Annotated in this window: 112 protein-coding genes, 3 tRNA genes and 1 pseudogene (2 of these 116 cut by a window edge); 65 read left to right on the forward strand and 51 right to left on the reverse strand. The window is 71.0% G+C overall.

The window, feature by feature from the left end; translation table 11 throughout:
- Positions 1 to 1150, forward strand: the 3' portion of a protein-coding gene (gene glgX / locus MXD64_RS00260) for a glycogen debranching protein GlgX (RefSeq protein WP_263136914.1). The gene continues 869 nt to the left of window position 1, outside the view; only the last 1150 of its 2019 coding nucleotides appear in the window; its start codon lies beyond the left edge, outside the window; its stop codon occupies positions 1148 to 1150.
- Positions 1151 to 1273: 123 nt separating this feature from the next.
- Here the strand turns inward: glgX and MXD64_RS00265 are convergent, their stop codons facing one another.
- A complete protein-coding gene (locus MXD64_RS00265; protein WP_140448646.1) occupies positions 1274 to 2389 on the reverse strand; it encodes a Gfo/Idh/MocA family protein in 1116 nt (371 codons plus the stop codon).
- Positions 2386 to 3186: a sugar phosphate isomerase/epimerase family protein gene (locus MXD64_RS00270; protein WP_031260100.1), complete on the reverse strand. Its 801-nt coding sequence runs from the start codon at positions 3184 to 3186 to the stop codon at positions 2386 to 2388. The genes MXD64_RS00265 and MXD64_RS00270 overlap by 4 nt, the downstream gene beginning before the upstream one ends.
- 250 nt (positions 3187 to 3436) lie before the next feature.
- On the opposite strand from MXD64_RS00270, the gene MXD64_RS00275 reads away from it, so the two are divergent.
- From MXD64_RS00275 to MXD64_RS00285, 3 genes are all read left to right on the forward strand, one after another.
- Positions 3437 to 4735 (forward strand): MFS transporter, encoded by a 1299-nt coding sequence (locus tag MXD64_RS00275; protein ID WP_263136915.1) that lies wholly within the window; start codon positions 3437 to 3439, stop codon positions 4733 to 4735.
- A gap of 110 nt (positions 4736 to 4845) precedes the next feature.
- Positions 4846 to 6168, forward strand: coding sequence for a carboxylesterase family protein (locus tag MXD64_RS00280; RefSeq protein WP_263136916.1), 1323 nt, complete (start codon positions 4846 to 4848; stop codon positions 6166 to 6168).
- A gap of 282 nt (positions 6169 to 6450) precedes the next feature.
- Positions 6451 to 6891, forward strand: a complete 441-nt coding sequence (locus MXD64_RS00285; RefSeq protein ID WP_056072589.1) for an NUDIX hydrolase — start codon at positions 6451 to 6453, stop codon at positions 6889 to 6891.
- A 9-nt stretch (positions 6892 to 6900) separates the two neighbouring features.
- Here the strand turns inward: MXD64_RS00285 and MXD64_RS00290 are convergent, their stop codons facing one another.
- The 3 genes from MXD64_RS00290 to MXD64_RS00300 all read right to left on the reverse strand — a co-directional run bounded on the left by MXD64_RS00290 (position 6901) and on the right by MXD64_RS00300 (position 8244).
- Positions 6901 to 7617 carry a hypothetical protein gene (locus MXD64_RS00290; RefSeq protein WP_259576516.1) on the reverse strand — a complete coding sequence of 239 codons (717 nt, stop codon included), beginning with the start codon at positions 7615 to 7617 and terminating at the stop codon, positions 6901 to 6903.
- Positions 7614 to 7793, reverse strand: coding sequence for a hypothetical protein (locus MXD64_RS00295; RefSeq protein WP_159556073.1), 180 nt, complete (start codon positions 7791 to 7793; stop codon positions 7614 to 7616). The genes MXD64_RS00290 and MXD64_RS00295 overlap by 4 nt, the downstream gene beginning before the upstream one ends.
- Positions 7794 to 7875: 82 nt before the next feature.
- On the reverse strand, positions 7876 to 8244 hold the full coding sequence (locus MXD64_RS00300; RefSeq protein ID WP_263136918.1) for a VOC family protein: 369 nt from the start codon (positions 8242 to 8244) through the stop codon (positions 7876 to 7878).
- Between the two features lie 54 nt (positions 8245 to 8298).
- Here MXD64_RS00300 and MXD64_RS00305 point away from each other — a divergent pair, with 54 nt between their 5' ends.
- Both MXD64_RS00305 and MXD64_RS00310 read left to right on the forward strand, forming a co-directional pair.
- Entirely contained in the window at positions 8299 to 8940 is a 642-nt protein-coding gene (locus tag MXD64_RS00305) for a nucleoside/nucleotide kinase family protein (protein ID WP_159556072.1), read from the forward strand.
- A gap of 94 nt (positions 8941 to 9034) precedes the next feature.
- Positions 9035 to 9868 (forward strand): SDR family oxidoreductase, encoded by an 834-nt coding sequence (locus MXD64_RS00310; RefSeq protein ID WP_262160819.1) that lies wholly within the window; start codon positions 9035 to 9037, stop codon positions 9866 to 9868.
- Between the two features lie 1401 nt (positions 9869 to 11269).
- On the opposite strand, the pseudogene MXD64_RS00315 reads toward MXD64_RS00310, so the two are convergent.
- From MXD64_RS00315 to MXD64_RS00340, 6 genes and pseudogenes are all read right to left on the reverse strand, one after another.
- Positions 11270 to 11887: pseudogene (locus MXD64_RS00315) on the reverse strand (ArnT family glycosyltransferase); the annotation flags it as partial.
- A gap of 289 nt (positions 11888 to 12176) precedes the next feature.
- Complete coding sequence (locus tag MXD64_RS00320) at positions 12177 to 13454, reverse strand: MFS transporter (protein WP_042538012.1); 1278 nt, start codon at positions 13452 to 13454, stop codon at positions 12177 to 12179.
- Entirely contained in the window at positions 13451 to 14125 is a 675-nt protein-coding gene (locus tag MXD64_RS00325) for an HAD hydrolase-like protein (protein ID WP_042538010.1), read from the reverse strand. The genes MXD64_RS00320 and MXD64_RS00325 overlap by 4 nt, the downstream gene beginning before the upstream one ends.
- Before the next feature lie 101 nt (positions 14126 to 14226).
- On the reverse strand, positions 14227 to 14922 hold the full coding sequence (gene nucS, locus MXD64_RS00330; RefSeq protein WP_263136920.1) for an endonuclease NucS: 696 nt from the start codon (positions 14920 to 14922) through the stop codon (positions 14227 to 14229).
- 46 nt (positions 14923 to 14968) lie between these two features.
- Positions 14969 to 15160, reverse strand: a complete 192-nt coding sequence (locus tag MXD64_RS00335) for a hypothetical protein (protein WP_071249931.1) — start codon at positions 15158 to 15160, stop codon at positions 14969 to 14971.
- Positions 15161 to 15185: 25 nt separating this feature from the next.
- Positions 15186 to 15836, reverse strand: coding sequence for a hypothetical protein (locus MXD64_RS00340; protein ID WP_140448652.1), 651 nt, complete (start codon positions 15834 to 15836; stop codon positions 15186 to 15188).
- Positions 15837 to 16067: 231 nt separating this feature from the next.
- Between MXD64_RS00340 and MXD64_RS00345 the strand changes: the two genes are divergently transcribed.
- The 6 genes from MXD64_RS00345 (at position 16068) to MXD64_RS00370 (ending at position 24084) form a co-directional block, all read left to right on the forward strand.
- Complete coding sequence (locus MXD64_RS00345; RefSeq protein ID WP_042538008.1) at positions 16068 to 17432, forward strand: purine-cytosine permease family protein; 1365 nt, start codon at positions 16068 to 16070, stop codon at positions 17430 to 17432.
- Between the two features lie 142 nt (positions 17433 to 17574).
- Positions 17575 to 19131 (forward strand): hydantoinase/oxoprolinase N-terminal domain-containing protein, encoded by a 1557-nt coding sequence (locus tag MXD64_RS00350; protein WP_194589882.1) that lies wholly within the window; start codon positions 17575 to 17577, stop codon positions 19129 to 19131.
- Entirely contained in the window at positions 19128 to 20258 is a 1131-nt protein-coding gene (locus MXD64_RS00355) for a DUF917 domain-containing protein (protein ID WP_263136921.1), read from the forward strand. The genes MXD64_RS00350 and MXD64_RS00355 overlap by 4 nt, the downstream gene beginning before the upstream one ends.
- Positions 20255 to 21379, forward strand: coding sequence for a DUF917 domain-containing protein (locus MXD64_RS00360; RefSeq protein ID WP_071249921.1), 1125 nt, complete (start codon positions 20255 to 20257; stop codon positions 21377 to 21379). Before MXD64_RS00355 ends, MXD64_RS00360 begins: the two co-directional genes overlap by 4 nt.
- Before the next feature lie 90 nt (positions 21380 to 21469).
- Positions 21470 to 22564 carry a DUF917 domain-containing protein gene (locus MXD64_RS00365; RefSeq protein ID WP_263136922.1) on the forward strand — a complete coding sequence of 365 codons (1095 nt, stop codon included), beginning with the start codon at positions 21470 to 21472 and terminating at the stop codon, positions 22562 to 22564.
- Positions 22561 to 24084, forward strand: a complete 1524-nt coding sequence (locus tag MXD64_RS00370) for a helix-turn-helix domain-containing protein (protein WP_263136923.1) — start codon at positions 22561 to 22563, stop codon at positions 24082 to 24084. The genes MXD64_RS00365 and MXD64_RS00370 overlap by 4 nt, the downstream gene beginning before the upstream one ends.
- 12 nt (positions 24085 to 24096) lie before the next feature.
- On the opposite strand, the gene MXD64_RS00375 is transcribed toward MXD64_RS00370, so the two are convergent.
- Positions 24097 to 25347 carry an MFS transporter gene (locus tag MXD64_RS00375; RefSeq protein WP_263136924.1) on the reverse strand — a complete coding sequence of 417 codons (1251 nt, stop codon included), beginning with the start codon at positions 25345 to 25347 and terminating at the stop codon, positions 24097 to 24099.
- A 105-nt stretch (positions 25348 to 25452) separates the two neighbouring features.
- Here MXD64_RS00375 and MXD64_RS00380 point away from each other — a divergent pair, with 105 nt between their 5' ends.
- Positions 25453 to 26580 carry a substrate-binding domain-containing protein gene (locus MXD64_RS00380; protein WP_263136925.1) on the forward strand — a complete coding sequence of 376 codons (1128 nt, stop codon included), beginning with the start codon at positions 25453 to 25455 and terminating at the stop codon, positions 26578 to 26580.
- A 325-nt stretch (positions 26581 to 26905) separates the two neighbouring features.
- Here the strand turns inward: MXD64_RS00380 and MXD64_RS00385 are convergent, their stop codons facing one another.
- On the reverse strand, positions 26906 to 27841 hold the full coding sequence (locus MXD64_RS00385) for a toll/interleukin-1 receptor domain-containing protein (RefSeq protein WP_263136926.1): 936 nt from the start codon (positions 27839 to 27841) through the stop codon (positions 26906 to 26908).
- A 424-nt stretch (positions 27842 to 28265) separates the two neighbouring features.
- Here MXD64_RS00385 and MXD64_RS00390 point away from each other — a divergent pair, with 424 nt between their 5' ends.
- Positions 28266 to 31160 (forward strand): KAP family P-loop NTPase fold protein, encoded by a 2895-nt coding sequence (locus MXD64_RS00390; protein ID WP_263136927.1) that lies wholly within the window; start codon positions 28266 to 28268, stop codon positions 31158 to 31160.
- A gap of 1 nt (position 31161) precedes the next feature.
- Complete coding sequence (locus MXD64_RS00395) at positions 31162 to 31731, forward strand: hypothetical protein (protein WP_263136928.1); 570 nt, start codon at positions 31162 to 31164, stop codon at positions 31729 to 31731.
- Positions 31732 to 31893: 162 nt separating this feature from the next.
- Here MXD64_RS00395 and MXD64_RS00400 read toward each other — a convergent pair whose 3' ends face one another.
- Both MXD64_RS00400 and MXD64_RS00405 read right to left on the reverse strand, forming a co-directional pair.
- Entirely contained in the window at positions 31894 to 33111 is a 1218-nt protein-coding gene (locus tag MXD64_RS00400) for a lipopolysaccharide biosynthesis protein (RefSeq protein WP_263136929.1), read from the reverse strand.
- An 83-nt stretch (positions 33112 to 33194) separates the two neighbouring features.
- Positions 33195 to 34505: an MATE family efflux transporter gene (locus tag MXD64_RS00405; RefSeq protein ID WP_263136930.1), complete on the reverse strand. Its 1311-nt coding sequence runs from the start codon at positions 34503 to 34505 to the stop codon at positions 33195 to 33197.
- Between the two features lie 237 nt (positions 34506 to 34742).
- On the opposite strand from MXD64_RS00405, the gene MXD64_RS00410 reads away from it, so the two are divergent.
- Complete coding sequence (locus tag MXD64_RS00410; RefSeq protein ID WP_056072533.1) at positions 34743 to 35318, forward strand: RNA polymerase sigma factor; 576 nt, start codon at positions 34743 to 34745, stop codon at positions 35316 to 35318.
- Positions 35318 to 36082 carry a hypothetical protein gene (locus MXD64_RS00415; RefSeq protein ID WP_263136932.1) on the forward strand — a complete coding sequence of 255 codons (765 nt, stop codon included), beginning with the start codon at positions 35318 to 35320 and terminating at the stop codon, positions 36080 to 36082. Before MXD64_RS00410 ends, MXD64_RS00415 begins: the two co-directional genes overlap by 1 nt.
- 166 nt (positions 36083 to 36248) lie before the next feature.
- On the opposite strand, the gene MXD64_RS00420 is transcribed toward MXD64_RS00415, so the two are convergent.
- Entirely contained in the window at positions 36249 to 37586 is a 1338-nt protein-coding gene (locus MXD64_RS00420; RefSeq protein WP_263136933.1) for a uracil-xanthine permease family protein, read from the reverse strand.
- A gap of 81 nt (positions 37587 to 37667) precedes the next feature.
- On the opposite strand from MXD64_RS00420, the gene MXD64_RS00425 reads away from it, so the two are divergent.
- Both MXD64_RS00425 and MXD64_RS00430 read left to right on the forward strand, forming a co-directional pair.
- Positions 37668 to 39632, forward strand: a complete 1965-nt coding sequence (locus MXD64_RS00425; RefSeq protein ID WP_263136934.1) for a M13 family metallopeptidase — start codon at positions 37668 to 37670, stop codon at positions 39630 to 39632.
- The gene (locus MXD64_RS00430) at positions 39632 to 40570 is read left to right on the forward strand and encodes a serine hydrolase (protein ID WP_017887737.1); all 939 of its coding nucleotides are present in this window, start codon (positions 39632 to 39634) and stop codon (positions 40568 to 40570) included. Before MXD64_RS00425 ends, MXD64_RS00430 begins: the two co-directional genes overlap by 1 nt.
- 122 nt (positions 40571 to 40692) lie before the next feature.
- Here the strand turns inward: MXD64_RS00430 and MXD64_RS00435 are convergent, their stop codons facing one another.
- The 4 genes from MXD64_RS00435 to MXD64_RS00450 form a co-directional block, all read right to left on the reverse strand.
- Positions 40693 to 42051 carry a hypothetical protein gene (locus MXD64_RS00435; protein WP_263136935.1) on the reverse strand — a complete coding sequence of 453 codons (1359 nt, stop codon included), beginning with the start codon at positions 42049 to 42051 and terminating at the stop codon, positions 40693 to 40695.
- A gap of 59 nt (positions 42052 to 42110) precedes the next feature.
- Complete coding sequence (locus tag MXD64_RS00440; protein ID WP_263136936.1) at positions 42111 to 42530, reverse strand: GNAT family N-acetyltransferase; 420 nt, start codon at positions 42528 to 42530, stop codon at positions 42111 to 42113.
- A gap of 291 nt (positions 42531 to 42821) precedes the next feature.
- Entirely contained in the window at positions 42822 to 44099 is a 1278-nt protein-coding gene (locus tag MXD64_RS00445; RefSeq protein WP_263136937.1) for an SGNH/GDSL hydrolase family protein, read from the reverse strand.
- Between the two features lie 191 nt (positions 44100 to 44290).
- On the reverse strand, positions 44291 to 44968 hold the full coding sequence (locus MXD64_RS00450; protein WP_056072520.1) for a DUF4232 domain-containing protein: 678 nt from the start codon (positions 44966 to 44968) through the stop codon (positions 44291 to 44293).
- Positions 44969 to 45067: 99 nt separating this feature from the next.
- Here MXD64_RS00450 and MXD64_RS00455 point away from each other — a divergent pair, with 99 nt between their 5' ends.
- Positions 45068 to 45343, forward strand: a complete 276-nt coding sequence (locus MXD64_RS00455) for a hypothetical protein (RefSeq protein WP_017887732.1) — start codon at positions 45068 to 45070, stop codon at positions 45341 to 45343.
- Between the two features lie 3 nt (positions 45344 to 45346).
- Here MXD64_RS00455 and MXD64_RS00460 read toward each other — a convergent pair whose 3' ends face one another.
- Complete coding sequence (locus MXD64_RS00460) at positions 45347 to 45745, reverse strand: NUDIX hydrolase (RefSeq protein ID WP_263136938.1); 399 nt, start codon at positions 45743 to 45745, stop codon at positions 45347 to 45349.
- A 35-nt stretch (positions 45746 to 45780) separates the two neighbouring features.
- Complete coding sequence (locus MXD64_RS00465) at positions 45781 to 47103, reverse strand: glutamyl-tRNA reductase (RefSeq protein ID WP_017887730.1); 1323 nt, start codon at positions 47101 to 47103, stop codon at positions 45781 to 45783.
- Positions 47104 to 47141: 38 nt separating this feature from the next.
- Between MXD64_RS00465 and hemE the strand changes: the two genes are divergently transcribed.
- The 11 genes from hemE to hemL all read left to right on the forward strand — a co-directional run bounded on the left by hemE (position 47142) and on the right by hemL (position 56962).
- Complete coding sequence (gene hemE / locus MXD64_RS00470; RefSeq protein ID WP_194589868.1) at positions 47142 to 48248, forward strand: uroporphyrinogen decarboxylase; 1107 nt, start codon at positions 47142 to 47144, stop codon at positions 48246 to 48248.
- On the forward strand, positions 48245 to 49561 hold the full coding sequence (locus MXD64_RS00475) for a protoporphyrinogen/coproporphyrinogen oxidase (protein WP_263136939.1): 1317 nt from the start codon (positions 48245 to 48247) through the stop codon (positions 49559 to 49561). Before hemE ends, MXD64_RS00475 begins: the two co-directional genes overlap by 4 nt.
- 100 nt (positions 49562 to 49661) lie before the next feature.
- Positions 49662 to 49916, forward strand: coding sequence for a hypothetical protein (locus MXD64_RS00480; protein WP_017887727.1), 255 nt, complete (start codon positions 49662 to 49664; stop codon positions 49914 to 49916).
- Positions 49913 to 50371: a phage holin family protein gene (locus MXD64_RS00485; RefSeq protein WP_017887726.1), complete on the forward strand. Its 459-nt coding sequence runs from the start codon at positions 49913 to 49915 to the stop codon at positions 50369 to 50371. Before MXD64_RS00480 ends, MXD64_RS00485 begins: the two co-directional genes overlap by 4 nt.
- Positions 50372 to 50412: 41 nt before the next feature.
- Positions 50413 to 50643 (forward strand): DUF3618 domain-containing protein, encoded by a 231-nt coding sequence (locus MXD64_RS00490; protein WP_017887725.1) that lies wholly within the window; start codon positions 50413 to 50415, stop codon positions 50641 to 50643.
- Positions 50644 to 50711: 68 nt separating this feature from the next.
- Entirely contained in the window at positions 50712 to 51464 is a 753-nt protein-coding gene (gene hemQ / locus MXD64_RS00495) for a hydrogen peroxide-dependent heme synthase (RefSeq protein ID WP_056072514.1), read from the forward strand.
- Entirely contained in the window at positions 51461 to 52693 is a 1233-nt protein-coding gene (locus MXD64_RS00500) for a ferrochelatase (protein ID WP_263136940.1), read from the forward strand. The genes hemQ and MXD64_RS00500 overlap by 4 nt, the downstream gene beginning before the upstream one ends.
- Before the next feature lie 11 nt (positions 52694 to 52704).
- A complete protein-coding gene (gene hemC / locus MXD64_RS00505) occupies positions 52705 to 53742 on the forward strand; it encodes a hydroxymethylbilane synthase (RefSeq protein ID WP_017887722.1) in 1038 nt (345 codons plus the stop codon).
- A 258-nt stretch (positions 53743 to 54000) separates the two neighbouring features.
- A complete protein-coding gene (locus MXD64_RS00510; protein WP_235045685.1) occupies positions 54001 to 54582 on the forward strand; it encodes a uroporphyrinogen-III synthase in 582 nt (193 codons plus the stop codon).
- On the forward strand, positions 54579 to 55634 hold the full coding sequence (gene hemB / locus MXD64_RS00515) for a porphobilinogen synthase (protein ID WP_081612315.1): 1056 nt from the start codon (positions 54579 to 54581) through the stop codon (positions 55632 to 55634). Before MXD64_RS00510 ends, hemB begins: the two co-directional genes overlap by 4 nt.
- A complete protein-coding gene (gene hemL, locus MXD64_RS00520) occupies positions 55631 to 56962 on the forward strand; it encodes a glutamate-1-semialdehyde 2,1-aminomutase (protein ID WP_017887719.1) in 1332 nt (443 codons plus the stop codon). The genes hemB and hemL overlap by 4 nt, the downstream gene beginning before the upstream one ends.
- 48 nt (positions 56963 to 57010) lie before the next feature.
- On the opposite strand, the gene MXD64_RS00525 is transcribed toward hemL, so the two are convergent.
- The 6 genes from MXD64_RS00525 to MXD64_RS00550 form a co-directional block, all read right to left on the reverse strand.
- Positions 57011 to 57730, reverse strand: a complete 720-nt coding sequence (locus MXD64_RS00525; RefSeq protein WP_017887718.1) for a hypothetical protein — start codon at positions 57728 to 57730, stop codon at positions 57011 to 57013.
- A gap of 99 nt (positions 57731 to 57829) precedes the next feature.
- Entirely contained in the window at positions 57830 to 58627 is a 798-nt protein-coding gene (locus MXD64_RS00530) for an ABC transporter ATP-binding protein (protein ID WP_017887717.1), read from the reverse strand.
- The gene (locus tag MXD64_RS00535; protein WP_017887716.1) at positions 58624 to 59946 is read right to left on the reverse strand and encodes a hypothetical protein; all 1323 of its coding nucleotides are present in this window, start codon (positions 59944 to 59946) and stop codon (positions 58624 to 58626) included. The genes MXD64_RS00530 and MXD64_RS00535 overlap by 4 nt, the downstream gene beginning before the upstream one ends.
- 3 nt (positions 59947 to 59949) lie before the next feature.
- The gene (locus MXD64_RS00540) at positions 59950 to 60618 is read right to left on the reverse strand and encodes a GntR family transcriptional regulator (protein WP_017887715.1); all 669 of its coding nucleotides are present in this window, start codon (positions 60616 to 60618) and stop codon (positions 59950 to 59952) included.
- Positions 60619 to 60697: 79 nt separating this feature from the next.
- The gene (locus tag MXD64_RS00545; protein ID WP_042537980.1) at positions 60698 to 61675 is read right to left on the reverse strand and encodes an MDR family oxidoreductase; all 978 of its coding nucleotides are present in this window, start codon (positions 61673 to 61675) and stop codon (positions 60698 to 60700) included.
- A 226-nt stretch (positions 61676 to 61901) separates the two neighbouring features.
- A complete protein-coding gene (locus tag MXD64_RS00550) occupies positions 61902 to 62930 on the reverse strand; it encodes a 6-phosphofructokinase (protein WP_031260061.1) in 1029 nt (342 codons plus the stop codon).
- A gap of 74 nt (positions 62931 to 63004) precedes the next feature.
- Between MXD64_RS00550 and MXD64_RS00555 the strand changes: the two genes are divergently transcribed.
- Positions 63005 to 63973: a DNA-3-methyladenine glycosylase family protein gene (locus tag MXD64_RS00555; RefSeq protein WP_201300445.1), complete on the forward strand. Its 969-nt coding sequence runs from the start codon at positions 63005 to 63007 to the stop codon at positions 63971 to 63973.
- Between the two features lie 86 nt (positions 63974 to 64059).
- Here the strand turns inward: MXD64_RS00555 and MXD64_RS00560 are convergent, their stop codons facing one another.
- Positions 64060 to 64917 (reverse strand): NAD-dependent epimerase/dehydratase family protein, encoded by an 858-nt coding sequence (locus tag MXD64_RS00560; RefSeq protein ID WP_042537979.1) that lies wholly within the window; start codon positions 64915 to 64917, stop codon positions 64060 to 64062.
- A 72-nt stretch (positions 64918 to 64989) separates the two neighbouring features.
- Here MXD64_RS00560 and MXD64_RS00565 point away from each other — a divergent pair, with 72 nt between their 5' ends.
- From MXD64_RS00565 to MXD64_RS00575, 3 genes are all read left to right on the forward strand, one after another.
- Positions 64990 to 65322 carry a hypothetical protein gene (locus MXD64_RS00565; protein WP_020381114.1) on the forward strand — a complete coding sequence of 111 codons (333 nt, stop codon included), beginning with the start codon at positions 64990 to 64992 and terminating at the stop codon, positions 65320 to 65322.
- Positions 65323 to 65372: 50 nt separating this feature from the next.
- Positions 65373 to 66737: a hypothetical protein gene (locus MXD64_RS00570; protein ID WP_263136941.1), complete on the forward strand. Its 1365-nt coding sequence runs from the start codon at positions 65373 to 65375 to the stop codon at positions 66735 to 66737.
- A 65-nt stretch (positions 66738 to 66802) separates the two neighbouring features.
- Positions 66803 to 67330, forward strand: coding sequence for an AAA family ATPase (locus tag MXD64_RS00575; protein WP_042537976.1), 528 nt, complete (start codon positions 66803 to 66805; stop codon positions 67328 to 67330).
- A gap of 12 nt (positions 67331 to 67342) precedes the next feature.
- Here MXD64_RS00575 and MXD64_RS00580 read toward each other — a convergent pair whose 3' ends face one another.
- The gene (locus MXD64_RS00580; protein ID WP_159557072.1) at positions 67343 to 68014 is read right to left on the reverse strand and encodes an HAD family hydrolase; all 672 of its coding nucleotides are present in this window, start codon (positions 68012 to 68014) and stop codon (positions 67343 to 67345) included.
- A gap of 188 nt (positions 68015 to 68202) precedes the next feature.
- Here MXD64_RS00580 and MXD64_RS00585 point away from each other — a divergent pair, with 188 nt between their 5' ends.
- From MXD64_RS00585 to MXD64_RS00600, 4 genes are read left to right on the forward strand one after another with little or no spacing between them, the layout of a single operon-like run.
- A complete protein-coding gene (locus MXD64_RS00585) occupies positions 68203 to 69243 on the forward strand; it encodes a TerC family protein (protein ID WP_017887707.1) in 1041 nt (346 codons plus the stop codon).
- A 43-nt stretch (positions 69244 to 69286) separates the two neighbouring features.
- Positions 69287 to 69976, forward strand: a complete 690-nt coding sequence (locus MXD64_RS00590) for a YceI family protein (RefSeq protein WP_159145890.1) — start codon at positions 69287 to 69289, stop codon at positions 69974 to 69976.
- Positions 69973 to 70488, forward strand: a complete 516-nt coding sequence (locus MXD64_RS00595; RefSeq protein WP_017887705.1) for a sigma-70 family RNA polymerase sigma factor — start codon at positions 69973 to 69975, stop codon at positions 70486 to 70488. Before MXD64_RS00590 ends, MXD64_RS00595 begins: the two co-directional genes overlap by 4 nt.
- On the forward strand, positions 70485 to 71192 hold the full coding sequence (locus MXD64_RS00600; RefSeq protein WP_017887704.1) for an anti-sigma factor: 708 nt from the start codon (positions 70485 to 70487) through the stop codon (positions 71190 to 71192). The genes MXD64_RS00595 and MXD64_RS00600 overlap by 4 nt, the downstream gene beginning before the upstream one ends.
- Here the strand turns inward: MXD64_RS00600 and MXD64_RS00605 are convergent.
- Positions 71189 to 71668 carry a MarR family winged helix-turn-helix transcriptional regulator gene (locus tag MXD64_RS00605; RefSeq protein ID WP_159557076.1) on the reverse strand — a complete coding sequence of 160 codons (480 nt, stop codon included), beginning with the start codon at positions 71666 to 71668 and terminating at the stop codon, positions 71189 to 71191. The two genes, MXD64_RS00600 and MXD64_RS00605, sit on opposite strands and share 4 nt — an antisense overlap.
- Positions 71669 to 71796: 128 nt before the next feature.
- On the opposite strand from MXD64_RS00605, the gene MXD64_RS00610 reads away from it, so the two are divergent.
- Positions 71797 to 75366: a bifunctional proline dehydrogenase/L-glutamate gamma-semialdehyde dehydrogenase gene (locus MXD64_RS00610; RefSeq protein WP_263136942.1), complete on the forward strand. Its 3570-nt coding sequence runs from the start codon at positions 71797 to 71799 to the stop codon at positions 75364 to 75366.
- 93 nt (positions 75367 to 75459) lie between these two features.
- Here the strand turns inward: MXD64_RS00610 and MXD64_RS00615 are convergent, their stop codons facing one another.
- The 8 genes from MXD64_RS00615 to MXD64_RS00650 all read right to left on the reverse strand — a co-directional run bounded on the left by MXD64_RS00615 (position 75460) and on the right by MXD64_RS00650 (position 80073).
- The gene (locus MXD64_RS00615) at positions 75460 to 75657 is read right to left on the reverse strand and encodes a hypothetical protein (RefSeq protein WP_042537971.1); all 198 of its coding nucleotides are present in this window, start codon (positions 75655 to 75657) and stop codon (positions 75460 to 75462) included.
- Between the two features lie 10 nt (positions 75658 to 75667).
- On the reverse strand, positions 75668 to 76210 hold the full coding sequence (locus tag MXD64_RS00620) for a dihydrofolate reductase family protein (RefSeq protein ID WP_259551396.1): 543 nt from the start codon (positions 76208 to 76210) through the stop codon (positions 75668 to 75670).
- Positions 76211 to 76243: 33 nt separating this feature from the next.
- Complete coding sequence (locus MXD64_RS00625; RefSeq protein ID WP_262160771.1) at positions 76244 to 76588, reverse strand: hypothetical protein; 345 nt, start codon at positions 76586 to 76588, stop codon at positions 76244 to 76246.
- The gene (locus MXD64_RS00630) at positions 76585 to 77580 is read right to left on the reverse strand and encodes an SDR family oxidoreductase (protein ID WP_071249863.1); all 996 of its coding nucleotides are present in this window, start codon (positions 77578 to 77580) and stop codon (positions 76585 to 76587) included. Before MXD64_RS00630 ends, MXD64_RS00625 begins: the two co-directional genes overlap by 4 nt.
- A 69-nt stretch (positions 77581 to 77649) precedes the next feature.
- Positions 77650 to 78411 (reverse strand): YqjF family protein, encoded by a 762-nt coding sequence (locus MXD64_RS00635; RefSeq protein WP_017887697.1) that lies wholly within the window; start codon positions 78409 to 78411, stop codon positions 77650 to 77652.
- Entirely contained in the window at positions 78408 to 79241 is an 834-nt protein-coding gene (locus MXD64_RS00640; protein WP_017887696.1) for a nitroreductase family protein, read from the reverse strand. The genes MXD64_RS00635 and MXD64_RS00640 overlap by 4 nt, the downstream gene beginning before the upstream one ends.
- A 3-nt stretch (positions 79242 to 79244) precedes the next feature.
- Positions 79245 to 79625: a hypothetical protein gene (locus tag MXD64_RS00645; RefSeq protein ID WP_159557086.1), complete on the reverse strand. Its 381-nt coding sequence runs from the start codon at positions 79623 to 79625 to the stop codon at positions 79245 to 79247.
- A gap of 10 nt (positions 79626 to 79635) precedes the next feature.
- Positions 79636 to 80073 (reverse strand): Lrp/AsnC family transcriptional regulator, encoded by a 438-nt coding sequence (locus tag MXD64_RS00650; RefSeq protein WP_017887694.1) that lies wholly within the window; start codon positions 80071 to 80073, stop codon positions 79636 to 79638.
- 304 nt (positions 80074 to 80377) lie between these two features.
- Here MXD64_RS00650 and ddaH point away from each other — a divergent pair, with 304 nt between their 5' ends.
- A complete protein-coding gene (gene ddaH, locus MXD64_RS00655; RefSeq protein WP_017887693.1) occupies positions 80378 to 81286 on the forward strand; it encodes a dimethylargininase in 909 nt (302 codons plus the stop codon).
- Positions 81286 to 82515, forward strand: a complete 1230-nt coding sequence (gene rocD, locus MXD64_RS00660) for an ornithine--oxo-acid transaminase (protein WP_042537965.1) — start codon at positions 81286 to 81288, stop codon at positions 82513 to 82515. Before ddaH ends, rocD begins: the two co-directional genes overlap by 1 nt.
- 107 nt (positions 82516 to 82622) lie before the next feature.
- On the opposite strand, the gene MXD64_RS00665 is transcribed toward rocD, so the two are convergent.
- Positions 82623 to 83615, reverse strand: a complete 993-nt coding sequence (locus MXD64_RS00665) for an NAD-dependent epimerase/dehydratase family protein (RefSeq protein ID WP_056072451.1) — start codon at positions 83613 to 83615, stop codon at positions 82623 to 82625.
- Between the two features lie 127 nt (positions 83616 to 83742).
- Between MXD64_RS00665 and MXD64_RS00670 the strand changes: the two genes are divergently transcribed.
- Positions 83743 to 84753: an aldo/keto reductase family protein gene (locus MXD64_RS00670; RefSeq protein WP_214562662.1), complete on the forward strand. Its 1011-nt coding sequence runs from the start codon at positions 83743 to 83745 to the stop codon at positions 84751 to 84753.
- 140 nt (positions 84754 to 84893) lie between these two features.
- Here the strand turns inward: MXD64_RS00670 and MXD64_RS00675 are convergent.
- From MXD64_RS00675 to MXD64_RS00685, 3 genes are all read right to left on the reverse strand, one after another.
- Positions 84894 to 84966, reverse strand: a tRNA-Phe gene (locus MXD64_RS00675).
- A gap of 1 nt (position 84967) precedes the next feature.
- Positions 84968 to 85044: transfer RNA gene (locus tag MXD64_RS00680), tRNA-Asp, on the reverse strand.
- 53 nt (positions 85045 to 85097) lie between these two features.
- Positions 85098 to 85170 (reverse strand) — tRNA-Glu (locus tag MXD64_RS00685).
- 258 nt (positions 85171 to 85428) lie between these two features.
- On the opposite strand from MXD64_RS00685, the gene MXD64_RS00690 reads away from it, so the two are divergent.
- Both MXD64_RS00690 and MXD64_RS00695 read left to right on the forward strand, forming a co-directional pair.
- Positions 85429 to 86706, forward strand: coding sequence for a M23 family metallopeptidase (locus tag MXD64_RS00690; protein WP_263136943.1), 1278 nt, complete (start codon positions 85429 to 85431; stop codon positions 86704 to 86706).
- A 34-nt stretch (positions 86707 to 86740) separates the two neighbouring features.
- Positions 86741 to 88207 carry a C40 family peptidase gene (locus tag MXD64_RS00695; protein WP_031260046.1) on the forward strand — a complete coding sequence of 489 codons (1467 nt, stop codon included), beginning with the start codon at positions 86741 to 86743 and terminating at the stop codon, positions 88205 to 88207.
- A gap of 113 nt (positions 88208 to 88320) precedes the next feature.
- On the opposite strand, the gene MXD64_RS00700 is transcribed toward MXD64_RS00695, so the two are convergent.
- Positions 88321 to 88812, reverse strand: coding sequence for an inorganic diphosphatase (locus tag MXD64_RS00700; protein WP_017887688.1), 492 nt, complete (start codon positions 88810 to 88812; stop codon positions 88321 to 88323).
- A 64-nt stretch (positions 88813 to 88876) separates the two neighbouring features.
- Between MXD64_RS00700 and tilS the strand changes: the two genes are divergently transcribed.
- The 15 genes from tilS (at position 88877) to MXD64_RS00775 (ending at position 101908) form a co-directional block, all read left to right on the forward strand.
- Entirely contained in the window at positions 88877 to 89896 is a 1020-nt protein-coding gene (gene tilS, locus MXD64_RS00705) for a tRNA lysidine(34) synthetase TilS (RefSeq protein ID WP_056072440.1), read from the forward strand.
- 9 nt (positions 89897 to 89905) lie between these two features.
- Entirely contained in the window at positions 89906 to 90457 is a 552-nt protein-coding gene (gene hpt / locus MXD64_RS00710) for a hypoxanthine phosphoribosyltransferase (protein WP_017887686.1), read from the forward strand.
- Between the two features lie 162 nt (positions 90458 to 90619).
- Positions 90620 to 92608, forward strand: a complete 1989-nt coding sequence (gene ftsH / locus MXD64_RS00715; protein ID WP_214585183.1) for an ATP-dependent zinc metalloprotease FtsH — start codon at positions 90620 to 90622, stop codon at positions 92606 to 92608.
- Between the two features lie 6 nt (positions 92609 to 92614).
- Positions 92615 to 93583 carry a dihydropteroate synthase gene (folP, locus tag MXD64_RS00720; protein WP_197068627.1) on the forward strand — a complete coding sequence of 323 codons (969 nt, stop codon included), beginning with the start codon at positions 92615 to 92617 and terminating at the stop codon, positions 93581 to 93583.
- Entirely contained in the window at positions 93580 to 93969 is a 390-nt protein-coding gene (gene folB / locus MXD64_RS00725; protein ID WP_042537938.1) for a dihydroneopterin aldolase, read from the forward strand. Before folP ends, folB begins: the two co-directional genes overlap by 4 nt.
- Positions 93966 to 94520 (forward strand): 2-amino-4-hydroxy-6-hydroxymethyldihydropteridine diphosphokinase, encoded by a 555-nt coding sequence (gene folK / locus MXD64_RS00730; RefSeq protein WP_159557095.1) that lies wholly within the window; start codon positions 93966 to 93968, stop codon positions 94518 to 94520. Before folB ends, folK begins: the two co-directional genes overlap by 4 nt.
- Positions 94517 to 95008, forward strand: coding sequence for a DUF3180 domain-containing protein (locus tag MXD64_RS00735; RefSeq protein ID WP_017887681.1), 492 nt, complete (start codon positions 94517 to 94519; stop codon positions 95006 to 95008). The genes folK and MXD64_RS00735 overlap by 4 nt, the downstream gene beginning before the upstream one ends.
- 23 nt (positions 95009 to 95031) lie before the next feature.
- Positions 95032 to 95553, forward strand: a complete 522-nt coding sequence (locus MXD64_RS00740) for a PH domain-containing protein (protein ID WP_056072434.1) — start codon at positions 95032 to 95034, stop codon at positions 95551 to 95553.
- Positions 95554 to 95562: 9 nt separating this feature from the next.
- On the forward strand, positions 95563 to 97338 hold the full coding sequence (locus tag MXD64_RS00745; protein WP_214585185.1) for a PH domain-containing protein: 1776 nt from the start codon (positions 95563 to 95565) through the stop codon (positions 97336 to 97338).
- Positions 97335 to 98027, forward strand: coding sequence for a Rossmann-like and DUF2520 domain-containing protein (locus MXD64_RS00750; RefSeq protein WP_031260037.1), 693 nt, complete (start codon positions 97335 to 97337; stop codon positions 98025 to 98027). Before MXD64_RS00745 ends, MXD64_RS00750 begins: the two co-directional genes overlap by 4 nt.
- 265 nt (positions 98028 to 98292) lie before the next feature.
- Positions 98293 to 99819: a lysine--tRNA ligase gene (lysS, locus tag MXD64_RS00755; RefSeq protein WP_071249845.1), complete on the forward strand. Its 1527-nt coding sequence runs from the start codon at positions 98293 to 98295 to the stop codon at positions 99817 to 99819.
- A gap of 29 nt (positions 99820 to 99848) precedes the next feature.
- Positions 99849 to 100052, forward strand: coding sequence for a hypothetical protein (locus MXD64_RS00760; RefSeq protein ID WP_042536929.1), 204 nt, complete (start codon positions 99849 to 99851; stop codon positions 100050 to 100052).
- A 58-nt stretch (positions 100053 to 100110) separates the two neighbouring features.
- On the forward strand, positions 100111 to 100299 hold the full coding sequence (locus MXD64_RS00765) for a hypothetical protein (protein WP_214562669.1): 189 nt from the start codon (positions 100111 to 100113) through the stop codon (positions 100297 to 100299).
- A 63-nt stretch (positions 100300 to 100362) separates the two neighbouring features.
- Positions 100363 to 100497 (forward strand): hypothetical protein, encoded by a 135-nt coding sequence (locus tag MXD64_RS00770; RefSeq protein WP_258320880.1) that lies wholly within the window; start codon positions 100363 to 100365, stop codon positions 100495 to 100497.
- A 352-nt stretch (positions 100498 to 100849) separates the two neighbouring features.
- A complete protein-coding gene (locus MXD64_RS00775; protein ID WP_017887673.1) occupies positions 100850 to 101908 on the forward strand; it encodes a sigma-70 family RNA polymerase sigma factor in 1059 nt (352 codons plus the stop codon).
- Between the two features lie 150 nt (positions 101909 to 102058).
- Here MXD64_RS00775 and MXD64_RS00780 read toward each other — a convergent pair whose 3' ends face one another.
- Positions 102059 to 102991 (reverse strand): NAD(+)/NADH kinase, encoded by a 933-nt coding sequence (locus MXD64_RS00780; protein ID WP_017887672.1) that lies wholly within the window; start codon positions 102989 to 102991, stop codon positions 102059 to 102061.
- A gap of 70 nt (positions 102992 to 103061) precedes the next feature.
- Here MXD64_RS00780 and MXD64_RS00785 point away from each other — a divergent pair, with 70 nt between their 5' ends.
- Both MXD64_RS00785 and MXD64_RS00790 read left to right on the forward strand, forming a co-directional pair.
- Positions 103062 to 103538, forward strand: a complete 477-nt coding sequence (locus MXD64_RS00785) for a Clp protease N-terminal domain-containing protein (protein ID WP_194589853.1) — start codon at positions 103062 to 103064, stop codon at positions 103536 to 103538.
- 280 nt (positions 103539 to 103818) lie between these two features.
- Entirely contained in the window at positions 103819 to 106338 is a 2520-nt protein-coding gene (locus MXD64_RS00790) for an ATP-dependent Clp protease ATP-binding subunit (RefSeq protein WP_263136946.1), read from the forward strand.
- 320 nt (positions 106339 to 106658) lie between these two features.
- Here MXD64_RS00790 and MXD64_RS00795 read toward each other — a convergent pair whose 3' ends face one another.
- From MXD64_RS00795 to MXD64_RS00815, 5 genes are all read right to left on the reverse strand, one after another.
- On the reverse strand, positions 106659 to 107681 hold the full coding sequence (locus tag MXD64_RS00795; protein ID WP_263136947.1) for a hypothetical protein: 1023 nt from the start codon (positions 107679 to 107681) through the stop codon (positions 106659 to 106661).
- Complete coding sequence (locus MXD64_RS00800) at positions 107678 to 108628, reverse strand: hypothetical protein (RefSeq protein WP_071249840.1); 951 nt, start codon at positions 108626 to 108628, stop codon at positions 107678 to 107680. Before MXD64_RS00800 ends, MXD64_RS00795 begins: the two co-directional genes overlap by 4 nt.
- A gap of 4 nt (positions 108629 to 108632) precedes the next feature.
- Positions 108633 to 109088 (reverse strand): hypothetical protein, encoded by a 456-nt coding sequence (locus MXD64_RS00805; protein ID WP_263136948.1) that lies wholly within the window; start codon positions 109086 to 109088, stop codon positions 108633 to 108635.
- The gene (locus MXD64_RS00810) at positions 109085 to 109528 is read right to left on the reverse strand and encodes a hypothetical protein (protein ID WP_263136949.1); all 444 of its coding nucleotides are present in this window, start codon (positions 109526 to 109528) and stop codon (positions 109085 to 109087) included. Before MXD64_RS00810 ends, MXD64_RS00805 begins: the two co-directional genes overlap by 4 nt.
- Before the next feature lie 191 nt (positions 109529 to 109719).
- Positions 109720 to 110172, reverse strand: a complete 453-nt coding sequence (locus MXD64_RS00815; protein ID WP_263136950.1) for an SRPBCC family protein — start codon at positions 110170 to 110172, stop codon at positions 109720 to 109722.
- A 77-nt stretch (positions 110173 to 110249) separates the two neighbouring features.
- On the opposite strand from MXD64_RS00815, the gene MXD64_RS00820 reads away from it, so the two are divergent.
- Positions 110250 to 110792: an amino-acid N-acetyltransferase gene (locus tag MXD64_RS00820; protein ID WP_042536938.1), complete on the forward strand. Its 543-nt coding sequence runs from the start codon at positions 110250 to 110252 to the stop codon at positions 110790 to 110792.
- Positions 110793 to 110856: 64 nt separating this feature from the next.
- Positions 110857 to 111552 (forward strand): hypothetical protein, encoded by a 696-nt coding sequence (locus MXD64_RS00825; protein WP_263136951.1) that lies wholly within the window; start codon positions 110857 to 110859, stop codon positions 111550 to 111552.
- A 147-nt stretch (positions 111553 to 111699) separates the two neighbouring features.
- On the opposite strand, the gene cspE is transcribed toward MXD64_RS00825, so the two are convergent.
- Positions 111700 to 111909: a transcription antiterminator/RNA stability regulator CspE gene (gene cspE, locus MXD64_RS00830; RefSeq protein WP_017887662.1), complete on the reverse strand. Its 210-nt coding sequence runs from the start codon at positions 111907 to 111909 to the stop codon at positions 111700 to 111702.
- Between the two features lie 280 nt (positions 111910 to 112189).
- On the opposite strand from cspE, the gene MXD64_RS00835 reads away from it, so the two are divergent.
- Positions 112190 to 112211, forward strand: partial view of an SseB family protein gene (locus tag MXD64_RS00835; protein WP_263136952.1) — the beginning only. 362 nt of this gene lie beyond the right edge of the window; 22 of the gene's 384 nt are visible here — the first part of the coding sequence; the start codon lies at positions 112190 to 112192; its stop codon lies off the right edge, out of view.

The raw sequence follows: 112211 nt of genomic DNA on the forward strand, positions 1-112211 counted from the left end.
CTACCGGCTGGTCGAGGGTGACGAGGCGAACTACTTCGACACCACCGGCACCGGCAACAGCCTGAACGTCGGACACCCGGCAGCGCTCGGCCTGATCATGGACTCGCTCCGCTACTGGGTCGAGGAGATGCACGTCGACGGCTTCCGGTTCGACCTGGCCACGACCCTGACCCGCCAGGACGGCGAGGCCGAGAAGCACTCCGCGTTCCTCGACATCATCCACCAGGACCCCGTGCTGCGCGAGGTCAAGATGATCGCCGAGCCGTGGGACACCGCCGGCTACCAGGTGGGCGGGTTCCCGGCCGACTGGTCCGAGTGGAACGGCAAGTACCGCGACGACCTGCGCTCCTTCTGGCGTGGTGACGAGGGTGCGCTGGGCGACGCCGTCCAGCGGGTCCTGGGCAGCCCGGACGTCTACGAGGGGTCGCGCCGATCACCGCTCTGCTCGGTCGACTTCGTCACTGCCCACGACGGTTTCACCCTGGCCGACCTGACGATGTACGCCGACAAGCACAACGAGGCCAACGGCGAGGACAACAACGACGGTGAGAGCGACAACACCTCGTTCAACGGCGGCATCGAGGGCCCGACCGACGACGGCGCGGTGAACGACTACCGCGACCGGCAGCGCCGCAACTTCCTCGGCACCCTGCTGCTCTCCGCCGGCGTCCCGATGATCCTGGGTGGCGACGAGCTCGCCCGGTCGCAGGGCGGCAACAACAACGCGTACTGCCAGGACGACGAGATCTCGTGGTTCGACTGGGCCGCCGCCGACAACGACCTGCTCGCCTTCACCACGGCGGCGATCGCGTTCCGTCGACAGCACCGGGCACTGCGTCCGGAGTGGTTCCGTACCGCGCCCGGTGACTCGGAGTCGACGGTGAGCGTGCGCCGCGCCGACGCCGCCGGGTTCGAGGACGGCGACTGGGCGGACGGCGGCAACCGGGCCGTGACGCTCGTGCTGCACCAGGGGGACGACACGGTGGCCGTGCTGCTGAACGCGTCGGGCACCACGGTGGAGTTCACGCTGCCGGAGCGTCCGGGCGGCGGCAACTGGTCGCTCGGGCTGTCGAGCGACCCCGACCAGGCCGTGGTGGGCGACGCGGCGACGCTGCTCGTGCGCGACGCGTCCTTCACCGCGCTGGTCTGAGGCGGGGCTCGCGCGGGCGGGGCGCTCGCGAGGCTTCGCTTGGTGAACAGAAATGGTCGGGTTCCCGGTGGGGACCCGACCATTCCTGCTCGCGAAGTGGTGCTCGTGGTGCGCGCGGCGCTCCTAGGCGTTCGCGCTCGCGGTCAGCACGGCCGCCGCGGGGTCGAAGTCCTCGGGCAGCGGCGGGATCGCGTCCACGGTCGACGTGATGTCGACGGCGGAACCCGACTCGGCCGCGTCACGGATGCCGAGCAGGACGTCGAGCACGTGCAGCGCGACGGCGCCGGAGGCACGCTCGGGGCGGTCCTCGGCGATGGCGCGGGCGAGCTCGACGACCCCGGTGCCACGGCCCCAGGTGGAGCCGACCGCCTCGAGCGTCTCGGGCTCGTCCTGCCCGTAGCGCCAGAGCTGCGACGAGCCCTCGAACGTGTTCGGGTCGGGCAGCGAGATCGTGCCGAGCGTGCCGTTGATCTCGACGAAGCCCATGCGGGGCAGGGCGTGCTGGAACGAGAACGTCGACTGTGCGGACTGCCCGCCGGCGAACTCGATCAGGGCCGCGTGGTGCGTCGGGACCTCGACCGGGAACGTCTCGCCGGCGCGGGGGCCGGACGCGATCGTGCGACGGTCGAGCGACTTCGACGAGACGGCCTGCACGCGCGAGGCGGTGCCGAACGCGTGCACCAGGGTCGTCACGTAGTACGGGCCCATGTCGAACAGGGGACCGGCACCGGTGGCGAACAGGAAGTCCGGGTTCGGGTGCCACGCCTCGGGTCCGGGGACGTGGAACAGCGTGGTCGCGGAGAGCGGCTCACCGATGTCACCGCGGGCGATGGCACGGAGCGCCGTCTGGATGCCCGCGCCGAGCACGGTGTCCGGAGCGGTCGCGACGCGCAGGCCCTTGGCCTTCGCCGACTCGAGCACCGCCGCGGCCGACGCGTGGTCGGTCGCGATCGGCTTCTCGCTCCAGACGTGCTTGCCGGCGTCGATGATCTGCTGGTCGACCTCGGCGTGTGCGGCCGGGATCGTCAGGTTGATCACGATCGAGATGTCGTCGCGGGCGAGGAGCTCCTCGACCGTGCCGGACGCGGCGACGCCGTACTCCGCCGCCTGGGCAGCAGCGCGGTCGAGCAGCACGTCGGCGACGAAGCGGACCTCGACGTCGGCGAACTTCGTCAGGTTCTCGAGGTACTGGGTGGAGATGTTGCCGGCACCGATGATGCCGATCCCGACGCGGCTCACTTGTCGTTGTCCTTGAGCCAGGTGAGGGACTCGGTGATGCCCTCGAAGACGTCGCCCTTGTACGCGTCGAACTCGACCACGCGGATGGCCTCGGGTGCGGCGGCGAGGATGGCGGCCACGTCGACGTCGCCCTGGCCGGCGGGGGTCTGGTTCTCGAAGGCGCGCTGCAGTGCCTCGGGCACGATCAGGGCGCTCTCGGACGAGGGCAGCGCGGTGCGGATGTCACCGTCGACCTTGCCGTCCTTGACGTGGATCGCGACGACGCGGTCGCCCAGGCCCGTGAGCACGGTGGGGGCGTCGGCGCCACCGACGGTCGCCCAGAAGGTGTCGACCTCGAGGACGGTCTCCGGCGACAGCTGCGACACGAACAGGTCGTAGACGGTGCGGCCGTCGACCTTGTTCGTGAACTCCCACTGGTGGTTGTGGTACCCGAACTGCAGGCCACGGCCGGCGGCCTCGGCGGTCAGCTCGTTGACGCGCTCGGCGATCTTCGCGACGTCGTCGGCGGTCTGCCAGCGGTCGGTCGGGATGAAGGGGTCGATGACGGTGTGGATGCCGAGGCGCTCGGCGGCGTCCCAGATCGGCGCGGTGTCCTCGGCGTCGATCACGGCGACGTGGCCGGACGGAGCCTTGAGGCCGGTGGCCGCGAACGCACGCTCGAGGTCGGTGGCGCGCTCGACGAACGCGTAGGGCTCGACGTTCTCGTACCCGATCTCGGCGACACGGGCGATGGCCTTGTCGAGGTCTTCGGCGATGGCGTCGCGCAGCGAGTACAGCTGCACAGAAGTGGTGGGCATTGCAGAGGCTCCTTCGATCCTGTCTGGGTGTCGCGGCCCGTCGAGGAGCGATGCTCCGCGGCGAGATCGATGACGACGCTACCCCAAAAACCACCCGGTGTGTAGTTTTTGCTGCCCCGTGTGACGCGGCCCGGACGGCCCGCGCGTCACGGCCCGTGACGGGCCCGGTGTTGCAGACGACACCTGTCGATGTATGCTCGCGTCGGAAAAACCTTGTCAGGCAAGGTTTTCATCGACTCAAGGAGGCGTCATGAGCACACCCGAACCCGGCAGCCCGGCACTGCTCAACCCGGAAGAGGGCATCACCCAGCCCGTCAGCACGGTGAAGGTGGGCATCGGCTACCAGATCGCCCTGTTCCTCGGGCAGTTCGGCCTCTTCGTCGCGCTCATGGCCCCCGTCTACGTGAGCATGCAGCTCAAGGCGCAGGCCCTGGTCGGCGACGACGCCGCGAACGTCATCGGGTCGGTGCTGCCGATCGGCGCGTTCGGTGCGCTCATCATGAACCCCCTGGCGGGCGCCCTGTCCGACCGCACCCGCACGCGCTGGGGCCGTCGTCGCCCCTGGCTGCTCAGCGGTGTCGTCGTCTTCGCGATCGCCCTCGCCTGGATCGCCTACTCGCCGGACGTCCTCAACCTGACGCTGGCCTGGCTGCTCGCCCAGCTCGCCGCGAACGCCACCCTCGCCACCCTGCTCGCGAGCTTCGCCGACAACGTGCCGCAGCTGCAGCGTGGTCGGTCCTCGAGCATCATCGCGCTGGCGCAGAACATCGCCGTGCTCGCCGGCACGTACCTGTCGGTCTTCTTCGTGGCGAACCTGCCCGTGCTGTTCATCGCGCCCGGCATCCTCGCGATCATCCTGGTCGCCGTGTACGCCGTCGTCGCACGGGACGACCTGCCGACCTACACGCTCAAGAAGTTCACGTTCCTGAACCTCGTCTCGTCGTTCTGGACGAACCCGGTCAAGAACCCGGACTTCGCGTTCGCCTGGTGGTCGCGCTTCCTCATCATCCTGGCGACGTTCATGTTCACGACGTACCGCCTGCTCTACATGCAGGAGCACATCGGCATCGAGAAGCCGAAGGACGCCACGGCCGCAGTCGCCTTCGGTGTCCTGCTCTACACGATCGCGCTGCTGATCAGCGCGGCGCTGTCCGGCTGGGCCTCGGACAAGCTCGGTCGGCGCAAGGTGTTCGTCGGTGGATCGACGGCCATGTTCGCGGTGGGGCTCGTCGCGCTCGCACACGCCGACACGGTCACCGGCTTCTACGTCGCCGAGATCATCATGGGCTTCGCCTACGGCATCTACTCGGCCATCGACACGGCGCTCGTCGTCGACGTGCTACCGAACGCCGACCGGCCCGGCAAGGACCTCGGTGTCATCAACATCGCGAACGCGTTGCCGCAGTCGCTCGCTCCGGCGATCGCCCTGTTCTTCCTGAAGGTCGGGTCCGACGGAGCAGCCGACAACTACGAGCTCATGTGCTGGGCCGCCGGTGCGATCGCCCTCATCGGCGCACTCGTCGTGATCCCCATCAAGCGGGTGCGGTAGCGCCCGTCGCAACGCGACCAGAAGACGGACTGGAGGCCCGTGGCGACGCCGCCACGGGCCTCCCGTCCGTCTGCCTGGTTGCGTCAGCGGCCCCCGATAGCGTGATCCCCATGCTCGCCGCCGCCCCAGCCCCGTTCGACACCCCCGCCGGCCGCATCATCGGGACGGTCGACGGGGACGTGGTGCGGGTGCTCGGGATCCCGTACGCGCAGGCCGAACGGTTCGCCCCGCCGCAGCCGATGCCACCGTTCGAGGGCGAGCTGCACGCGTCCACCCCGTCGCCGGTCGCGCCGCAGCCGCACGAGGAGTTCGTCGACCTGCTGCTCAACCCGATCCAGGGCATCGAGGTCGACGAGCACTGCCAGCGACTCTCCATCACGCTGCCCGCCGACGTCCGTCCGGGCGAGCAGCTGCCCGTGATGGTCTGGATCCACGGCGGCTCGTACGTCATCGGGGGCGGCGACCTGCCGATCTACGACGCCCGCGACCTCGTGACCGAGCAGCGCGTGATCGTGGTGTCGGTCACGTTCCGGCTCGGCGTGCTCGGGTTCCTCGGTGACGGCGAGACGATCCCGGCGAACCTCGGGCTGCTCGACCTGGTCGAGTCGCTGCGCTGGGTGCGCGCGAACATCGCGGCGTTCGGCGGCGACCCCGACCAGGTCACCGTCTTCGGGCAGTCGGCGGGCGGGGATGCGGCCGCGCACCTGATGATCAGCGCCGGCGCCGAAGGGCTGTTCCGCCGCGCGATCATCCAGAGCGCACCGCTCGGGCTGTCCCGTCGTCGTGCGCGGATGAACCGGGCCATGGTCCGGGCGGTGGGCAGCGTGCACGCCGACACCCCGCTCGACGACCTGCTCGACCGCCAGGCGCTCGGCACCCGGGCCGCCGCACCCTACGGTCTGGCCGCCGGCATGCCCTTCGGCACCCAGTACGGGTTCGCCCCGCTGCCCGCCGAGCGCGACCTGGACGCCGCGTGGAGCCGCGTCGCACCCGACGTCGACGTGCTGATCGGGTCCGGCTCGGACGAGGCCGGCATGTACGTGCCGCTCGTGCCCGGGCTGCGCCGGGTGACCCGCTCGCGCGTGCTGCGGTCGGCCCTGCGGTGGTGGGTCGTGCGCCCGCTGTCCGACGTCATCTACGGGCGCGATGCCCGACGGTTCACCGAGCGGCACCGACGTGCGGGTGGCCGCGCGACCTCGTACCGACTGCACCGCGGGGTGACGAGCGCCCCGACCGGAGCCGTGCACATGAGCGACCTGCCGCTGCTGCTCGGCGGGCGCGAGGCCTGGGCCGGCACCCGCTTCGTCCCCGAGCGCGACTGGCCCGAGGTCGAGCGCCGCGGCCGGGCCTTCCGGGCGATCTGGGCCGACTTCGCCCGCACCGGCGAGGTCCGTGCGCCCGACGACGAGACCCTGACCTTCGACCGCGGCTGACCCGCGGGCACGGCCCGTGGCGGCGGCGACTCGCGCACCCCGTGCGGGGTGGTCGCGACACACCGCACGGGGTGCGTCGCGTGGTCACGTTCCGTCGTCTGCGGGCGGCGGGGCCGACGGTCTGTGACCGCCCGGCGTGCGGACCGCGGGGGGTCGTGACCGGTCGGCGGGCTGGTGGAGCGTCCGCCGGACCCCGGACCCCGGACCCCGGACCCCGGTCCACGGCCTGGAGGCCCGGCGCGGCTGGCAGACGTCGGTGCACCCACCTGGCATGGTCGGCCCATGGAGTACACGGACTACGACACCCGGCTCGCCGCCTACGGCGTGATCACGGACGGTGACCGCGTGCTCCTGGCGAAGCTGCGCCAGCCCGACGCGGGCACGTGGACGCTGCCGGGCGGCGGGGTCGAGTTCGACGAGACCGTCGAGCAGGCCGTCGTGCGCGAGATCCGCGAGGAGACCGGGTACGAGGCCCAGGCCGGTGCCCTGCTCGGGGTCCGGCACCACATCGTCCCCGCAGAGCGCCGCATCCACGCCAACGGCCGTCCGATGAAGGCCGTGCAGGTGGTGTTCCGGGCGACGATCACCGGGGGAGCCCTGCGTCACGAGCTCGACGGCTCGACCGACGAGTCGCGGTGGATCCCCGTCGCCGAGCTCCCGCACCACCGCCACGGCCTGCTCGTGCCGATCGCCCTCGGCTGGGCGGGTGCCCTGTCCCGCTGACGGCTGGCGTCATCCCACGCGCAGCACCGCGAACTGCGGTGGGACCGCGGTGGGTTCAGGGGGCTGGACACCCCACCCGAGGTTGCGGAGCGACTGCGCGGTCTCTGCCGGGAACTGCCGAGCGGTTGCCTCGGCTTCTGCGCGGCGCCAACGACTGCGGAACCCCTGCACCGCGTCCCGCCACGTCGGCAGAGCGTCCACGCCGCACTCGACGATGACGAACTCGACCACGTCGGCGAGGCTCGGCCGGAAGTGCGGGCCGCCGAGCGGGAAGTGCAACGAGGACAACCGTGCCGCATCCCGTCGGCCCGAGCCATGATCGCGCGCTCGGGCGAGCAGAGAACTGAACGCTCCGCGCTCGGCGTGCAAGTGCCAGTGCGACCGGGGCGTGGCCGTCAACGCCTCCTGGAACTCGAAGCGGACGAGTGGTTGCCGTTCGTCCGCGAGCAGAACGGCGTACCTGCTCTCGCTGACCACGAGAGCATCGAGGTGATCGACCCATCGGAACCGCATCCACGGGGCCAGGTCCGCGGTGTGCACATCGCCCACGGTCAAACGGACCGGGGTACCCCTTCCGGTCGCGGCGACTGACTGCATGATGAAGGTTCCGCTGCGCTCGTCGAGGGCGTAGTCGATCGACGCACCGTGCTCGGGCAGGGCTCCGTCCAGGAGCGCTTGCGCGATCGTCGCCTGGTGCCGCGCCGCCGACGCGGCCTGCTCGTTCATCGCTCACCCAGCAGGGCGGAGATGCTGTCGAGCCAGTTCTGCGTCAGGTACTCGTCGGTGAACAGGTCGCGCCACTGCTCGGTCGCCGCGAACTCCCGCTCGTCCAGGTTCCACTCTGCGCGGACTCGTTCGCGCTCGGCGAGGAGTTCCTCGCGGGTCCACTGCCGTCCCAGCACCTTCGTCCTACCGTCCTCTCGTTGGTGAGAGGACGGTAGGACGATCAGCAGCGCCGACGCGAGCTTTCGGAATGGAACATGTTCACTCCTCGATGACGCTGAGGACGTTGCCCGACGGGTCGGTGAACCAGGCGATGAGAGGCCCGCCCTGCCGGTTCACACCCCGGTCGTCGGTCATCCCCTCGTACTGCAGGAACACGACACCCTTCGCGGTGAGCTCGTCGACCGCGGCGTCGATGTCCGGCACCGGGAAGTTGAGCACCGTGGAGGCCGCCGGTTCGTGACCCGGACCCTTCGGGTAGACGAGCACCTGGTGGCCCCCGCCGAGCTGCAGGAAGAGCATGCCGTGGTCCTCGGTGACCTCGATCCCCAGGACGTCCTCGTAGAACGCCTTCGCCTCGGGCACGTCGGGCACCGAGTACCCGCTGAACGCCGTCGTCGCATCGACCATGCGGCAAGTGAACCACCGCGGTCCGGCGTCGGTGCGCTCTGCGAGGATGAAGCCGTGAGCGACTCCGGCACGACCGTCGACCAAGCCGTCGAGCGCGCGGTCGAGCTGGCCGCGGGCAGCGACCGCACCGTGCTCGGCATCGCCGGCGCACCGGGTGCCGGCAAGTCCACGCTCGCCCGCCGCATCGTCACCGCCGTCGACGAACGCCTGGGTGCGGGCACGGCGGTGCAGGTCCCGATGGACGGCTTCCACCTGTCGAACGTGGCGCTCGACGCCCTCGGCCGGCACGACCGCAAGGGTGCGGCGGACACCTTCGACGCCGACGGCTACGTCGCACTCGTCCGCCGGCTCGTCGCCGCCGACGAGGACGTGGTGTGGGCACCGGACTTCGACCGCCGCGTGGACGAACCCGTCGCGGGCAGCATCGCGGTACCCCGCGCCACCCGGCTCGTGGTGTCCGAGGGCAACTACCTGCTCGACGACACCGCTCCGTGGTCGGCGCTGCCTGCACTCTTCACCGAGACCTGGTTCTGCGCCGTCGCCGACGACGTCCGGCTCGACCGCCTGGTCGGCCGGCACATGCGGCACGGCCGCGACCACGACGCCGCCCGCGCGTGGGCGGTCCAGGTGGACGGCGTGAACGCCGCGAGGGTCGCGCCCACGGTGATCCGGGCCTCCAGGACGGTGTGGACGTGACCGCCGACCGACGTGACCGTCGACGACCACCAGGCCACCCCGACCACCACGTGACCCGGACCACCACCACGCGACACCGACACGAGGAGCGACCATGACCATCGCCATCACCGGAGCCACCGGCAACATCGGGGGCGCCGTGAGCGCGGCGCTCGCCGCGGACGGCGTGCCGTTCCGGATGCTCGTGCGCGACGCCGCGCGTGCGCCGGAGCTGCCCGGTACCGAGGTCGCGGTCGCGGCCTTCGCCGACGTCGACGCGAGCCGGACGGCGCTCCAGGGCGTCGACGTGCTGCTCATGGTGTCCGCCGCCGAGGCCCAGGACCGCCTCGACCAGCACCGGGCCTTCGTCACCGCGGCGGCCGAGGCCGGCGTGCGGCACGTCGTCTACACGTCGTTCCTCGGCGCGGCTCCCGACGCGACCTTCACGCTCGGACGCGACCACTGGGCGACGGAGCAGGCGATCCGCGAGAGCGGGATGGCGTTCACGTTCCTGCGGGACAGCTTCTACCTGGACTTCGTCGAGGACCTGGTCGGCGAGGACGGCGTGATCCGCGGCCCGGCCGGCGACGGCGCCATGGCGGCGGTCGCCCGGGCCGACGTGGCCCGCGTCGCGACCGCGGTGCTGCACGACCCGGACGCGCACCGCGACCAGACGTACGAGCTGACCGGCCCCGAGGCGATCACCCTGGCCCAGGCGGCCGCGATCGTGTCCGAAGTCCGCGGCCGCACGGTCAGCTACCACCCCGAGACCCTCGACGAGGCGTACGCATCACGTGCGCAGTGGAACCCGGAGCCGTGGCAGGCCGACGCCTGGGTGAGCACCTACACGGCCATCGCCGAGGGTGCGCTCGCCCACGTGTCCGGCGACGTCGAACGCATCACGGGACGCACGCCGATGTCCCTGCGCGAGGTGCTCGCCGCCCGCTGACGCGTGGTGGCCGCGGTGGCTGTGGTGGCCGTGGTGCACTCCGGGTCCGACCGACGGGCCGGGCAGCCCGCAGTGCCACACGGTCCAGGTGATGCCGTTCGCCCGGCGCGGCTGCATCGGCAGGCGTGCGTGCCGGGTGCCGTGGGACAGTGCTCGGCAGCCGCCGGCCAGCGCGGCACGCAGGACCGGGTCGGTGCGGGGCGCGTGGGCCTCGACGACGAGCACACGCAGTCCGTCGGCGATCCTGCGACGGATCTGGTGCGTCGTGAAGACGGGCACGGTGCCCGAGAACCCGCCGTCCGTCAGCACCGGCAGCCCGGTCGCGTCGATCACGGGCGCGGAGATGTGCCACGTGTCCGTCAGGAACAGCGGTTCGTCGTGCCGGTACCCCTCCAGGCGTCGCGCGGTCGCGACGAGCCGACTGAGGGCACGCGGGTACGGGGTCGATCCGCCCCACGGGTCCGGGCTCGACACGTGGAACACGTCCGGGGTGCCGGCCGGGATCGGCCAGCGCGCGGGCCACGGCCCGACGGATGCGTCGACGCCGCTGCCGTCGCGCGTGGCGTCGAGCGCCTGCAGTGAGAACGCGGCCGGTCCGGCGACCAGCGCGAGCCCGGCTGCGAGCGCGATGGTCGTCCGGGAGGCCCGGTGCCAGCCCGGCCCGCGGGTCGCCTCCCAGCGGGGTCGCCAGCACAGCGCCGCCACGCTGGCGACGACGGCAACCGTCGCGACGGTGATCGCGGGCCCGGCGAGCACGCGTGGCATCGCGGTGCCCTGGGCGAGGAACACCACCCAGCCGAGCTGCGCCACGGCGAGGACGGCGGGGAGCGCCCGGAGTGCCCGGGACTGCGCCCGGACCAGGCCGACCGCACCGCGCCACCCGAGGGCCGCGAGCAGGGCGAGCTGGACGCCGATCGCCGCGACGTAGGCGGTGTGCGGCACCGCGGCCACCGACAGCACGAGCGCCGCGGTACCGAGCCAGACGACCAGGACGGCCAGGGTGGCGGCTCCGGCACGGGTGTCGAACGCGTGCCCGAAGGGGGTGCCGGCGGTGTCGTGGGCTGTGCGTGTCGACGCCGGCGTGATCCTCCGCGCTCGCCGTCGGACCAGCACCACGGCCGCGACCACCACGCCGAACACCGCCGCGGGCAGGAGCCAGGCCACCTGCGACGCCAGGTGCGGTTCGAGCAGCTTGCCGAACCCGGCCGCACCACCGCGCCAGGTGTGCGGGCCGAACGGCACCGTGAACGACCGGACGGACCCGGGCACCGCGCCGGGCAGGAACCGGTCGATGCCGTTGTACCCGAACACCATGGCGAGCGGACTGTCGGTCGTCGAGCCGTCCGCCCACGGCCGCGAACCCGACGGCGTGAGCGCCAGCGCGGTCACCCATGACACCGATGCCAGGACCGCGACGATCCCGAGCACTCCGGCTCGGATGACCCGGGTGCCGAAGCGGAAGGGACGGCCGTCGTGCCGGGCCGAGGCCAGCAGCGTGCCGAGCAGCAGCGCCGGCAGGACGAACCAGGCCTGCACCATCTTCGCCTGGAACCCGACGCCGACCGCCAGGCCCGCGGTGACGAGCGGCCACCACCGCCCGGTCAGTGCCGCGTGCTGCCAGCAGAGCAGGGCGACCGCCAGCGCGGCGGTGACCATGCCGTCCTCCATCGGGTGCGCGAACATCGACACGAAGATCGGCGTCGACCCGGCTGCCGCGGCGGCGACGAGGCCCGTCCCGACACCGGCCCAGCGGAGTCCGACCAGGGAGCAGGCCCACAGCGTGACGAGCCCCTCGATGACCTGCGGGAACGCGAGCGCTGCGGTGGAGTGCCCGAACAACCGGAGGCTCAGCGCCTGCGGCACCGCGAAGCCGCTGAGCTTGTCGAGCGTCACCGTCGCCGAGGGGTCGAACGCGCCGGAGAACAGCGCCGGCCACGACTCGGACATCGACCGCGCCGACGCCTGGTAGAAGCCGAAGTCCCCACCACGGCCCAGGTTCCAGGCGAGCAGCACGGTCATGCCGCCCGCGATCACGAGCAGGGTGAGCCGTGCCGCGAGCGGCTGGTCCCGCCACCGGGCGGGTCGTCGGATGTCCACTCTCCGGACCTTGGCCGTCCGGGATGACGATGGGCCGGGACCGTGCCGCCAGCTGGCCGCGAAGCCGGTCCGCGCGCTGAGGGGTCGTGCGGGTGCGGCCCCCGTCGGTCAGCGCCTCGGGGGTCGAGTCGGAGCGGGGTCTCAGCCGGCGCTCGGGTTCGGGGTCAGGACGCCGGGCGGCGGGCGGGCAGGACGGCGGGCGGTTCCGCGCTCAGGAGACCCGTCGCGCGGCGAACGTCCCGACGACACCCAGGGTCAGCACCGCGACGAGCACGACGAGGAGCGGTGCGGTCCAGGTACCCGTCGCACCGTGCAGCGCCCCGGCGAGCAGCGGCCCCGCGGACCCGATCAGGTAGCCGCCGCCCTGCACGAACGCGGACATCCGGCGGGCATCGGCGTCGCTGGAGACGATCCGCACGATGACGATGAAGATCACGGTGATGCCACCGCCCTGGGCCGCGCCGCCGAGCACGGACCACAGCAACCAGAGCTGCGGGGCGAACAGCAGCCCGAGCGGCATCGCCAGCCACAGGGTGCCGACCAGGGCGATGATCGCCGCCGGACGCCACCGGGTCGCGAGCAGCGGGACGCCGAGCGCCCCGACGACGGCCAGGATCTGGAACACCGACGAGCTCGCGCCCGACGACGCCTTCGAGAAGCCGATCTCGTCGTGCAGCAGGGTCGGGATCCACGCGGTGAGGGCGTAGTACGAGAACGCCTGGCCGCCGAACGCCAGCGTCAGGCCCCAGGTGATGAGCCGTCGTGCCGGCCGGATCGGTTCGGCGGCGGCGACCCGTGCGGCCTCGGCGGCGCGCGCGGTGCGGATCGCCCCGGTGTCGAGCACCTGGTCGATCGGACCGGTGATCGGCAGTGGTCCGTCGTGGTCGGACGGCACCGGGCGTCGCCAGGCGGCCCGAGCACCGACCGCGTAGGTCCAGGCAGCGGCGGCGATGAGCGCGAAGACCGCCCAGATCGCGATGGCGACCGGCCAGCCCCACAGGGCCGCCAGGGGAGCGGTGCCGAGCGACGTGATCATCGACCCGACGTTGAGCGCCGACGTGTAGACGCCGGTGACCAGGCCGACGCGCTCCGGCGAGGTGTCCCGCCGGATGACCACCGGGATCACCACGTTGCCGATCGTGATGCCGATGCCGATGACCGCGGTGCCGATCAGCAGCGCCGCCGACGAGGGCATCGAGCGCACGACGGTGCCGGCGAGCACGATGACGAGCGACAGGGACACCGCGCGCTCGGGGTCGGCCTTCGCGATGACCCAGCTGGCGAACGGCGTCGCGAGGGCGAAGCAGAGCACCGGGATCGTCGTCAGCAGCCCGGCGATCGTCGCGGTCAGGCCGAGGTCGGCTCGGACGTCACCGATGACCGGGGCCGTGGCGACGATCGGGCCGCGGAAGTTCAGGGCGATGAGGACGATGGCAGCGGGCAGCAGCCAGGCGGCGCCGCGCAGGCCCCGTCGTGCGACGTCGTTCATGCGGACGGCGTCGCGGACGGCAGCAGGATCGGCAGCAGGTCGAGCGGGGTCGCAGCCGTGGCGATGGTGCCCTCGGCCTCGTCGGGGGAGCCGTAGCCCCACTCGGCGAAGACGACCGGGACGCCGTGCACGGTCGCGCCCTCGACGTCGTGCTTCCGGTCGCCGATCAGCACCGGGCGGCTGGTGTCGAAGCCGTGGGCCTCGAGTCGGCGCAGTGCTTCTTCGACGACGTCGGCCTTGCTCGACCGGACCTCGTCGTCGCTCGCGCCCGTGATGATGTCGATGTCCCCGGTGAGCCCGTAGTGCTCGAGGATGTAGGTCGCCGGGGTCTCCGGCTTGCTCGTCGCCGTCGAGATCGGCAGCCCCGCCTGGTGCAGGGTGCGCAGGACGACGTCGATGTCCGGGAACATCGCGGAGTCGAGCGCCCCGTGCGAGAAGTAGTGCTCGCGGTAGACGGCCAGCGTGCGGTCGGCCAGTTCGTCGTCCATGCCCATCGCGATCCGGAACGTGTCCATGATCGGCGGACCCACGAACGACATCAGGGTGTCGCGGTCCGGCACCGGGACGCCGACGGTGCGGAAGGTGTGCGTCAGGCTCTCGAGGATGCCCGGCGCGGAGTCGCTGATGGTGCCGTCGAGGTCGAACAGGATGGCGGAGAACGGGCTGGTCATGTCCTGCCCACCCTAGCCGGGACGTGGCGGCGACCATCCGGGTTCCGTCGGCAGCGGGGCGGGGGTGCGCCGTGCCTCCAGGCCGGACGGGCCGACGCGGCTCAGAACAGGCGGGTGTGCCCGCCCTCGATGCCGCGCATCGCGTCGTAGTCGAGCACGAGGACGCGGATGCCGCGGTCCTCGGCGAGGGTGCGTGCCTGCGGTGCCACCGTCTGCGCCGCCAGCACGCCCTGCACCGGACGCAGGTGCGGGTCGCGGTTCATGAGCTCGAGGTAGCGGGTGAGCTGCTCCACCGCGTCGATGTTGGCGTTGCGCTTCATCTCGACGGCGACGCTCGTCCCGGCGTCGTCGCGCGCCAGGATGTCGACGGGCCCGATGGCCGTCATGTACTCGCGGCGGACCAGGGTGTGGCCGTCACCGAGGAGCTCGATCTGCTCGGCCAGGAGCTGCTGCAGGTGCGCCTCGACCCCGTCCTTCACCAGGCCCGGGTCGACGCCCAGGTCGTGGGTCTCGTCGGACACGACCTCGTACAGGGAGACGATGAGCTTGTCCTGCGTCTTCTTCTGCGTCACCGTCCACACCTGGGTGATGCCGGCGACCGACTGCTCCTCGTCCGGCTCGGTGATCTCGATCGAGCAGGGCGGGCTCATCCAGTTCAGCGGCTTGTAGCTGCCGCCGTCGGAGTGCACGAGCAGGGAGCCGTCCGCCTTGAGCATGAGCAGGCGGGTCGCGAGCGGCAGGTGGGCTGAGAGCCGGCCCGCGTAGTCGACGGAGCACCGGGCGATGACGAGACGCACCCCGGAAGCCTAACCGGGCGGAGGGCTCGCCGCCGCCGCTGTCTCGTCATCGCTGGTGCGCACGTCGGCCCTTGCGTCGTTCCTTCACGTACTTCGCGCCCAGCCCAGCGCCGATCACGATGACGGGGGTGCCGATGACGAACACGCCCGACGAAGCAGCTGGCAACCAGTTGGCGATCAGCAGGACTGCCACGAGGGCAGCGATGACGATCGTGATGTACAGGAGCCATGACCGCATGCTGTCGTCCTTCCCCGTCCTCGGCTCAGAACGGTGCCGATGACCGGCAACCGACGGTCGAGCCACCCTTGACGTCGTACCACCACAGTTTCCGCCCGCCGCTGCAGATGCCGTGCTGGAACACGTAGGTGGTTGCAACGCTGACGACGACACCGATCACGGCGCAGGCTGCCCAGCCGACGCCCGGGATGAGACAGATGGCGGCACCGACGGCTGCGCCACCACCCGCGGCGAGAGCCTGTTGGTCGACCGTGTTGAACCCGATCGCTGTCTTGATCCCCGAGAAGCGAGCCTCGAGGAACGGCGAGATCGTGCCGGCCGATCCGGTCTCGTCTGCCTCCTCGATGGCCGCCCTGACGTCGGCGGCACTCGGGAGCGTGAGCGTTCCTTCGTCGACGATGTACCGGTACGAGGTGAGGCCGGCTTCGGTGACCGCCTGGCGGCGGACGGACGACGCTTCGAGCTCCTCGAGCCCTTCGAGGAAGACGGCCGGATCGAGTGCTGCGCTGCCGTTCGGAGCCAGTTCGTCGAGATCCGTTGCGGAGAAGAAGGTCGACTCGTCCGGATCAGCTTCCGCTGCGTTGGCGGGGCTGCCGACCAGCGCCGAGGCGCTGATCGCTGCGGCTGCGATCGCGACCAGGGCGATGCGGACGGGGTGGACGGTGCAGAGCTTCATGGGTTCTCCTGTCGAGCGTCGTTGCCGGATGGTGAAACTCTGCACCTGATACTTCACGGCTGCAAGGGGTAATTCCTGTCCAATTCCTCGCCGCGGAGACTCGAACTGTGCAGCACGCACGGATTCACATGCCGGTAACGACGTTGTGCACATGTACCGCAATCCCATGCCGCCCTACCGTGGCTGACACCCCGATCGGCCCACGCCGACACCCCTCCCCGAGGAGCCACGATGGCCAGCGAGACCGCAGTGTCAGCACCACGAACCCCCCGTTCCGAGTCGGTCGCCGTCGACGACTACTCGCTCAGCCGGGTCCCGATGTCCGCACGCTACGGCTGGTTCCAGGTCGCCGTGCAGCGCTTCGGGCAGATCTCGGCCCTGTCCCAGTTCCTGCTCGGTGCGACGCTCGGTTTCGGCATGAGCTTCTGGGACGCCTTCTGGGCGATCACCCTGGGCGCCGTGATCCTGGAGATCGTCTCGGTGCTCGTCGGCGTCATCGGCGTCAAGGAGGGCCTGAACACCTCGGTCATCGCCCGCTGGACCGGGTTCGGCAAGGCCGGCTCGGCGCTGGTCGGACTGGCGATCGGGCTGAGCCTGATCGGCTGGTTCGGCATCCAGTCGGGCGTCTCGGCTGCCGGGCTCGTCTCGATCCTGCCGATCCTGCCCGCCTGGGCGTGGTCGCTCGTGTTCGGGCTGCTCGTCACCGCCATCGTGCTGCGCGGGTTCCACTCGATGCAGTGGCTGGCGAACGTGACCGTGCCGCTGTTCCTGGTGCTCGTCGGCTGGGCGGTCATCGTCGAGCTGAGCCGGCACTCGATCGCCGAGCTCGCCGCGCGTGCCCCGGCCGGTCCGGAGCTGAGCTTCGTGGCCGGCACCACCCTGGTGGCCGGCGGGTTCATCGTCGGTGCGGTGATCACGCCGGACATGACCCGCTTCAACCGGTCGGTCGGCGACGTCGTGAAGCAGACGCTGCTCGGCGTGACCCTCGGCGAGTACGTCATCGGCCTGGCCGGTGTCCTGCTCGCCCACGCCGTCGGCTCCGCGGACATCACCCGTGTGATCACGTCGAGCGTCGGCTGGGTCGGCATCCTCGTGATCCTGCTCGGCACGTTCAAGATCAACGACTGGAACATCTACAGCTCGAGCCTCGGCGTCACGAACTTCATCGACGCGGTGTTCGGCAAGCAGGTGAACCGCGGGCTCGTGACGCTCGTGATGGGCGTCGTCGGCTCGGTGCTCGCCGCGGTCGGGTTCCTCGGGGCCCTGACGCCGTTCCTGTCCGTGCTCGGGGTCGTCTTCCCGCCGATCGCCGGGATCATGGTGGCGGAGTACTTCGTCGTGAAGCGCTGGCGCCGTGAGCTGAGCGACGCCGAGAACATCCCGGCGACCTCGCCCACCTGGGTGCCGGCCACCCTGGTCATCTGGGCGGTCGCCTCGCTCATCGGGTACTTCGTCGCCGTCGGGATCCCGTCGATCAACTCCGTGGTCATCGCCTTCGTGCTCTACGTGGTCGCCGGCAAGGCCGGGCTGATCCGCGGTGTCGGTGTGAGTCGGACCGAGGCTGCGCCCGCCGCACCGGCCGCCCCCGCCGCCTGACCCGGGCGGTCCCCGAACGGCCGGTCGCGTCGCCGCACCCCTGATCCGCGCGACGGCGCGGCCGGTCCCCACCAACCAGCAACACCCCTCGCGAAGACCCCGCACCCGCACCACCGCACCCGCACCACCGAAGGGAACCCCCATGCGCATCGGCATCGACGTCGGCGGCACCAACACGGACGCCGTCCTGATGGACGGCAGCACCGTCCGTGCGGCGGTCAAGCGGTCCACCACCCCCGACGTCACCTCGGGCATCGTCGCCGCGCTCGACGGCCTGCGCGAACAGCACGCCTTCGGCCCCACGGACATCGACGGCGTGATGATCGGCACCACCCACTTCATCAACGCCCTGGTCGAGGCACGTGGCCTCGCCCCGACCGCCGCGGTCCGCCTGGGCCTGCCGGCGACGGCCTCGCTGCCGCCGTTCACGGACTGGCCCGCGCACCTGGTGTCGGCCGTGCACGCGCAGCCGTTCCTGGCCCACGGCGGCCACGAGTTCGACGGCCGGGTCATCTCGGAGCTCGACCCCGAGGAACTCAAGCGGCACGCCGGTGCCATCGCGGCCGCGGGCATCCGGTCCGTCGCGATCTCGTCGGTGTTCTCGCCGATCAACGACGAGTTCGAGCAGCGCGCGCAGGAGATCATGGCCACCGAGCTCGGGCCCGACGTGGCGTTCTCGCTGTCGTCCGAGATCGGTCGCATCGGGCTGCTCGAGCGCGAGAACGCGACGATCATCAACGCGGCGCTCCGCGAGCTCGCCGACCGGATCGTCGACGGGCTGTCCGGGTCCGTCACGGGCAGCGGCATCGACGCACCGCTCTTCCTGAGCCAGAACGACGGCACGCTGATGGACGTCGAGTACGCCCGTCGCTACCCGGTCGCGACGTTCGCCTCGGGCCCGACCAACTCGATGCGCGGCGCCGCGGTGCTGTCCGGCTTCGACACCTGCGCGGTCGTCGACGTCGGCGGCACGACGAGCGACGTCGGCGTCCTGACCGCGGGCTTCCCGCGCGAGGCCACCGGCGAGGTCGCCGTCGCCGGCATCCGCACGAACTTCCGGATGCCGGACGTCCTGTCCGTCGGCATCGGCGGCGGCTCCCGCATCCGCGAGGACGGCAGCGTCGTCGGGCCGGACTCCGTCGGGTACCGCCTGACCGAGGAGGGCCTGGTCTTCGGCGGCACCACCCTGACCGCGACCGACGTGGCCGTCCGCGGTGGTCGTGGCGCGATCGGGGACCCGTCGCTCGTCGCCGGGGTGCCGGCCGAGGTCGCCGCCCGCGCGCTCGACGTCATCGCGGAGCGCGTCGCCGACATCGTGGAGCGGATGCGCACCTCGTCCGACCCGCTGCCCGTCGTGGCGGTCGGTGGCGGTTCGGTACTGCTGCCGGACACCCTGCCCGGACTCGGGACCGTGCACCGCCCGGAGCACTACTCGGTCGCCAACGCCATCGGTGCGGCGATCGCGCAGGTCAGCGGCGAGGTCGACAAGGTCTACGCGATCAGCGACGGCCGACGGTCCGCCGTGGTCGACGAGGCGCGGCAAGAGGCCGTCGACCGCGCCATCGCGGCCGGCGCCGACCCCGGCTCGGTGGACATCGTCGACTTCGACGAGGTCCCGATCCCGTACCTGCCGGGCAACGCGACGCGGATCCGCGCCAAGGCCGTGGGCGACCTGGCGCTCGGGGCGCTGGTCCGATGAGCGCCACGACCACAGCACCCCACCTCACCGCCATCGGCGCCGACTGCTCCGCCCTCGCCCGCGGCGCCGCGATCCTCGGCACCGGCGGCGGCGGTGACCCCTACATCGGCCGCCTGCTCGCCGAGGCCGCCGTCCGCACCCACGGCCCGGTCGAGATCGTCCAGGTCGAGGACCTGCCCGACGACGCCGTGGTGCTCTCCGTCGCGATGATCGGTGCGCCCACCGTGATGGTCGAGAAGCTGCCGTCCGCCGGCCAGTTCGCCGAGGCCATCCGCAGCCTGTCGGCGTTCCTCAACGTGACTCCGACCCACCTGGCCTGCATCGAGGTCGGCGGCGTGAACTCGACGACGCCGATCGTCGCCGCTGCCGAGCTCGGCCTGCCCCTGGTCGACGGCGACGGCATGGGCCGTGCGTTCCCCGAGGTGCAGATGGTGTTGCCGACCCTGTCCGGGGTCAGCGCGACACCGATGGCCCTGGCGGACGAGAAGGGCAACACGGTCGTCTTCGACACGGTCGACAACCGGTGGGCGGAACGGCTCGCCCGCACGGCGACGGTCGAGATGGGCTGCTCCGCGATCACGGCGCAGTACGCCATGTCCGGCGCGCAGGTGAAGGAGTCGTTCGTCCGCGGCAGCCTGTCGCTGAGCGTCCGGCTGGGCGAGACGCTGGTCCGCGCCCGCAGCGAGAACGCCGACCCCGTCACGGCGGTCACCGAGGTGCTCGGCGGCACGGTCGTGTTCCAGGGCAAGGTCGCCGACATCGAGCGCAAGACCGTCACCGGGTTCGCCCGTGGCACGGCCCGCATCGCCGGTTCCGGCAGCGACACCGGCCTGGAGGCGGTGCTCCGGTTCCAGAACGAGCACCTGCTGGTCGAGGTGGCCGGCCAGGTCCGCACCACGGCTCCCGACCTCATCATCACCCTGGACGCCGAGACCGGCGAACCGATCACCACCGAGGCCCTGCGGTTCGGCGCCCGCATCCGGATCGTCACCGCACCGGCCGACGAGCGCTGGCACTCCCCGGACGGTCTGCGCCTGGCCGGCCCGCGGTACTTCGGCTACGACACCCCCGCGGTCCGCCACGACGGCACCACGAGCCCCGGCGAGAGCAAGGAGGAAGCGCGATGAGCTGGATCCTCGACGTCGACGACCTGCCCGACCTGGCCCGCGGCGCCGCGCTGCTCGGCACCGGCGGCGGAGGCGACCCCACCATCGGGATGCTCCTGGTCCGTGCCGCGATCGAACAGCACGGCCCCGTCACGATCCTCGACCCGTCCGAGGTCCCCGACGACGCCCTCGTCATCCCCACCGCGCAGATGGGCGCACCGACGGTGGTGCTCGAACGCATCCCCGCCGGACCGGAACCCCTCGGTGCCCTCCGTCGGCTCGAAGCCCACCTGGGCCGGACGGCGACCGCGACGATGCCCATCGAGTGCGGTGGCATCAACTCGATGATCCCGCTGCTCGTCGGCGCCACCGGTGGCCTGCCCGTGGTCGACGCGGACGGCATGGGCCGCGCGTTCCCCGAGCTGCAGATGGAGACGTTCTCGGTCTACGGGGTCCCAGGCAGTCCACTGGCGATCAGCGACGAGAACGGTCACGGCGTCATCATCGAGACCGGCACGGACAACAAGAAGATGGAGTGGCTCGCCCGCGGGGTCACCATCCGGCTCGGCGGCGTCGCCTACATCGCCGAGTACGCCATGTCCGGCCGCCAGGTGAAGGAGACCGCCGTCCCGCGCACGCTCTCCCTGGCACTCGCCGTCGGTCGGGCCATCCGGGTCGCCCGTGAAGCCCACCGCGACCCCATCGACGCGCTCGCCGAGGCCCTCGGCACGACGATCTACACGCACCTGCGCGAGCTGTTCGACGGCAAGGTCGTCGACGTCGAGCGCCGCACGGTCGACGGGTTCGCTCGCGGGCGCGCCACCGTGCAGGGGACCGACGGCTCCGAGCTCGAACTCCGGTTCCAGAACGAGAACCTGGTCGCCCGGCGGGACGGGCAGCTCGTCGCCGTCGTGCCCGACCTGATCTGCGTCCTCGACGCCGAGACCGCCGAGCCGATCACCACCGAGCGCCTGCGGTTCGGGCAGCGCGTCCGGGTGATCGGCATCTCGACCCCCGACCTGATGCGGACCCCGGAGGCGCTCGCCGTGTTCGGGCCGTCGTGCTTCGGGCTCGACGAGCCGTTCGTCCCGGTCGAGGACCTGCACGAGCACGTCCGCCCGGCCGCCCCGGCGGTCGGCTGACCGACGGCCGCACGCCGACCCCGGTACCCGGCCCCCGCAGCCGACCCCGGGCGCCGACCCGGGACGCGACCACGGCAGCAGAATGGACCCATGGACCAGGGTGAGCGGCGTGGCGGCGGTGTGACGGGCCTCCAGGCCGACGACGCGACCGTCTTCGGACGCGGCACCGCCCTGCTCGGGTGCGGCGGTGGCGGCCGTGTCGACCACATGGTCAGCGCGCTCCGATTCGCGCTCGGCGACCGCAGCGTGCCGGTCGTCGACCTCGACGACCCCGCGCTCGGCTCGGTGGTGGCCGTGGGGATCATCGGGTCGACCAACGTGCTCGAGGAGAAGATGCCGAGCGGCGAGGAGCTGCCGGCCGCGCTCGCGGCGGTCGAACGCTGGACGGGCGTCCGTGCCGACGCCGTCGTCGCCGCGCAGATCGGCGGCGTGACCGGACCGGCCGCGGCCCTCACCGCCCACGCCGCCGGACTGCCGCTCGTCGACGCGGACCTGGTCGGCCGCGCGGTCCCGCGCATCGACCAGCTGTCGGTCTTCGTCGGACCGACCACGACGGTCACGGCAGCGGCGGCCACCACGAGCGGGCTGCGGATCGTCGTCGACGCCCGGCACCCCCACGACGTCGAGACGGTGTGGCGCGAGGCCGTCTCGCACAGCGGCGGCTGGGCGGCCTTCGCGATCGGCCCGGTCCCGGTGGCGCTGCTGCGCGAGCGGGCCGTCGTCGGCAGCGTGCAGCGCGCCCTCCGGATCGGACGCGCAGCTGGTGGTGCACGCGACGCGGCGGAACTCGCCGCGCTCATCGGCGGCCGGGTCGTCGCGCAGGGCCGGGTCATCGACGTGCAGCGCGAGGGGGACGCGCTCGCGTTCGTCCGCAGCAGCCTGGCCATCCGCGACGCCGGCACCGGTGCGGTCGCCCGGGTCGAGGCGGGCAGCGAGTACGTGCACTGCCTGGTCGACGGCCTGCCCGTCGCCAGCACGCCGAGCGTCATCACCGTCGTCGACGCGCGCTCGCTCGCGCCGGTGGCGACCGACCGCACGCGGGTCGGCAACGAACTCGCGGTGCTCGTGCTGCCGTCGGCGCCGTGGTGGTGGGCGGACCCCGACCGCACCGCGCACATGGGACCGCGGGCGTTCGGCATCGACGCCGACGTCGTGCCCGAGGCCGTGCGCCAGGTGCTCGCGTGAACACCGTCGGCGACCTGCTGCCGCTCCTGCCAGCAGGCACCCGCCTGCTCGTCGGCCCCGGCAGCACGGCGGTCCGGAGCGTCCGTGGGGTGGTGGGGACCCCCGACCAGGTCGGCCGGTCGCTCGCCCAGGGCGACGACGTCGTCGTGCTGCTCACCCCCGTCGACCGTGCGGACGCACGCTTCGACGTGCTGCTGCGTCGGGCGTCCGCGGCCGGCACCGCTCTGCTCGTCGTCGACGGATCGCTGGAACTCGGCCCCGGCACCACGACGCTCGCCGACCGGCTCGGCGTCGCCGTCCTCGCCACCCCGGACCCGTGGGCGACCTCGGTCCGCCTGCACGAACTGATCGGCACCGGGATGGGCCCGGCGGCCCGGGCGGCCCTCGACGCCTCCCGCGTCGCACTCGACGCCGGCCCCGAACTCGACGACCTGTTCGCCCGGCTCGACCGGTCGCTCGGCCACCCGGTGCGGTTCCTCGACGCGTCGGGCCTGGCACTCCGCGGAGCCGCCGTCGACGACACAGCCCGCGCCGTGCTCGTCCGCCGCGCCGGCACGAGCGACGTGCTGATCGCCGAGGGCGTCGACGAGACGCTCGTCGCGATCCCGGTCGGTACCGGCATCGGACCGCGCGCCTGGCTGGCCGTCGGTCTGTCCGTCCCGATCGCCGCCGAACAGCAGGTGGTCGCGAGCGCCCTGCAGGTCGCCGCCGTCGCCGTCGGGCACCGGCTGCTGCTCACCCGGCTCGACGACGAGCGCGACGCCCGCTACCGGATGGCGATGCTCGACGAACTCCGTGCTGCCGACGGGGCGCCCGCCCCGCAGCTCGTGCAGCGGACCATCGCCGCCGGGTGGCGGCTGGACGCCTGGCACGTCGGTGCGCGCGTGGTCGCGCGGCAGGGCGTCGACCTGGTCGCGCTCCGCCAGCAGGTCGACGCCGCGGTGCGCGCCGAGGGAGTCGACGCGGTCGTCGTCGAACAGGCGGACGGCTGGGTGCTGTGGCTGTCGGAACCCGACGAACCCGGCCGGGAGGCGGTGGCCGACATCGCGGGTCGGCTGCGGCGCGCGCAGAACACGCTCCGCACCACCGTGGAGACCAACGTGGGTGTCGGCAGTCTGCAGGCGGGCCCTGCCGGGCTGGTGCGGACGCTCGGCGAGGCGGGCGACGCCGCCCGTCTGGCCGCCAGCCGTCCGGAGTCGGGACACTTCGTGCACGTCGACCGGCTCGGGCTCGCGCAGCTGCTGCTCGCGTGGACGCAGACGGACACGTTCCTGCCGGCCTCTCGGCAGTTGCTCGCGCCGCTCGAACGCGGTGGCGGGGCGCTCCTGACGACGCTCGCCGCCTACCTGGACGCGGAGTCGTCGATCGCCGAGACCGCAGCGGTGCTCGGGGTGCACCGGAACACCGTGTCCGACCGCATCGCGCGGGTGGAGCGGCTGCTCGCGGTGGACCTGTCCGACCCGGAGACCCGCCTCGCCCTGCACCTGGCGACGCGGGCGCGGGCGGGGGACGGCGTCTGAGGGCTTGCTGCGTCAGCTGCGGTTGCCGGCCTGCTCGGTCTCGCGGGTGGGTCGGGCTGCTGCGCCGGTCTCGCGTGCTGCGCCGGAGGCCAGGCCGGCCGCGATGATGAACACGAAGACGATCAGCAGCGCACCGAGCAGGCCGATCTGCTCGCCGAGGAACCCGATCAGGGGCGGCCCGGCCAGGAACGCCACGTAGCCGATCGTCGCGACGGCGCTGACCTTGGCGGCCGCGGTGCGGGGATCGTCGGCCGCGGCGGACATGCCCATCGGGAAGCCGAGGCTGGCACCGAGGCCCCAGAGCACGACGCCGACGATCGCGAGCGGCACGTCGTCGATGAAGATGAGCATGCCGAGGCCGACCACCGCGACGGCGGCGCTGATGCGCAGGACCGGCACCCGGCCGAACTTGTCGATCAGCGGGCTGCCGGCGACGCGGCCAGCGGTCATCGCGGCCAGGAACACCGTCAGCACGGCAGCCCCGCCGGCGTTGTCGAGCCCGTGGCCGTCGATCATCGCGAGGGGCAGCCAGTCGTTCGCGGACCCCTCGGCCAGCGCCATGCCGAGCACGATCACGCCGATGAGCAGCGTGGAGGGCTGTGCCCAGACCTGCCAGCGGGTGAAGGGGGTCGCGACCGGGCTGGTGTCGGTCGACACCGGCTGCTCGACCAGGTGCTCGTCCTGGAACTTCGCGACGGCGACGAGCATGGCGGCGCTCGTGACGACGACGAGCACGATGAAGTGCCACGACACCGGGATCTCGAACCGCTCTGCCAGCGCACCGAGGCCCGCACCGGCGAGCGTGCCGAGGCTGAACGCGGCGTGGAACAGCGGCATGATCGTTCGCCCGCCGGCCTTCTCGGCGGCGGCTCCCGAGACGTTCATCGACACGTCGCACAGGCCGTTGCCGAAGCCGAACGCGATGAGCGCGATCCAGATGGCGGCGAAGCCCCACCCGAGCGTGACCGCGACCCCGGCGAAGATCATCCCGAGCGCCAGGCAGGCCGCAGCCACCTGCACGCCCCGCCTGGCACCGAGCTTCGCGACGATGTGTCCGGCGAACGTCAGACCGCCGATGGAGCCGACCGCCATGCCGAGCACGAGCAGGCCCATCTCGAACGTGCTCGCCCCCAGGGAGTCGCGGACGCTCGGGATCCGCCCCAGCCACGTCGCGATGTCGAGCCCGGACAGGGTGAACACCACGAACACCGCGATGATCCAGGCCTTGGTGGTCGGGACGGTGCGGGTGGACGGCGTCGTCATGGTGGTTCCCATCGTGCTGCGACGCGCTCGGTGCTGCGCGTTCTGGTGCTGGTGTTGCGGTTGTCGAATCGATTCGACTGCTTGTTCCGGCTACGCTAACGGGCGATGGACGAACCGGCAACAGGACCCGGCGCGTCGCCTTCCCGCGGCGGCGTCACCCGTTCGTCGCGCCCGACGCTGGCCGCGGTCGCCCGTGCCGCCGGGGTCGCGCCGTCGACGGCCTCGCTCGCCTTCAGTGGTCTCGGCCCGGTGTCCGAGGACGCCAAGGCCCGCGTGCTCGCCGCTGCCGCCGACCTGGGTTACGGCGGTCCCGATCCCCGTGCTCGTTCCCTGCGCCGCGGTCGCTCCGGCGTCATCGGTGTCGTGATGGACGAGCGCCTGAGCGATGCCTTCCGTGACCCGGTCAACGTCCTGACGCTCGACGGCATCGCCGAGGTCGCCGGTGCCGCAGGGGTGTCCCTGCTGCTCGTCCGGAGTCCGCTCGACGACGAGCAGGGCGCCGGCCCGCTGGTCGATGCCCCGATGGACGCCGTCGTGCTCGTCGGGTGCAACGTCCGGATCGACCCTGCCGTCGCCGTGCTGCGGCGTCGACAGATCCCGGTCGTCGCGATCGAGGCGGCCGAGATCGAGGGTGCTGTCCCCGTCCAGCTCGACAACCGCGATGCCTCTCGCCGTGCTGCCGAGTACCTGCAGGGGCTCGGGCACCAGGACGTGACCGTCGTGACGCTGCCGCTCGACGCCGCACGCCGCCGTGGCCCGATCGACGCAGCCCGGCAGGCCGAGGGCATCGCCTTCACCACGCTCGAACGCCTGCGTGGTGTGCGCCAGGTCTACCCGGACGCCATCGCGATCGAAACCGCCGGCAGCTCGGTGGAAGAGGGGCGTCTCGCCGGCACCGAGCTCTTAGCAGCCGAAGGCCCCCGCCCCACCGCCGTCATCGCCCAGAGTGACCTGATCGCCGTCGGGGTGATCTCGGCCGCGCTCGACGCCGGACTCCGTGTCCCCGAGGACGTCAGCGTCGTCGGCTTCGACGGCATCACTGTGGACGACAGCCTGCTCCACCGCACACCGATCCGGCACCTGACCACCCTGGTGCAGCCCTTCGTGCAGAAGGGCCAGGCCGCCGCCCGTGCCGCCCTGGCGATGCTCGAGGGTGCGGAGCCTCAACCGGCATCGTTCACATCGGAGTTGCGGGTGGGGGACACGACGGGGCCGCCGCCCACTTCGCGCTGATCCCACGTCGTCCGGATTCCCCAGACCGAGAACCTGGCGCACGGGGTCATCGCCCGAATCTGCCGGTAGTGCGCTTGGGCTCCGAGCGGTCGAGCTGGTACAGCGCATTCCGGGTATGACCGACCGCAAACATCGTTTACTTGATGGGGGCAAGCGGGAGGTCTTTGGTAGCTAGCGCGTTCAGATGGGCGCGGCGAGGCGGCTTCTCTGGACCAATGAAGCAACCTCCGCGCGCCCTCGACTCCGGCGACCACGATCTCGTCTGAGCATGCTCCAAGATCGATCCGGGGCTCCGGAGTGTTGTTCCGGGGGGCGACTTCTCGCCTTAGTCGCTATCGATTGGCTCGGTAATCGTCTCCACTGTGTCGTTTGGTCGGAGGCCTGCCACCGAATCGACCGGTTCGAGCGGCATTTTGATACGTACGTCACGCGCAGCGGGCACAGCATCCGTGGCCAAGACCATCGCTTGCTCGAACTCAGCTCGCGTCGTCTCGGGTTCACCGGCGAGCTCAACGGAAAGCGCACCGCCCGCGTACTCCGTCACGTTCTGAACCCAAACCATCCCAGCGGTCTCGCTGCGCACAAGCTTATTGAGGTAGTCGCGGAAGCTCGAGTAGGGCGCACCAGTCGTCAGCCGCGCGTCGAGCGCGGCGCGTTCTCTCGGCGTGCCGTGGCTCATGCTGTTAGCCAGCCGATCCTGCCCTGCAGCGAGGGACCGAACCCGGCTGACGAGTTCTTCGAGCATTGACGTATCATTACGCGGCTCGACGTTACCGTCGGCGTCCTCGTCCGGCTGCCAGGAGGCCTCCACCGCCGGCCACTCCGCTGAAAACAAGAGTGCAACTGCCTTCTCCGGGAACGATTCTGCGGCAGCGTTGACGATCTGTGTGAACAATTGTCGGACCGATTCTCGCTGGCGAAAGTGCGTCGCTTGGAAGTCCGCCAAGGGCGTGTCTACGTCTGCCGTTGAAAGATCGAGTAGGACTGTTGCCACGCGGCGGTTCAGTAACTTGGTGGACAGCGCACCTGCCTCGTAGTTGATCCAGGGCTTGTGCAGGTTTGCGCGAGACAGCACCACGATCCCGTAGTCCGTCGCCGACAACTCTTGTTCGATCGCGGCAATGCCGCGCCCTCCCCGCGGGATGTCGATGCTCGACACAAACGCTTCGACGTTGCCGGTTCCGACCGTGTGTAGCGCGTCGCGAAGCGCCTCGGCGACACGGCGCTCAGCGTCGCCGGACCAGCTAATGAACACCTTCATGTGCTGACCGTATCGACGATTGGCGCATGTTGATGTCCTCGGGGACCTAAATCTCGGGTCAGACGTTGGAGAAGGCCACCGAACGCATCTGCACTGACTTGGTGCCAGAAGGGTCGACAGCGACGCAACTGGGGACGTTCTCGTCCCTTGGCGCGATGCCAGAGAGGCGCGTTCGCGGCAGAACGGATGAGCTGCTTGCGAAGCAGCGACATGCGGATCGTGACAGGTACCGCGGGATTCAGGCAGGAAGCGAGACCATCGGTGGCCATGCCGAATCTCTGGACACGTGCTTGGACGTGCCCTGGCGACAGGGCGGCGAGCCTGCAATCAGCCCGATCAGCGGCACGGCACAAGCTGCGGACCTCGCCCGCCCCCCGTTTGAGGGCTATCGGGTCAACCGAGGCATGGTCATGTTAGAACCCTCATGTCTTCGCAGCCAGCACCCCTTCTCCGGACCGACGACCTCATCGACGACAGTGTTGTTGCCAACGTTGACGGAGACGAGTTTGAGCACGATGCGATCGCTGGACGAGTCGTCGAGGTGCTGAAAGCGGGTCGCACGCCGTTGAACATTGCGCTCTACGGCCCCTGGGGTTCCGGGAAGTCTAGTATCTATCGCCTCATGAAGGAGCGCATGGATGCGGACAACAGCGTGAAGCTGGTGCGTTACGACGCTTGGAAGTACGGCGAAGATTCGCTCAAACGTAACTTCATAAGTTCAACCGCACGATCTCTGGGACTCGACCACCACAAGAAGTTTATGCAGGGTCTATACGAGACGCGCCGCGAGGTCAGACTTGACTGGGTCGCATTCTTGAAGCAGCACTGGCGCTCACTCCTCCTCATTCTGCTGTTCGCTGCAACCGTCGCGACAGGATGGGCGGCCATCGTTTCACTGGCCGCTATTGCAAAGGGCCACTTCCTAGACGATTTCTGGAAGCACCTGCCCACTTCGATGCTCACACTCGGGACTGTTCTGCTTACACTTATGACGTCGCTCAAGATCGTGGACGGCGCTAATCTTACGGTCGAGTCGAGTGCGCCAAGCTCGGACGAACAATTCGCCGAGACGTTTCGCGAATTGATTGCCAGCGCAAAGAGGAAGTACGGCGCGCAACGCTTGGTCTTCTTCGTAGATGAACTCGATCGGTGCGCACCGAGCGAAGTCGTCTCGACGCTGGTCAGCCTCAAGACGTTCCTTGACGAACCCGATGCAGCTTTCGTTGTTGCCGCAGACCGTCTAGTGCTTGAAGCAGCCCTTGATGATGGCCTTCGTCAGGTCACACCCATCCGCACCAACGAGCCGTACTACAGCACCTCTGGCGCGTTTCTGGAAAAAATCTTCCAGTATCAGTTCGCGTTACCACCACTCCGAGAGCGCGCGCTGACGGGCTTCGCCAGAGATCTTGTTGCGCAAAGAGGTGGACTATGGCGACAAATTCGCGAGCACGGATCGGATGAATTGCTGGAGGCAGTCGTATATGTCCTCATACCGGCACATGTCCGCAGTCCGCGCCGCGTTAAGGCTCTTCTCAATTCGTTCGCAACGAGTTGTCGGGTTGCCGAAGCGCGGGGTATCAGCTGGCTCCCGCGTGTACTCGAACTTGCACAACTTTCGACGCTCGAGATTGAGTTCCCCGACGTAGCGCGGAGCCTTCTTAGCCACCCGTCACTTTTGCAAGCTTTGCGAAACGAGGACTCGGCTTCTGACGACGCGAAGGAAGTAGCGAACGCTCTCAAGACAGGAGCGGGACCGAGCGATCTGATCGAGGACGACGACAACGGTAGCTCAAGGGATGAGAGATCGGCGGCGGTGAGCGCGCTACATCGTCAACTCGTCCGATACCTCGAGCGTGTAGTAGTCACCGGCGTCGTCGATCCGAGCCCGGACCTCTTTTACCTCCAGCAGCCTGGCGGGTCGCAACGCTTCGAGAGTGAGGCGGTGGCGCGAGCTGTGGATATGAGCGAGGATGAGTCGGTCGCGACAACTTTGAGGGCCTTCGAGGGTGCCTCGCCGGCGGACTGTCTTCTCGGCATCGAGGTGCTTCTTGGTATGGCCGAGAACGCGTTTGGACCCGGTCGTGGGAACGTTCTCGAAGCGGCGGCCCGCTTGTCCGAGGAAGTGCCCGGCGAGACGCTCCGTCGCTCAGCAAGACGTTTCGTCGCACCGCTTGTCGCCGCTGAAAAGAAGCATGATCTACGGGATGCGGCGAGCCCCGGCGCGATCCGGATTCTAGCAGCGGCAGAAAGCGACAGTCTGATCCTCCTGATTGCTGGGCACGGCACTGACGCTAGAACGCTCCTCGAAGCCTCGCACCTGGCGGGGGCGATGAAACAGGAGGACATCAATGTTCTGACGGATTTCATTCTCGAACTGATCAAAAATGGCAACGATGACCTGCTGACGGAGCTTATTCTTCGGGCGGACGAGCGGATAGTTACGGAACTTGTGAAGGCGTCCGCGACCGTAATGCTCGAACGGCTTGAGAAAAGCGGCGTCGAGATGGCAGGCACTCGCGCCGTCCCCGCCCACAAAGAATTCGCCGATGCTCAGTCCAAGCTCAATGAATTGGTCAAGGCGGCCGAGGGCCGTGTTATGAATCCGGACCTGATGGTGGAGGTGATGACTTTTGCGCTTGGATCAGATGACGCAGACCTACAATCGGTCGCACTCAGTGTTGCCCGTGAGCATATCGAGATCGCGGCGGAAGGGGCGCCTCGCAGCGCGATCGCGTTGATTGCGTCAAGCTACGCTGAAGATGCCGAGTTTGAGTTTTGGGCGAGCAATATAACCGGTGGCGAGCCCGCTGCGCTGGCTGATTTTATCGTGAGGATGCTCGATTCGCTGCGTCTGGATGAGAGCGGGGAGGTCACCTCAGGTATATCGAGCGCCATCGCAAAGATCGGCGGATTGATACCGAGCATTGAGTCCACGGATGAACTGCGGGCGGGTGCGCAAGCTCTGCTCGATCAGGAGAACTGGGCTCAAGGAGGCGCGAGCAGGGTCGACAGCGTGTATGGCACGGTCCGTGCGCTCGAGTCCGTTCTCGGCGCTGAGACCATTAGCGAACTGCTCTCCAGTGATATTCGGCGCGAGGCGGTTGCTTCATCGTTCTCTGCTAGTGGGCTTGTTGTTCTTCGACGACAGCTGGACGCTTCCGGGTCGGATACCGTCCGACTCCTTGCCGAAGCGCTTGAGGCTGAAGCATTGAGTGAGAAGCCCCTAGTCGCGCGTCTCGAGTTCTACGCCGTACGGCGCACCGAGCGAAGCTACTGTTCGTTTGTTCGCGGACATTTCAGAGTACGTAGAGAATGGTGAGGTGGAAGTGATCGCTGATTGGTTGGGGGCGAAGCCCGCGGTCGAAGATGTGCTCACGCTCATGGGCCGAGGACGGGTGAGTTTGCACCCAATCAGCGGCTACGTACGACACCTCGGCGACGCTGACGCCGATCGGCTTTGGCTTGAAGCGGAGTCGCTTGGGTGGCCCACGGCTCATCTGAGAGCGCTCGCACGCCACACTGTTGGCGACTCGGCGGTTGCCCGCCTTCGTGAACGAATCGTGCTTGCGCCACGTTCGGATGAACGGGCGGCGGCCACTGAGCGCCTTCTGACTGTCCCGTTCACTTCCCAAAGTCCGGGCGCGGATCGTTTGATGGAGATCGCCCTCGATCTTTTGAAGACTGGTATTCAGACAAATGCCGCGCTTGCGGCCCAAGTCGTGGGTCATTTGCAGATGATCCCTCGAGGTTACAAGATGTCTCTGCGTGATGAGTTCAATGCAGCGCAAGACAGGCACGCAAAGGCCTTTAATGCCGCCCAAAGTCAAAAGCTCGACAAGCTCGGTGTGCTTTCGCCCCAGAAAAAGAGCATCCGCAAGAAAAGACGGTGAAAGTGGTTTGGTGTAAATGTGGCAATTGGACCGCTCTGAGATACCTATTCAAGTGCGGTCCCGTAGAACGATAGCCCGTCCGCTTCTCTTTAATCCACCCTGGCACTTGGTCTTCGTCCTACTCCGTGTCTCTATGGACGAGTAATCTTGCAAGCCGTGTGTTCAACGCCGTGTAATGGGCCGCATCGAATTGCATACCCGGCGAATGTTGCCCGTCCGCGCCCCGAGCCCCACCACCGCGACCAGGTTCACCGCACTCCCCACCAGGAATCCCGTGGTGCCACCAGCGACACCGGCGACGGGTCCGAGCACCGCCATGAGACCAGCGCCGACGACGAACCCGGCGACCGAAGCCAGTGCGACCTGTCGTGAGCGTCCAGCGGCGAGCAGCAACGCCGCCGGCACGAGCCCGACGGTGAACACCCACACCGCGACCATCAGGTACCGCAGGTCGGCGACAGCAGCGGCGCCCTCGGCGGGGTAGACGATCGGCAGGAACCACCCGGCGAGCAGAGCGATCAGGCCGAAGACGACGGCGGATGCAGCAGCGAACCCGACGACGAGCAGTAGCGCTCCGCGGGAGCGCAGCGATCCACCATCGGTCCGGTGCGCGAACGCTGGCACGAGCACCTGCCCCAACGCCTGCCCGAGCATCGATGCCGGCGTCGCCAGGGTGAAGGCGGCGGCGTAGACACCGGCGTCGTGCGCGGACGACGTCACCTGCGCCGAGATCATCGTCAACTGCAGCAACCCGTTCGAGGTCACCACCGCCAGCACGTTCCACGCCGCGAACCCGAGCACCCCGGCAGCGGGTTCGTGCGAAGCTGGCGAGAAGCCGTTGCCCCGCGGCCAGCACGCGATCGCGAACACCGTGTACCCGATGGCCAGGGGCAGCAGCACGAAGGGCTCGAGCCGTGCGACGCACGCCACCACGAGCAGCCCGAGCGCCAGCACGCTCGTCACGGAGTCCCAGAGTGCGACCCGCGGCGCCCGGTCGTAGCCGAGCTGCGCGCCGCGGGCGTAGCAGTAGAGGCCGTACCCGACGACGACCGCGGCACCACCGAGCACCATGCCGGGGCCGTTGCCCCAGGCCAGCGCGACCGGCACGGTGACCGCGGCGAGCACCACGCTCGACACCAGCATCGACACCCCGAGCAGCCGGTTCACCGCGGCGTCCGACCGCCGACCCCGCAGCGCGATCGCCAGGAACCGCGACGCGGTGTTGCCGGCGGCGTTCGGCCAGAGCAGCGCGACGAACACCGAGAGCGACAGCAGCGCCGTGGTCTGCCCGAGGGTCTCGGTGCCGAACACCCGCCCGACGACGACGGTCACGAGCAGCTTCGCGACGCCCTGCACCCCGATGCCGACCGTGGCGAGCACCGCCGACGAGGCCACCGAAGACGACGGCGCCGCAGGCTCAGCAGACGAGGCAGACGAAGCGGGCCCGGCCGGAGAAGACCCGCTCATCGCGCCAACGCCTGTTCCACCCAGCCGCGCCGGTGTGCCCGCACCCCGAGCGTCACCGCTCGGACCCCGATGTACCCGAGGGCGAAGGCCGCCCACAACCCCGCGAGCGTCCCGCCGGCCCACCAGAGCAGCGGCAGGTAGACGACGAGGTTCAGGCCTCCGGCGATGGCCAGGTACCGCGCATCACCGGCGCCGATCAGCACCCCGTCGAGCACGAAGACGTACCCGGCGACGGGCATCCCGACGGCGATGAGCACCAGCACGACGGGCAGGGCGTCCCGCACCGCCCGCGAGTCCGAGAACACCGGCCCGAGCACGCCGCTCACCGCCAGGGTCAGCACCCCGAGCAGCACACCGCCGGCGATCCCGAGCAGCACGAGCCGTCGCGTCACCAGTCGCACCCGCTCCGGGTCTCGGCCGCCGAGTCCGTGCCCGACGAGCGCCTGCCCGGCGATCGCCAGGGCGTCGAGCGCGAACGCCAGCGTCGAGAAGACGGTCAGCCCGACCTGCGTCGTCGCCAGTCCGGTGGTCCCCAGCCCGGCAGCGGCCCCGACGGTCGCGAGCATCGCGATCCGCAGCGACGCGGTCCGCAGGAACAGCCAGGCACCCGACCGCAGTGCTCGTGCGACGCCCGAGGCGCCGGGTCGCAGCGGCGCCCCCGACGACCGAGCGGCCCGCACCGCGATGCGCACGTAGACGACGGCCATCGCCCACTGCACGATGACGGTGCCGGCGGCGGATCCCTCGACGCCCCAGCCGGCGCCGTAGATCAGGACGGCGTTGAGCAGCCCGTTCGCGACGAACCCGATGGTCGCGACGACGAGCGGGGTCTTCGTGTCCTGCAGCCCACGCAGCAGCCCGGTCGAGGCGGTCACGACCAGGATGCCGGGCAGCCCGATCAGCGAGATGGTCAGGTACGCGGTCGCGTCGGCCGACACCTCGGCCGAGGCACCGAACAGGTCGACGAGCGGCCCGGCGAGCGGCCACCCGACCAGCGCCAGCACCACCCCCAGCACGAGCGCGAGCCACATGCCGTCGATGCCCGCGTGCACGGCTCCGCGACGGTCGCCACCACCGAGCGCTCGTGCCACGGCCGGGGTCGTCGAGTACGCCAGGAACACCAGCAGCCCGGTCACCGTCGACAGCACGGCACTCGCGAGCCCGACGGCCGCCAGCGGCGTCGCCCCGAGGTGCCCGACGAGCGCGGTGTCGGTCAGCAGGAACAGCGGCTCGACCACGAGCGCTCCGAGCGCCGGCACCGCCAGCCGCACGATGTCGCGGTCGACCGCGCGCCGCTCAGCGGTCACAGCGGGTCGCGTCGGTCGGTGCACCGACCCATTCTGTCGGCGATGCCGACCCGTCGTGGTCACCAGGCGCGGTGGGCGTGACCCCGGGACGGACTGGAGGCCCGTGGCCGTGTCCGCCACGGGCCTCCAGTCCGGTGGTCCCACGTCGTCGGGCTTGCGCCACGGACGACCTCGTTGCGCGACGAGCCGATCCGCTGGCGTCTGTAACGCTGGAGCCATGACCGGACACTCCAGAGTGTGAAGGACGAACAGGACGACGGCCCCCTGTGGACGCGAGCGGTCCGTGATGACGGGGCTGCGTTCGCCGCGCTGTTCGACCGGCACCGACCGCGCATCTACCGACGGGCGTTGAGCCTGACGGAGAACTCGCACGACGCCGAGGACATCACGGCGGCGGCGTTCTACGAGCTCTGGCGCAAGCGCAAGAGCGTCACCCTCGTGGCCGGTTCCGTCGCTCCGTGGTTGCTGGTCACGACGGTCAACCTGACCCAGAACCACCGACGCGCAGCGGCGCGGTACCGGAAGCTCCTCGACGCACTCCCTCGGGACGATCCCCACGCTCCTGCCACGGACGCCGAAGACCTCGAGGCCCGCGAACGCCTCAGGACGACGATCCGGGGACTCGCGCCGCAGGACGCCGCGCTGCTGGTGCTCACCGGAGTCGAGGAGATGCCGGTCTGGCAGGCCGCGCAGGCGGTCGGTCTCAAACCGCCGGCGGCACGCGTGCGCTTGCACCGGATGCGCCAGCGCCTGCAACGCGACCTGCACGACCTCCGTCCCAGTGTCCGCAACGCACCGGAAGGCACCTACTGATGAGCATCGACATGAACCCCGACGCCGCAGCAGCGGTCCGCTCGGAGCTGGCCGCCATCGGGACACGACGGAGCGCCCTGCAGCGCCAGCAACGACGTGCACGCATCGGCGTCTCGATCGTCTCCGTCGCGGCGATCGCGGTGACGACGAGCGCCGCCGCCCTGGTCGTCGCCGGGCTCCCGGGGACCACGACGACGGCAGCAGTCGGGCGCACGACCACTGCGACGCACACCGGTCCCGCCCTGATCGACATCGGGCAGGCTCCCGACACCGCGGGTGCCGTGATCGTCGACATCACGTGCCGCAACGACGTCGGCATGGTCCGGGTCCCCACCGTCGGAGGGGGCGCATCCGGCCTGAGTTGTCGGGACGAAGGGACGATGCGCGTCGTCGACGGCCGGCTCCCGGAGCGGGGGACGACGACGTTCAGCATCGAAGCGTCGGCGGGGACGCGGTGGACGGCGACGCTGCAGTACGCCACCGCGGTCACATCGGACTGGGCGGTGAACGACAAGGGCCAGACCTACGGGGTCCCGAACGCGTCGGGTCACCCGGATCTGGTCCCGGGGAGGGCGGACAACGGCCGCAAGGGCTGGGTTCTGTGGAGCGAGCCGGACGGCGGCGACGTGTACGAGTCCGACGGCACGACCGTGGTCGGGCAGTGGACGGCGGGGGTCGCCGATGAGGTCCCGCTCGATCAGCGGTACATCGACGAGCAGGAGTCCGTGCAGACCGCGCCTCCGTCGCCCAGCGCGCCCCGCTGAACCGGGCGAGGAGCGCGTTGCGGACCGGAGCGACCGACTGGGGGGCGTTCCGGTCCGCAACGCAGAACGGGACGGACGGGAGGCCCGTGGCCGTGTCCGCCACGGGCCTCCAGTCCGGTGGTCCCACGTCGTCAGGCGCGTGGCGACGGCCGGCCGACCACTCGCGTCAGTCGGCGCGCGGTTCCGCGGGGACGGCGCCGGTGGCGGCGTGTGCGGGGTCAGCGACCTCGGTCGAGGGCTCGTCGGTGCCGCGGGCCCGGCCGATGACGTCCATCACGTGGTAGACGACGATCGCGGCGATGGTGCCCACGATGATGCCGCCGAAGCTGGCCTGGCCGAAGGTGAACGTGAAGTTCGCGATGCCGATGATCAGGGCGATTCCGGCGGTCAGCTGGTTCTTCGGCTTCGAGAAGTCGACGCGGTTCTCGACCCAGATCCGGATGCCGATGATGCCGATCAGGCCGTAGAGCGCGGTGGTGGCGCCCCCGAGAACGCCGGCGGGCACCGAGGAGATGACGGCGCCGATCCTCGGCGACAGGCCGAGCAGGACGGCCGCGATCGCGGCGACCCAGTAGGCGGCGGTCGAGAAGACGCGGGTGGCGGCCATGACGCCGATGTTCTCGCCGTAGGTGGTGGTGGCGGAGCCGCCGCCGATGCCGGCCAGCACGGTCGAGATGCCGTCGGCGAAGAGCGCGCGACCGGTGAGCGGCGTGAGGTCACGGCCGGTCAACTGCCCGACGCCCTTGACGTGGCCGACGTTCTCGGCGACCAGCGCCAGCACGACCGGAACGAACGCCAGGTAGATCGGCAGCTGCGACGGGTCGAACGCGGGAGCGGTGAAGTCCGGCAGACCGATCCACGGCTTGTGGCCGACCTTCGAGAAGTCGACCTGACCGCCGATGAGCGCCGCGACGTACCCGACGAGCACGCCGATCACGATCGACAGGCGGCCGATGAGGCCCCGGAACAGGACGGTGACCAGGATGATCGTCGCGAGGGTGATGACCGCGATGACCGGGGCTTCCGTGAAGTTGTCCCGGGCCGACGGTGCCAGGTTGAAGCCGATCAGGGCGACGATCGCGCCGGAGACCACCGGGGGCATCAGCCGGTCGATCCACCCGGCGCCGGCCAGGTGCACGACGAGCCCGACGATCGCGAGCAGCGCACCGACGACGATGATGCCGGACAGGGCGAGCGGGATGCCGCCGATCTTGGTCGCCGCACCGATCGGGGCGATGAACGCGAACGACGAGCCGAGGTAGCTCGGCAGGCGGTTGCCCGTGATGAGCAGGAACAGGATCGTGCCGATGCCGCTGAACAGCAGCGTCGTCGACGGCGGGAAGCCGGTGATCAGGGGCACCAGGAACGTGGCGCCGAACATCGCGACGACGTGCTGCACACCGAGGCCGATCGTCCGGGGCCAGGTGAGCCGTTCGTCGGGTGCCACGATCGTCGTCGCGGAGACGGTCTTGCCGTCGCCGTGCAGCTTCCACGGAAGTCCCATGCGATGACCGTACCGGCAGCCGTGTGCCGGTGACGACCCTGATCGACCTGCCCCATGGGGTCGGTGGCTATCGTGGACCGCATGACCGACGTCGCACGTGCCTCCGGCATCCACACTGACGAACTCGACCCCGCGGTGCGCCCCCAGGACGACCTGTACCGCCACGTGAACGGGACTTGGATCGAGGCGACGCCGATCCCCGACGACAAGGCCCGGTACGGCTCCTTCACGGTGCTGGCCGAAGCCGCCGAGATCGCCGTGCGCGACATCATCGAGCGCTCGCAGCAGGCCGCCCCCGGCACCGAGGAACGCAAGGTCGGTGACCTCTTCACCTCGTTCACCGACGAAGCGCGGCTCGAGGAGCTCGGCACCGCACCCATCGAGCACCTGCTCGCCGAGATCACCGCCATCGAGTCCGTGCCCGAGGTCATCGCCGCCGTCGGCCGGTTCGAGCGCATCGGCCTGCCGAGCTTCCTGCAGCTCTTCGTCGACAACGACCCGGGCGACCCCGAGTCCTACGTCGTGTTCCTGGAGCAGTCCGGCCTCGGGCTGCCCGACGAGTCGTACTACCGCGAAGAGCGCTTCGCCGACATCCGCGAGAAGTACCGCGAGTTCGTCGCCGCGATGTTCCCGCTCGCCGGGTTCGACGACGGCGGCGCCCGTACCGAGCACGTCATCGCACTCGAGACGGCACTGGCGTCGAAGCACTGGGACAACGTCACCACGCGTGACAGCCAGAAGACCTACAACAAGCTGCCCTGGGCCGAGGTCGCCGCGCTCGCGAAGGGCGTCGACCTGCAGACCTGGTGGCAGGCCATCGACGCCCCCGCCGGAGCCTTCGAGACCGTCGTGGTGCGCGAGCCCTCGTTCATCACTGGCCTGGCCGACCTGCTGAACGACCAGCCGCTCGAGGTCTGGAAGGACTGGCTGCGCTGGCAGGTCATCCGTGGCTCCGCCGCGTACCTGACGAGCGCGTTCTCGGCCACGAACTTCTCGTTCTACGGCACCGCACTCACCGGTGCGCCCAAGCAGCGCGAGCGCTGGAAGCGCGGCGTCTCGCTGGTCGAGGGTGCGATGGGCGAGGCCGTCGGCCGCATCTACGTGCAGGAGCACTTCGACGAGACCTCGAAGGCCAAGATGGACGACCTCGTCGCCAACCTGGTCGAGGCGTACCGGCAGAGCATCACGGCGCTCGACTGGATGACCGACGAGACCCGTGCCCGTGCGCTCGACAAGCTCGACAAGTTCACGCCGAAGATCGGCTACCCGGTGAAGTGGCGCGACTACTCGGCGCTGCCCGTCCTCGCCGACGACCTGGTCGCGAACGTCCGCGCCGTCGCCTCGTTCCAGGTCGACCGCGAGCTCGGCAAGATCGGCAAGCCGATCGACCGCGACGAGTGGTTCATGACCCCGCAGACGATCAACGCGTACTACAACCCCGGTTTCAACGAGATCGTGTTCCCGGCCGCGATCCTGCAGTTCCCGTTCTTCGACGCGGACCGCGACGCCGCCGCGAACTACGGCGCGATCGGTGCCGTCATCGGGCACGAGATCGGTCACGGCTTCGACGACCAGGGCTCGCAGTACGACGGCGACGGCAAGCTCGAGAACTGGTGGACCGAAGCGGACCGCGCGGCGTTCGAGGAGCGCACGAAGGCCCTCATCGCGCAGTACGACGCCCTGGTGCCGACCGAGGTGCCCGACAGCCACGTGAACGGTGCCCTGACGATCGGCGAGAACATCGGTGACCTCGGTGGCCTGTCGATCGCGTGGAAGGCGTACCTGCTGTCGCTCGACGGTCAGGAGCCCCCGGTCGTCGACGGACTGACCGGCGCCGAGCGCTTCTTCCTGAGCTGGGCACAGGCCTGGCGGATGGCGATCCGACCGGAAGAGGCTGCGCGTCTGCTGTCGATCGACCCGCACTCGCCGAACGAGTTCCGCTGCAACCAGGTGGTCCGCAACATCGACGTCTGGTACGACACCTTCGGCGTGACCGAGCAGGACGCGATGTACCTCGACCCCGCCGAGCGCGTCGCCATCTGGTGATGACGGAGTCGGACGCGGCCCGGTCGTCGCGCCGCCGGCGACCGGACGACCGCCCAGCAGGCGGCGGCCGCGGTCGTGGGCGGCACAGCGGCCGGGCCGACGACCGCTTCACCGCCACCACCGAGGCCCTCGGTGCGCTCGCGCTCGAGGGCGCCGGGGTGAGTGCCTCGGTGATCGACACGTCGAGCGGCAAGGCACTGCTCGGGATCGACGACACCCTGGTGCAGCCGGTCGCGAGCCTGGGCCGCGTCCTGCTGCTCATCGAGGTCGCCGCCCAGCTCGAGGACGGCCGCCTGCACGGTGACCGGCTGCAGCGGATGGCCCGCGACACCGCGACCGGCGCCGGCCTGTGGCAGTTCCTGCAGGAGCCGACCATGCAGGTGCCCGACCTGGCGACCCTGGTCGGGGCCACCGCCGATGCCTGGGCGATGAACGCGCTGCTGACGACGGTGGGCATCGACGCCGTCCGGGAGCGCGCGGAGTCCCTGGGCATCGAGCGCACGGCGTTGATCGACCGCGTGCGGGACCGCCGTGGGCCGGACGACGCTCCCGACGCGTCCGTCGCACCGACCGGGGAGCTGTCGTGGGTGATGCGCGGCCTGGCGCTCGGCGAGGTCGTCGACGAGGCGGTGTCGAACCGGGTGCTCGGCTGGCTGTCCCTGGCGAGCGACCTGAACCTGGTCGCCGGTTCCTTCGGCCTCGACCCCCTGGCGCACCGGGCACTCGACCACGGGTTGCAGGTCGTCGCGGTCACCGGGTCGAGCACCGGCGTGCGGGCCGAGGCGGGGATCCTGCGGGGGCCCGGGTCGTCGGTCAGCTACGCCGTGACGGTGACGTTCGACGACGCTTCGTTGCAGCGGCGGTTGGCCGTGGTCGAGGCGCTGCGGACCATGGGCACCGAGGTGCTCGAGGCGGTGCACGCCCCGGCTCGTCGCTGAGCGCGCTTGCCGCTGCCGCTGCTGTTGCCGCTGCTCGTGCCGAGTCTCGGTCCGGCGGACGGATCGCGGGCGTCACGACGGCGAAACTGTCCGCGCAGCCGAGACTCGCGGCCCCGTGGGCGCTACGGGCGGGTGCCGGAACGCGGTGTCGCCGTGTCAGGGCCGGGGACGCAGACCGACTCGGCGCTCAGGCTCAGCCCGTCGACCGTGCCCCGGATGCTCGCCGTGGCAGGATCCGCATCCGAAGACGACGACCAGTAGTCCCGGCCCATCGCCCGGCCGCTGACCTCGAAGCCCTCCGACGTCCACAGCGCGGTCACGGCGTCGAACGGCCCCTGCGCGTCGTCGACGATCTGGAACACCGGCACGATGCTGAACGCCGTCGCCCGGGTGCCGGTTGCATCGGGCGACCAGGTCGACCCGGACGGCGCGCACTGTTCGGTGCCCGTGGTGACGGTCGCGGGGACCCCGGCGGCGTCGGCCGAGCGCTCGAGGAACGCCCGGAGCGTCGCAGCGTGGTCGCTCACGTCGGCGGGCACCCAGGGGGCCGGCGTGGGGCTCGTCGTCGTGGTGCCCGGGGCGGTGGCGTCCTGCGGCTTCTTCGCGTCGAGGGGGAGTCCGAGCCAGCCACTCGTCCCGTCGAGGCCGACGGAGAACGCGGTGCGCGGAGCGCGGTGTGCGTCGGCGGCTTCGTCCTTCGTCCGGACGAGGACGTCGGCGACGGCGCCGAGTCGTTCGCCGTCGATCGACAGGGAAGGCCGTTCGGGCTCGGCAGCCGCTCCGTACTCGTCTGCGGGTGCTTGCGCAGCGTCGGCGTAGGTCGTGCCCGGTGAGTAGTACAGGCCCTCGACGTCGTGGTCACCGTCGCGGTCGAACCCGTCGATCGTGCGCAGGAGTGCTCGCCCGGGGTGCGTCGCAGTGATGCCGACGGACACGTCACCACGGATCAGGGAGGCCGGGTGATCGTCGACGATCGGCCGGGCCTGCGCGACGGCGTCGCTGAAGCTGATGCCCGGCACGAGCCGGATCGTTGCATTGGACGGCGTCAGCCACAGCCGACGCACGAAGGGCTCCGCACGCAACCGACCGGCCAGCTCGACGACGTCGGGGTCCATCGGGTCGACTGCGACCGGCGCCGACGCCCGGCCGCGGGGCACGTCCACGGTCACCGACAGCGTCGTGCCGGTGACACCCCGCGCTGCCGTGTTCCGGATCCGTTCGGCGACCGCGAGGTCCGTCGTGTCGGCCTGCACCTCGAGCGAGGTGATCCAGTTGTGCGGGTCGTCCTTCGCGTCGACCTGACGGATCTCGCCCTCGGCCGTGTCGACCCCGGGCAACCGCTCGACTCGGGTGATGAGCTTCGCGAGCGCCGGTTCCGACCCGGCCGGCGGTGGTGGCGACGTGCACGCGGCGAGGGTGAGCACGACGCCGAGCGCGGTCGCGAGGGCTGCCGCTGAACGTGTCCGTGCGCGAGCCCCCATGCGTCCGAGTCTAGGAACGGCGCCGTGCGGGCGGAATCGGTCGCGAGACCCATCCGTGCTCAGCGCAGGAGCACGAAGGAGCGCAGCGGATGGGGTTCGACGTCGTGGGCCTCGACGAGGCCACGTGACTCGTAGAACGCCCGCTGCCCCGGCTCCGCGTCGGTGAGCAGGACAGTCTGGCGAACGCTGGCGTACCGCTGCAGGACGGCGTCGAGGAGTGCGCCGCCGACGCCGGCCCGCTGCGCGGACGGCAGGACGAGGACGTCCTGCACGTACACGATCGTCACCCCGTCGGAGACCGTGCGGACCAGGCCGAGCAGGTGTCCGTCGTCGTCGCGGGCGGTCAGCACGCTGTGGGAGCCGACGATCGCCGCGGTGAGGGCTGCGGGGTCCTGCGTGTACGCGGTCCACCCGACGGCGTCGTACAGCGCCACCAGTTCGTCGATCCCCGGGGGTTTGTCGCTGATCGTCGTGCTCATGGAGCCCATCGCGCCCGAGCTCACGGGGACGGGCGCGACCGGCGAGTCGTGCTCATCTATTCCTTGACGCCCGGTCGGATCCGGACGAGCATCGCTGCTGGCGACGCGCGGGGGCGAGCGTCGCCTGGCACACGATGACGTGTGGTGTGAGCGCCGTCGTGTCGACCCGAATCCCCACGACGGCGCTCCTTGGACTGTCCGTACCTGCGGTTCGCGGTGCCCACGGTCCGGGGCTCCCGCTCGTCACGGACTGCGCCCCGCCCGCGATCACCACGCGGACGGGGCCCCAGCTCAGGCCGGTGTCGACGTCAGGTAGGCGTAGAGGATCGCCGCGATGACGTCGTAGCCGGTGTCGTTCGGGTGGATCCCGTCGTACATGTAGGTGTTGCCCGTTGTGCCGGTCTGCCCGAAGTACGGCGGCACGTAGGCACCGAGGTCGAAGAACCCGATCGCGACACCCGGGTTCGCGGACCGGAACGTGGTCACCGCCTGCTGCTGTGCGGCGCGGTACTTCGCCCACTCGGTGGTCGACGCCTTGCCCAGCTGGTACGGCATGATCACGAGCAACGCCGAGTCCGGGCTGCGGTCGTGCACCAGGTCCAGGTAGTTGACCGTCTGCTGCGTCAACACCGCGGGGGTGACCACGCCGTAGTCGTTCGTCCCCCACATCGACGTGATCAGGTCGGGCGAGAAGCGACGGAGCGCATCGGCCCAGGTGTCGTTGCCGTTCGCGGCCGACGAGGCGAGCGAGAACCCCTCGGTGCGCGAGGTCGACTGCGATGCCTCGAGGACGTGGAACCCACCGCCCTCGTCGCCGTCGAAGAGCTGCCAGCCCTCGAGGAACGGCTCGCCGCTCTGCCACGTCACCGTGACGGTGCGGACCGCGGAGGCCGACTTCGGGCTGGTCCAGGTCTGCTCACCGGTGGAGACCGCCGGCAGGGTGACCTTGGTGCCGTCGATGGTGACGGAGACGGCGTCACGCGTGCTCGTCGCCCGCCACGACAGCACGAACGACGTGCAGCGCTGCGTGAACGTCGCCGACCGGACGCCGGTGCCGGTGCCGGTCAGCGCGACGGCTCGTCGGCCGAGTCCGGACTTCGTGCTCCGGGCGCCCGCGTACGTGGCGGAGCGGAGGTCGATCGCGGCACCGTTCGCCCCGGTGTACGAGACGTAGGTCACCGTGGTCGGCGGCTTGTCGACCGTGGCGTACTGCGAGCGGGCGGGGACGTAGTCGAACCCGCCGGGTGCCTGCCCAGCACCGTTGCGGAGTCGTGCCCGCACCCGCGCCGGGTACCCCTTCTGCGGCGAGGCTGCGCCGAACGCCTCCGTGATCGAGTCGCCCGCCGTGACGATGGTCGCGGTGCCGGCGGCGACCTTGCCGAAGAACCCGGCGAGCGGGTCGCTCGCGGAGTAGGTCAGTCCCGACGGGATGAACGGCTTGGTGGCTGCCGCGGTCGCCGGTGACGCCGCAGCGCCGGCCAGGGCTGATCCGCCGATCGTGACGGCGGCGCCCTGCAGCAGACCTCGCCTCGAGATCCCCCGGCCGCTCTTCGAACTGTGATCCGTCATGTTTCCCCCAAGAGCATCGATGCGGTGGTCACGGCACGAGCGCACTCTCCGGCCCTGCCGACCTGCGGCAACCTGAGAGAACCCCCATCCCACGACGACCATAGGTCAGTTCCGTCGTGAGCAACAGACCTGTCCACTCCCGGGATCGGTGCCAGCGGATCGTCCGACAGCTGTCGTCGAACGTCCGACCGCTACGACGTCGCCTGCCCCTCCGGGACGAACGCCTGCACGGACAGCAGCGAGGCGTCGGCGGACGCGCACGCCTTGTAGTCCGTGTCCTTCACGAACAGGGACTGCTTCGACCCGGGCGGGTACACGCGGAAGCCGTCCGGGGTCTTCGCCGAGCAGTCACCCGACGGGTAGTTCTCGGCCCGGACGATCTTGAGCGGTGCGACGGCGGTCTTGCCGGGTGCGAGGGTCACGGTCGGGTGCGGCGCGTTCTTCTCCTGCGTCGCGGCCGCACCGATCTGCTTGCCGGTGCCACCCCCGACGAACGAGACGCCCGGCCACCCCTGCACGGTGCAGGTCGTCGACCCGGTGTTCTCGAGCACCAGGTGCACGATGACGCTGCCGGCGGCACCGCCGCTGCCGGCCTCGATGCGTCCTGCCAGCGACGACACCGCGCACCGGTCACCGGAAGCAGAACCGGAACCGGCGGACGACCCGGAACCGGTGGACGGTGCCGTCGAGGCGGACTCGTCCGACGACTGCGGTGCGGACGCCGGCGCGGACGCGGACGGCGACGGCGCGGGCGCGGTGACCGTCTCGGTGGCGGCGGGCTGCCCGTCCGAGGCACACCCCGCCAGTGTCCCGACGGCGACGAGCCCGGTCACGACGAGCAGGAACTTGGATCGGCTGCTGCGTTGCATGCTGCACAGGCAACCACCGAACGCCGCATCCGGTTCGGTCGGCGTCCAGGGACCCCGAGCACACTCCGAGGCAAGCAACCCGAGCAGCGGAGGTCGGACATGACGGGCAAGCACGAACAGGCACGAGGCGACGAGGGTCGCGCGGACGGGGTCGAGCCCCGCGCCGGAGCCTTCACCGACAGCGAGATCCCGGGCGAGGAGCACGTCGAGTCGACGGAGCCCGTCGGCGAGTTCGTCTCGAGCGACATCCCCGGCGAGGCGCGTCCGAACGGCGCCGGGCCCGATGGCGAGTACGTCGACTCGGACATCCCCGGCGAGGCCGAGCCGGCCCAGAACGGCGAGGTCGGCGAGTACACCGACACCGACAAGGCCTGACGGTCAGTCGATCAGCTCCGCCGCCACCAGGCGGCGGAGCGTCTCCACGCCCGCGGGCGGGCAGCGACCCGCGTCGGCGGAGGTGACCCACTCGACCTCGTCCACCTCGGCCGAGGCGACGGGCGTGGCGGAGTCCAGTGGGCCTCCCGGCCGGACCAGGAACAGCGTCATCGCGACCATCGTCCCCGGAGCCTGCCCGTGGGCGGGCTCGAACACGACGCCGAACGGTTCGACGTCGGCGGCGGTCAGCCGCAGGCCGGTCTCCTCGTACGCCTCGCGCACGGCGGCCTCGACGTCGGTCTCGTGCGGCTCCGCCTTGCCGCCGGGCAGGTAGAGCACGTCGCGCGCCCGGGCGCGCACCATCAGGACACGTCGGTCACGCGCCAGCAGCAGCGCACTCACGCGCAGTGTGGGTGGTTGGGCGCCTGTCTGGAGGCTCAGCTCGCGTCCGCCTGGTCGTCGCGACCCGGGGTGGTCGGGTCCAGGGCCGTGCGGTCGGCCAGCGGGACGACGGGCGACGGCAGCTCCGGTTCGGCGTCGGGGCGGACGCCGTACAGGGAGTCGATCGCCCCGACGAACTCCTCGCCGCGACCGGCGCGACCGAGCTCACGGGCGCGGACCGACGGACGGTGCAGCAGGACGCCGACCAGGTGCCGGAGCGCCCGCTCGGTGTGCTCGACGGACTCGCCGTCGGCGTCCGCGCGGCGCTTGGCCCGCTCGATCTCGTCGTCGAGGATGTCGAACACGTGCTTGCGGAACGCCACGAGCGCCGGGGTCGTCGACTGCTCCATCGCCTGGGCGCGGAACCGGGACACGGCGTCGTCGACCATCGCGCGGGCCTCGGACTCGGCGTTCAGCTCGGAGATCGGGGCGTGGATGCTGATCGTCTCGAGGTCGAGCAGCTCGACGCCGTCGACGCCGGCGGCCGCGGGGTCGACGTTGCGGGGGAGCCCGAGGTCGATGACGATGCGGCGGACCCCGTCGTCGAGGTCGGCCGGTGCGACGACCGGGACCTCGCTCGAGGTGCAGGTGATCAGGACGTCGCTCGCCCCGATGGCCTGGCGCAGGTCACGGGTGGCGACGAGGTCGTGCTTGGCGGCGAACCAGGACGCGCGACCCGAGGGCGAGAAGACCTGGATGTTCGTGGCACCGCGGTCGCGCAGGGCGGCGATGGTGGTCGCCGCGTAGCTGCCGGTGCCGACGAGCAGCACGCGGGTGCGGGCCCAGTCGGTGACGCGCGACGAGGCGAGTTCGAGGCCGAGGCGCACGAGCGACCGGCCGGCGGCGCCGATGCGGGTGCGGGTCTTGACGCCGCGCGAGGTGTGCGCGGCCTCTTGGAACAGGCGCTCGAGGTCCGAGGTGGTGGTGCCGTTCGACCGGGCGTCCTCGAGCGAGCGACGGACCTGGCCGGAGATCTCGGTCTCGCCGACGACGACGGACTCGAGACCGCTCGACACGGCGAACAGGTGCTGCACGACGTCCTTGCCGCCGAGCACGTTGACGGAGTCCAGGACCTCGGTCGCGTCGAGGTCGCTCGCGGCGGCCACGGCCTGCACGGTGGCGGAGACGGCGGAGTCGCTCTCGTCGCCCGCGATGTCCAGGTACGCCTCGAAGCGGTTGCAGGTCGCGAGGACCACTGCACCGTCGAGGACGCCGGCATCCGTGACGAGTCGGCTGGCTGCCGCGGGTGCACCGATGCTCAGTCGCTCCAGGAGATCGAAGCTGGCGTTGCGATGCGACGCCGTGAGACAGATGAGCACGTAGTCAATGGTAACGCGCTCGATGGGAGAATCATCCGGTGACCGAAGCGACGAGCACATCCCTCCCCGACTCCCACCCCCTGGCATCAGGGCGGACGAGTGGTTCCCGCCTGGTACGGGCCCTGCGGGGTGACCGTCCGGAGACGCTCCCGGTGTGGTTCATGCGGCAGGCCGGACGGTCCCTGCCGGAGTACCGCGAGCTTCGGATCGGCACAGCCATGCTCGATGCGTGCCTCGACCCGGAGATGGCGTCGGAGATCACCCTGCAGCCGGTGCGCCGGCACGGGGTCGACGCGGGCATCTTCTTCAGCGACATCGTCGTGCCGATCAAGCTCGCCGGCGTGGACGTCGAGATCGTCCCCGGTCGTGGTCCGGTGCTCTCGTCGCCGATCCGCACCCCCGCGGACGTCGACGCGCTCGAGCAGCTCGACCCCGCGGCCCTCGCCCCCATCGAGCAGGCCGTCCGCCGAACGGTCGAGCAGCTCGGCGACACCCCGCTGATCGGCTTCGCGGGGGCACCGTTCACCCTGGCCGCCTACCTGGTCGAGGGCGGCCCGTCGAAGGACCACATCCGCGCCCGCACGCTCATGCACGCCGACCCAGAGACCTGGTCGCGGCTGCTCGCCTGGGCCGCCGAGGTGTCCGGGATGTTCCTGCGGGCCCAGGTGCTCGCCGGGGCCTCGGCCGCGCAGCTGTTCGACTCGTGGGTCGGGTCGCTCTCCCGCGCCGACTACATCCGGTACGTCGCGCCGCACTCCGCCCGGGCCATGTCGTACGTCGCCGAGCTCGGGGTCCCGCGCATCCACTTCGGTGTCGGCAGCGGCGAGGTCCTGGCCGACATGACGACCTTCGGCACGGACACCGTCGGCGTCGACGCGATCGGGGTCGACTGGCGCCTGCCCCTCGACCAGGCGGTCCGGCGCGTCGGCACCGGCGTCAGCGTGCAGGGCAACATCGACCCGGCGATGCTCTCGGCGCCGTGGGACGTCCTCGAAGCGCACGTCCGCGACGTCGTCCGTCGGGGCGGTGCCGCACGGGCCCACGTCGTGAACCTGGGCCACGGGGTCCCGCCGGAGACCGACCCGGACGTCCTGACCCGCGTGGTCGAGCTCGTCCACTCCCTCGGGGACGGAGCCGGCGCATGACCGACGTCGTCGTGGTCGGCGGCGGGATCGCCGGGCTCGTCACCGCGCGTGACCTGGCCAAGGGCGGCGCCCACGTGGTGCTCGTCGAGTCCTCGGGCGAGCTCGGGGGCATGATCCGTCGGCACACCGTCGGCGGGATCGACCTGGACATGGCGGCGGACTCGTTCGCCACCCGAACGGACGCCGTCGGCCGCCTGGCGACCGAGCTGGGACTGGGCAACGACGTCGTCGCCCCCGACCCCCGCGGCGCGTGGCTGATGACCCGCGACGGCCGGACCTCGCCGATCCCCGCGACCGGGCTCCTCGGCATCCCGAGCACCCCGATGGCGGCCGACGTGCTGGCCGTGGTCGGACAGCAGGGCGGTCTGCGCGCCCAGATGGACTCGCTGCTGCCTGCTCCGGTGGGCGCCAAGGCCTCCTCGCTCGGCGAACTCGTCCGGCGGCGCATGGGGGAGCGGGTGCTCGACGACCTGGTGGTGCCGATCGCCGGTGGCGTGCACTCCACCCACCCCGACCAGCTCGACCCCGACCGGGTGGCTCCGGGCCTGCGCGCCGCACTGCTGCGCGAGGGCTCCCTGGCCCGGGCGGTCCTGTCGCTGCGGGCACGGGCGGCCGCCGGCACCCCGGTGCAGGGGATCCGCGGTGGCACGGTGCGGCTCGTGGACGAACTCGTCGCCGACATGGCCACCTACGGCGTCGACGTCCGACTGCACACCCGGGCGACCCGGATCGAGGCGCACGCGGTGGAGACCGTCGGCGCCGACGGCACCACCGAACGGCTGCCGGCCCAGCACACCCTGTCCTCCGTCGCCGACCCGGAGCGCACGGCTGCACCCGACCGGACGGGCATCCAGCTCGTCACGCTCGTCGTCGACCAGCCGGAGCTCGACGCGGCCCCGCGTGGCACCGGCATGCTCGTGCACCCGGACGCGCAGGCCGTGTCGGCGAAGGCCCTGACGCACGCCACCGTGAAGTGGCCGTGGCTGGCCGACGTGGCGGACGGACGCCACGTCCTGCGACTCAGCTACGCGACCGGCGCGACGGACACCGCGGGCGTGGCCACGAGCCTCCCGGTCGACCCGGCCGACCCCGTCGGCAGCCGTGCCCTGCAGGACGCCTCCACGCTGCTCGGCGTGCCGATCACGGCGGACCGCGTCAGCGGGGCCGCACGCGTCGGCTGGTACGGGCCGGACCTGACCGCAGCCGGGCTGGCCGAGGGCGTCGTCGGCATCGGCGAGGCCTCGACCGGACGCGGCCTGGCGGGCATCATCGGCGCGGCCCGGAAGGCAGCCGACGAGCTCCTTCGTTCCTGAGCGGACCGCGCAGCCCCTGAGGGCTACTGTTGGTGAGACCGCCGGACGTATTCCGTTCGGTGCATGACCACCGCACAACCAATGCACGGAGGAATCGCACATGCGCGGAAAGCTCCTGTTCGTCGCCGGCGCCGCACTCGGGTACGTCCTGGGATCGCGAGCCGGACGGGCGCGGTACGAGCAGATCAAGACCGTCAGCGGCAAGGTCTGGAACAGCAACGGCGTCCAGAAGGGCGTGCACGTCGCTGAAGACTTCATCGCCGACAAGACCCCGGACGTCGCCGAGTTCATCGGTGAGACCACCAAGAAGGCCGTCCGCAAGGTCGGCCAGAAGAAGGACACCACCACCTCATGACGGACACCCGCGATCGCAAGTCGCGTTCGCTGTTCGGCCTGGTCGGTGACGTCCCGAAGCTCGTCAAGGGCCTGGTCAAGGGCGAGATCGACCTGCTCAAGGCCGAGATGCTCGCGAAGGCGAAGATCTTCGGTCTGGCAGCCGGGCTGCTGGTCGGTGCGCTCGTCGTGGTGCTCTACGCGATCGGCGTTCTGCTGACCGCAGCCGTGATGGGCCTGGCGACCGTGATGCCGGCGTGGCTGGCCGCACTGGTGGTGGCCGTGGTGATGCTCGTCATCGCCGCGATCCTCGGCCTGGTCGGCTGGAAGCGCCTGAAGAAGGGCCTGCCCCTCACGCCCAAGCGCACGATCGACAGCGTCAAGAACGACATCAACGCGGTCAAGGGCCTCGGCAAGAAGCCGACCCCGCCGACGCAGTACGGCAGCCGCAAGCCGGACGTCGACAGCCGCTCCTGAGCGTCGACAGCCCCGACAGCCGCACCACCGACGGAGGAACCGTGACCGACCCGCACGACGATCTCGCTGCCCGCGTCGCCGCGACCCGCGCCCAGTTGTTCGACACCCTCGACGCGATCGAGGACAAGCTCAACGTCCCGAAGCAGATCGGGATCGCCGCGTCGAGGTTCAAGCGCGGCCTCGACGAGCAGCCCGTCCCCTACCTGGCCGGTCTCGCAGCCGGCGTGGCAGTGGTCGGGGGTATCGTCGTGATGGTGCTCCGACGGCGGTAGACCGCCCGAGCGCGGTCCACCGGAGGCGGGGCGGCCACCACCCTGGCAACCGATAGGACAATGGATCCATGAGCTCCGACGCGCCCGTGCCCGCGAACGACCACCCCCACGCCGAACCCGCCGAGACCGGTCACCCGGACTCCGGGATCGACCCGAACCTGCTGACGGCGTACGCTCTGTGGGCAGTGTTCCGCCGGCCCCTCGGTCCGATCCACCGCGTCGGCGACGACGCCGTGGCCGAACTCGACGCCGTGATCGCCAGCGCCGCCGAGCGCGGGGTCACGATCCGTGGCTTCTACGACGTCTCGGCCTTCCGCGCCGACGCCGACGTCATGGTCTGGCTGCACGGCGACGACGCACAGGCGATCCAGGCCGTGCTGCGCGAGATCCGTCGCACCGGACTGTTCCAGGACGCCGAGCCGGTGTGGCACGTGATGGCCATGCACCGCGAAGCCGAGTTCAACAAGCGGCACACCCCCGCGTTCCTGCGCGGCAAGGACCCCGAGGCGTGGATCACGGTGTACCCGTTCGTCCGCTCCTACGAGTGGTACCTGCTGCCCGAGGACGAGCGCTCGAAGATGCTCCGCGACCACGGCATCGCCGGCGCGAAGTACCGCCGCGTGCTCACGAACACCATCGCGACCTTCGCCCTGAGCGACTACGAGTGGATCCTGCCGCTCGAGAGCCCGGACCTGGTCGACCTCGTCGACCTGATGCGCGATCTCCGTTACACCGAGGCGCGCATGCACGTGCGCGAAGAGGTCCCCTTCTTCACGGGTCGTCGCGTGACGACCGCCGAACTCCCGGAGGTGCTGTCATGACCGACACCAGCATGATCACGAACGGCCAGGTCCTCGCCGCGACCCCAGCGGCAGCGTCCGGACCCGAGCACGTCGAGACCCCGACCGCGTACGACGCGATCCTGCTCGCGGGCTTCGGTGGTCCCGAGGGCCAGGACGACGTCATCCCCTTCCTGCGCAACGTCACCCGCGGCCGCGGGATCCCGGACGAGCGTCTCGAAGAAGTCGCGCACCACTACCGCCACTTCGGCGGCGTGAGCCCGATCAACGCGCAGAACCGTGCGCTCAAGGCCGCGCTCGAGGCCGAGCTGGCGTCGCGCGGCATCGACATGCCGGTCCTCTGGGGCAACCGCAACTGGGCGCCCTACCTCGAAGAGGCCTTCACCGAGGCGGCGGACAAGGGCTACACCAAGCTCGTCGCCATCGCCACGAGCGCGTACTCGTCGTTCTCGAGCTGCCGGCAGTACCGCGAGGACTACGCCCGCGTGCTCAACGAGACCGGTCTGATCGACACGATCCAGATCGACAAGGTCCGCCAGTTCTTCGACCACCCGGGCTTCGTCCGCCCGTTCATCGACGGCGTCCGCGACGGCATGGCCCGCGCGATCGCCGAGAACGAGGGCCTGGACGTCGCGACCGAGCTGCAGGTGCTCTTCTCGACGCACTCCATCCCCTCGACCGACGCCGCCCGCTCCGGCCCCGACTACCGCGGGTTCGACGAGCACGGCGCGTACGAGGCACAGCACCTCGCCGTGGGCGAGGTCGTGCTCGACCAGGCCTGGGCCGAGCTCCTCGAGCAGCCCGAGCACGCCCACCTGCAGGGCACGTCGAAGCCCGCCTGGAAGCTCGTCTACCAGTCGCGTTCCGGCCCTCCGACGCAGCCGTGGCTCGAGCCGGACATCAACGACTACATGAACGAGGACCTCAAGGGCGGCCCGACGCGTGCCGTGCTGATCGTCCCGCTCGGCTTCGTCAGCGACCACATGGAGGTCATGTGGGACCTCGACGAGGAAGCCACCGAGACCGCCGGTGAGCTCGGCTTCTGGTCGCTCCGCACGCAGACCCCCGGGATCGACCCGGCCTACGTGTCCGGTCTCGTCGACCTGGTGCTCGAGCGGGTCAACGGCACGCCGAAGGCCGAGCGTCCGCACATGACCGACATCGGTCCCTGGTACGACGTGTGCCGTCCGGGCTGCTGCGAGAACGTGCGAGCGGGGTTCAAGCCCGCCGCCGCCGGCGTCGCCCCGTGACCGATGCACCCGTGAACGACCCCAACACGACGTCCCCCGATCGCCCGGCCCCGATCCGGCTCGGCACCCGTGCCAGCCGGCTCGCGGTCGCGCAGTCGCAGGACGTCGCCGACCGCCTTGCGAAGGCGGCCGGTCGACCCGTCGAACTCGTCACCGTCACGAGCGAGGGCGACACGAACCGTGCGTCCCTGGCCTCGCTCGGCGGCACCGGTGTCTTCGCCAGTGCCCTGCGTGAAGCCCTGGTCGCCGGCGAGGTCGACGTGCTCGTGCACTCGCTGAAGGACCTGCCGACCGCCCCGTACCCGGGTCTGACGATCGGTGCCGTCCCGAAGCGGGCGGACGCCCGCGACGTCCTCGTCGCCCGGAACGGTGCGACCGTCGACACGCTGCCGGACCGCGCGAAGGTCGGTACCGGTTCGCCGCGCCGTGCCGCGCAGCTCCGTGCCGCACGGCCCGACCTGGACGTCGTCGACATCCGCGGCAACATCGACACCCGCCTCGGTCGGGTGGACGACGACCTGGACGCCGTGGTGCTCGCCGCCGCCGGCCTGGGGCGCATCGACCGCCTGTCGGCGGCCACCGAACTGCTCGACCTCGGCTTCTGGCCGAGTGCTCCCGGGCAGGGTGCGCTCGCGGTCGAGATCCGCACGGACGAGACCGACCGGGGGCTGCTCGCGGCACTCCGCAAGATCGAGCACGCCCCGACCCGCCTCACGGTGACGGCCGAGCGCGAGGTGCTCGCCAAGCTCGAGGCCGGCTGCTCCGCTCCGATCGGTGCGACGGCCGTCGTGGACACCGAGCTCCTGCTCGTGTCCGCGACCGTCTACCGCCCCGACGGCACCGAGTACCGCACCGCATCGCACGCGGCCGTGCTCGACGGTTCGGCGCAGGACCGTCTCGACGAGGCGCTCGCGGTCGGTGGCCGCGTGGCGACCGAGCTGCTCGAGAACGGTGCTGCGGAGCTCGCCGACCTGGCGACCACCGTCGCCGAGGACACCACGGACGGGCCGTACACCGCGGGCCCCGGCCTGGCGACGCCGGCCGAGTAGGCGGTCACCACGGAACCCTCCACCACCGCGACGGACGAGGCGCGACCCCCGGTCGTCCTCGTCCCGCGTGGCGGTGCGTGGGGGGACCGGGTCGCCGCGGCCGCCCGGGCCCGTGGGCTCGCCCCCGTCGTCGTCCCCCTCATCACGGACGCTCCGCCGTCGGACCCCTCCGCGCTCGACGCTGCGGTCCGGCGACTGGTCGCCTCCGGTGCGGCCGGGAGGCCCGGATCACCCGGTTCTGTCGGTGACGGAACCAACGTGGCTGGTTACGCATGGGTCGTGGTGACCAGTGCGACGGCCGTGACGGTCCTGGCGGGACGCGTGGCGGGCCTCCCGGCCGGGGTGCGCGTCGCCGCGGTCGGCGAGCCGACCGCCCGTGCCGCGCGCGCTGCGGGCTGGGTCGTCGACCTGGTCCCGGCCGAGACGTCCGCCGCCGGACTGGTGCAGGAGCTGCCGGACACCGACGGCACCGTGCTGTTCCCCCGCTCCGAGATCGCGGCACCCACGCTCGTCGACGGCCTGCGTGCCCGCGGCATCGACGTGGACGACGTGGTCGCGTACCGTACCGTGGGGACCGGCGACGAGCCGATCACCTTCGAAACGGCGCCCGCTGCGGTGCTCGTGACGAGCGGCAGCGTCGCCCGCGAGATCGCCCGCCGGATGACCCCGCTCGACCCCCGCACCACCGTGGCCTGCATCGGCCCCGGGACCGCAACCGACGCACGTGCCGCCGGCCTGCCCGTGCACGCCGTCGCACACGACCGGTCCGCAGAAGCCCTGCTCGACGCCGTCGTCGCGGCACTGAACCCCACCACCCCCCACCAGGAAGGTCACCCGTGACTGGACGCTTCCCCCAGGTCCGCCCCCGTCGGCTCCGCGCCACCCCTGCGATGCGACGACTCGTGGCCGAGACCCGGCTCCACCCCGCCGAGCTCGTGCTGCCGATGTTCATCCGCGAAGGCGCGACCGACGCCGTGGACATCTCGAGCATGCCGGGTGTGCAGCAGCACTCCCTCGACTCGTTCCGCCGTGCGCTGGTCGACGCCGCGTCGGTCGGTGTGGGTGGCGTGAACCTGTTCGCCGTGCCGACCACGAAGGACGCCGACGGCTCCGGTGCGACCGATCCGGACGGCATCCTCAACGTGGCGATCCGCGTGGCTCGGCAAGAGGTGGGGGACGCCCTCGTGGTGCAGTCCGACCTGTGCCTCGACGAGTTCACCGACCACGGGCACTGCGGCGTGCTGGCCGCCGACGGCTCCGTCGACAACGACGCCACGTTGCTGCGCTACCGCGACATGGCGGTCGCGCAGGCCGAGGCCGGTGCCGAGCTCGTCTGCATGAGCGGCATGATGGACGGCCAGATCGCCGCCGCACGTGACGCCCTCGACGGTGCCGGGCACAGCGGCACCGCGCTGCTCGCCTACGCCGCGAAGTACGCCTCGGCGTTCTACGGTCCCTTCCGTGAGGCGGTGTCGTCGTCGCTCGTCGGTGACCGTCGGACCTACCAGATCGACGCCGCGAACGGTCGTCAGGGCCTGCGCGAGGTCGCACTCGACGTCGACGAGGGTGCCGACATCGTGATGGTGAAGCCCGCGATGAGCTACCTCGACGTGCTCGCCGAGACCGCGGCGACCTCGCCGGTCCCGGTCTGGGCGTACCAGATCTCGGGCGAGTACGCGATGATCACCGCAGCAGCGCAGAACGGCTGGATCGACCGCGACGCAGCCGCGATGGAGTCGCTCGTCGGCATCAAGCGCGCCGGTGCCGACGCGATCCTGACCTACTTCGCCGTCGACATCGCGCGGAAGCTCAACGAGGAAGCGGGCCTCCGCACCTCGGGCAGCACCGCCGACGTCGCCGGCATCGCCTCGACCGGGAAGGCCCCCGAATGACCACGAACGACCAGCTCTTCGGCCGCGCCAAGAACGCGATCCCCGGTGGCGTGAACTCCCCGGTCCGCGCCTACGGGTCGGTCGGCGGCACCCCGCGCTTCCTGGTGTCCGCGAAGGGCGCCTACGTCACCGACGCCGAGGGTCGCGAGTACGTCGACCTCGTCGCGTCGTGGGGGCCAGCGATCCTCGGGCACGCCCACCCCGGCACGGTCGAGGCCGTGCAGCAGGCCGCCGCGCGCGGACTGTCGTTCGGGGCGTCGACCCCGGGCGAGACCGAGCTGGCCGAACTCGTGAAGCAGCGGGTGTCGGTGGACGGCGACGGCCCCATCGAGAAGCTCCGCATGGTGTCGACCGGCACCGAGGCCACGATGACCGCGATCCGACTGGCCCGCGGGTACACCGGCCGCGACCTGCTCGTGAAGTTCGCCGGGCACTACCACGGCCACTCGGACTCCCTGCTGGCCGAGGCCGGTTCGGGTGTCGCGACCCTGGCCATGCCGGGCAGCGCGGGCATCACCGCCGAGACCGCCGCGCAGACCCTCGTGCTGCCGTACAACGACCTCGACGCCGTCCGCCGGGCCTTCGACGAGCACTCCGAGCGGATCGCCGCCGTGATCGTCGAGTCGGCCGCCGCGAACATGGGCGTGCTGGCTCCCGAACGCGGCTTCAACCGGGCACTGGCGCAGATCACGCAGGCGCACGGGGCGCTGCTCATCGTCGACGAGGTCCTGACCGGGTTCCGGGTCGGAGCTGCAGGCTGGTGGGGCCTCGAGGCGTCCAAGGTCGTGCCGGACGGCGCCGGGTGGAAGCCCGACCTCATCACGTTCGGCAAGGTCATCGGTGGTGGCATGCCCCTCGCCGCCCTCGGTGGTCGGCGCGAGGTGATGGACTTCCTCGCCCCGCTCGGGCCGGTGTACCAGGCGGGCACGCTCTCCGGCAACCCGCTCGCGGTCGCTGCCGGCACCGCCACGCTCCGCGCCGCGACGGCCGAGGTGTACGAGCACCTCGACCGCACGGCGTCGACCATCGCGACCGCCACGAGCGAGGCACTGTCGGCCGCGGGCGTCGCCCACACCGTGCAGCACGCCGGCAACCTGTTCTCGTTCGCGTTCACCGAGCAGGCACCGCGCAACTACGACGACGTGCGGGCACAGGACGTGTTCCGCTACGCGCCGTTCTTCCACGCGATGCTCGACGCCGGGGTGACCCTGCCGCCGAGCGTGTTCGAGGCGTGGTTCGTCACCGCCGCCCACGACGACCGCGCCGTCGGACGGATCCTGGACGCCCTGCCCGCGGCCGCGAGGGCTGCTGCCGCCGCGACCGCGTGACGGGCGCGGGGGCTGCTGCCGCAGCGACCGCGTGACGGGCCGCGGGCCTCAGGAGCAGTCGGCCTTGGTGAAGGTCGTGTCGACGGTCTTCGACGAGCCCTCGAACTTGTAGGTGTACCGCATGTCGACGTCCTCGTCGAGGAGCTTCTTCGTCTCGCTGTTCGAGCAGAGGTTCGGCCCGACGGCGTCGCGGATGGCACCTTCGGTGATCGAGGCCGGGTCGACGTTCGCCGACACCGTGTAGTCGTAGTGGATCGCGGCGCCCTCGGCCTCGATCCCGGTCCACGTCGTGACGGAGTCGACCTGCTTCGGCAGGTCGCTCTGCTCGCGGATCTGCTCGACCGCCTTCGAGACCTTCTCCTCGGTGGAGTCGCTGAAGGCCGCGTTCAGGCCCTGGCGGACGAGGAACGCCACCACGACGGCGACGACGACGCCGAGCACCGAGATCAGGACGCGCTTGCCGCGGGACGAGGACTTGGGCGGGGGCGCGTACGGTGCGGCACCGGCCGGGGCTGCCTGGGCGTACGGCTGCTGGGCGTACGGCTGCTGGGCCTGCGGCTGACCGGTGTACGGCTGCTGCTGGTACTGCTGGCCGGCGGGGGGTTGCTGCTGGTACTGCGGCGGCTGCTGCGCGGACGGCTGGCCGTCGGGCTGGGGCGGCCCGGCGGGCTGCTGCGGGTACTGCTGGCCGTTCGGCTGGCCGGTGTTCGGCTGGCCGTCGTTCGGCTGCGGCTCGGACCCCGGGAAGGGCGGCGGCGTGTTCGTCATGGTTCCCCCTGGTGACGGTCAGCGGCGTGACACCGTGGTGCGGTGCCGGGTCCCTCCCCGACACGGGCCGCGGACACGGAACGCCCATTCAAGCACGCGTCAGGCGGATCGGCGTGCGGCCCAGCGCCCCTCGGCCCGCAGGATCGCGAGCGGGAAGTCGAACGCGTGCGACACCGCCGACGACGTGATGACCTGGTCCGAGGTGCCCTGGGCCACCGCGGCGCCGTCGCGCAGGAGCATCGCGTGCGACGTCGAGGCCGGCAGGTCCTCCAGGTGGTGGGTCACCATGACGCTGCCGAGGCCCGGGTGCCGGTGCCGCAGGGCGTCGACGGTCTCGAGCAGGTGCTCCCGGGCGGCGACGTCCAACCCGGTCGCGGGCTCGTCGAGCAGGAGCAGCTGGGGCTCGGACATCAGGGCCCGGGCGATGAGGGCGCGGCCCCGCTCGCCCTGCGACAGCACCGGCCACCGGGCGTCCCGCCGAGCCGTGAGCCCCACGTCGGCGACGTGCTGCTCGGCCAGGGCGACCTGTTCGGCCGAGGGCTCCCACCGCATCATGAGGTCCGTCGTGCCGGTCAGGCCGGTCAGCACCGTCTCGAGGACGGTGAGCGGCGACAGCATGCGGTGTCGGGGGTCGACGTGGCCGATGTGCTGACGGAGTTCGCGGACGTCGACGCGTCCGAGTCGGCGACCGAGGACCTCGACCGTGCCCGCGGTGGGGTGTCCGGTCGCGCCGAGGACGGCGAGCAGGGTGGACTTGCCGGCACCGTTCGGTCCGAGCAGCGCCCAGTGCTCGCCGCGGCGGACGGTCAGGTCGATGTCGTGCAGCAGGTCGCGGCCGGAGCGCGTGACGCGGACCCCGGTGGCGTGGATCAGGACGTCGTCGCGCGCGTCGGTCATGACCCCATCGTGCCCCACCGCGCCGTGACGTCGTCCACGTGGGCTCGTGCGACGTCGACGAACCGGCGGGCAGCGGCTCGGGCGGTCTCGACGTCGCCGCTGCCGGCGGCCGCGTCGAGCGTGAGCCAGAGCGCTTCTGCGTCCCACTGCCGGAACGCGGGTGCCTCGGGCAACGCGTAGGCGAGCCGGGCCATCGCGAGGCGCAGGGCCTTACGCACCCAGCGGTTGCCGGACTGTTCGGACAGGAAGCGTGTGACCGCGAACGAACTCTCCGTGTACCGGTGATCGCGCACCTGGCCGTCCGCGCGTGCCCGTGCGACGAGCGTGCGGAACTCCTCGAGCGCGGGGCCCCGCAGGCCGGGCAGGACGTGGACGGCGCCGTGGGTGAAGACGCCGGTGAGCAGCTCCATCGTGTCGCGCCAGGTTGCGAGCGACGGTTGCCCGACGCGGTACCGGCCGTCGTCGTCGTCGACGAGCCCCAGGTCGTGCAGCCAGCGCAGTGCTCCGTGCACCTGCTCGGGTGTGGCACCGGTCCGTGTCACGAGGTCCTCGAGCCGATGTGTGGACCCCACCGCCAACGCGCCGGAGCGGACGTCTCGCAGCAGGGTACGGCCGACCGGACCGACGCGGTCTTCGGTGGTGTCGTCCGCCGGGCGGTGCGTCCGCGGGATCCCGACGTTCCGCCGGTGGACCTCGAACAGCCCGTCCATGACCTCGGCCGCCGCCGTCGCCACGGCCGGGTCACCGGACTCCACCGCGCGGGACGTGGTGGCGAACCAGGTGTGCACCTCGTGGACCGACCAGAGCTGCGTCGGGACCCGGGCCCACCGCATCCGCTCGAACGCACGCAGGCCCAGGCTGCGCACCAGGGTGTTTGGGGAGTGCTCGAACCAGAACTGGCAGGCGGCGGAGAACACCGTCGGGTACTCCGGCAACCGGAGTGCCGCAGTGGTGCGAGCCCGCGCGACCCGGCGGTCGAGTTCGGCGTGGAGCTGAGGGGTGAGCGCCGGGATGGTCGCGCGGAGGGCCGGGCCGACCAGCGCGACCCAGAAGTCGAGCGTGTCCGAGAGGTCGGCGTCGGACAGTTCGTCGTACCACCACGAGCCGTCCGGGCGCCGGGACAGGATGCCGAGGTCCTCGAGGCGAGCCGCCGCTGCACGGACCCGGCCGCGAGGCGTGCCCCACTCCCACCCCAGTGCGTCGAGGTCGACGGGCACCGGTCCACGCGGGCCGGTGCGGACGTGGGCGAGCAGGGACGCGTAGGCGTCGTCGTTCGCCGCCGCCCAGGGGTCGGCGTCACCCCACTCGCCGACGACCACGGGTCAGCCGCGGTCGGCGCGGACCGCCTCGATGTGCTGTTCGAAGTTGCGGGTGAGGGCTCGACCGGCCTCGGCGGCCCCTTCACCGTCACGCTCGGTGAGGGCCTCGCGCAGGATCGAGAAGAACGCCTCGGATCCGTACTGCTCGAACGGCGGCGTCGGGTTGAGCGTGAAGCGGACCCGCTCCATGGCACCCACGGCCGCGTTCTGCACCAGGGGGTTGCCGGAGTGCTCGACGGCGAACTCGATGATCTCGGTGAGGGCGCCGCTGAAGCCGTAGTCCCGCACCTTGCGCATGCGGTCGGCCTTGTCGAGCAACGCGGTGAGGGCTTCGACGTCCTCGTCGCTGTACTCGGGGACGCCCCAGCGCAGGCTGAGCTCGAAGAACCCTGCGGTCGCGCGGGTCGCGGTGACCCAGTCGTCGAAGGTGGGCGTGGCGACGCGGGTGTACCGGTTCGCCTCCATCTCGACCAGGCCGATGTCGACGAGCTTCGCGATCGCCTCACGGATCGGGGTGCGACTCACACCCAGCCACTGGACCAGCTCGTCGTCGTTCAGGCGCTCGCCGTGCTGCAGCGTGCCGTCACGGAGCGCCGCGAGCATCTTGTCGTAGACGACGTCGCGCAGGAGCTTCCGGGGAGAGCTCTCCACGGTGGACTTGGGGACCGGCATGTCATCTCCTCGAGGACGAAATCGACACTCGAAATCCTAGCGTGCCAATATGCAAACGTTTGCTAAAAAACGCCGGGATTCAGCCCGCAACGGCGACCACGGTGCGACCGTGCACCCGCCCTGCGACCACCTCGGCGCCGACCGTGATCGCCTGCTCGAGCGTGACGGTGCGGGTGACGTCGGCCAGCAGCGCCGCGTCGAGGTCGGTCGCCAGCCGGTCCCACGCTCGACGGCGGAGCTCCGGTGGGGCGTCGACGGAGTTGATGCCGAGCAACGAGACCGACCGCAGGATGAACGGCAGCACGGTCGTCGGCAGCGCGGAGTCCTGCGCCAGCCCGCAGGCCGTCACCGCGCCACCCCACCGGGTCGAGGCCAGCACGTTCGCCAGGGTGGCCCCGCCGACGCTGTCCACCGCTCCGGCCCACGTGGCACGCTGCATCGGCTTGCCCGGCTCGGACAGTGTGCCGCGTTCGATGACCTCGGTGGCACCGAGCCGGCGGAGCGAGTCCGTGTTGGCCGAGCGACCCGTCGACGCCGTCACCCGGTACCCGCGGGCCGCGAGCAGGGCGATCGCCACGGTGCCGACCCCGCCGGACGCGCCGGTCACGAGCACCGGCCCGTCGTCCGGCGCGACGAAGCGCTCGAGCGCCAGCACGCTGAGCATCGCGGTGAACCCCGCCGTGCCGATGGCCGCCGCGAACGAGTCGTCGATCGTCTCGGGCAGCACGACGAGCGATCCGGACGGCACGACCGCCTGCGCCGCCCAGCCCCCGTGCCTGCTCTCACCCAGGCCGGCACCGTTCAGCACCACCCGGTCGCCGATCGCCACCTCGTGCACGCCGGGACCGAGCCCGGACACCGTGCCCACGACGTCGATCCCCGGAACGAGCGGGTCGAGCCGAGCGACACCGGGGTTCCGCGCCAGGGCCAGCCCGTCCTTGTAGTTGACGCTCGAGTACGTGACGTCGACCAGGACCTCGCCCTCGGCCGGATCCGGCAGGTCGACGTCGGTGACGGTGGGCGGGGTTGCACTGGACACGAGGACGGCGCGGGTCATGCGCCGGACGCTACCCCCTCCCTCGCAGGCTCGGTCGGCGCGCCTGGCATGCCGCTGGCGCGTCATCGCCGAGCCGGTCGCGCCCGGCGGTCTGCCCGCTCTTTCCCAGAACGTGCGCGATGGCTGGTGGGATCGGGCGTACCGGGGCGGAACAACCGACGGGGTACGCCCGATTCGACCAGGTGCGCCCGAAACAGCCCCCAGCCCCCAGCCCGGCCCAGCCCGCTCAGCCGAACATGATGGCGGCCTCGTCGAAGCGCGCCTGCGGCACCGTCTTGAGCTCGCCGAGCGCCTCCTCGAACGAGACGTGCTCGATCTCGGTGCCCCGGAGCGCCACCATCCGGCCCCAGCGCTCCTCGACCACGGAGTCGATCGCCGCCAGGCCGAGCCGGGTCGACAGCACCCGGTCGTACGCCGTCGGCGTGCCGCCGCGCTGGATGTGCCCCAGGGTCGTGGCCCGCGTCTCGATGCCCGTCATCTCCTCGATGAGCGGCGCGAGGCGCTCGCCGATGCCACCGAGCCGCGGGCGCCCGAAGGCGTCGAGGCCACGCTCGGTGTGCGCGGTGTCCTCGTGGTCGGGGACGAAGCCCTCGGCCACCACCACGAGCGGGGCACGACCGCGGTCGTAGGCGGCCCGCACCCACTTCGCGATCTGTTCCATGCTCGTCTTCTGCTCGGGGATGAGGATCGCGTGCGCGCCCGCTGCCATGCCGGAGTGCAGCGCGATCCAGCCCACGTGCCGGCCCATCACCTCGGCGACCATGCAGCGCGAGTGCGACTCGCCCGTGGTGCGCAGGCGGTCCATGGCCTCGGTCGCGATGGCGACGGCGGTGTCGAAGCCGAACGTGTAGTCGGTCGCACCCAGGTCGTTGTCGACGGTCTTCGGCACGCCAACGATCTTCAGCCCGGCGTCGGTGAGGCGCTTCGCGGCGGCCAGGGTGCCCTCGCCGCCGATCGCGACGATGGCGTCGATGCCGTGCTTCTCGAGCATCCGCTCGATGTTCTCGACCCCGCCGTTGGGGCCCTCGAACGGGTTCGTGCGGCTGGTGCCGAGGATGGTGCCGCCCTGCTTCGCGATGCCCTGGATGTCCTTGCGGCCGAGCGGGACGATGTCGCCGTCGACCACGCCGCGCCACCCGTCGCGGAAGCCGACGAAGTCGTGGCCGTAGATGGCGATGCCCTTGAGGACGATCGCGCGGATGACCGCGTTCAGGCCGGGGCAGTCGCCTCCGGAGGTGAGGATGCCGATGCGCATGGTGAACTCCGTCGTCGGGTGGTGGGGATCACTGCCCATCATGACTGACGGTGGTTCAGCATTACCATCCCCGTGTGTCCCTGCTCGCTTCCGCCGCCGCCGTCGACGACGCTGGTGCGTCCGGTGACGCGTCGCGCGTCGACACGGTGTACCGGCCTGGAGGCGCGGTGGACGTCGCGTCGACCCTGCGGCCCCTGCAGCGCGGCTCCGGCGACCCGGCCTTCCAGGTGGCCGGCGGTGTCGTGTGGCTCGCGCTGCAGACGCCCTCCGGCCCCGCTTCCGTCGCGATCCGGCGGGCCGGCGACACCATCGCGGTCTCGGCGTGGGGGAGCGGAGCGCCCTGGGCCGTTTCCCACGCTCCTGAGCTGCTCGGTCGCGGCGACGACTGGTCGTCGTTCGACGTCTCCGGCAACGAGTTCCTGGCCGCGGCACGACACCGGCAGCCCGGGCTCCGGCTGCTCCGCACGAACACCGTCGTCGCGATGCTCGTGCCGGCGATCATGGAGCAGAAGGTGACCTCGCGTCAGGCGTGGGGCGCGTGGCGGTACCTGCTCCGTCGGCACGGCACCCCGGCGCCCGGCCCGGCACCCGCGGGCATGATGGTGCCGCCCGACGCCCGGACGTGGGCTCGGATCCCGAGCTGGGAGTGGCACCGGGCCGGCATCGAACCGGGGCGCTCGGCGACCGTGATGCGCGCCGTGCAGCTCGCGCCGGCACTCGAGCGGACCCTGGCGCACGGCCGCGGCGGCGAGGCCGTGTCCACGAAGCTGCAGTCGATCCCCGGGGTCGGCCGGTGGACCGCCGCCGAGACCGCGCAGCGATCCCACGGCGACCCGGACACACCGAGCGTGGGGGACTTCCACGTGCCGGCGCTCGTCGGCTGGGCGCTGACCGGTTCGCCGGTCGACGACGACGGGATGCTCGAGCTGCTCGAGCCCTGGCGCGGGCACCGGGAGCGCATCGTGCGCCTGATCGCCGGCTCGGGGTTCCGGAAGCCGTCGTTCGGGCCGCGGATCACGATCCAGGACCACCGCGGCCACTGAGCGGTCGTCCGCAGAACACCGGTGTTCGCGCGTCGCACACCGGCACGCGCGTGTTCGGAGCGTGAACACCGGTGTCTCGCAGGGTGTCAGGGGTGGCGGGTGCCCTCGCCGGCCAGGACGGCGCGGTAGCCCTCGCGGAACGTCGGGTACTGCGGTGTCCACCCCGTCGACCGGAGCAGCGTGTTGGACAGGCGCTTGTCGCCGCCGGCCTGCCGTGCGTCGCCCTCGCCGGTGGACGGCTCGGCGACGTGGAGCTCGTCGGCCAGGAACCGCAGCACGTCGTCCAGTCGGCTCGGCTCGTCGTCGGTACCCAGGTAGAGCGGTGCCGGGTCGGGCAGCGCCGCCAGGTGCACGAGTGCGGCGGCAGCGTCGTCGCGGTGGATGCGGTTCGTGTGCGGTGAGGTGCCCGGCGCCAGTCGCGCGGACCCGGACCGGACCTGGTCGATGAGTCGCTCGCGGCCGGGGCCGTAGACGCCCGACAGCCGGACCAGCACGGCGCCGGGAGACCGTTCGCGCAGCAGGACCTCGGCCTCGACCAGGACCTCGGCGGTCGGGGTCGCACCACGCGCCGGGGTCTCCTCGGTGACCTCGCTGCCGTCGGCGACGTCGTAGACCGCGGTCGAGGACACGACGAGCACCCGGGGGTCGGCGTCCGAGGCGTCGATGCCGTCGAGCACGTTGCGCAGACCGTCGACGTAGGTGGCGCGGTACTCGTCGACGTCGCGGCTGCCGGCGGCGAAGGCCACGACGACGACGCTCGTGTCGGCCGGGATCGCGGGGACCTCGTGGCGCAGGTCGACGCTCCGGCCGGTGATCGGCGCGGGGACCAGCTCGGCGCGGCGGCGGAGTCCGATCACGCGGTGGCCCTGGTCGGCGAAGCGCAGGCCGGCTTCGGTCCCGAGGTCGCCGCATCCGGCGATGACGACTGTCGTGGAGTTCTGCACGGCTCGACACTGGCACGGCCGGTTGGTGGAAGGCGGGGAGGCGCGCACATCACGGATCACTAGGGTCGGCGCATGGGGCGGCAGCGGCGACGGGTGGTGCGTGACGTGGCGATCGCCGTGCCCCCGTTCGTCGAGATCGCGCTCGTCGTCGCCGGCTCGATCGTCTCCGTCGGAGCCGTGGGGGAGAGCGCTGCGTCGTGGGCGCCGTTGTCGTGGCCGCTGTACGCCGTGCTCGGGACGTTCCCGTTCGCGGTCGGCGCGCTCGTCGCTGCGGTGCGGCTCCGCGGACTCGAAGCCAGGACGCCGGCGATCTGCTTCGCTGCCCTGTCGGTGGCCGTGGGTGCCATCCCCTTCGTCGGGATGCTGAGCGTCTTCGTACAGTTCTGGAGTGTCTCGCCTAGATGAGAACGGTTATCGTCTAGATGACCCTCATCCGCACCGCACTCAGGAGCTCCATGTCCGCTCGACCTCCACGTCTCCTCCCGGCACTCGTCATCGCGGGGCTCGTCCCGCTCGTCGCCACCGCGATCGCCGTCCCCGCCTCGGCTGCACCCACCGTGACCCGGACCGCCCACCACAGCTGGCTCGTCACGGCCGACCCGACCGCGAAGCGCGTGTACGTCAACGACGCCGTGACCGGCAGGCGGACCGCCACCCTGAGCGGGATCGAGTTCGGCACCCACGCGGGCTCGGTGCAGCTCGGCCACGGGCAGATCGCGTTCATGGACGAGTCGAAGCCGCAGCTCGACGTCCTGGCCATCGGCCCCCGCGGTACGGCCCGCATCGCGCAGCACTACGCGATCCCGAACGGCGACGGCCGGTGGGAGCGCGCCGGCTGGCTGTCCACCGACACGGCGCGGCGTCACCTGGCGGTCGGGTCCGACTTCGACGGCTCCGAGCGCCAGCGGGTCACGGTGATCGACCTGCGGCGGAAGACGGAGCACACTGCTCGGATCGACACCTCGGCCGTGCAGCTCGCCACGACGGGCAAGCGCGGCACCGAAGAGGTCGAGACGTTCCTGGTCGGCAGCCCCCTGCGCCTGGTGGTCACCGCGGGCGGACGACTCGACGCCTACTCCGTGTCCGCGATCATGCAGGGTGCGACCCACCCGCGCCCCGTCGCGACCACGCCCCTCGGCGCCTACCCGCACGGCCCGATCGTCAACGCCACCGGGACGGTGATCGGCTCCGACCTGGCCGCCGGCGTGCAGACCGTCCGGGTGACACGGACCGGCTTCACGGGCTCCCGGTCCGTCGCCTACCCGAAGCCGAGCGTGCAGAGCTACCGGCCCCGCATGGCACCGGACGGCACGACCGTGGTCGGCACCCAGGCCGGCACCACGGCCGCGGGGACCCCGTGGAACGACGTCCCCGCCTACCTGACCACCTCGTCGACGTCGTCGGGAAGGATCAGCAGCGTCGACCTCGGCACCGGTTCCTTCACCCGGGTCGCCGTGACCGCGCGGTTCGCCGCCGTCGCGCTGACGTCGGGCACCGGCGACTCGCTCGTCCTGGTGCGCAAGCAGGCCGACGGCGTCTACTCCGGCCGGACGACCTCGGTCGCGCTCACGCCGCTGCGCAAGGGCCCCGTCGCCGGACAGCCCGCCACCGGGGCGTCGGTGCGGTTCACCGCCGCGACCGACGACGGCCGCAGTGTGTTCGTGACGCGGGGCGACGAGGGGAAGATCACCCAGATCGACACCGCCGGTGCGACGCCGTCCGTGCTCCGCACCATCACGCTGCCCACGGCGCTCGCCGGGGGTGGGTACATGACGACGGTCGACTCGACGATGAGCCCGTACGACCTCAGCGGTCGCTGATCGTTCGTCGATCGACAACCGGCCGCCGACCGCCCCACGGGGTGGTCGGCGGCTAGGGTCCTGGTGTGATCGTCTGGTTGAACGGAACACACGGGGCGGGCAAGACGACGACGAGCCGACTGCTCCAGCCGCTGCTGCCCGGCTCGCGGGTCCTCGATGCCGAGAAGGTCGGCGAGGTGCTGATGGACGTCACGCCGGGGCTGCCGGCCAGTGACAACTTCCAGCACTGGGACCCGTGGCGGCCGCTCGTGGTCGAGACCGCCCGCCGGGTGCACGACTACGTGGGCGGACCGCTCATCATGCCGATGACGGTCCTGGTCGAGGCCTACTGGCGCGAGATCGCCGCGGGACTCGCCGCCCACGGCATCCCGGTCCGGCACTTCGTGCTGCACGTCGACGAGCCGACGCTCCGCGACCGGATCCAGCACGACCCGATCGTGGGCCCGTCGACGTTCCGGTTCGCGTACGTCGACGCCTACGCCGAAGCGGCGCGCGGCTGGCTGCACGCCGAGGCCGAGGTCATCGACGCGACCGACACCCCGGCCAGCGAGGTCGCCCGCGCCGTCGCGGACGCGGTGACGTCAGAGCGCTGACCGGCGGTGACGTCAGAGCGCTGACAGCACGAGCTCCCGGATGCCGGGGCGCTCCGGCTGCCCGTGGTCGACCAGCACCGCCCGCATCCCGGCCGCCCTGGCACCGACCACGTCGCGCTCGGGGTCGTCGCCCACGAAGAGACAGTCCGCCGGGTCCACGCCGAGCTCCCGCGCCAGGGTTCCGAACGCGCGGACGTCCGGCTTCTGGAACCCGATGCGTTCCGAGGTGCAGACGACGTCGAACGCGTCGGCCAGGCCGGTCCGCGCGAGCTTGTCGCGTTGCTGGGTCTCCGTGCCGTTCGTCAGGAGCCCGAGGCGGTGTCCGTGCTCGCGCAGCTCGTGCAGCAGCGGCAGGCTCTCGGGGAAGAGCCGCCATGCCTCCCGGTACGCACCCGAGTAGTCGTCGAACACCGCGTCCAAGCCGGCGTCGTCCTCGGGCACCTCGACGCCCAGCGGCGGCAGGACCGTGCGGAGCCGTGCGCGTCGCTGTTCCTGGAAGCTGATCGCCCCGGACCGCCAACGCTCGAACTGCTCGTCCTCGGCCGTGAACCAGTCGCGGAGGACCGCCTCCGTGGCCTCGACGCCGAAGCCCTGCAGGAACCGGGTCACGCCCGCCCGAGCCGACCCGTGGTGGTCGAACAGCGTGCCGTCCAGGTCGAAGCCGATCGCTCGCGGAGTCCCCACGTGCCCAGGCTAGGGCCGCTCCCGGTCCGGGCGGACCCTGCGAGGTGAACAGCTGCGGACCCCTGCGAGGTGCACAGCACTGTCCGCCGCACGCAGCCCCGGGGTTCGCCACCGCCCGGATCATGCCGGAGACTGGTCCGGGCCACTCACGAAGCGGCCCGCCCCACCACCAGCAAGGAAGGCTCCGCATGCCCGAGCTCCCCGTCGTGTTCGAAGTCGGCTCGATGATCGCCCTGGTCGCGATCCTGCTCGCCGACCTGCTCATCGTCGCGCGTCGCCCGCACGTGCCGACGCTGCGCGAATCCGGCATCTGGGTGGGCGTCTACGTCGGGCTGGCGCTGGTCTTCGCGGTGCTGATGCTGGTCTTCGCCGGCGGTGACTCGGCCGGGCAGTTCCTGGCGGGCTGGCTGACCGAGTACAGCCTGAGCATCGACAACCTGTTCGTGTTCGTCATCATCATGGCGCGCTTCTCGGTGCCGAAGAAGATCCAGCAAGAGGTGCTGCTGCTCGGCATCATCATCGCGCTCGTGCTCCGCGGGATCTTCATCCTGGTCGGCGCGCAGCTCATCGAGAACTTCTCGTGGATCTTCTACATCTTCGGTGCCTGGCTGATCTGGACGGCGATCCAGCAGCTCCGCGGCGAGGACGAGGACGACCAGAAGGACAGCTTCATCGTCCGGCTGCTGCGCCGCCGGGTCCGCCTCACCGACACGTTCGACGGCATGAAGTTCCGCACCCACCACGACGGCGTCCGGCACTTCACGCCGCTGCTCGTCGTGCTCATCGCGATCGGCACCACCGACCTGCTGTTCGCGCTCGACTCGATCCCGGCGATCTTCGGCATCACCGAGAGTCCCTTCATCGTGTTCACCGCGAACGTCTTCGCCCTGATGGGCCTGCGCCAGCTCTACTTCCTGCTCGGCGGTCTGCTCGAGCGCCTGGTCTACCTGAAGTACGGCATCGCGGTGATCCTGGCCTTCATCGGTGTCAAGCTCGTCCTGCACGCGCTGCACGACAACGAGCTGCCGTTCCTGAACGGCGGCCACCACATCGAGTGGGCACCGGAGATCAACACGTGGGTGTCCCTGCTCGTGATCGTCGCCGCGATGGCCGTGTCGACGCTGGCGAGCCTCGTGCGCATGCGCGGCGAGACCCCCGCGACCGACGACGGCGCAGCCGAGATCGACCAGGACCGAGCCGACCAGGACCCCGCCCGGACCTCCGACTGAAAACCCGTTTGAACGATCCGCTCCGCTCCCTCGTTGTCTGGGTATGGCACTCCGCAAACGCACCAAGGTCATCATCGGGATCTCCGCCGGCGTCGTCGTCGTGGCGGCAGCAGCCGTCATCGCCGGCCCGGTCATCTACGCGAACACCGTCAACGGCCAGGCCGCGGCAGCACCCTCGCTGTCGGCGTCCTCGTCCGGCACCCTCGACGCGAAGGACGCCGACGGCACCTGGACCAGCAAGAGCAGCTCGTACGCCGGGTACCGGGTGCACGAGGTCCTGCAGGGGAATGATGTGAACGTGGTCGGTCGCACGAAGGACGTCAAGGGCACTGCCGTCGTCGACGGCGGCTCGCTCACCAAGGCGTCCGTCACCGTGCAGGTCGGCAAGATCAGCACCCCCGAAGCCGCACGCGACGAGTACTTCCGCTCCACGGCACTGCAGACCGACAAGTACCCGACGGCGACGTTCGAGCTCACCAAGCCCGTCGACGTCACGAAGGCGCTCGACGGCTCCACGCAGGCCGTCACCCTGACCGGCACGATGGAGCTGCACGGCGTCGAGAAGCCGGTCACGGCCGACGCGCAGGTCGCGGTCGGCAAGGGCGGCACCGTCCAGGTCGCCGGCACCGTGCCGATCACCTTCGCCGACTACGGCGTGAAGGCCCCCTCGCTCGGCTTCGTCACCGTGGACGGGAAGGGCTCCGTCGAGTTCTCCCTCGACCTCGGGAAGTGACCGTGACGAGCCGTTCCGCGGACGAGTTGCTCGCGACGCTGTACCGCGAGCACGGTGACGCGCTCACGCGGTACGTCCGGCACCTCACGCGGGACGGCTCGACGGTCGAGGACGTCGTGCAGGAGGCGATGGTCCGCGCCTGGCAGCGCCCGGCCGTGCTCGAACGGGCACCCGACAGCGCACGGGCGTGGTTGTTCACGGTGGCGCGCAACCTGGTCGTGGACGAGGCGCGGTCCGCACACAACCGGCGCGAGCACGGCACCGAACACCAGGTGGAACGGATCGAGTCGGACAGCACGGACGCCGTGCTGGACCGGATCGTGGTCGCCGACGCACTCGCGTCGCTGACCCCGGACCACCGCCGCGTGGTGGTCGACGCGTACTGGCTCGGGCACACGGTGCCGGAGATCGCACGACGACACGACATCCCGGAGGGCACCGCCAAGTCGCGGCTGCACTACGGGCTGCGAGCCCTCCGGCTCGCACTGCAGGAACGAGGAGTGACCCGATGAGCGACGACAAGTACGCAGAGTGGGATGCGGCGTACGTCCTCGGGTCGCTCCCGGCGAGCGAGCGCCTGGAGTACGAGCGACACATCGAGAACTGCGACCGCTGTGCGGCCGCCGTCGCCGAGCTGGTCGGTCTGCCGGGTCTGCTCGGCAAGCTGCCGGCCGACCAGGCGATCGAGATCGCGGAACCGGACGGGAGGCCCGACACCCGTTCCGAGAGCGACCTCGCCTCCGTCGCGCACCGCGTCCGACACCGTCGCCGCCGTCGCCGGGTCTGGGTCGCCGCCACCGCCGGGCTCGCGGTGGTCGCCGCCGTCCTGGGCGGGCTCGCGGTCGGGGCAGCGGGGGAGCGCACCACGGTGCAGGCCGGCTCCGCGCCGACCGCTGCGGCCACCGCCGACCGGTACGACATGAGCGGCGTGCAGGGCCTCGACGTCAAGCTGGCCGTCAGCGGCGAGCAGTGGGGCACCCGCTTCGACTGGGGGTGCTCGTACGGCGGCAAGGCGTGGTCCCCCGACGGGTCGATCCTCTACGACCTCGTCGTCGTCCGGAACGACGGCACGACGCAGACCGTCGGCTCGTGGACGGCTGCCGGTGCGGATGCGCGCGGGCTGTCGGCCTCGACGGACATCCCGCGCGACGACATCAGGAGCGTCCAGGTGCGGCTGCGCGGTGAGCGCGGCGCGCTCGCCGTCGTCACGCTCTAGCCGGCGTCGGCCTCGTCCGCAGCGTCGTCGGGGCCGATGGCGTCCTGGACGTGCGCGCTGACGGACCGCAGCGTCTCGGCGTCGGTCCCCACGGGCCTCCAGAACAGGTCCTCCAGCGCACCGGTGTGCGCGCGGATGCCGGCGAGCACCGCTCGACGACCGTCCGCGGTCATGACCACCCAGCTGCCGCGCGCGTCGCTCGGGCAGTCGGCGCGCTCGACCAGGCCGCGGGCCACCATCCGCGTGACCTGGTGGCTGACGCGCGACTTCTCCCAGCCGATCCCCGTGGCGATGTCCCGGACGCGCAGACGGTGGTCGGGGTCGCGGTGCAGGCCGATCAGGATCTCGAACTCGGGGACCGAGATGCCGGCTCCCGCCTGGACGGCCCGGTCGAGCGCCCGGTCGAGCCGTCGCCAGGCGTCGTGGTACGCGTCCCAGGTGACCCAGTCGTGGCCACCGTTGCCCTCCGTCGACATGCCGACCAGCGTATCCACCGGGCGGGGCATCGGACCGCGCCACGGGTGCTTTCATCCGCTCGGATGACTCCTGGCCGACGTACGGCGTGCTCCGAGGCCGCGTCGGACGTGCGGCATACGATCGGGGGATGCCGAGTGCTCGCCTCCAGGACACCACCGATGACGCCGTCGCGCTCGTGCGCCGGTGGCTGGCGGCGTCCGCCGGGGTGAAGCCCGACCCGGGTGCGGCCCGTCTGGCCCAGGTCCTGCGCGACGAGCAGGGCCTCGACTTCACCCGTGGTTTCGTCGACAAGGTCGTCCGTCCCGAAGACCCCCGGGTCGCCGCGCGCAACCTCGAGCAGCTGAGCCGTGACGTCCCCGACTTCCTCGCCTGGTACCTGCGCGGTGCGGTGACGCTGGGTGGCGGGTTCGCCACCATGGCGCCGTGGGCCGTGATCCCCACCGCGCGCCGGATCCTGCGCCGGATGACCGGGCACCTGGTGATCGACGCGAGCACGAGCAAGCTCGGTCCCGCGCTCGCCAAGCTCCGCGGACCGGGCACCCGCCTCAACGTGAACCTGCTCGGCGAAGCCGTCCTCGGCAGCGGCGAGAGCGACCGACGCCTGCAGGGCACGATGGACCTGCTCGCCCGCGACGACGTCGACCACGTGTCGATCAAGGTGAGCGCCGTCGTGCCGCAGACCTCGCCGTGGGCCTTCGACCAGACCGTCGAGCGCGTCGTCGACCGGCTCGTCCCGCTGTACCGCCTGGCCGCGGCGCCGACGGCCGCCGGACGCCCCGCCAAGTTCATCAACCTCGACATCGAGGAGTACCGCGACCTCGACGTCACCCTCGCCGTGTTCCGGACGCTGCTCGACCGTGACGAGTTCGCCGACCTGCAGGCCGGCATCGTGCTGCAGGCCTACCTGCCCGACGCCGCCGGAGCGCTCGACGCGCTGACCGAGTGGGCGCAGGAACGCCGGTCGCGCGGCGGAGCCCCGATCACGGTGCGGCTCGTCAAGGGCGCGAACCTCGCGATGGAACACGTCGACGCGATCGTGCACGGGTGGCCCCTCGCCACCTGGGGCAGCAAGCGCGAGACCGACACCGCCTACCTCCGGATGCTCGACGCCGCGCTGACGCCGGAACGCACCGACGCCGTGCGGATCGGGGTCGCCGGGCACAACCTGTTCGACCTCGCCACCGCGTGGGTGCTCGCCCATCGGCGCGGGGTGACCGACGCCGTCGACGTCGAGATGCTGCTCGGCATGGCGTCGACCCACGCGCAGGCCGTCCGCGCCGAAGTCGGGCAGATCCTGCTCTACACGCCCGTCGTCCAGCCGGACGAGTTCGACTCCGCCATCGCGTACCTGGCGCGCCGCCTGCAGGAGAGCGCCAGCCCCGAGAACTTCCTCGCCGCCGCGTCCGACATCGACCACGACGCCAGCGTGTTCGAGCGGGAGCACAGCCGGTTCCTGGCATCCGTCGCCGCACTCGACGAACCCGTCCCCGCCAGCCACCGCACCCAGGACCGCCACCGCGCGCTCGGTGAACCGGTCCTGCGGGACGCGTTCCGGAACGCCCCCGACACCGACCCGTCCGTCGCCGCGAACCGGGCCTGGGCACTCGACGTCCTGCGCCGGGTGCCGCGCTCGCAGCTCGGTGCGCAGACGATCCGTGGGGCGAAGGTCGCCGACCGCTCCAAGCTCGAGCGGATCATGGCCCGGACCGCCCAGGCCGGCGTGAACTGGGGCCGACAGGACCCGTCCGACCGCGCCGAGCTCCTCGACCTCATCGGACACGAACTCGAGACCCGCCGCGCCGACCTGATCGAGGTCATGGCCGCCGAGACCGGCAAGACCTTCACCGAGGCCGACACCGAGGTGACCGACGCCGTCGACGCCGCCCACTACTACGCCGAGCGCGCTCGGCGCCTCGGGGACGTCGAGGGCGCGCAGTACGTGCCGCCACGGTTGACCGTCGTCGTGTCACCGTGGAGCTCCCCCGTCGCGGTCCCCGCCGGGGGCGTGCTGGCTGCGCTCGCCGCGGGCAGCGGTGTCGTGTTCAAGCCCGCACCCGAAGCGAAGCGCTCGGGGGCCGTGCTCGCCGACGTGCTCTGGGACGCCGGGGTGCCGCACTCGCTGCTGCAGCTCGTCGACCTGGCCGAGGACGAACTCGGCCGCGACCTCGTCGGCCACCCCACGGTCGACCGCATCATCCTGACCGGCTCGTCCGACACCGCCCGCTCGTTCCGCTGGTGGCGCGCCGGACTGCCGCTCAACGCCGAGACGAGCGGCAAGAACGCCATCGTCGTCACGCCGAGCGCCGACCTGGACCTGGCGGTGCAGGACATCGTGCGGTCCGCCTTCGGGCACGCCGGACAGCAGTGCTCGGCGGCGTCGCTGGTGATCCTGGTCGGGTCGGTGGGCGAGAGCGAGCGCTTCCAGCGGCAGCTCGTCGACGCCACCCGCACGCTCCGGGTGGCGTGGCCCGACGACCCCACGGCGCAGGTCGGCCCGCTCATCACGGAGCCGCAGGGCGCCCTCCGTCAGGGTCTGACCGAGCTCGGCCCGGGGGAGTCCTGGCTCGTGCAGCCCGAGGCGGTCGACGACTCCGGTCGGCTCTGGTCGCCGGGCATCCGCGACGGTGTCCGCCCCGGCAGCGACTTCCACCAGACCGTGTACTCGGGCCCGGTGCTCGGCATCATGCGGGCCGAGACCCTCGAGCAGGCCATCGCGATCCAGAACGGCACCGACTTCGGGCTGACGGCGGGCATCCACTCGCTCGACGTCGACGAGGTGTCCGAGTGGCTCGCCCGTGTCCGCGCCGGCAACCTCTCCGTCAACCGCGGCACCACCGGTGCCGTCGTCGGGCGCCAGCCGTTCGGCGGCTGGAAGGGTTCGTCGGTCGGTACCGGCACCAAGGCCGGCGGTCCGATGTACGTCGCGACGCTCGGCCGGTGGCTGCCCACGCCCCGCACGGTGCACCGGAGCATCCAGCTGCACGGCCTGCCCCCGCGCGTGACCGCGGTGATCGAGGCCGCACGCAGCGGGCTGTCGTTCGAGGAGTTCGACCGTGTGCGCGCCGGTGCCCTGAGCGACGTCCGTGCACGCGAGACCCTGTTCCGCTCGCAGGACCTGGCGGGACTCGTGGTGCAGCGGAACGTGCTGCGTCACCGTCCCCAGTCCGTCATCGTGCGCCAGGCCGAGAACGCCTCGACCGTGGACCTCGTCCGGACGCTCGTCGCCGCGACCTCGGCACGGGCGCACGTCCTGCTGAGCACGGCTCGGCCGCTGCCCGGCCCCCTCACCCAGCTGCTGGCGGGGAACCGGTCGCCGCTCGACGTCGTCGACCACCTGGTGGAGTCCGACCAGGAGTTCCACGCCCGCGCGTCGTCGGGGGCGGTGTTCCAGGCGGACTGGTCCAGCGGTCAGGACGACGAGCCCGTCGACGCGCTCGAGGCCGTGCTGTCACAGGGGCAGGACCGCCCGGCACACACGGCGTTCGGCGGTCCCGGGGCCCGCATCCGGCTGCTCGGCGGCGACTCCCAGGCTCTCGAAGAAGCACTGGGCGCGAGCATCGACGTCGCGATCCACGACGCCCCCGTGGTCGAGGCCGGCGTGATCGAGATGCTGCCGTACCTGCGCGAGCAGTCGGTGTCGATCACCGCGCACCGGTTCGGCGACGTCGACAGCGAGTTCTCCGAGCTGCGCGTCTGAGCAGTTCCGCGCGTTGCGTTTCGCTTCGTGAGCAGAAGAGGTCGGATCCCCAGACGGGACCCGACCTCTTCTGCTCACGAAGTGCCCCGGGGATCAGTCCTCGGCGTCACCCGCTTCTTCGTCCTCGACGCCGGTCTCGGCCATGCGGTCCCGCAGGTGGTCCGCCATCGCGCCCGCACCCTCACCGGCGTGGTCGTGGTCGACCTGCTCGATCAGACCCTGCAGCTTCTCGTGGTTCGTGGCATCGGTGGCACCGTCCATGACGGGCTCGGTCTGCTCGTTGTCGCTCATGCTCCGGACGCTACGCCGCGGTTGCTGCGGAACGGTAGTGGAGCTCGACCGCCCCGCCGTCGAACTGCGTGGTGCCGACGAGTTCGTACACCGGCGTCGGTGCGGCGACCGGCAGCAGTGGGGCTCCGGCACCGAGTGCGATCGGCATCACGGTGACCCGCAGCTCGTCGAGGATGCCCGCCTGCTGGTACTGCGCCGCGAGCAGTCCGCCGCCGACGACCCAGACGTCACCGCCGGCGGCCACGCGCTCGAGGTCGGCCTGGTGGTCGCCGACCTCGCCCGAGACGAAGCGCACGTCGGCGCCGTCGGGCACCGGCAGGTCACGGGTCGTGAACACCCACGTCGCCAGGTCCGGGTACGCCCACGTGTCGTCGTGCTCGAGCAACCACTCGTACGTCGTCGACCCCATCGCGATCGCGCCGACGCCCGCGTAGAACCGGTCGTGGTGCTCCTGGAACGGCTCGAAGCCGAACCGCAGCAGCCAGTCGAGGTCGTCGTCGGGCGCAGCGACGAAGCCGTCCAGCGAGGACGCGACGGAGTAGATCGTGCTCATGCCGGGGACGCTACCGAGCACCCCCGACAGCACTCAGCGCCGTCCTCCGCGACCGACGACCGCTGCCTCGGCGATCGCCAGGACGGCGGCGATCCAGAGCTGGTCGAGCGCGAACCGGCGGCGACGGGGATCGGCGACGGCCAGCGGCACCATCGTCACGCCGTGCATGGTGTCCACGACGGCGCTCAGGGTGTGCGCGTTGCCGGAACCAGCCCGCGCGACGAGCGTGGCCTGTGCGAGCTGCCGGACCCCGAGCACACCGTGCAGCGCCGCCTGGTCCGACCCTCGGGCCGCACGGCTCAGGTGCCACAGGCCGAGCCCAGCTCGGGCCAGCTCGACGACGGCTGCTTCGGGCACGGTCGACGACCGGCGGCTCATCGTCGGCGTCCTGCGACGAGGGCGACGGCCCCGGCGGCACCGAGCACCGCTCCGATGATCCCGTTGCCGACCCGGCGGTGCTCCACCCACCAGGTCTGCGGCGACCAGGCGTGCGCGGACTCGTCGAAGACCCCGTGTGCACCGTGGTCGCCCGGCACCGGCTCGTACAGGTTGTCCCGCATCTCGAGGCCGTCCTTGTCCGGAGCCTGCTGCCCGTCGACCAGGGTCTTGGCGGCGTACCAGTCGGCGAAGCGTCCGCTGATCCGGTTGCCGAGGATCGTGTAGACCGTGGACTCGCCCACCCAGGTGCGGCTGCGCGGTCGTTCGGCCACCGCGGCGATGGCCCGGGCACCGACCTCGGGCTGGTAGATCGGGGCGACGGGCTGCGGGTGGTGCGGCAGCTTCGACTTCACCCACTGGAACTGGATCGTGTTGAGCGCCGGCATGTCCACGCGGGACACCTTGACCTTGCTGCCCTGTTCGCGCAGCTCGGAGACGACGGACTCGGTGAACCCGACGATCGCGTGCTTCGCGCCGCAGTACGCGGCCTGCAGGGGGATCCCGCGGAACCCGAGCGCCGAACCGACCTGGATCACGTGCCCACGACCGCGGGGGACCATCCGTGACAACGCCGACCGGGTGCCGTTCACGAAGCCGAGGTAGGTCACGTGCAGCGCCCGCTCGAAGTCCTCCGGGGCGGTGTCGAGGAACTTCCCGAACACCCCGACCATCACGCCGTTCACCCACAGGTCGATCGGTCCGAGCTCCCGCTCGACCCGGTCGGCCGCGGCCTCGACGGCGTCGCGGTCGGAGACGTCGGCGACCAGGGCCAGCCCGCGTCGCCCGGCGGCCTCGACCTCGGCGACGGCGGCGTCGACGCCCTCCTGCCCGCGGGCCAGGACGGCCACGTCCCACCCCCGTGCGGCGAGCTCCCGGACGGTCGCCCGTCCCAGTCCTGCGGATCCACCGGTCACCACTGCCACTCGAGTCATGGCTCCCTTGTACCTGCGGTCGGCCGTGCACCACTCAGCCGCTGTCCCCCGACGCGGCAGCAGCCGTGCTCAGCGCCCCCGACCGAACCGCGTCGTGACCCCCGGCGAGTAGAGCACCGAGTCCGGCTCGAGCTCCGTCAGCCCGAAGGGCAGCCCGGCCGCTCCGACCAGGTCGTCCCGCAGCGACACCACCGAGGCCCGGTGCAACGGCCACGACTCGTGCTCGTTCGGCCAGAACCGCGTCCGTCCGGCCCGGTGCACGTGCATGCCCCACCTCGCGGTCAGGAACGTCTCGAGGGGCCCCGGCTCGTCGAGCGCCTCACCGATCCGGACGTCGAGCATCGACCGCAGGTGGGTGCCGTGCCGCCGCATCGCGTACCCCACGCGGCCGTCACCGCTGCGCGACTCCGCGACCGCCCACCGGTACGGCAGGCCCGTCGCGACTCGCGCCCCGATGGTCGGCAGGAGCTTGCCGGCGTCGAGCGACAGGAACACCACCCCGCGCTGTCCCTGCTCGTCGACCGTGTAGACGCGGACGTTCAGCTCGACGAAGTCGCCGATGCTCCCGGTCGAGAACGGCGGGAACCGGGTGTCCTCGAACCGGAACGCGATGAGGCCCACCCAGGTGGTCACGCCGTCGTCGGTGCCGTCGAGCGCCATCGTGTCGGGCCGTGTGCCGGCCGGTAGCAGCGGCGCCACCGCCGACACGTCGACGCGCCAGTGCACGAAGACGACGTCGAGCCAGTCCTGCGAGATCCAGGGACGGCCCGGCAGGCCGGGGGCGACGGGCTGGAGGCCCGGGGCGCTCTGGGTGGGTCGGGTGTCGGTCACGATGTGGTCGCCTCCGGTTCGATGTGGGCTGCGACGGGTGCGTCGTCCCACCCGCGCTGCGGGGTGTCGCAGGTGCCGCGGAACACGTACTGCGAGGGACGCTTCCGCTCGCTCGACGTCCAGTCGATGGCCGGCCGTCGTCGTTCCGGGGGCAGGTACCCGATCCGGTAGACGGCCATCAGCTCGAGCGACTCGGGCACGCGGAGCAGTCCCTCGATCTCCTCCCACGCGCCGGGGGTCTCCATCGGGAAGGACACGAACTGGATCCCCAGGCCGAGCTCGGTCGTCGCGAGCCAGATGTTCTCCATCGCCGCGCCCATGCTGAACACCGAGTAGAAGCCGGACAGCTCCTCCTTCCGGTACTCGTGGCGGTCGAGCATCACGCCGAGCAGCAGCGGCGACCCGGCGACGAGCTTCCGGTTCTCCTCACCCAGGGTCTGCGGCACCCGGAGCGTGTTCATGAGCAGCTGCCCGCGCTTCGTGAACACCTGCTTCGTGAACGGCCGCAGCGGCCCGGGGAGCTTGTCGAACAGCATCCCGTCGCGCCGCTCGTCCATCTCGGCCTTCGAGAACCGGAAGTACGGCTTGTACCGCTCGAAGAACGTGCCCGCGGCCATGGTGCGAGTCATCGAGCTGCCGCTGATCTCGGCGACGCGGTCGATCGTCTCGCGCTCCTCGACCAGTACAAAGCGCCACGGCTGGCTGTTGAGCTGCGACGGCGCCCGTCCGGCGAGCTCCATGAGCAGCCGCTGGTGCTCCTCCGACACCGGATCGGGCAGGAACGGCCCGTTCGTCGTGCGTCGTCGTCGGATGGCCTCGAACAGCTCCACTGCTCACCTCTCTGATCGCCTGCGGGCGAGCACGGCCCCCAGGTAGGACGGTGCTGCGGCGACCGCGACCCTCCAGTGTGCTCCGGCGCGTGGGTTCGTGCGTGGAGCGACCGCCAGCGGCACGAGTGCCGGCAGCAGGAACAGCGCGGTCCGGTCGCGCGTCCACACGGGGGTCGTTGCGGCGACACCGGTCAGGGTCGCGGTCACGACGAACAGCCCGTGGTGCACGACGCGGAGCTTCTTCGTGCGGATCAGCCGCACGGCGACCGCGGTGCCCCACAGGCAGTTCGCGACGTAGGCGAGGCCCGCAGCGGTGACCAGCTGCCGGGCCGGACGCGATCCCGCGGGCGGTGATCCGCGCCTCCCGGCCGTCTTCCGTCCCATGCGTGGGACGTTACGCGGTCTCTCGACTGACGAGCTTGGAGAGCACGATCGCGGAGCGGGTGTGGTCGACCTGGGGAGCGAGGCGGACCTTGTCGAGCGCCTCTTCGAGCGCGGACAGGTCCTTCGAACGCATGTGCACGACGGCGTCGGCGCTGCCGGTGACCGTGCCGGCGTCGATGACCTCGGGGACGGTGTCGAGCAGGGCACGCAGCTCGTCGGGTGACACGGTGCCGCGGCAGTAGAGCTCGACCCAGGCCTCGGTGCCGCGGTCCTCGACGGCGGGGTCGACCTTGATCGTGAACCCCTGGATGACACCGTCACCGACCAGCCGGTCGACGCGGCGCTTGACGGCCGAGGCCGAGAGTCCGACCACCGACCCGATGTCGCCGTAGCCGGCGCGGGCGTTGTCCCGGAGCTGATCCAGGATGCGGTGGTCGAGCGTGTCCATTTGTCCCCTATCGTACGCGGACTTGTTGCGAGGCCGGTGGGTCTCGCGCACGAAACGTGCGTCACCCGAACGGGTGTCACGCCGTCGGGGCCCCCGTACTGCACTTGCTGGACGGTGTGTGTCAGGATCGGAGTGGCGTCGATGCTTGAGTGTCACTGTTCCGCTGCGGTGAGTCTGTGGAAGGATCGACCCGGCGTCGACCTGGTCCGCTGCGGTGAGTGAGCCTGCATCTCACCGGAGCTCTTCTCCTCGTTCCGTTTCGGTTCCTGGCAGGCTCGGGCCCCGGTCCCTTCCAGGAGGACTGATGTCGAACACCGCACCCGCCCCCGAGTCCGTCGCCACCCCGGCCCGTGTCGCCACGAAGCGCACGATCCTGATGTGCAAGCCGGACTTCTACACCGTGAGCTACCGGATCAACCCGTGGATGCACCCGGAGGAGCCGACCGACACGTCGAAGGCCGTCGAGCAGTGGGAATCGCTCGTCGCCGTCTACGAGCAGCTCGGCTTCGACATCTCGTACATCGACCCGATCGACGGCCTGCCGGACATGGTCTACGCGGCCAACGGCGGGTTCGTCCTCGACGGCATCGCGTACGGCGCGAAGTTCCAGTACCCCGAGCGCCAGCCCGAGGGCCCCGCGTACATGGACTGGTTCCGCCAGGCCGGTCTGACCGTCGCCGAGCCGGAGCAGACCAACGAGGGCGAGGGCGACTTCCTGCTCATCGGGGACACCATCTTCGCCGGCACCGGCTTCCGGTCGGACAGCACCTCGCACGACGAGCTCGCGACGATCTACGGCCGCGAGGTCGTCACGCTGAAGCTCATCAACCCGAGCTTCTACCACCTCGACACCGCCATCGCCGTGCTCGACCCCGAGCCCGCCGTCGACGGGACGAGCAACATCGCCTACCTGGAGAGCGCCTTCGACGAGCCGTCGCTGGCGATCCTGCGCGAGCGCTTCCCGGACGCGATCATCGCCACCGAAGAAGACGCCGCGATCCTCGGCCTGAACTCGTACTCCGACGGGTACAACGTCGTGATCGCCGCCCGGGCCGTTCGGTTCGCCGAGCAGCTGCGCGAGAAGGGCTACAACCCGATCGGCGTCGACCTGTCCGAGCTGCTGCTCGGCGGTGGTGGCGTGAAGTGCTGCACCCTCGATCTGCACCCGGTCGGCACCGGCACCTCGGTCGCGCGTTCGCTCGGGGTCAGCTGATGTCTGCGGCAGCGTCGCTCGGGGTCAACACCGCGGCGGCGCTCGCCGTCGAGGACCGCGCCCTCGCGCACAACTACAGTCCACTGCCCGTCGTCATCGCGTCGGGTCAGGGAGCGACCGTCACCGACGTCGACGGCAAGCGGTACCTGGACGGCCTGGCCGCGTACTCGGCGGTGAACTTCGGCCACGGCAACCCGCGACTGCTCGACGCCGCGCGGGCGCAGCTCGACCGCGTGACGCTGACCAGCCGCGCGTTCGTGAACGACCAGCTCGGGCCGTTCGCGGCAGCACTGGCGGCGTTGACGGAGACCGAGATGGTCCTGCCGATGAACACCGGTGCCGAGGCCGTCGAGTCCGCGATCAAGGTGTCCCGCGCCTGGGGCTACCGCGTCAAGGGCGTGCCGGCCGAGCGGGCGACGGTCATCGTCGCGTCCGGCAACTTCCACGGGCGCACCACGACGATCATCTCGTTCTCCGACGACCCGTCGGCCCACGACGACTTCGGGCCGTTCACGCCCGGCTTCCGCACGGTGCCGTACGGCGACGCTGCGGCGCTGCGCGAGGCGATGGACGAGACCGTCGTCGCCGTGCTGCTCGAGCCGATCCAGGGTGAGGGCGGCGTGGTCATCCCGCCGGAGTCGTACCTTCCTGACGTCCGCGCGGTCTGCGACGAGTTCGGTGCGCTGTTCATCGCCGACGAGATCCAGTCCGGCCTCGGTCGCACGGGGCACACGCTCGCGGTGCAGCGCGTCGGGGTGCGTCCCGACCTGATCACACTCGGCAAGGCCCTGGGCGGCGGCATCGTGCCGGTGTCCGCGGTGGTGGGTTCGCGCGATGTCCTGGGCGTCCTGCGTCCCGGGGAGCACGGATCGACCTTCGGCGGCAACCCACTCGCGGCGGCCGTCGGCGCCGAGGTCGTGGCGATGCTCGGCGAGGGCACGTTCCAGCAGCGGGCCCTCGACGGCGAACCGCTGTTGCGCGGCCTGCTCGACGACCTGCTCGGCAAGGGTGTCGTCTCGCACCGGGTCGCCGGACTCTGGGCCGGGATCGACATCGACCCCGCGCTCGGCACGGGCAAGGCGATCTCGAAGGACCTCGCCGACCGCGGGCTCCTGGTGAAGGACACCCACGGGTCGACGATCCGCTTCGCACCGCCCCTGGTCGTCACCGACGACGAGGTGCGCTTCGCGATCGGAACCCTGGCCGAGGTGCTCGCCGCGCGCGCCTGACCTGATCCGCAAAACATCGGTGTTCGCGCGTTGAACCCCCGCATGCCGCGGTGCGGAGCGCGAACACCGGTGTCTTGCGTGCGCCGGCGCGCGTCACCGAGCGCGGCTCACACGGCCCAGCGCGCCGCCAGCTCGTCCATCAGGGCATCGAGCCGCTCGTCGATCACCTGCTCCTCGGGGTGTGCCTCGTACCAGGCGAGGACCTCGCGCACACCCTGCCGGTAGGTCGTGCGCGGCCGGTACCACGGCACGAGCGACCGGATCTTGCTGTTGTCGAACACCGACGAGTTCGCCTTGTCGCCGAGCAGCGCCGCGCCCCACTCGGGGTCCACCGCGTTGATCGCGTCCGCCGGCACGTGCACGATCCGCAGGTCCTCGACCCCGGCCGCAGCCGCGATCTCGTGCGCGATGGCGTTCCACGTCGGGGCCTCGTCGCTCGTGATCGTGAAGGGCTCACCGATCGCCTCGGCCCGGTCGAGCAGCCCCGTGAACCCGACCGCGAAGTCGCGGCTGTGGGTCAGCGTCCACAGCGACGTGCCGTCGCCGGTGATGACGACCGGCTTGCCGGCACGCATCCGAGCGACAGCGGTCCAGCCGCCCGTCAGCGGCAGCTTCGTCTCGTCGTAGGTGTGCGACGGCCGCACGATCGTCACCGGGAAGTCCTGCTCCCGGTACGCCTGCATGAGCAGTTCCTCGCACGCGATCTTGTCGCGCGAGTACTGCCAGTAGGGGTTCTTCAGCGGCGTCGACTCCGTGATCGGCAGGTGCGTCGCCGGCGTCTGGTACGCCGAGGCCGAGCTGATGAAGACGTACTGCCGCGTCCGCCCGGCGAAGAAGTCCACGTCGGCCTGCACCTGGTCCGGCGTGAAGGCGATCCAGTTCACGACCACGTCGAACCGCTGGTCGCCGAGTGCGTCCGCCAGGGCGCTGCGGTCCGACACATCGGCCTGGAGGCGCGTCACACCCTCCGGGATCGGCCTGCCCCCGGTGGTCCCCCGGTTGAGCACGGTCACGTCGAACCCCTGCTCGACGGCTTCCCGGACGCAGGCGGCGCTGATGACGCCGCTCCCGCCGATGAACAACACGCTCGCTCCGGTCATGGATGCTCCCTCGCTTCGATGCGGCGCAGCGTCGCGCCGTCGTCCCATGTGATCCTGCACCGTCCGAGCCGACTACCGTCACGGTTCGGGTCGCACCGAAGCGCCCCACGACAGGAGTGACACGCACATGGAGTACCGCTACCTCGGCAACTCGGGCCTCAAGGTCTCCGAGATCACCTACGGCAACTGGCTCACCCACGCATCCCAGGTCGAGAACGACGCTGCGATCGCCTGCGTCAAGGCGGCCCTCGAGGTCGGCATCTCGACGTTCGACACCGCCGACGTCTACGCCAACACCGGCGCGGAGACGGTCCTCGGTGAAGCGCTCAAGGGGGAGCGGCGCCAGTCCCTCGAGATCGCCACGAAGGTGTTCGGGCCGACCGGTCCGAAGGGCCACAACGACACCGGACTGTCCCGCAAGCACATCCTCGAGTCGATCGACGGTTCGCTGCAGCGGTTGCAGACGGACTACGTCGACCTGTACCAGGCGCACCGCTACGACCACGAGACCCCGCTCGAAGAGACGATGCAGGCCTTCGCCGACATCGTGCGCCAGGGCAAGGTCCTGTACGTCGGCGTCAGCGAGTGGACCGCGGACCAGCTGCGGGCCGGTGCTGCGCTCGCGAAGGACCTCGGCTTCCAGCTCATCTCGAACCAGCCGCAGTACTCGGCACTGTGGCGGGTCATCGAGGACGAGGTCGTCCCCACCTCGAAGGAGCTCGGCATCTCGCAGATCGTCTGGTCCCCGATCGCCCAGGGTGTGCTCACCGGCAAGTACAAGCCGGGTCAGCCGCTGCCCGAGGGTTCCCGTGCAACCGATGACAAGGGCGGCGCGGACATGATCAAGCGCTTCATGCGCGACGAGGTGCTGTCCTCGGTGCAGGAGCTCGAGCCGATCGCGAAGGAGCTCGACTTGTCGATGGCGCAGCTCGCCGTCGCTTGGGTCCTGCAGAACGACAACGTCGCCTCGGCGATCATCGGGGCATCGCGCCCGGAGCAGGTCCACGACAACGCGGGCGCTGCCGGCGTCACGATCCCGGCGGAGCTCATGTCGCGGATCGACGATGCCCTGGGCGCCGTGGTCGAACGCGACCCGGCGAAGACGAACGACAGCAGCCCGAAGACCCGCGAGGCGTAGGCCCTCCGCGAAACACCGGTGTTCGCCCGTTGAGCACGCGCAGGCCGCGGCGCGATGCGCGAACACCGGTGTTTTGCGAGCAGGTCACACTGGCCGGACAACGGAAAAGGCCCCCTGCCGAAGCAGGGGGCCTTCACCGGTGGCTGGACACGGCATCGATCCGTGGACCTTTCGATTTTCAGTCGAACGCTCTACCAACTGAGCTATCCAGCCGTGGCGACCCTGACGGGACTTGAACCCGCGACCTCCGCCGTGACAGGGCGGCACGCTAACCAGCTGCGCTACAGGGCCATATTGAATTGCTGTGGTGTTGCTCAGTACTACTTGCTCGCTCACTCAAGGAGTGACCCCAACGGGATTCGAACCCGTGCTGCCGCCGTGAAAGGGCGGTGTCCTAGGCCACTAAACGATAGGGCCGCAAGCAGTGCATCGCGCTACCGATGGACAAGCATACGGATGCCCTCGGGGTTTCACAAATCCGACCTCGCCAACCGTGTATCCCCGGCGTGTCGCGCCGTCCGTGCACGGGTCTCCGAAGCGGTCGGTGCGAGCATCGACGGCGGTCGCGCCCCTCGTCCGAGGGGCTGTCGCGCCTGCGACCGGTGTTGTTACTGTTGCAACTGTTAACAGTGTTACGTGCGTGAGCCTTGCCGCGCTGTTACGAAATCGAGATACATGTCGACCTCCACTCCGCTCTCCCTCAGCACCCGCAGCCGCCTGATCGCCGCCGCGGTCGCCGTCGCGCTCACGGCCGGCACGCTCGCGGCCATCGCCCCGACGTCGTCCGCCAGCGCTGCGAGCTACCCCAGCTGGGACGAGGTGCAGCAGGCGAAGTCGTCGACCAGCGCCCAGCAGGCGAAGGTCAGCGAGATCAAGTCGCTCATCTCGTCGCTGAAGAGCGAGGCCGCCGCCAAGCAGAAGGCCGCGCAGGCCGCCGGTGAGGCGTACCAGGCAGCGCAGAACAAGTACGACGAGGCGACGCTCAAGCAGAAGAAGTTCCAGTCGCAGGCCGACGATGCGAAGCAGACCGCCGCGCAGTCCGAGGCGCAGGCCGGCCAGCTCGCCGCCCAGCTGGGTCGCACCAGCGGCGACGACGTGACGACGGACATCCTCACGCACCCGTCCGACTCGGGCGACCTGCTGTACGAGCTCGGCGCCATGTCGAAGCTCAGCGAGCAGTCCGAGGGCATCTACGCACAGGCCTCGCAGGACCGTGGCGTGGCCCAGGGGCTCGCTGACAAGGCCGATCGTGCCAAGCAGGCCCTCGGGGACCTCGCCGACGCCACGCAGTCGAAGATGCAGCAGGCCCAGGGCGCAGCCGACGCCGCACAGACCGCGGTCGACGCCCAGAACGACAACGAATCCCGGCTCGAGGCGCAGCTGACCGCGCTCACCTCGAAGCAGCGCGGCGTCGAGGCCGACTACCGCAAGGGCGTCGCCGCCGAGAAGGCCCGCCAGGCCCGCCTCGCCGCAGCCGCCGCGAAGGCAGCAGCCAAGGCCGCGGCGACCAGCCAGGGCGGCACCGGCGGCGGCAGCGCCAACCCCGCCGGGTGGGTCCGCCCCGCCGGAGGGTTCCAGACGAGCCCGTACGGCTACCGCGTCGACCCGTACACGCACATCAGCGCCCTGCACGCGGGTGTCGACCTGGCCCCGGCCTGCTACGCCCCGATCTACGCGGCACACGACGGCACCGTCACCTTCGCCGGCAACGGTGGCGGGTACGGCAACGAGGTCATCCTCGACAACGGCGGCGGCATCTCGACCGCGTACGGCCACGTCGTCGACGGCGGGATCATGGTCACCGCCGGCCAGCACGTCACCGCGGGGCAGCAGATCGCCAAGATCGGTTCGACCGGTTGGTCGACCGGGTGCCACCTCCACTTCGAGACCCGGATCAACGGCGCTGCCGTCGACCCGGTCCCCTTCATGGCAGCGCGGGGGATCTCGGTATGAGCATCAGCGCCACCGGAACGAGTCGTCCCACGTCATGACCACCTCCGCTCGCTCGTTCTCCTGCGGGATCGCGACCATCGCCGTGCTCGGCATCGGCCTGTCGGTCGTCATCGCCGGGCCGGCCCAGGCCGCGCCCTCGGGCCCCTCCTGGGACGACGTCAAGGCCGCCAAGTCCGACGCGGCCGACGCCCAGCAGACGGTCGACGAGCTGAGCGACCGGCTCAGCACGCTGCAGGATGCCGCCGACCAGGCGGGCGTCGCCGAGCAGCAGGCCGGGCAGGCGTACGCCCTTGCCGCGTCGCAGCAGCAGGAGGCGAAGGACGACCTCGCCGACCTGTCCGCGCAGTCGAAGCGCGCGAAGGCCCGGGCGGACGACTCCGCCGGCCAGGTGGCCGGGCTCGTGGTCGAGCTGTCCCGCACCGGTGGCGGCGACCTGTCGACGACGATGCTCATGGACTCGTCGGACTCCAAGGACCTGCTCTACCGGGTCGGCACGATGTCGCACCTGTCCGAGCGCTCCGCGACGGTCCTGGCCGAGGCCCGCGCCGACCAGAAGACCGTGGAGTCCCTGGCAGCCCAGCAGTCCGCCGCCGAGAAGGCCCTGAGCAAGGCGACGAAGGCGACGAAGACCACCTTCGCGACGGCCAACGCCGCCGCTGCCGGCGCCCAGGAACGGGTGCAGAAGCAGCAGGAGCAGCAGGGCGAGGTCCTGCGCCAGCTCGCGTACCTGAAGGGCACGAGCGTCGCGACGGAGACCGCGTACTGGAGCGCCCAGCAGGCGAAGGCAGCCGCGGCGGCCATCGCGAAGCAGACGCGCAACTCCGGTGGCGGCACCACCGGCAGCTCCTCCGGCGGCACCGGCAGCACCGGCGGCGGCAGCAACTCCGGCAGCTCCTCCGGCGGCACCGGCAGCACCGGCGGTGGCAGCAACTCCGGCACCACCGGCGGCACCTCCACTCCGGCCCAGCCCAGCACCCCGTCGAACCCCGGCACCCCGAGCAAGCCCAGCACCCCGACGCGGCCGAGCAACCCCGCCCCGGCTCCTGCACCGGCACCGGCTCCCGCTCCTGCTCCAGCCCCCGCCCCGGCGCCCGCGCCCAGCAGCCCCTCGAAGGCCGCCGGTGCGATCGCGTTCGCCCGCGGACAGCTCGGCAAGCCGTACGTGCTGAACGGCGCCGGCCCGAACACCTGGGACTGCTCCGGCCTGGTGATGATGGCCTACAGCTCGCAGGGCATCGCGACCGGCGGGCACAACGTCGTCTGGCAGTACAACTACTTCAAGTCGATCGGTCGCCTCGTCCCGCTGTCCCAGCGCCAGCCCGGCGACATCCTGTTCTACTCGTCGAACGGCACGTCGTCGGGGGCGTACCACGACTCGATCGTGACGAGCTACGGCACCATGGTCGAGGCTGCACGGCCCGGCGTCGGCGTCGTCGAGCGAGCGATCTGGCTGCCGAACCAGCTCATGCCGTACGTCGCCCGCCCGAGCGGCTCCCTGTAGCCAGCTCCCGGTGTGCCCGTTCCCTCCCAGAGCGGCTGCGGGAGCAGGCACCAGCACAGAACGGCGCCCGCCCTCCGGATGGAGAGCGGGCGCCGTTCGTCGTCAGGGGATCGTCAGTGCGAACCGGGCACGTACGCGGCCTGACCGGCCTGCACGATGCGCTCGGCCTCGGCGGCGTCGCCCCAGCCCTCGGCCTTGACCCACTTGTTCGGCTCGAGGTCCTTGTAGTGCTCGAAGAAGTGCGCGATCTCGGCCTTCGTCTGCTCCGGCACGTCCGCGATGTCCTGGATGTGCGCCCAGCGCGGGTCCTTGGCGGGGACGACGAGGACCTTCTCGTCGATGCCGGCCTCGTCGCTCATCTTGAAGACGCCGACCGGGCGGACCTTGACGCCCACGCCGGGGAACGTCGGGAACTCGAGCAGCAGCAGGGCGTCCACGGGGTCACCGTCGTCGGCCAGGGTCTTCTCGAAGAACCCGTAGTCGGTGGGGTAGACGAACGAGGTGAACAGCACGCGGTCGAGGTAGACACGACCGGTCTCGTGGTCCACCTCGTACTTGTTGCGGCTGCCCTTGGGGATCTCGACGACGACGTCGTACGCGGCCATGTTGCGCTCCTGTGTCTGCTTCGGGGACTGTCGTGTGTTGCGAAAGCGCGGCTAACGTTACCGGGTGAACTCTCCGCGTCCCCGGCTCGACCCCGCCGTCGCCGAGACCCGTCTGGCCGTCCGAGACCTGCTCGCCGCAGCCGTCGACGGCGGCGTGGTCGCCGAAGGCGACCTGGTCCTCGTCGCACTGAGCGGCGGACCGGACTCCCTCGCCCTCGCCGCGGCCACCGCGTTCGAGGCGGGCAAGCAGGGTCTCCGGGCCGGGGCGGTGGTCGTCGACCACGCGCTCCAGGCGGGCTCCGAGGCGGTCGCGAGCCGCGCCTCCCGGCAGGCATCCGAGCTGGGACTCGACCCGGTGACGGTCCGCAGGGTCGCGGTCGGCTCCGACGGTGGCCCGGAAGGCGCCGCCCGGGAGGCCCGACACGCGTCGATCGCCGAGGTCGCGGCCGCCACCGGGTCACCCCTGGTGCTGCTGGGACACACCCTGGACGACCAGGCCGAGACGGTGCTGCTCGGCCTGCTGCGCGGCAGCGGACCGGACAGCCTGTCCGGCATGCAGCCGCTCGCCCGGCGTGACGCCGGTCCGGCCTACGGCCGTCCGCTGCTGACCGTCCGGCGGCACGCGACCCGGCAGGCGTGCGCCGCAGCGGGGCTGGCGCCCTGGCACGACCCACAGAACGACGACCCCGCGTACGCACGGGTGCGGGTGCGGAACACCCTGCTGCCGGTGCTCGAACGGGAGCTCGGCGCCGGGGTCCCCGAGGCCCTGGCCCGGACGGCCGACCAGCTGCGCGAGGACTCCGCGGCACTCGACCACTTCGCCGAGGAGATCGCGGAGGACATCGCCGAGCACTCCGAGGCGGGCATCTCGCTGTCGGTGCGGGCGCTCGGGGCGAACCCGCCGGCACTCCGGCAGCGGCTCGTGCGCCTGGCGGTGGAGAGCGAGTTCGGGGTGACGCTGTCCCGCGTGCAGACGCTCGAGGTCTGCCGGCTCGTCACGGACTGGAGCGGACAGGGCCCGATCGACCTGCCGGGCGTCCGTGCCACGCGGACCGGCGACCGCATCGAGTTCAGCGCCGGTTAGGCTGGCGTGGTGGAACTCTCCGACGTCCAGGCAGACCTGTCCGAAGTGCTCTTCACCCCCGAGCAGATCGACGAGAAGCTCGCCGAGCTCGCGGCGGTCGTCGACGCCGACTACGCGGGCCGCGACCCGCTGCTCGTCGGGGTGCTCAAGGGTGCCGTCATGGTGATGGCGGACTTCTCGCGCCACCTCAAGATGCAGGCGCGGATGGACTGGATGGCGGTGTCGTCGTACGGCTCCGGCACGAAGTCGTCCGGCGTGGTGCGGATCCTCAAGGACCTCGACACCGATCTGCACGGGCGCGACGTCCTGATCGTCGAGGACATCATCGACTCCGGCCTGACCCTGTCGTGGCTCAAGCAGAACCTGCAGTCGCGTGGTGCCGCGAGCGTCGAGATCGTCGCCCTGCTGCGCAAGCCCGAGGCAGCCAAGGTCGAGGTCGACGTGAAGTACGTGGGCTTCGACATCCCCGACGCGTTCGTCGTCGGGTACGGCCTGGACTACGACGAGCGCTACCGCAACCTGCGCGGCGTCGGCGTCCTCGCCCCGCACGTCTACTCCTGACCGACGAGCGACCAGCTGCGCTCGGGTCGCACTCGGCCGACTCTGGCCCGGGGGTGAGTTCGCCCGCAGAGGACACCCATTCTCGCCACAGAATCGCGGCCGTATGCTGACCTGCACGCAACTTCGGCAGAGAAAGGTGTCGGGCACTCGCGCCCGGATCACATGAACTTCAAGCGCATCTTCCGCGGCCCGTACCTCTACGTGCTGATCGCGCTGGCGGGCATCTTCATCGGCTGGAGCGTCATCAGCCAGGGCAGCACGCAAGAGATCAACACCCAGAAGGGTCTCGAGCAGCTCGCCGACGACAAGGTCTCGTCCGTGACCGTCAACTCCACGGAGCAGCGGGTCGACCTCGTCCTCAAGGACGGCGACAAGCAGGAGCAGTTCTACTACTCCACGCCCCGCGGCGAAGAGGTCATCCAGGCGGTGAACGACTCCAACCTGCCCAAGGGCTACAACGACACCGTGCAGCAGGGCAACTGGTTCCTGTCGCTGCTCGGCATCCTGCTGCCGTTCCTGATCATCGGTGCCCTGTTCTGGTTCCTGCTCTCGAGCGCCCAGGGCGGCGGCTCGAAGGTGATGCAGTTCGGCAAGTCGAAGGCCAAGATCAACAACAAGGAGAACCCGCAGGTGTCGTTCGCCGACGTCGCGGGTGCCGACGAGGCGATCGAGGAACTCCACGAGATCAAGGAGTTCCTCAAGGAGCCCGCGAAGTTCCAGGCCGTCGGGGCGAGGATCCCCAAGGGCGTGCTGCTCTACGGCCCTCCCGGAACCGGCAAGACCCTGCTCGCCCGCGCCGTCGCGGGTGAAGCCGGTGTGCCGTTCTACTCGATCTCCGGTTCGGACTTCGTCGAGATGTTCGTCGGTGTCGGTGCGAGCCGCGTCCGTGACCTCTTCGAGCAGGCCAAGGCGAACTCGCCGGCCATCGTCTTCATCGACGAGATCGACGCCGTCGGTCGTCACCGTGGTGCCGGAATCGGCGGTGGCAACGACGAGCGCGAGCAGACGCTGAACCAGCTCCTGGTCGAGATGGACGGCTTCGACGGCAAGACGAACGTCATCCTCATCGCCGCGACGAACCGTCCCGACGTGCTCGACCCCGCGCTCCTGCGCCCCGGCCGCTTCGACCGCCAGATCGGCGTCGACGCCCCGGGCCTCGCCGGCCGCAAGCAGATCCTCGAGGTGCACGCGAAGGGCAAGCCGCTCGCCGCGAGCGTCGACCTCGAGCTGCTCGCCCGCAAGACGCCGGGCTTCACCGGCGCCGACCTGGCGAACGTCCTGAACGAGGCGGCCCTGCTGACCGCCCGCTCGAACGCGCAGCTCATCGACAACCGTGCCCTCGACGAGGCCGTCGACCGCGTGATGGCCGGCCCGCAGCGCCGCACCCGGATCATGTCCGACCAGGAACGCCTGATCACCGCGTACCACGAGGGCGGCCACGCCCTGGCGGCAGCGGCGATGCGGCACACCGACCCGGTCACGAAGATCACGATCCTGCCCCGCGGCCGTGCCCTCGGCTACACGATGGTGCTCCCGCTCGAGGACAAGTACTCGGTCACCCGCAACGAGCTCCTCGACCAGCTCACCTACGCCATGGGTGGTCGCGTCGCCGAGGAGATCGTGTTCCACGACCCGACCACGGGCGCCTCGAACGACATCGAGAAGGCCACCGGCACCGCCCGCAAGATGGTGACGGAGTACGGCATGAGCCAGGCCGTCGGGTCCGTGAAGCTCGGTTCCGGGTCCAGCGAGCCGTTCGTCGGCCGTGACATGAGCGGTGGCACCGGTCGGGACTACTCGGAGAACATCGCCCAGACGGTCGACGCCGAGACCCGCGCCCTGCTCGAGGCCGCGCACGACGAGGCCTACCAGGTCCTCAACGACAACCGCGACATCCTCGACCGCCTGGCCGGTGAGCTCCTCGAGAAGGAGACGCTCGACGCCCCGGAGCTCGTGGAGATCTTCAAGGACGTCCGCAAGCTGCCCGAGCGCCCGCAGTGGCTCTCGAGCGACAAGCGCCCGGTCAGCAACCTGCCCGCGATCGACGTGCCCGGCAAGGCCGCCGCGACCGCAGCGGACCCGACGGACTCCGAGTCGACCTCGAAGACCCGTCGTCGCCCGTTCGGCAACCCGGGTATCGCCCCCGCGTAGGCCCGCATGTCCGAGCTGCCGACGCGACGAGAGCGTCGACTCGCCGAGGTGAGTCGTGCCCGCGCCGCCGCCGCCGAACCGGCGACGGTCGCGATCGACGTCCGTGCACCCCAGCCGGTGCCCGAGGTCGTGACCGGCCGTCGCCGTGACCGCGGTGGTCCGGCCGAGGAGCGCACCCGGGTGCTCGGCATCCTCAACGTCACCCCCGACTCGTTCAGCGACGGCGGTCTGCACCAGGCCTACGACGCCGCCGTGCAGCACGCACGTGACCTCGTCGCCGCCGGTGCCGACGTCATCGACGTCGGTGGCGAGTCCACCCGGCCCGGGTCCGAGCGCGTGCCCGTGCCCGTCGAGCAGGAACGCGTGCTGCCGGTCGTGCAGCAGCTCGTCGCCGAGGGCATCCCGGTCAGTGTCGACACGATGAACGCCGCGACGGCCGAGCGTGCCGTCGACCTCGGTGCCGCCATCGTCAACGACGTCTCCGGTGGCCTCGCCGACCCGGACATGGCCCGCGTCGTGGCGTCCACGGGCGTCGGCTTCGTCGTCATGCACTGGCGGGGACACAGCGACCGGATGTACCGCAACGCCGAGTACACCCACGCCGTCGAAGAAGTCCGTCGCGAGGTCGAGCTCCGCGTCGCCGAGCTCATCGTGCTCGGCGTCCGGCAGGAGCAGGTCGTCATCGACCCGGGCCTCGGCTTCGCCAAGCACGGCGTGCAGAACTGGGAGATCCTGGCCGGCTACGAGCGCTTCGCCTCCATCGGCCTGCCGGTGCTCGTCGCCGCCTCACGCAAGCGGTTCCTCGACGGTGTCGGGAGCCCCGAGGGCGCTCCTCCCAGGGAGCGCGACCTCGCCACCGCCGCCATCAGCCTGCTCGCCGCCGAACGCGGCGCGTGGGGTGTGCGCGTGCACGACCCGGCACCGACCCGTGCCGTGCTCGACGTCTGGGACGCCTGGAGGGCAGCTCGATCGTGAACGACACCATCCGACTCACCGGGGTCCGCGCCCGCGGACACCACGGCGTCTTCGACCACGAGCGCGAGGACGGCCAGGACTTCGTCGTCGACGTCGCCGTGGAGCTCGACGCCCGTGCGGCCTCGGGCAGCGACGACCTCGACGCCACCGTGCACTACGGCGTGCTCGCCGAGCAGGTCGTCGCCGAGATCGAACGCGACCCCGTCGACCTGATCGAGACGCTGGCCGAGCGCATCGCCGCGGCCGTGCTCACCCACCGTGCCGCGCTGGCGACCGAGGTCACGGTGCACAAGCCGCAGGCGCCGATCACCGTGCCGTTCACCGACGTCTCGATCACCATCCACCGCAGCCGCGGCACCACGGTGCCGGACGAGGAAGAAGAATGACCCACCGGGTCGTCGTCGCCCTCGGTGCGAACCTCGGTGACCGGGGGAGCACCCTCCGCGCGGCGGCCACCGCGATCGCCGCCCTGCCCGGGGTGGTGCCGGTGGCCTCGAGCCGCGAGGTCGAGTCGGTCGCCGTGACCCTGGACGGGCTCGACACCTCGAAGCCCCGCTACCGGAACGCCGTCGTGGTCGTCGAGACCGACCTCGAGCCGCAGCCCTTCCTCGACGCCCTGCACGGCATCGAGGACGCCCACGGCCGCACGCGCGAGGTCCGGTGGGGCGACCGCACCCTCGACCTCGACGTCGTCGCCGTGGACGACCTGCGGATCGCCACGGACACACTGGTCGTGCCGCACCCCCGGGCAGCGGAGCGCGCCTTCGTGCTCGCCCCGTGGCTCGACGCCGACCCCGATGCCGTCCTGCCCGGCGCCGGACCGGTGGCCGACCTGCTCGCCGCCGTGGGGGACGACACCGAGCGCGTCGACGAGCCGCGCCTGTTCGCGGAGCCGGCACGGGCCTCCAGACCGGCGGGGAGCGCGACCAGCGCATGAAGCCCACCCGCGCCTCCACGCTGCTCAGCATCGCCGTCGTGACGGTGGCCGCCGGGTTCGCCCTCGACGCCGTCCTGGCGTCGCGCCAGCTGCCGACGTTCCTGTTCTCGCTCCCGCTCGGCATCACGCTCGCGTTCATCGGCGTCGCCGTCGTGCTGATGGCCAGACCGGTGCGCCGCCACGCACGCGAGGGCGCCGGGCGGCAGCGGCCCGTCGACCCGCTCTACGCGACCCGCGTCGTCGTGCTCGCGAAGGCGTCCAGCATCTGCGGCACGCTGCTCGGTGGGTTCGCCCTGGGCCTGGTGCTGTACCTGCTGACCCGTTCCGCGACGCCTTCGCTAGGCTCGACCCTGCCGAACGTGATCGCCGTCGGGGGCGGGATCGTCCTGACGGTCTGCGCACTGGTCGCGGAACGGATGTGCGTCGCACCCCCGGGTGACGACGACGACCGTGACGATCCCCGCAACGGCTCGACGACGGTGAACTGACCGAGCAACCCCAGGAGGCCGCGATGCCGCGTGAACGACTCGACGAGCCGGGCCTCGGCCTCGGTGGGATCTCCTGGCACCGGGTGTCCACGAAGCTCGTGTGGACCGAACTCATCGCCACGCTCGTGATCGGTGTCGTGCTCACCGCGGGCTTCGTGCTCATCGGGGTCGTCAACGACGGCTTCGGTTCCGGGGCCGGCACCGTCTGGCTCTCCGTCGGCATCGCGGTCGCGGTCACCACGGCGATCACCGCCGCGCTCACGCCCCGACGGGTCCGGGCCATCGGCTACGCGCTCCGCGACGACGACCTGGTCGTGCGCCGCGGGCTGATGTGGCAGCGCTTCACGGCCGTGCCCTACGGCCGGATGCAGCTCGTCGACGTCGCCCGGGGCCCGCTCGACCGGGCGCTCGGCATGAGCGAGCTGAAGTTCGTCACCGCCGCCGCCGCGACCAACGTGCGGATCCCCGGTGTGCCGGCAGCGGACGCCGACGAGCTGCGCGACCGCCTCGTCGAGCTCGCCGAGTCCCGTCGCGCCGGACTGTAGGGGCCGTTCGTGACCTTCCGACCCGGCACCCCGCCGCCCGCTCCGCCCGCTCCGCCCGCGCCGCCCACCGGGGGCAACGCGGCCGCCGCGGCACCCCTGACCGACGGCGAGTGGCACCGCCTGCACCCGCTCACCCCGCTGCTCAAGGGCGGGATCTTCCTCATCGTCGTCCTCGGCTACGTGCTGAACAGCCTGCGGGACCAGCTCGTCGAGTTCTTCATCCCCGGCGACCAGCAGGAGGACGGTGACCCGGTCCGGTACGTGTACGAGCACGGCGTCGTCGGCTGGGTCCTGCTCGGCATCGTGGTGCTGCTCCTGGTGCTGATCGGGCTGTTCTACCTGTCCTGGCGCATGCACGAGTTCCGCGTCACCGGCGAGATCGTCGAGGTGCGCTCCGGCGTGCTGTTCCGGAACCACCGCAAGGCCCGGCTCGACCGGATCCAGGGCATCAACATCCAGCGGCCGCTCGTGCCCCGGGTGTTCGGTACCGCCAAGCTCGAGATCGCGCAGGCCGGCAACGACGCCAACGTGCAGCTCGCCTACCTCGGGGTCCGCGCCGCCGACGACCTGCGGCAGCGGATCCTGGTGCTGGCGTCCGGCGCCAAGGACGACGACGGCCACGGTGGTCCGTCGCGGCAGTCGCACGGCGCACTGCAGGACCGCGTCGACGAGATGTTCTCGCCCGAGCTCGACCCGGCGGCCGTGCACGCCACCCGCATCGTCAAGGTGCGCCCGGGGCGGCTGATCGTGTCGATGCTGCTGTCCGGCACGACGCTGTTCCTGCTGCTCGTCATCGCCGGCATGATCGTCAGCGTCGCCCTCACCGGCGAGTTCGCGGTGCTGTTCGGGCTGTTCCCCGCCGTCCTCGGTGCCGGCGGGTACTACGTCCGCAAGTTCTCCCGCTCGTTGCAGTACACGATCGCCGAGACGCGTGACGGCATCCGGATCGGCTTCGGGCTGGTCTCGACGTCGAACGAGACGCTGCCGCCCGGGCGCATCCACGCCGTGAGCGTCGCGCAGCCGCTGCTGTGGCGCCCGTTCGGCTGGTGGGACATCCGCATCAACCGTGCGACGAGCGCCGGCAACGGGGCGTCCAGCAACCAGCAGGTGTCCTCGATCGTGCTGCCCGTGGGCACGACGGCGGACGTCCGCGAGGTCCTCGACATCATCCTGCCGGGGCTCGTCGGCACCGTCGTCGCCGGCCCCGAGGCCTCGCCGGAAGCCCTGCGCGAGGGCGCGGCCGAAGCCGTGGACGTCGTCGACGACAGCCTCACCACCTCGGGTGACCGCGGCGGCTTCGTGCACTCCCCACGGCGAGGCGCGTGGCTCCGCCCGTTCGCGTTCCGGCGCAACGGCTACCGGTTCGTGCAGGGCGCGGTGCTGCTGCGGCTCGGCGCCGTCTGGCGGTCGCTCGTCATCGTGCCGCTGCCCCGCGTGCAGAGCGTCAAGGTCGAGCAGGGACCGCTCGAGCGTGCCCTGCGGGTCGCGACCGTCCACGTCCACACCGTCGCCGGTCCGGTCTCGGCACGCATCGGCGCGCTCGACGCGCGTGACGCGCAGCGCTTCTGGTCCGAGACCACCCAGCGCGCCGTCGATGCCGCCGCCGTCGACACGACCCACCGCTGGCGCGAACGGGAGGCCCGCCCCGCGTCCGCCACACACGCTGCGGACGCACCGTGGCCCGGGTCCGGAGCCCCTGCCGGGCCCGCCGCGGCCCACCGGCAGGACGCCGCGCCTCCCGGCCCGGGGTGGGGCGACGTCCCGCCCACCGGAGCCGCACGATGAGGGCCGGGCGTCTCGGGGTCGGCATCGTCGGCGCCGGACGGGTCGGACCCGTCCTCGGAGCAGCCCTGGCGAACGCGGAGCACGCCGTCGTCGGCGTGACCGCCGTGTCGGAAGAGGGCCGCGACCGTGCCGAGGCGATGCTGCCCGGCGCCCCGGTGCTCGCGACGCCCGACCTGGTCGAGCGCAGCGAACTCGTCCTGCTCGCGGTGCCGGACGACCAGCTCGCCTCGCTCGTGCAGGGGTTGGCCGACGCCGGCATCTGGCAGCCCGGGCAGCTCGTCGTGCACACCAGCCCGGACCACGGCGTCGGCATCCTCGCCCCGGCGATGGCGGCCGGCGCGATCCCGCTCGCGATCCACCCCGCGATGGCGTTCACGGGCACCAGCGTCGACCTGTCACGGCTCCGTGACGCGTACTGCGCGGTGACCGCTCCGGCACCCGTGCTGCCGATCGCGCAGGCCCTGGTGGTCGAGATGGGCGCCGAGCCGTTCGTCGTGGCGGAGGGCGACCGGCCCGCGTACGCCGATGCGGTGCGGGCGGCCGTGAGCTTCTCGACGGCGATCGTCGACCAGTCCGCAGGCACCCTGTCCGGCATCGGTGTCGAACACCCGGGTCGCGTCCTCGGGGCGCTCGTCCGCTCCGCCGTCGACAACGCGCTGACCGCGGCCGACGGGCAGTCGACGCTCTAGCGCTACCGGGGCCGGGGCGGGGCGGGGCGGGGCGGGGTCGCGGTCGGTCGGCGGTCGGTCATGACTCCCCGCTCAGTTCCCCCGAGTGGTCACGACCTGTCGGCTGCGAGCGCTCCGGCCGACAGATCGTGACCGGCGGGCGTGATGCATGCGGGGTGTTGTGACCGCGGCCTCGGCTCCTGGTCCGGCGGGCACGGTTCCGGGGCGGGAGCGTGGCGCGGGTAGCATTTCCCCCGACCCCCACGACCATCGGAGCCGCACCCGCATGACCGACGAGACCGTCACCCCCGACACCGCGATCACCGACGCCGCCGCACTGGCCGAGCAGGAGACCAGCGAGCAGCGACAGGTCCGGCTCGACAAGCGGGCGAAGCTGCTGGAGTCGGGCATCGAGGCGTACCCCGCCGAGCTCCCCCTCACCACGACGATCCCGGCCGTGCGCGAGCAGTACGCGCACCTGGAGACCGGCGAGGAGACCCAGGACGTCGTCGGCATCGCGGGCCGTGTCGTGTTCTCGCGCAACACCGGCAAGCTCTGCTTCGCGTCGCTGCAGTCCGGCGACGGCGCACGCATCCAGGCGATGGTCTCCCTGGCCGAGGTGGGGGACGACTCCCTCGCCCGCTGGAAGGAGTTCGTCGACCTCGGTGACCACGTGTTCGTGCACGGCCGCGTGATCTCCTCGCGCCGCGGCGAGCTGTCGATCATGGTCGACGACTGGGCGATCGCGGCGAAGGCGATCCTGCCGCTGCCGAACCTGCACAACGAGCTCAACGAGGAGACGCGGGTCCGCCAGCGCTACCTCGACCTCATCGTCCGCGACGAAGCCCGCGCCACCGTGCGTGCCCGAGCTGCCGTGATGGCGTCGCTCCGCCAGACCTTCACCGCCCACGAGTACCTCGAGGTCGAGACCCCGATGCTGCAGACCCAGCACGGCGGCGCCTCGGCCCGACCGTTCGTGACGCACTCGAACGCCTTCGACACCGAGCTGTTCCTGCGCATCGCCCCCGAGCTGTTCCTGAAGCGGGCCGTCGTCGGCGGCATCGACCGGGTGTTCGAGATCAACCGCAACTTCCGGAACGAGGGCGCCGACTCGTCGCACTCGCCCGAGTTCGCGATGGTCGAGGCGTACCAGGCGTACGGCAACTACGAGCAGATGGCCGACCTGACCCAGGAGCTCGTGCAGAACGCGACCCGCGCCGTCACCGGTGGTGCGCTCGAGGTCACCCTGCCCGACGGCAGCACCTACGACCTGGGTGGCGAGTGGCCCCGCATCGACATGTACGGCTCGCTGTCCGAGGCCGCCGGGCGCGAGATCAGCCCGGAGACCCCGCTGTCCGAGCTGCAGGCGCTCGCCGAGGCCGAGGGCGTCGAGGTCGCCCACGCCACGCACGGCAAGTACGTCGAGGAGCTCTGGGAGCACTTCGTCATCGACTCGCTCGACCGTCCGACCTTCGTGATGAACTTCCCGGTCGACACCTCGCCGCTCACCCGGCAGCACCGCACCCGTCCGGGCGTCGTCGAGAAGTGGGACCTGTACGTCCGTGGCTTCGAGCTCGGCACGGCGTACTCCGAGCTCGTCGACCCGGTCGTGCAGCGGGAGCGCTTCGTCGAGCAGGCGAAGCTCGCGGCCGGCGGCGACCTCGAGGCGATGCGTGTGGACGAGGACTTCCTGCGGGCGCTCGAGCACGCGATGCCCCCGTCGGGCGGCATGGGCATGGGGATCGACCGCCTGCTGATGGCCATCACGGGCCTCGGCATCCGCGAGACGATCCTGTTCCCGCTCGTCAAATAACTCCGAGTCCACCGGGGTACGATGCTCGGGTGCCTGAAGGAGTCGTAAGCGGGATCGTCTTCGCCCTGACGCCGACCATCGTCGTCGGCCTGATCTTCTGGTTCGTGATGCGCGCGATCATGCGTGCCGACCGGACCGAGCGCGCTGCGTACGCCAAGGTCGAGGCCGAAGAGCGCGCCCGATTCGAGCGCGAGCACGGTCGTCCCGCGCCGGCTCCGACCCCCGGCGAGTAGCCGCCCGCGCACGATCCACTTCACCCCGTGTTCACCGCGCGGTGTGATCGTGTCGCGCATGCCGACCTCCCCCGATCCCGTCGACGACCTCGACGACCTCGACCTCGACGTGGAGGACGCCTTCGGGCACCGGGTGTCGGGCACGTCCGGCTCGCCCAACGGCGCGGACGGCCGTGGCGGAGCCACCGGCGTCGCCGACGGCGGAGCCCTCGACGACGAGGGCGACGTCGACGACCTCGACGTCTGAGCGCCGACGGACCGTCACACACCGTTCACCTCGCCGACGCGTGCCGGGGTGAGCATCGTCCGCATGGCAACCACCGCACATCCCTTCACGGGCCGCAGCCTCGTCGGGGACATCGAGAGCGAGTACGACGAGTTCGACCGAGACGCCGACCTCGAGGTGTCCAAGCGCCGGGACGGGTGGCTCGAACCCTCCTGGTGACCCCCACCCATCCCTTGTTCGGGGTACGACGACCAGATCGCACTGATCGGGTCGCACGTACCCCTTTGCATGTCCGGAGTACGCAGTCGCTCGGGGTACACGGTTGGAAACGCTGGTGAAACACGTCTGCAACGCCGGAAACACGGCAGTTCCGGCTTGATCCGGGGCCTGATGGGGGACCAGACTGGCGGTGTGCTGTACCCCGCTGGGGATGCTGCCGAGGGTGAAGCACGGAGATCCCTGAGAATCGCTCCGAACGATTTGTGGGGTACACCTCCGGGCCGCTTTACTCATCAGCACCCCCCGGTACCACCCCACGAAGCCATCACCGTCGAACGCAGGGAGAAACACCATGACGATCGCAACGGCTGCACCCAGCACCACCCGCCGCACCGCCACCAAGAAGGCATCGGCATCGAAGACCGCGACCGCCGAGTCCGCCACCACCTCCCTCGACACCGAGGTCGAGGCCGACGAGCAGCTCGCCGGTGTCCGCGGTGCCTCGGTCGACCAGGTCGGCGACTACCTCCGTCACATCGGCCGTCTCTCGCTCCTCACCGCCGAGGAAGAAGCGCAGATCGCCCGCCGCATCGAGGTCGGGCTCTTCGCCGAAGAGAAGCTCGCCACCGAGAAGGGTCTGGCGAAGACCCTGCAGCGTGAACTCCGCTGGCTCGTCCGCGACGGTGAGCGCGCCAAGGAGCGCATGATCACCTCGAACCTCCGCCTCGTCGTGAGCATCGCCAAGCGGTACTCGCAGCGCGGCCTGCCCTTCATGGACGTCATCCAGGAAGGCAACCTCGGCCTGGTCCGTGCGGTCGAGAAGTTCGACTTCACGCAGGGCTACAAGTTCTCGACCTACGCCACCTGGTGGATCCGCCAGGCGATCTCGCGTGGTCTCGCCGACAAGGCGCGCACGATCCGCATCCCGGTGCACACCGTCGAGCTCATCAACAAGATCTCGCGCACCGAGCGTGACCTGACCGTCGACCTCGGCCGCGCGCCGATGCCGGAAGAGGTCGCGGCCGAGCTGAGCATGAGCGTCGAGGAGCTCGTCGACCTCAAGGGCCGCTCGCACGAGCCGGTCTCGATCCACACGGTCGTCGGCGACTCGGACGACAGCGAACTCGGTGACTTCATCGAGGACGAGGACGCCGCCAGCCCGAACGAGCTCACCGAGACGACGCTGCTGCACCGCGACATCCGCTCCATCGTCTCCGAGCTGCCGAGCGACGAGGCCAACGTCATCCGCATGCGCTACGGCCTGGACGACGACAAGCCGATGACGCTCGACGAGATCTCGAAGATCGTGCACACGACCCGCCAGGCCGTCAGCCGGGTGGAGTCGCGCGCCAAGCTGCGCCTGTTCGCCAAGGCGGTCTCGCAGGACATGCAGCTGTACCTGACCGACTAGGTCAGTGGACTTCGGCCGGCACGCTCACCCGTGTCGGCGCGGGGAAACCGGGTCGTTCTGTGGGAAGACGATCCGGTGGGGTGATGGGACGGCCCGCTCGGGCACTGCTCGAGCGGGCCATTCACGTGCCCGGGGCACCCGCCCGCGGTGTCAGTCGTCGATCTCGCGCCGGAGCTTCTGCCGCAGGTCGCTCGGGATGAGCTCGACCAGCTGGTCGGGCCGCACCGGCAGGTCGAGCAGGCTGAGTTTCACGCGGCCGGTGCGCCCGTGCCGCTCGGCATCGAGGCGCACCACGCTGCCGGCGTCCTTGCGGAGTCGCATGTCGATCTGCGCCCCGGTCGCGACCTCGCCGACCACGAGCCCGTCGACCTCGAGCGCTGCGCTCCTGGTGCCCTCGGCGATGTCGAAGCGGTAGCGCTCGCGCGCGGAGAGCACCACGGAGCGGTCGATCCCCGCCATCGGCGCGACCGGGGTCACCACGGAGCCGGAGAGTGCGGGGGAGAGCACCGGGCCGCCGGCGGCGTAGTTGTACGCGGTGGAGCCCGCCGGAGTGGCGGCCACGATGGCGTCGGCGCGGTAGTACCCGTACCCGAGGCCGCCGACGCTCAGGTCGGCCGAGACCTGCCCGGAGCCGGGCCGCCGCACGATGGTCAGGTCGTTGAACGCCAGGTAGTCGGTGCGGGCGCCGCCCCAGGACAGCCGGGCCTCGAGCGCGTGGTGCGGCTCGAGCTGGTACTCGCCGGCGGACAACCGGTCGAGCGCGCTCTCGAGTTCGGGCGGTTCGATCTCGACCAGGAACCCGACGTTGCCGTAGTTCACGCCGAGGACGGGCACGGGGCGGCTCGCCACGAGCCGCATCGCGCCGAGCATGGTGCCGTCGCCGCCGAGCGCCACGACCAGGTCGACGCGGTCGGTGAAGTCGTCGTCGTCGACCACCTCGACCCCGCCACCGATGCGCTGGGCGTCCGCGCGGCGGGCGAGCAGTTCGCCCTGGCCGGACGCGTTCCAGCGCTGCAGGGTCGTGACGGACTCCTGCACGTTCTTGGTCGGGTGGACGACGAGGCCGACGACGGGCTGCTCCATGAGCGGATCGTACCGAGCGGACCTCCGATACGGGCTGGTCGATCGAACAGGTATGCGATATTCTGAATACATGCAGACCGCTCAGCTCTCCGTCGCCCTCCCTTCCGTCCGGCACGGCCGCGAGATCGTGCTGCTCGCCGACCTCGAATCCCACGAGTCCGGCTTCGGGTTCGTCGACGCCGAGCACCTGCTCCTCGCGGCCGTCACCCTGTGTGCCGGCATGCCCCGCTTCCGGCCGGTCCTCGACGCCCACCGGGTCTCGCCCGACGCCGTCCGGGCGAGCATCCGCGCGTTCGTCGGGGCGCACACCACCTGCCCCGGCGAGCACGACCGGGTCGCCTGCACGCCCGCCGCGATGCGCGTGCTCGCCCGAGCCGCGACGATCGCCGGTCGATCGGAACGCATCCGGCCGCCGCACGTCGTGCTCGCCGTGCTCGACGCCGTCGACGACCCGCTCGCCGGATCGGCGCACGACGTCCTCGACGCCCTCGGCGTCGACCCGCGTCGCTTCCGACGTGACCTGCGTCGCGCGGTGCGGTGCGCCTGACCCAGCGCGGCCACAGCGCAGACGGGAGGCCCGTGGCGGGATCGCCACGGGCCTCCCGTCTGCACGGCGGACCCGCCGCTGGCGCGTCGGTTCGGTGCCGGCGGCGGGGCCCGGTCCGTCTCGTCGTTCGCTCACTGCGCACAAGACGCACGTCGGTCACGCCCACGGCGAACAGGGGCAGCCCGCGGGGGGAGCGCTGGTTACTCTCGAAGTACTTGGCCGGTCTCACACGAGACCGGCACAGCGTCGGCTCCGCTCATCAGGGGCCAAGGGAGAGCACATGTTCGAGAGATTCACCGACCGGGCCCGTCGTGTTGTCGTCCTCGCTCAAGAAGAAGCGAAGATGCTCAACCACAACTACATCGGCACCGAGCACATCCTCCTCGGCCTCATCCACGAGGGCGAGGGCGTCGCCGCCAAGGCGCTGGAGTCGCTGGGCATCTCGCTCGACGCCGTGCGCGAGCAGGTCCAGGACATCATCGGGCAGGGCCAGCAGCAGCCGACCGGGCACATCCCGTTCACGCCGCGCGCCAAGAAGGTGCTCGAGCTGTCCCTGCGCGAGGCGCTGCAGCTCGGCCACAACTACATCGGCACGGAGCACATCCTGCTCGGCCTGATCCGCGAGGGCGAGGGTGTCGCAGCCCAGGTCCTCGTGAAGCTCGGCGCCGACCTGAACCGGGTGCGCCAGCAGGTCATCCAGCTCCTGTCCGGCTACCAGGGCAAGGAAGCGGTCGCCGTCGGCGGCGAGCAGCAGCAGAACGCGCAGCAGGGTTCGCAGGTCCTCGACCAGTTCGGTCGCAACCTCACCCAGGCCGCGCGCGACGGCAAGCTCGACCCCGTCATCGGGCGCGAGAAGGAGATGGAGCGGGTCATGCAGATCCTGTCCCGCCGCTCCAAGAACAACCCCGTCCTGATCGGTGAGCCCGGCGTCGGCAAGACCGCCGTCGTCGAGGGCCTCGCCCAGGCGATCGTCAAGGGCGACGTGCCCGAGACGCTGAAGGACAAGCAGCTCTACTCGCTCGACCTCGGGTCGCTCATCGCCGGGTCCCGCTACCGCGGTGACTTCGAGGAGCGCCTGAAGAAGGTCACGAAGGAGATCCGCACCCGCGGCGACATCATCGTCTTCATCGACGAGATCCACACGCTCGTCGGTGCCGGTGCCGCCGAGGGCGCGATCGACGCCGCGTCGATCCTCAAGCCGCTGCTGGCCCGCGGTGAGCTCCAGACCATCGGTGCCACCACGCTCGACGAGTACCGCAAGCACTTCGAGAAGGACGCCGCACTCGAGCGTCGCTTCCAGCCGGTGCAGGTCAACGAGCCGTCGCTGCCCCACGCGATCAACATCCTCAAGGGTCTGCGCGACAAGTACGAGGCGTTCCACAAGGTGTCCATCACCGACGGTGCGATCGTCGCCGCGGCGAACCTGGCGGACCGCTACGTGCAGGACCGCTTCCTGCCCGACAAGGCCATCGACCTGATCGACGAGGCCGGCGCCCGCCTGCGTCTGTCGATCCTGTCGGCGCCGCCGGAGCTCCGCGAGTTCGACGAGAAGATCTCGACGGTCCGCGGGTCGAAGGAAGCCGCCATCGAGGAGCAGGACTTCGAGAAGGCCGCGAGCCTGCGCGACGAGGAGAAGAAGCTCCTCGGCGAGCGTCTCCGCCTCGAGAAGCAGTGGCGTGCCGGTGACGTCGCCGCGTCCGGCACCGTCGACGAGGGCATCATCGCCGAGGTCCTGGCGCAGGCCACGGGCATCCCGGTGTTCAAGCTCACCGAAGAGGAGACCTCGCGTCTCGTCTTCATGGAGAAGGCACTGCACGAGCGCGTCATCGGTCAGGAAGAGGCCATCTCGGCCCTGTCCAAGACCATCCGCCGCACCCGTGCCGGCCTGAAGGACCCGAACCGTCCCTCCGGCTCGTTCATCTTCGCCGGCCCCACGGGCGTCGGGAAGACCGAGCTCGCCAAGGCACTCGCTGAGTTCCTGTTCGACGACGAGGGTGCGCTGATCTCCCTCGACATGTCGGAGTTCGGTGAGAAGCACACCGTGTCCCGCCTGTTCGGTGCCCCTCCCGGGTTCGTCGGGTTCGAAGAGGGCGGCCAGCTCACCGAGAAGGTGCGCCGCAAGCCGTTCTCCGTGGTCCTGTTCGACGAGATCGAGAAGGCCCACCCGGACATCTTCAACTCGCTGCTGCAGGTGCTCGAGGAAGGCCGTCTCACCGACGGTCAGGGCCGCGTGGTCGACTTCAAGAACACCGTCATCATCATGACCACGAACCTCGGTTCGCAGGGCATCGCCGGTGGCCCGGTGGGCTTCCAGGTCGAGGGTGACTCGGCCGTCGGCTACGACCGCATGCGCGGCAAGGTCAACGAGGAGCTCAAGAAGCACTTCAAGCCCGAGTTCCTGAACCGTGTCGACGACACGATCGTGTTCCCGCAGCTGTCGCAGCCCGAGCTGCTGCAGATCGTGGACCTGTTCGTGAAGCGTCTGGCCGACCGCCTGCTCGACCGCGACATGACCGTCGAGCTCACGCTGCCGGCCAAGGAGCAGCTCATCAAGGTCGGGTTCGACCCGTCCCTCGGTGCTCGGCCCCTGCGTCGCGCGATGCAGCACGAGGTCGAGGACCAGCTGTCCGAGCACATCCTGCAGGGTGAGCTCAACGCCGGTGACCACGTGAAGGTCGACTTCGTCGACGGTGCGTTCCACTTCGAGACCGGGCGTCAGCCGGGCCGCGAAGAGGTCCTCGCCGGTGCAGCCGTGGTCGAGGCCGCGACCGACACGCCCCAGGGCGAGATCGAGTCCTAGGACCTGACACTCCACGAACAGGAGGCTCGGTGCCAGCTGGCACCGGGCCTCCTGTCCGTTCTCGGGTCGCGTCCAGATCTCCACCCGCCGATCTGCGCGTCGTGCGCCCATCGGCCCCCGTCCGGGGGTACTGTTGTGGCAACGCGCGAGACGTTCCCCCCAACTCCTCGCGCGTCGCGCTCGACCGGTTCCCCCCAACGGGTCGAGACGCAGCCGGCCCCGGTCTGTTCGCAGACCGGGGCCGTTGCACGTTTCAGGGGTGGTGCCTCCGGTCGGTGGTGCCTCCGGTCGGCCGTGCGTGCGGGCGGGCGTCCGCCGCGTCAGGCGGCGTCGGGCAGCTGTGCGGCGAAGTCGCGGACGGCGCGCTCCCAGCGCTCCGGGTCCTCGTTCCACTCCAGCGTGTGCGGAGCCGTGCGGAAGGCGAGGGCGGTGGCACCCGACCGTGCAGCCACCGTGGCGACGTCGTCGGCGGCGACCAGGGCGTCCGCCTCGGAGTGGATCAGCAGCGTCGGCGTCGCGGAGTCCTGCCAGGTCGTCGTCGTGACGGGCGTCGAGGCCCCGGCGAGACGGGACAGCACGTTCGTGGTCGCGATGCGGCCGGCGACGGTCCCGACGAAGGCGGGCAGGCGTGCACCACGGACGGCGCCGCGGAGTGCCGAGGCGACGTCGAGCAGCGGGGAGACGGCGACGATCCCGTCGACGTCCACCCGGCCGGCGGCGACGGAGCAGGCGAGGGCTCCGGCGGACCAGCCCTGCAGGACGACGCGCCGGGCACCGCGGGCACGGGCGGCGCGGACGGCGGCGACGATGCGCTCGGCGGCCCCGGCATCGAGGGAGCGGAGCGGCAGGTCGGTGGTGTCGATGACCTGGGACGACGCACCGAGCGAACGCCAGACCCCGACGCCCCGCAGCACCTGGCGCGGGCCGAGGGACTGTCCGTGCACGTGGACCACGTGGGTCATGGGGGCCTCGGGCTCGGTGCCGGGCACGTCGTCCGGTCCGTCGTACCGCATGGCGTCCCAGGCCCACTCGCCGGTCGGCACGGGGCCGGTCGCACTGCGTCGGACGGTGTCGCCGTCGCCGCTGGCCCCGTCCTGGGTGCTCGCGGTGGTGATCGCGCCGACCTGCACCCGGGTACCGTCCCGCTGCAGGTCGTAGGTGCCCGGCAGGCGGGTGTCGCGGGTGGCGGTGAGCTCGACCTCGGTGTCCGTGGCACTGCGGACCGTGGCGGTCGCCGTGTAGGGCGTGGGGAACAGCAGCCGCCGTGCGACGAAGGCGCTGAGGCCGAGCGTGCCGACCGCCCCCGCTGCGGTGCCGAGTGCCGTGATGCGTGCGCCGGTCATGTGATCTCCCTGAGTCGTGCCGTGGTGAGCGTCGCAGCGGCCGGCACTGCCTGCCCGGCCTCGCGCGCGCGGTCTTCGATCTCGACGGAGAGCCGGTGCTGCCGGCTCCGCCACTGGCGACGCTGCCACACGATCGTGAAGTAGAGCCCGGTGTTGCCCGAAGCCGTCTCGAGCCGACGGAGTTCCGGCTCGAGGGCGCGGAACCGGCGTCGGGCGGCCCGCCAGTCGCGGAACTCCCGAGCGGCGTCGGGCAGCACACCGCCGGCCGCACCGATGGCGAGCAGGACCATCGAGCCGAGGAACACCGGCGTGTAGAGCTTCGACAGCACCCCCACCGCGCCGTCGGCACCGGCGACGTGCACGGCGTCCAGGGCGATCGCGATGCCGGCGAGGAGCACCAGACCGGCTGCCCCGACGACGAAGAGCCAGTACAGGCGGCCGAGTCCGTCCCCGCTCCGGAACCCGCGCAGCACGGCGACGGCGGACCGGGCGATGACGATGGCGATGTAGGTCATCTCGACGGCCGAGTACAGCGCGGTCGGCAGCTGGTCGCCGTAGACCACCATGAACTGTGCCGTCGGGGTCGGTGCGTCGATGCGACTGAACAGCACGACGAGGGCGACGAGCACGAGCACGCAGCCGATGATGCGGCTGGCGCGCAGGAGCTTGGCGGAGCGCGCCGCTGCCTCGACCGACTGCGCGAGGGCGAACATGCCGCACACCATCAGGCAGCGGCCGATCAGGTCGGCGATGTTCGGCACGTTCGTCACGCCGGCGAGGAACGTGGTGACGTCGGGCTGGTTGATCGTGAGCCCCACCGCGACACAGCTGCAGCAGACCATCAGCCAGGTGACGCTGGCCGACTGGGTGCGCACGAGGAACAGCCGGACGACCAGGACCGCCAGGATGAGCCAGACCGGGATCGATCCCCAGACGTGCAGTGTCATCGCATCACCGGAAGATCCCGGGGTGACCCTCGGGGTCGAGCAGCCCGATCCGCAGCGCGAGCTGGTCGGCGACGAGTTCGACGGCCTGCTCGTGCGGGGTGTCCAGCGAACGGGTGAACGCCGTCCGGCCGGTGAGCAGCCCCGTGTACGCCTGGTGGTCGCAGCCGGTGTCGTCCATGAACACGTGGGCGAGCTCGTGCAGCACGCAGGCGACCCGGGAGCGCTCTGACAGCCCGGGGCGCGTCTCGAGCAGGGCGTGGTCGGTGCGCTGGATGAGCCGCGCGGACAGGTCGCCCGGCAGCTCGGTTGTGCGCACGTGGATCGGCTTGCCGAGCGCCGCCTCGGCCCGCGCGGTCAGTTCCTGCAGGGTCAGCCGGCGGGGGAGCCCGAGACGCTGCACGCGACGACGGGCCTCGGTCTGCCGGCGCAGGGCGCCGAACCGGTCGCGGTACCCGCTCACGGGGTGCCGCCCGACTCGTCGAGCCGACGCAGGTGGTCGGTGAAGTCGCGGATCTCGTCCGCCGAGGCGAACTCGCCCAGACGCCGGGTGGCGAACGCCACGACCTCGCGCTTGCGCAGTTCGAGCACGAGTTCGAGCTGCGCCTGCACCCGCTCGGGCACGTCGGTGTTGCCGGCGGCGTCGGTCAGGTACTCCGCCGGGACGCCGAAGTAGGCCGCCAGGGCCGCCAGGAGTCGCTGGTCACGGACGGCCGGACCGTTGCCGCCGAGCATGTAGCCCCAGCGCGGTCGGCTCATCGACGCACCCTGCGCCTCGATCTCGGCGGCGATCTCCTTGTACGGGGCTCGCTGACCCGAGTTGGCCTCGACGACGTCCATCAGGAGCTGCAGTTTGCGCGACAGTTCCCGACGGTGTGCGTCGTCGTCGTTGTACTCGATCACGTGTCCCCACTCTCACATCTGTCTCAGACATGATAAAACTGATCCAGCGCGTCAGCCGGTGTCACCACTCTGCCAGGCTCGCGCTCGCTCGTCAGGTCGGCATTTCGATGGGGGGATGCCGAACGGGGGACGACGAACGGGAGGCGCGGTGCCAGCTGGCACCGCGCCTCCCGTTCGTCGTGTGGTGCGGACTACGCCTGCACGTCGCCGCGCCAGCCCGGCTGGGTCGGCGCGTTCTCGACGCGCTCCTTGTAGTTCTGCAGGTCCTTCTTGACGGCGTGGCCGCCGACGCCCACGGCGGAGCCGAGCTTCTCGAGGAAGCCGGACGGCTCCCAGTCGATCTGCACGGTGACGCGCGTCTCGTCGTCCGAGAGCTTGTGGAAGGTGACGACACCGGCGTGGTCGGTCTCGCCGTCCTTCACGGTCCACGCGACACGCTCGTCGGGGTGCTGCTCGGTGATCACGGCACGGAACTCGCGCTCGTGGCCGGCGACCTTCACGGTCCAGTCGGTGGTCTTGTCGTCCACCTGGACGATCTTCTCGACCTCGTCGAGGAAGTGCGGGAACTCCTCGAAGCGGGTCCACTGGTCGTAGGCCGGGCGGACGGGGACGTTGACGTCGACGGTTTCGATGATCTGAGGCATGTACCGGACGGTAGGCCGATCGACCTGGGCGCCACTCAGCAGCGCTGTCCCCCTGCGACACCAGTAGTGTGGGGCGGATGACAGAGCACGGGAAGCACGCGTTCCACGAGCGCGACGACCACGGGATCCTCGTGCGTCCGGCGCTCGCCTCGGACGTCCCGCACATCCAGCGACTCATCGCCCCCTACGTCGACCGGCGCATCCTGCTCGGCAAGGAGAACGTCGCCCTGTACGGCTCGATCCAGCAGTTCCGGATCGCCGAAGGCCCCGACGGCACCCCCATCGGGTGCGGTGCGCTCGCCGTCTTCTGGGACGACATCGCCGAGGTCCGCACCCTGGCCCTCGACGAGCAGTGGATCCACAAGCGCGTCGGGCACCGGATGCTCGAAGCGCTCGAACACGACGCCCGCGAACTCGGCGTCGCCCGGATCTTCTGCCTGACCTTCGAGGTCGACTTCTTCACGAAGCACGGGTACCTGGAGATCGGCGAGAGCGTCGTCCCGCCCGAGGTCTACGCCGAACTGGTCCGCTCGTCGGACGAAGGGGTCGCGGAGTTCCTCGACCTCGCCCGGGTCAAGCCGAACACCCTCGGCAACACCCGGATGCTGAAGAACCTCTGACGCTTTCTCGTGCCGCCCGGCGGGGTGGCCGTGCGTGGCCCGCGCCGTTGTCTACCCTGTGCGCATGTCGTCGTTGCGTCACCCCGTCGGACCCGAGAAGCCGGTCGTCTACTGGCGTCGCCGGGCGCTCGTGCTCGGGGCGCTGCTGGTCGTCGTCCTGGTCGTGGTGCTCATCGTCGTCGGGCGGGGGAGCGGGGCCACGTCGGCGGCGCCGAGCGCGTCGGCCTCTGCCGGCGCCGGGTCTGGTGCCGGTGCGTCGTCTGCCGGGTCTGCCGGTTCCGGTTCTGGGTCCTCGCGGTCTGCGGCGCCGAAGCCGTCCGCCTCGGCTGCTGCGACGAAGCCCGCTGCTGCCGACGGCTCGACCTGCACGAAGGACCAGATCGTCCTGACCCCGGTGCTCGACAAGTCGGCGTACGGCCCCACCGAGGACCCGAAGATCGCGATGTCGATCAAGAACTCCGGCACGAACTCCTGCCACCTGGACCTCGGTTCGGCGCAGCAGGTGCTAACGATCAGCTCGGGTCAGGAGCAGTACTGGTCGTCGAAGGACTGCCAGACCGGCGGCACGAACCAGGACGTCACGATCAAGTCCGGTCAGACGCTCACGACGCCCGCGATCGCGTGGGACCGCACCCGCTCGTCCACGTCGACGTGCGACTCGTCACGGCCGGCCGTCACCGCCGGGGGAGCGAGCTACCACCTGAAGGTCGCCGTCGGGAACCTCGAATCGAAGACCTCGGTGCAGTTCATCCTGCAGTAGGCGGCGGGTTCGCGGTTCGCGGTTCGCGGTTCGCGGTTCGCGATTCCGATCCGTTCCCTTCCGGCTGCGCTGTGCCGATCAGGGGCGCCGGGAACAGCAACAGGCCCCGTCGTCCGAAGACGACGGGGCCTGTTCAAGCTGATGTGATCAGCCGAGGACGGTGATGTTCTCCGCCTGCGGGCCCTTGCGGCCCTCGGTGATGTCGAACTCCACCTTCTGGTTCTCCTCGAGCGACTTGTAGCCGTTGCCGGCAATCGCAGAGAAGTGCGCGAAGACGTCAGCGCTGCCGTCGTCCGGGGCGATGAAGCCGAAGCCCTTTTCGTTGTTGAACCACTTGACGGTACCGGTAGATGCCATGATGGCGTTTCCTTAGCTTTCTTGCTTCCGCCAAGGTGCAGATGCACCGACGGAGACCCCGACGTACGTCGACGGGGGTAATGCGCCACGCGGGCAGGTGCCGGCGGGACGGGTTCGGGGTCAGGCCTGTCGGCCAGTGACCCTGGGGCCCGGGTTGAGGGGCAAACCACCTCGCCCGGACGTTGAGCGCCGCCGAAGCGGTTCCATCAGGCTAGCGTGCTCTGGGCCGACTGGCTACCCGTGCGTCCCGGAACGTCGAAAATCTGGTGGAATTGAGCTGATGGCAGACAAGGAACAGCGCT

Origin of the sequence: Curtobacterium sp. Arg-1, from assembly GCF_025643395.1 — a bacterium.
In the GTDB taxonomy this organism is placed as follows: domain Bacteria; phylum Actinomycetota; class Actinomycetes; order Actinomycetales; family Microbacteriaceae; genus Curtobacterium; species Curtobacterium poinsettiae.

Excerpts from the sequence above, each read along its gene's own strand:
- MXD64_RS00270 (WP_031260100.1), bottom strand. The coding sequence starts at position 3,186 with ATGCCCACCACTTCTGTGCAGCTGTACTCGCTGCGCGACGCCATCGCC.
- MXD64_RS00275 (WP_263136915.1), top strand. The coding sequence starts at position 3,437 with ATGAGCACACCCGAACCCGGCAGCCCGGCACTGCTCAACCCGGAAGAG.
- MXD64_RS00280 (WP_263136916.1), top strand. The coding sequence starts at position 4,846 with ATGCTCGCCGCCGCCCCAGCCCCGTTCGACACCCCCGCCGGCCGCATC.
- MXD64_RS00285 (WP_056072589.1), top strand. The coding sequence starts at position 6,451 with ATGGAGTACACGGACTACGACACCCGGCTCGCCGCCTACGGCGTGATC.
- MXD64_RS00290 (WP_259576516.1), bottom strand. The coding sequence starts at position 7,617 with ATGAACGAGCAGGCCGCGTCGGCGGCGCGGCACCAGGCGACGATCGCG.
- MXD64_RS00300 (WP_263136918.1), bottom strand. The coding sequence starts at position 8,244 with ATGGTCGATGCGACGACGGCGTTCAGCGGGTACTCGGTGCCCGACGTG.
- MXD64_RS00310 (WP_262160819.1), top strand. The coding sequence starts at position 9,035 with ATGACCATCGCCATCACCGGAGCCACCGGCAACATCGGGGGCGCCGTG.
- MXD64_RS00320 (WP_042538012.1), bottom strand. The coding sequence starts at position 13,454 with ATGAACGACGTCGCACGACGGGGCCTGCGCGGCGCCGCCTGGCTGCTG.
- MXD64_RS00325 (WP_042538010.1), bottom strand. The coding sequence starts at position 14,125 with ATGACCAGCCCGTTCTCCGCCATCCTGTTCGACCTCGACGGCACCATC.
- MXD64_RS00335 (WP_071249931.1), bottom strand. The coding sequence starts at position 15,160 with ATGCGGTCATGGCTCCTGTACATCACGATCGTCATCGCTGCCCTCGTG.
- MXD64_RS00340 (WP_140448652.1), bottom strand. The coding sequence starts at position 15,836 with ATGAAGCTCTGCACCGTCCACCCCGTCCGCATCGCCCTGGTCGCGATC.
- MXD64_RS00345 (WP_042538008.1), top strand. The coding sequence starts at position 16,068 with ATGGCCAGCGAGACCGCAGTGTCAGCACCACGAACCCCCCGTTCCGAG.
- MXD64_RS00350 (WP_194589882.1), top strand. The coding sequence starts at position 17,575 with ATGCGCATCGGCATCGACGTCGGCGGCACCAACACGGACGCCGTCCTG.
- MXD64_RS00355 (WP_263136921.1), top strand. The coding sequence starts at position 19,128 with ATGAGCGCCACGACCACAGCACCCCACCTCACCGCCATCGGCGCCGAC.
- MXD64_RS00360 (WP_071249921.1), top strand. The coding sequence starts at position 20,255 with ATGAGCTGGATCCTCGACGTCGACGACCTGCCCGACCTGGCCCGCGGC.
- MXD64_RS00365 (WP_263136922.1), top strand. The coding sequence starts at position 21,470 with ATGGACCAGGGTGAGCGGCGTGGCGGCGGTGTGACGGGCCTCCAGGCC.
- MXD64_RS00375 (WP_263136924.1), bottom strand. The coding sequence starts at position 25,347 with ATGACGACGCCGTCCACCCGCACCGTCCCGACCACCAAGGCCTGGATC.
- MXD64_RS00380 (WP_263136925.1), top strand. The coding sequence starts at position 25,453 with ATGGACGAACCGGCAACAGGACCCGGCGCGTCGCCTTCCCGCGGCGGC.
- MXD64_RS00385 (WP_263136926.1), bottom strand. The coding sequence starts at position 27,841 with ATGAAGGTGTTCATTAGCTGGTCCGGCGACGCTGAGCGCCGTGTCGCC.
- MXD64_RS00390 (WP_263136927.1), top strand. The coding sequence starts at position 28,266 with ATGTCTTCGCAGCCAGCACCCCTTCTCCGGACCGACGACCTCATCGAC.
- MXD64_RS00415 (WP_263136932.1), top strand. The coding sequence starts at position 35,318 with ATGAGCATCGACATGAACCCCGACGCCGCAGCAGCGGTCCGCTCGGAG.
- MXD64_RS00420 (WP_263136933.1), bottom strand. The coding sequence starts at position 37,586 with ATGGGACTTCCGTGGAAGCTGCACGGCGACGGCAAGACCGTCTCCGCG.
- MXD64_RS00425 (WP_263136934.1), top strand. The coding sequence starts at position 37,668 with ATGACCGACGTCGCACGTGCCTCCGGCATCCACACTGACGAACTCGAC.
- MXD64_RS00430 (WP_017887737.1), top strand. The coding sequence starts at position 39,632 with ATGACGGAGTCGGACGCGGCCCGGTCGTCGCGCCGCCGGCGACCGGAC.
- MXD64_RS00435 (WP_263136935.1), bottom strand. The coding sequence starts at position 42,051 with ATGGGGGCTCGCGCACGGACACGTTCAGCGGCAGCCCTCGCGACCGCG.
- MXD64_RS00440 (WP_263136936.1), bottom strand. The coding sequence starts at position 42,530 with ATGAGCACGACGATCAGCGACAAACCCCCGGGGATCGACGAACTGGTG.
- MXD64_RS00445 (WP_263136937.1), bottom strand. The coding sequence starts at position 44,099 with ATGACGGATCACAGTTCGAAGAGCGGCCGGGGGATCTCGAGGCGAGGT.
- MXD64_RS00450 (WP_056072520.1), bottom strand. The coding sequence starts at position 44,968 with ATGCAACGCAGCAGCCGATCCAAGTTCCTGCTCGTCGTGACCGGGCTC.
- MXD64_RS00455 (WP_017887732.1), top strand. The coding sequence starts at position 45,068 with ATGACGGGCAAGCACGAACAGGCACGAGGCGACGAGGGTCGCGCGGAC.
- MXD64_RS00475 (WP_263136939.1), top strand. The coding sequence starts at position 48,245 with ATGACCGACGTCGTCGTGGTCGGCGGCGGGATCGCCGGGCTCGTCACC.
- MXD64_RS00480 (WP_017887727.1), top strand. The coding sequence starts at position 49,662 with ATGCGCGGAAAGCTCCTGTTCGTCGCCGGCGCCGCACTCGGGTACGTC.
- MXD64_RS00485 (WP_017887726.1), top strand. The coding sequence starts at position 49,913 with ATGACGGACACCCGCGATCGCAAGTCGCGTTCGCTGTTCGGCCTGGTC.
- hemQ (WP_056072514.1), top strand. The coding sequence starts at position 50,712 with ATGAGCTCCGACGCGCCCGTGCCCGCGAACGACCACCCCCACGCCGAA.
- MXD64_RS00500 (WP_263136940.1), top strand. The coding sequence starts at position 51,461 with ATGACCGACACCAGCATGATCACGAACGGCCAGGTCCTCGCCGCGACC.
- hemL (WP_017887719.1), top strand. The coding sequence starts at position 55,631 with ATGACCACGAACGACCAGCTCTTCGGCCGCGCCAAGAACGCGATCCCC.
- MXD64_RS00525 (WP_017887718.1), bottom strand. The coding sequence starts at position 57,730 with ATGACGAACACGCCGCCGCCCTTCCCGGGGTCCGAGCCGCAGCCGAAC.
- MXD64_RS00530 (WP_017887717.1), bottom strand. The coding sequence starts at position 58,627 with ATGACCGACGCGCGCGACGACGTCCTGATCCACGCCACCGGGGTCCGC.
- MXD64_RS00540 (WP_017887715.1), bottom strand. The coding sequence starts at position 60,618 with ATGCCGGTCCCCAAGTCCACCGTGGAGAGCTCTCCCCGGAAGCTCCTG.
- MXD64_RS00545 (WP_042537980.1), bottom strand. The coding sequence starts at position 61,675 with ATGACCCGCGCCGTCCTCGTGTCCAGTGCAACCCCGCCCACCGTCACC.
- MXD64_RS00550 (WP_031260061.1), bottom strand. The coding sequence starts at position 62,930 with ATGCGCATCGGCATCCTCACCTCCGGAGGCGACTGCCCCGGCCTGAAC.
- MXD64_RS00565 (WP_020381114.1), top strand. The coding sequence starts at position 64,990 with ATGGGGCGGCAGCGGCGACGGGTGGTGCGTGACGTGGCGATCGCCGTG.
- MXD64_RS00570 (WP_263136941.1), top strand. The coding sequence starts at position 65,373 with ATGTCCGCTCGACCTCCACGTCTCCTCCCGGCACTCGTCATCGCGGGG.
- MXD64_RS00585 (WP_017887707.1), top strand. The coding sequence starts at position 68,203 with ATGCCCGAGCTCCCCGTCGTGTTCGAAGTCGGCTCGATGATCGCCCTG.
- MXD64_RS00590 (WP_159145890.1), top strand. The coding sequence starts at position 69,287 with ATGGCACTCCGCAAACGCACCAAGGTCATCATCGGGATCTCCGCCGGC.
- MXD64_RS00600 (WP_017887704.1), top strand. The coding sequence starts at position 70,485 with ATGAGCGACGACAAGTACGCAGAGTGGGATGCGGCGTACGTCCTCGGG.
- MXD64_RS00605 (WP_159557076.1), bottom strand. The coding sequence starts at position 71,668 with ATGTCGACGGAGGGCAACGGTGGCCACGACTGGGTCACCTGGGACGCG.
- MXD64_RS00610 (WP_263136942.1), top strand. The coding sequence starts at position 71,797 with ATGCCGAGTGCTCGCCTCCAGGACACCACCGATGACGCCGTCGCGCTC.
- MXD64_RS00615 (WP_042537971.1), bottom strand. The coding sequence starts at position 75,657 with ATGAGCGACAACGAGCAGACCGAGCCCGTCATGGACGGTGCCACCGAT.
- MXD64_RS00620 (WP_259551396.1), bottom strand. The coding sequence starts at position 76,210 with ATGAGCACGATCTACTCCGTCGCGTCCTCGCTGGACGGCTTCGTCGCT.
- MXD64_RS00625 (WP_262160771.1), bottom strand. The coding sequence starts at position 76,588 with ATGAGCCGCCGGTCGTCGACCGTGCCCGAAGCAGCCGTCGTCGAGCTG.
- MXD64_RS00630 (WP_071249863.1), bottom strand. The coding sequence starts at position 77,580 with ATGACTCGAGTGGCAGTGGTGACCGGTGGATCCGCAGGACTGGGACGG.
- MXD64_RS00645 (WP_159557086.1), bottom strand. The coding sequence starts at position 79,625 with ATGGGACGGAAGACGGCCGGGAGGCGCGGATCACCGCCCGCGGGATCG.
- MXD64_RS00650 (WP_017887694.1), bottom strand. The coding sequence starts at position 80,073 with ATGGACACGCTCGACCACCGCATCCTGGATCAGCTCCGGGACAACGCC.
- ddaH (WP_017887693.1), top strand. The coding sequence starts at position 80,378 with ATGTCGAACACCGCACCCGCCCCCGAGTCCGTCGCCACCCCGGCCCGT.
- rocD (WP_042537965.1), top strand. The coding sequence starts at position 81,286 with ATGTCTGCGGCAGCGTCGCTCGGGGTCAACACCGCGGCGGCGCTCGCC.
- MXD64_RS00665 (WP_056072451.1), bottom strand. The coding sequence starts at position 83,615 with ATGACCGGAGCGAGCGTGTTGTTCATCGGCGGGAGCGGCGTCATCAGC.
- MXD64_RS00670 (WP_214562662.1), top strand. The coding sequence starts at position 83,743 with ATGGAGTACCGCTACCTCGGCAACTCGGGCCTCAAGGTCTCCGAGATC.
- MXD64_RS00690 (WP_263136943.1), top strand. The coding sequence starts at position 85,429 with ATGTCGACCTCCACTCCGCTCTCCCTCAGCACCCGCAGCCGCCTGATC.
- MXD64_RS00695 (WP_031260046.1), top strand. The coding sequence starts at position 86,741 with ATGACCACCTCCGCTCGCTCGTTCTCCTGCGGGATCGCGACCATCGCC.
- MXD64_RS00700 (WP_017887688.1), bottom strand. The coding sequence starts at position 88,812 with ATGGCCGCGTACGACGTCGTCGTCGAGATCCCCAAGGGCAGCCGCAAC.
- ftsH (WP_214585183.1), top strand. The coding sequence starts at position 90,620 with ATGAACTTCAAGCGCATCTTCCGCGGCCCGTACCTCTACGTGCTGATC.
- folP (WP_197068627.1), top strand. The coding sequence starts at position 92,615 with ATGTCCGAGCTGCCGACGCGACGAGAGCGTCGACTCGCCGAGGTGAGT.
- folK (WP_159557095.1), top strand. The coding sequence starts at position 93,966 with ATGACCCACCGGGTCGTCGTCGCCCTCGGTGCGAACCTCGGTGACCGG.
- MXD64_RS00735 (WP_017887681.1), top strand. The coding sequence starts at position 94,517 with ATGAAGCCCACCCGCGCCTCCACGCTGCTCAGCATCGCCGTCGTGACG.
- MXD64_RS00740 (WP_056072434.1), top strand. The coding sequence starts at position 95,032 with ATGCCGCGTGAACGACTCGACGAGCCGGGCCTCGGCCTCGGTGGGATC.
- MXD64_RS00750 (WP_031260037.1), top strand. The coding sequence starts at position 97,335 with ATGAGGGCCGGGCGTCTCGGGGTCGGCATCGTCGGCGCCGGACGGGTC.
- lysS (WP_071249845.1), top strand. The coding sequence starts at position 98,293 with ATGACCGACGAGACCGTCACCCCCGACACCGCGATCACCGACGCCGCC.
- MXD64_RS00765 (WP_214562669.1), top strand. The coding sequence starts at position 100,111 with ATGCCGACCTCCCCCGATCCCGTCGACGACCTCGACGACCTCGACCTC.
- MXD64_RS00770 (WP_258320880.1), top strand. The coding sequence starts at position 100,363 with ATGGCAACCACCGCACATCCCTTCACGGGCCGCAGCCTCGTCGGGGAC.
- MXD64_RS00775 (WP_017887673.1), top strand. The coding sequence starts at position 100,850 with ATGACGATCGCAACGGCTGCACCCAGCACCACCCGCCGCACCGCCACC.
- MXD64_RS00780 (WP_017887672.1), bottom strand. The coding sequence starts at position 102,991 with ATGGAGCAGCCCGTCGTCGGCCTCGTCGTCCACCCGACCAAGAACGTG.
- MXD64_RS00785 (WP_194589853.1), top strand. The coding sequence starts at position 103,062 with ATGCAGACCGCTCAGCTCTCCGTCGCCCTCCCTTCCGTCCGGCACGGC.
- MXD64_RS00790 (WP_263136946.1), top strand. The coding sequence starts at position 103,819 with ATGTTCGAGAGATTCACCGACCGGGCCCGTCGTGTTGTCGTCCTCGCT.
- MXD64_RS00795 (WP_263136947.1), bottom strand. The coding sequence starts at position 107,681 with ATGACCGGCGCACGCATCACGGCACTCGGCACCGCAGCGGGGGCGGTC.
- MXD64_RS00800 (WP_071249840.1), bottom strand. The coding sequence starts at position 108,628 with ATGACACTGCACGTCTGGGGATCGATCCCGGTCTGGCTCATCCTGGCG.
- MXD64_RS00815 (WP_263136950.1), bottom strand. The coding sequence starts at position 110,172 with ATGCCTCAGATCATCGAAACCGTCGACGTCAACGTCCCCGTCCGCCCG.
- MXD64_RS00820 (WP_042536938.1), top strand. The coding sequence starts at position 110,250 with ATGACAGAGCACGGGAAGCACGCGTTCCACGAGCGCGACGACCACGGG.
- MXD64_RS00825 (WP_263136951.1), top strand. The coding sequence starts at position 110,857 with ATGTCGTCGTTGCGTCACCCCGTCGGACCCGAGAAGCCGGTCGTCTAC.
- cspE (WP_017887662.1), bottom strand. The coding sequence starts at position 111,909 with ATGGCATCTACCGGTACCGTCAAGTGGTTCAACAACGAAAAGGGCTTC.